The organism is Altericroceibacterium endophyticum, assembly GCF_009827595.1.
Lineage (GTDB): Bacteria > Pseudomonadota > Alphaproteobacteria > Sphingomonadales > Sphingomonadaceae > Altericroceibacterium > Altericroceibacterium endophyticum.
Window position 1 is genome coordinate 455,636 of record NZ_WTYT01000001.1, and the last position, 112,706, is coordinate 568,341.

The 112,706-nt window shown below is 57.0% G+C and carries 116 protein-coding genes, 5 tRNA genes, 1 pseudogene and 1 riboswitch (2 of these 123 running past the window's edge); of the genes and pseudogenes, 63 read left to right on the forward strand and 59 right to left on the reverse strand.

The window, feature by feature from the left end; all coding sequences use genetic code 11:
* The 3 genes in view from GRI91_RS02210 to GRI91_RS02220 are tightly spaced (at most 42 nt apart) and all read left to right on the forward strand, a layout consistent with a single transcriptional unit that may run on beyond the window.
* Positions 1–42 carry the 3' end of a LysE family translocator gene (locus GRI91_RS02210; protein ID WP_160734987.1) on the forward strand. Its footprint begins 552 nt before the window's first position, so only the last 42 of its 594 coding nucleotides appear in the window; its start codon lies off the left edge, out of view; its stop codon occupies positions 40–42.
* A gap of 11 nt (positions 43–53) precedes the next feature.
* Positions 54–437 (forward strand): nuclear transport factor 2 family protein, encoded by a 384-nt coding sequence (locus GRI91_RS02215; protein ID WP_160734988.1) that lies wholly within the window; start codon positions 54–56, stop codon positions 435–437.
* 42 nt (positions 438–479) lie between these two features.
* Positions 480–716, forward strand: coding sequence for a cupin (locus tag GRI91_RS02220; protein WP_202385398.1), 237 nt, complete (start codon positions 480–482; stop codon positions 714–716).
* Positions 717–800: 84 nt separating this feature from the next.
* Here the strand turns inward: GRI91_RS02220 and GRI91_RS02225 are convergent, their stop codons facing one another.
* The 7 genes and pseudogenes from GRI91_RS02225 to GRI91_RS02250 all read right to left on the reverse strand — a co-directional run bounded on the left by GRI91_RS02225 (position 801) and on the right by GRI91_RS02250 (position 3,588).
* Positions 801–1,418, reverse strand: a complete 618-nt coding sequence (locus GRI91_RS02225; protein ID WP_160734989.1) for a DJ-1/PfpI family protein — start codon at positions 1,416–1,418, stop codon at positions 801–803.
* Between the two features lie 24 nt (positions 1,419–1,442).
* Entirely contained in the window at positions 1,443–1,922 is a 480-nt protein-coding gene (locus GRI91_RS02230) for a LysE family transporter (protein ID WP_202385399.1), read from the reverse strand.
* A 53-nt stretch (positions 1,923–1,975) separates the two neighbouring features.
* Positions 1,976–2,323: an RBBP9/YdeN family alpha/beta hydrolase gene (locus tag GRI91_RS16365; RefSeq protein WP_419866821.1), complete on the reverse strand. Its 348-nt coding sequence runs from the start codon at positions 2,321–2,323 to the stop codon at positions 1,976–1,978.
* A gap of 43 nt (positions 2,324–2,366) precedes the next feature.
* A pseudogene (locus tag GRI91_RS16370) lies at positions 2,367–2,576 on the reverse strand (RBBP9/YdeN family alpha/beta hydrolase); the annotation flags it as partial.
* Positions 2,573–3,013, reverse strand: a complete 441-nt coding sequence (locus tag GRI91_RS02240) for a hotdog fold thioesterase (RefSeq protein ID WP_202385402.1) — start codon at positions 3,011–3,013, stop codon at positions 2,573–2,575. The pseudogene GRI91_RS16370 and the gene GRI91_RS02240, both read right to left, overlap by 4 nt.
* Positions 3,010–3,252 carry a DsbA family protein gene (locus GRI91_RS02245; protein WP_202385403.1) on the reverse strand — a complete coding sequence of 81 codons (243 nt, stop codon included), beginning with the start codon at positions 3,250–3,252 and terminating at the stop codon, positions 3,010–3,012. Before GRI91_RS02245 ends, GRI91_RS02240 begins: the two co-directional genes overlap by 4 nt.
* Positions 3,253–3,411: 159 nt before the next feature.
* Positions 3,412–3,588, reverse strand: coding sequence for a thioredoxin domain-containing protein (locus tag GRI91_RS02250; protein WP_160734990.1), 177 nt, complete (start codon positions 3,586–3,588; stop codon positions 3,412–3,414).
* A gap of 73 nt (positions 3,589–3,661) precedes the next feature.
* On the opposite strand from GRI91_RS02250, the gene GRI91_RS02255 reads away from it, so the two are divergent.
* The 4 genes from GRI91_RS02255 (at position 3,662) to GRI91_RS02270 (ending at position 6,194) form a co-directional block, all read left to right on the forward strand.
* On the forward strand, positions 3,662–4,168 hold the full coding sequence (locus GRI91_RS02255; protein ID WP_160734991.1) for a cupin domain-containing protein: 507 nt from the start codon (positions 3,662–3,664) through the stop codon (positions 4,166–4,168).
* Positions 4,165–4,881, forward strand: a complete 717-nt coding sequence (locus tag GRI91_RS02260; RefSeq protein ID WP_160734992.1) for a 2OG-Fe dioxygenase family protein — start codon at positions 4,165–4,167, stop codon at positions 4,879–4,881. The genes GRI91_RS02255 and GRI91_RS02260 overlap by 4 nt, the downstream gene beginning before the upstream one ends.
* Before the next feature lie 8 nt (positions 4,882–4,889).
* Positions 4,890–5,435: an AAA family ATPase gene (locus GRI91_RS02265; RefSeq protein ID WP_160734993.1), complete on the forward strand. Its 546-nt coding sequence runs from the start codon at positions 4,890–4,892 to the stop codon at positions 5,433–5,435.
* A 168-nt stretch (positions 5,436–5,603) separates the two neighbouring features.
* Complete coding sequence (locus tag GRI91_RS02270; RefSeq protein WP_160734994.1) at positions 5,604–6,194, forward strand: hypothetical protein; 591 nt, start codon at positions 5,604–5,606, stop codon at positions 6,192–6,194.
* A 46-nt stretch (positions 6,195–6,240) separates the two neighbouring features.
* Here GRI91_RS02270 and GRI91_RS02275 read toward each other — a convergent pair whose 3' ends face one another.
* A complete protein-coding gene (locus GRI91_RS02275; RefSeq protein ID WP_202385404.1) occupies positions 6,241–7,302 on the reverse strand; it encodes an aminotransferase-like domain-containing protein in 1,062 nt (353 codons plus the stop codon).
* A 143-nt stretch (positions 7,303–7,445) separates the two neighbouring features.
* Complete coding sequence (locus GRI91_RS15835) at positions 7,446–7,673, reverse strand: GntR family transcriptional regulator (protein WP_202385405.1); 228 nt, start codon at positions 7,671–7,673, stop codon at positions 7,446–7,448.
* 88 nt (positions 7,674–7,761) lie between these two features.
* On the opposite strand from GRI91_RS15835, the gene GRI91_RS02280 reads away from it, so the two are divergent.
* The 3 genes from GRI91_RS02280 to GRI91_RS02290 are packed head-to-tail and all read left to right on the forward strand — an operon-like array spanning position 7,762 to position 10,528.
* On the forward strand, positions 7,762–8,463 hold the full coding sequence (locus tag GRI91_RS02280) for a glutamine amidotransferase (RefSeq protein WP_237437598.1): 702 nt from the start codon (positions 7,762–7,764) through the stop codon (positions 8,461–8,463).
* Complete coding sequence (gene glyA, locus GRI91_RS02285; protein ID WP_160734995.1) at positions 8,460–9,788, forward strand: serine hydroxymethyltransferase; 1,329 nt, start codon at positions 8,460–8,462, stop codon at positions 9,786–9,788. The genes GRI91_RS02280 and glyA (GRI91_RS02285) overlap by 4 nt, the downstream gene beginning before the upstream one ends.
* A gap of 11 nt (positions 9,789–9,799) precedes the next feature.
* Positions 9,800–10,528 (forward strand): YggS family pyridoxal phosphate-dependent enzyme, encoded by a 729-nt coding sequence (locus GRI91_RS02290; protein WP_160734996.1) that lies wholly within the window; start codon positions 9,800–9,802, stop codon positions 10,526–10,528.
* A gap of 95 nt (positions 10,529–10,623) precedes the next feature.
* Here GRI91_RS02290 and GRI91_RS02295 read toward each other — a convergent pair whose 3' ends face one another.
* The 3 genes from GRI91_RS02295 to GRI91_RS02305 form a co-directional block, all read right to left on the reverse strand.
* Positions 10,624–12,720: a type II secretion system protein GspD gene (locus GRI91_RS02295; RefSeq protein WP_160734997.1), complete on the reverse strand. Its 2,097-nt coding sequence runs from the start codon at positions 12,718–12,720 to the stop codon at positions 10,624–10,626.
* Positions 12,717–15,239, reverse strand: coding sequence for a carbohydrate-binding protein (locus GRI91_RS02300; RefSeq protein ID WP_160734998.1), 2,523 nt, complete (start codon positions 15,237–15,239; stop codon positions 12,717–12,719). The genes GRI91_RS02295 and GRI91_RS02300 overlap by 4 nt, the downstream gene beginning before the upstream one ends.
* Before the next feature lie 145 nt (positions 15,240–15,384).
* Positions 15,385–17,766 carry a glycosyl hydrolase family 18 protein gene (locus tag GRI91_RS02305; RefSeq protein WP_160734999.1) on the reverse strand — a complete coding sequence of 794 codons (2,382 nt, stop codon included), beginning with the start codon at positions 17,764–17,766 and terminating at the stop codon, positions 15,385–15,387.
* Positions 17,767–18,773: 1,007 nt separating this feature from the next.
* Between GRI91_RS02305 and GRI91_RS02310 the strand changes: the two genes are divergently transcribed.
* Positions 18,774–20,444: a BCCT family transporter gene (locus GRI91_RS02310; protein ID WP_160735000.1), complete on the forward strand. Its 1,671-nt coding sequence runs from the start codon at positions 18,774–18,776 to the stop codon at positions 20,442–20,444.
* A 98-nt stretch (positions 20,445–20,542) separates the two neighbouring features.
* Positions 20,543–21,763 carry an MFS transporter gene (locus GRI91_RS02315; RefSeq protein ID WP_160735001.1) on the forward strand — a complete coding sequence of 407 codons (1,221 nt, stop codon included), beginning with the start codon at positions 20,543–20,545 and terminating at the stop codon, positions 21,761–21,763.
* Positions 21,764–21,853: 90 nt separating this feature from the next.
* On the opposite strand, the gene GRI91_RS02320 is transcribed toward GRI91_RS02315, so the two are convergent.
* The 3 genes from GRI91_RS02320 to GRI91_RS02330 are packed head-to-tail and all read right to left on the reverse strand — an operon-like array spanning position 21,854 to position 24,558.
* Positions 21,854–23,488, reverse strand: coding sequence for a ShlB/FhaC/HecB family hemolysin secretion/activation protein (locus GRI91_RS02320; protein ID WP_160735002.1), 1,635 nt, complete (start codon positions 23,486–23,488; stop codon positions 21,854–21,856).
* An 18-nt stretch (positions 23,489–23,506) separates the two neighbouring features.
* Entirely contained in the window at positions 23,507–24,370 is an 864-nt protein-coding gene (locus tag GRI91_RS02325) for a hypothetical protein (protein WP_160735003.1), read from the reverse strand.
* Entirely contained in the window at positions 24,367–24,558 is a 192-nt protein-coding gene (locus GRI91_RS02330) for a hypothetical protein (protein ID WP_160735004.1), read from the reverse strand. The genes GRI91_RS02325 and GRI91_RS02330 overlap by 4 nt, the downstream gene beginning before the upstream one ends.
* Positions 24,559–24,916: 358 nt before the next feature.
* Between GRI91_RS02330 and GRI91_RS02335 the strand changes: the two genes are divergently transcribed.
* The 3 genes from GRI91_RS02335 (at position 24,917) to GRI91_RS02345 (ending at position 27,053) form a co-directional block, all read left to right on the forward strand.
* The gene (locus GRI91_RS02335) at positions 24,917–25,372 is read left to right on the forward strand and encodes a hypothetical protein (protein WP_160735005.1); all 456 of its coding nucleotides are present in this window, start codon (positions 24,917–24,919) and stop codon (positions 25,370–25,372) included.
* A gap of 32 nt (positions 25,373–25,404) precedes the next feature.
* Positions 25,405–26,220 carry a ferredoxin--NADP reductase gene (locus GRI91_RS02340; protein ID WP_160735006.1) on the forward strand — a complete coding sequence of 272 codons (816 nt, stop codon included), beginning with the start codon at positions 25,405–25,407 and terminating at the stop codon, positions 26,218–26,220.
* 104 nt (positions 26,221–26,324) lie between these two features.
* Positions 26,325–27,053 (forward strand): SDR family NAD(P)-dependent oxidoreductase, encoded by a 729-nt coding sequence (locus GRI91_RS02345; RefSeq protein WP_160735007.1) that lies wholly within the window; start codon positions 26,325–26,327, stop codon positions 27,051–27,053.
* A gap of 93 nt (positions 27,054–27,146) precedes the next feature.
* Here the strand turns inward: GRI91_RS02345 and GRI91_RS02350 are convergent, their stop codons facing one another.
* A complete protein-coding gene (locus GRI91_RS02350) occupies positions 27,147–27,719 on the reverse strand; it encodes a flavin reductase family protein (RefSeq protein WP_237437599.1) in 573 nt (190 codons plus the stop codon).
* Between the two features lie 85 nt (positions 27,720–27,804).
* Between GRI91_RS02350 and ribH the strand changes: the two genes are divergently transcribed.
* Positions 27,805–28,224 carry a 6,7-dimethyl-8-ribityllumazine synthase gene (gene ribH, locus GRI91_RS02355; protein ID WP_160735342.1) on the forward strand — a complete coding sequence of 140 codons (420 nt, stop codon included), beginning with the start codon at positions 27,805–27,807 and terminating at the stop codon, positions 28,222–28,224.
* Entirely contained in the window at positions 28,224–29,150 is a 927-nt protein-coding gene (locus tag GRI91_RS02360; protein ID WP_160735009.1) for an aldo/keto reductase, read from the forward strand. Before ribH ends, GRI91_RS02360 begins: the two co-directional genes overlap by 1 nt.
* Positions 29,151–29,244: 94 nt before the next feature.
* On the opposite strand, the gene eno is transcribed toward GRI91_RS02360, so the two are convergent.
* Entirely contained in the window at positions 29,245–30,531 is a 1,287-nt protein-coding gene (gene eno, locus GRI91_RS02365; RefSeq protein ID WP_160735010.1) for a phosphopyruvate hydratase, read from the reverse strand.
* A gap of 142 nt (positions 30,532–30,673) precedes the next feature.
* Here eno and GRI91_RS02370 point away from each other — a divergent pair, with 142 nt between their 5' ends.
* From GRI91_RS02370 to GRI91_RS02390, 5 genes are all read left to right on the forward strand, one after another.
* Positions 30,674–31,171, forward strand: coding sequence for a hypothetical protein (locus GRI91_RS02370; RefSeq protein ID WP_160735011.1), 498 nt, complete (start codon positions 30,674–30,676; stop codon positions 31,169–31,171).
* A 6-nt stretch (positions 31,172–31,177) separates the two neighbouring features.
* On the forward strand, positions 31,178–31,642 hold the full coding sequence (locus GRI91_RS02375) for a phage holin family protein (RefSeq protein ID WP_160735012.1): 465 nt from the start codon (positions 31,178–31,180) through the stop codon (positions 31,640–31,642).
* On the forward strand, positions 31,632–31,997 hold the full coding sequence (locus GRI91_RS02380) for a hypothetical protein (RefSeq protein ID WP_160735013.1): 366 nt from the start codon (positions 31,632–31,634) through the stop codon (positions 31,995–31,997). Before GRI91_RS02375 ends, GRI91_RS02380 begins: the two co-directional genes overlap by 11 nt.
* Positions 31,984–32,511 (forward strand): hypothetical protein, encoded by a 528-nt coding sequence (locus GRI91_RS02385; protein WP_160735014.1) that lies wholly within the window; start codon positions 31,984–31,986, stop codon positions 32,509–32,511. Before GRI91_RS02380 ends, GRI91_RS02385 begins: the two co-directional genes overlap by 14 nt.
* Before the next feature lie 72 nt (positions 32,512–32,583).
* Positions 32,584–32,811, forward strand: coding sequence for a DUF4170 domain-containing protein (locus GRI91_RS02390; protein WP_160735015.1), 228 nt, complete (start codon positions 32,584–32,586; stop codon positions 32,809–32,811).
* A gap of 245 nt (positions 32,812–33,056) precedes the next feature.
* On the opposite strand, the gene greA is transcribed toward GRI91_RS02390, so the two are convergent.
* The 3 genes from greA to carA form a co-directional block, all read right to left on the reverse strand.
* On the reverse strand, positions 33,057–33,524 hold the full coding sequence (greA, locus tag GRI91_RS02395; protein ID WP_160735016.1) for a transcription elongation factor GreA: 468 nt from the start codon (positions 33,522–33,524) through the stop codon (positions 33,057–33,059).
* A 96-nt stretch (positions 33,525–33,620) separates the two neighbouring features.
* Positions 33,621–36,944: a carbamoyl-phosphate synthase large subunit gene (carB, locus tag GRI91_RS02400; protein ID WP_160735017.1), complete on the reverse strand. Its 3,324-nt coding sequence runs from the start codon at positions 36,942–36,944 to the stop codon at positions 33,621–33,623.
* Positions 36,945–38,108, reverse strand: a complete 1,164-nt coding sequence (gene carA / locus GRI91_RS02405) for a glutamine-hydrolyzing carbamoyl-phosphate synthase small subunit (RefSeq protein WP_160735018.1) — start codon at positions 38,106–38,108, stop codon at positions 36,945–36,947.
* 161 nt (positions 38,109–38,269) lie between these two features.
* Between carA and GRI91_RS02410 the strand changes: the two genes are divergently transcribed.
* From GRI91_RS02410 to rpoD, 3 genes are read left to right on the forward strand one after another with little or no spacing between them, the layout of a single operon-like run.
* Positions 38,270–38,722 (forward strand): GatB/YqeY domain-containing protein, encoded by a 453-nt coding sequence (locus GRI91_RS02410; protein ID WP_160735019.1) that lies wholly within the window; start codon positions 38,270–38,272, stop codon positions 38,720–38,722.
* Positions 38,723–38,734: 12 nt separating this feature from the next.
* The gene (gene dnaG / locus GRI91_RS02415) at positions 38,735–40,654 is read left to right on the forward strand and encodes a DNA primase (RefSeq protein WP_160735020.1); all 1,920 of its coding nucleotides are present in this window, start codon (positions 38,735–38,737) and stop codon (positions 40,652–40,654) included.
* 10 nt (positions 40,655–40,664) lie between these two features.
* Complete coding sequence (gene rpoD / locus GRI91_RS02420; RefSeq protein WP_160735021.1) at positions 40,665–42,680, forward strand: RNA polymerase sigma factor RpoD; 2,016 nt, start codon at positions 40,665–40,667, stop codon at positions 42,678–42,680.
* 47 nt (positions 42,681–42,727) lie between these two features.
* Here rpoD and GRI91_RS02425 read toward each other — a convergent pair whose 3' ends face one another.
* A complete protein-coding gene (locus GRI91_RS02425; protein ID WP_237437600.1) occupies positions 42,728–43,045 on the reverse strand; it encodes a nuclear transport factor 2 family protein in 318 nt (105 codons plus the stop codon).
* Between the two features lie 217 nt (positions 43,046–43,262).
* Between GRI91_RS02425 and rpiB the strand changes: the two genes are divergently transcribed.
* From rpiB to GRI91_RS02455, 6 genes are all read left to right on the forward strand, one after another.
* The gene (gene rpiB, locus GRI91_RS02430; RefSeq protein ID WP_160735022.1) at positions 43,263–43,712 is read left to right on the forward strand and encodes a ribose 5-phosphate isomerase B; all 450 of its coding nucleotides are present in this window, start codon (positions 43,263–43,265) and stop codon (positions 43,710–43,712) included.
* Positions 43,713–43,717: 5 nt separating this feature from the next.
* Positions 43,718–45,043, forward strand: a complete 1,326-nt coding sequence (gene glyA, locus GRI91_RS02435; protein WP_160735343.1) for a serine hydroxymethyltransferase — start codon at positions 43,718–43,720, stop codon at positions 45,041–45,043.
* Positions 45,044–45,046: 3 nt separating this feature from the next.
* Positions 45,047–45,508, forward strand: coding sequence for a transcriptional regulator NrdR (gene nrdR / locus GRI91_RS02440; RefSeq protein WP_160735023.1), 462 nt, complete (start codon positions 45,047–45,049; stop codon positions 45,506–45,508).
* Positions 45,501–46,238: an RNA methyltransferase gene (locus tag GRI91_RS02445; RefSeq protein WP_202385406.1), complete on the forward strand. Its 738-nt coding sequence runs from the start codon at positions 45,501–45,503 to the stop codon at positions 46,236–46,238. The genes nrdR and GRI91_RS02445 overlap by 8 nt, the downstream gene beginning before the upstream one ends.
* Positions 46,239–46,424: 186 nt before the next feature.
* Positions 46,425–47,039 carry a 30S ribosomal protein S4 gene (gene rpsD / locus GRI91_RS02450; protein WP_160735024.1) on the forward strand — a complete coding sequence of 205 codons (615 nt, stop codon included), beginning with the start codon at positions 46,425–46,427 and terminating at the stop codon, positions 47,037–47,039.
* A 119-nt stretch (positions 47,040–47,158) separates the two neighbouring features.
* Positions 47,159–47,359 (forward strand): hypothetical protein, encoded by a 201-nt coding sequence (locus tag GRI91_RS02455; protein ID WP_160735025.1) that lies wholly within the window; start codon positions 47,159–47,161, stop codon positions 47,357–47,359.
* On the opposite strand, the gene tgt is transcribed toward GRI91_RS02455, so the two are convergent.
* Positions 47,334–48,458, reverse strand: coding sequence for a tRNA guanosine(34) transglycosylase Tgt (gene tgt, locus GRI91_RS02460; protein ID WP_160735026.1), 1,125 nt, complete (start codon positions 48,456–48,458; stop codon positions 47,334–47,336). The genes GRI91_RS02455 and tgt overlap by 26 nt on opposite strands.
* A gap of 46 nt (positions 48,459–48,504) precedes the next feature.
* On the opposite strand from tgt, the gene GRI91_RS02465 reads away from it, so the two are divergent.
* Complete coding sequence (locus tag GRI91_RS02465) at positions 48,505–49,269, forward strand: TSUP family transporter (RefSeq protein ID WP_160735027.1); 765 nt, start codon at positions 48,505–48,507, stop codon at positions 49,267–49,269.
* A gap of 15 nt (positions 49,270–49,284) precedes the next feature.
* Here the strand turns inward: GRI91_RS02465 and queA are convergent, their stop codons facing one another.
* The 5 genes from queA to GRI91_RS02490 form a co-directional block, all read right to left on the reverse strand.
* A complete protein-coding gene (gene queA, locus GRI91_RS02470) occupies positions 49,285–50,316 on the reverse strand; it encodes a tRNA preQ1(34) S-adenosylmethionine ribosyltransferase-isomerase QueA (RefSeq protein WP_160735028.1) in 1,032 nt (343 codons plus the stop codon).
* A 38-nt stretch (positions 50,317–50,354) separates the two neighbouring features.
* Positions 50,355–51,029: a peptidylprolyl isomerase gene (locus GRI91_RS02475; RefSeq protein WP_202385407.1), complete on the reverse strand. Its 675-nt coding sequence runs from the start codon at positions 51,027–51,029 to the stop codon at positions 50,355–50,357.
* 88 nt (positions 51,030–51,117) lie between these two features.
* A complete protein-coding gene (gene coaD, locus GRI91_RS02480; protein WP_160735029.1) occupies positions 51,118–51,639 on the reverse strand; it encodes a pantetheine-phosphate adenylyltransferase in 522 nt (173 codons plus the stop codon).
* A 4-nt stretch (positions 51,640–51,643) separates the two neighbouring features.
* Positions 51,644–52,549, reverse strand: coding sequence for a polyprenyl synthetase family protein (locus GRI91_RS02485; protein ID WP_160735346.1), 906 nt, complete (start codon positions 52,547–52,549; stop codon positions 51,644–51,646).
* 5 nt (positions 52,550–52,554) lie between these two features.
* Entirely contained in the window at positions 52,555–52,803 is a 249-nt protein-coding gene (locus tag GRI91_RS02490) for an exodeoxyribonuclease VII small subunit (protein WP_160735030.1), read from the reverse strand.
* Between the two features lie 123 nt (positions 52,804–52,926).
* On the opposite strand from GRI91_RS02490, the gene purL reads away from it, so the two are divergent.
* A complete protein-coding gene (gene purL, locus GRI91_RS02495; RefSeq protein ID WP_160735031.1) occupies positions 52,927–55,140 on the forward strand; it encodes a phosphoribosylformylglycinamidine synthase subunit PurL in 2,214 nt (737 codons plus the stop codon).
* A gap of 64 nt (positions 55,141–55,204) precedes the next feature.
* Here purL and serB read toward each other — a convergent pair whose 3' ends face one another.
* On the reverse strand, positions 55,205–56,089 hold the full coding sequence (gene serB, locus GRI91_RS02500; protein WP_160735032.1) for a phosphoserine phosphatase SerB: 885 nt from the start codon (positions 56,087–56,089) through the stop codon (positions 55,205–55,207).
* Between serB and miaA the strand changes: the two genes are divergently transcribed.
* The 7 genes from miaA (at position 56,082) to leuA (ending at position 63,734) form a co-directional block, all read left to right on the forward strand.
* A complete protein-coding gene (miaA, locus tag GRI91_RS02505; protein ID WP_160735033.1) occupies positions 56,082–57,056 on the forward strand; it encodes a tRNA (adenosine(37)-N6)-dimethylallyltransferase MiaA in 975 nt (324 codons plus the stop codon). The two genes, serB and miaA, sit on opposite strands and share 8 nt — an antisense overlap.
* Positions 57,057–57,195: 139 nt before the next feature.
* The gene (gene ilvB / locus GRI91_RS02510; RefSeq protein ID WP_160735034.1) at positions 57,196–58,938 is read left to right on the forward strand and encodes a biosynthetic-type acetolactate synthase large subunit; all 1,743 of its coding nucleotides are present in this window, start codon (positions 57,196–57,198) and stop codon (positions 58,936–58,938) included.
* Positions 58,939–58,970: 32 nt separating this feature from the next.
* Entirely contained in the window at positions 58,971–59,486 is a 516-nt protein-coding gene (ilvN, locus tag GRI91_RS02515; RefSeq protein WP_160735035.1) for an acetolactate synthase small subunit, read from the forward strand.
* 91 nt (positions 59,487–59,577) lie between these two features.
* On the forward strand, positions 59,578–60,618 hold the full coding sequence (gene ilvC / locus GRI91_RS02520; RefSeq protein WP_337190310.1) for a ketol-acid reductoisomerase: 1,041 nt from the start codon (positions 59,578–59,580) through the stop codon (positions 60,616–60,618).
* 123 nt (positions 60,619–60,741) lie between these two features.
* Positions 60,742–61,389 (forward strand): YceI family protein, encoded by a 648-nt coding sequence (locus GRI91_RS02525; protein WP_160735037.1) that lies wholly within the window; start codon positions 60,742–60,744, stop codon positions 61,387–61,389.
* 109 nt (positions 61,390–61,498) lie between these two features.
* Positions 61,499–61,849: an I78 family peptidase inhibitor gene (locus GRI91_RS02530; protein WP_160735038.1), complete on the forward strand. Its 351-nt coding sequence runs from the start codon at positions 61,499–61,501 to the stop codon at positions 61,847–61,849.
* A 202-nt stretch (positions 61,850–62,051) separates the two neighbouring features.
* On the forward strand, positions 62,052–63,734 hold the full coding sequence (gene leuA, locus GRI91_RS02535) for a 2-isopropylmalate synthase (RefSeq protein WP_160735039.1): 1,683 nt from the start codon (positions 62,052–62,054) through the stop codon (positions 63,732–63,734).
* On the opposite strand, the gene GRI91_RS02540 is transcribed toward leuA, so the two are convergent.
* Together GRI91_RS02540 and GRI91_RS02545 are read right to left on the reverse strand one after the other, a co-directional pair.
* Positions 63,718–64,314, reverse strand: a complete 597-nt coding sequence (locus GRI91_RS02540) for an AHH domain-containing protein (RefSeq protein WP_160735040.1) — start codon at positions 64,312–64,314, stop codon at positions 63,718–63,720. The two genes, leuA and GRI91_RS02540, sit on opposite strands and share 17 nt — an antisense overlap.
* Positions 64,304–65,119 carry a hypothetical protein gene (locus tag GRI91_RS02545; RefSeq protein ID WP_160735041.1) on the reverse strand — a complete coding sequence of 272 codons (816 nt, stop codon included), beginning with the start codon at positions 65,117–65,119 and terminating at the stop codon, positions 64,304–64,306. Before GRI91_RS02545 ends, GRI91_RS02540 begins: the two co-directional genes overlap by 11 nt.
* Positions 65,120–65,383: 264 nt before the next feature.
* Here GRI91_RS02545 and recJ point away from each other — a divergent pair, with 264 nt between their 5' ends.
* From recJ to phoB, 10 genes are all read left to right on the forward strand, one after another.
* Positions 65,384–67,162 carry a single-stranded-DNA-specific exonuclease RecJ gene (gene recJ / locus GRI91_RS02550; RefSeq protein ID WP_160735042.1) on the forward strand — a complete coding sequence of 593 codons (1,779 nt, stop codon included), beginning with the start codon at positions 65,384–65,386 and terminating at the stop codon, positions 67,160–67,162.
* A 68-nt stretch (positions 67,163–67,230) separates the two neighbouring features.
* Positions 67,231–67,306 (forward strand) — tRNA-Glu (locus GRI91_RS02555).
* Between the two features lie 38 nt (positions 67,307–67,344).
* A tRNA-Glu gene (locus GRI91_RS02560) sits at positions 67,345–67,419 on the forward strand.
* A 347-nt stretch (positions 67,420–67,766) separates the two neighbouring features.
* A complete protein-coding gene (locus GRI91_RS02565; protein ID WP_160735043.1) occupies positions 67,767–68,948 on the forward strand; it encodes an ATP-binding protein in 1,182 nt (393 codons plus the stop codon).
* A 91-nt stretch (positions 68,949–69,039) separates the two neighbouring features.
* On the forward strand, positions 69,040–70,086 hold the full coding sequence (locus GRI91_RS02570) for a substrate-binding domain-containing protein (protein WP_202385408.1): 1,047 nt from the start codon (positions 69,040–69,042) through the stop codon (positions 70,084–70,086).
* Positions 70,087–70,101: 15 nt separating this feature from the next.
* Complete coding sequence (pstC, locus tag GRI91_RS02575; RefSeq protein WP_160735045.1) at positions 70,102–71,487, forward strand: phosphate ABC transporter permease subunit PstC; 1,386 nt, start codon at positions 70,102–70,104, stop codon at positions 71,485–71,487.
* Positions 71,480–72,733: a phosphate ABC transporter permease PstA gene (gene pstA / locus GRI91_RS02580; RefSeq protein WP_160735348.1), complete on the forward strand. Its 1,254-nt coding sequence runs from the start codon at positions 71,480–71,482 to the stop codon at positions 72,731–72,733. The genes pstC and pstA overlap by 8 nt, the downstream gene beginning before the upstream one ends.
* Positions 72,734–72,762: 29 nt before the next feature.
* Complete coding sequence (gene pstB, locus GRI91_RS02585; RefSeq protein WP_160735347.1) at positions 72,763–73,509, forward strand: phosphate ABC transporter ATP-binding protein PstB; 747 nt, start codon at positions 72,763–72,765, stop codon at positions 73,507–73,509.
* Positions 73,509–74,171 (forward strand): phosphate signaling complex protein PhoU, encoded by a 663-nt coding sequence (phoU, locus tag GRI91_RS02590; RefSeq protein WP_202385409.1) that lies wholly within the window; start codon positions 73,509–73,511, stop codon positions 74,169–74,171. Before pstB ends, phoU begins: the two co-directional genes overlap by 1 nt.
* Before the next feature lie 72 nt (positions 74,172–74,243).
* On the forward strand, positions 74,244–74,933 hold the full coding sequence (phoB, locus tag GRI91_RS02595; RefSeq protein WP_160735047.1) for a phosphate regulon transcriptional regulator PhoB: 690 nt from the start codon (positions 74,244–74,246) through the stop codon (positions 74,931–74,933).
* A gap of 9 nt (positions 74,934–74,942) precedes the next feature.
* Here the strand turns inward: phoB and GRI91_RS02600 are convergent, their stop codons facing one another.
* The 4 genes from GRI91_RS02600 to GRI91_RS02615 are packed head-to-tail and all read right to left on the reverse strand — an operon-like array spanning position 74,943 to position 79,223.
* Positions 74,943–75,662 carry an extensin-like domain-containing protein gene (locus GRI91_RS02600; RefSeq protein ID WP_160735048.1) on the reverse strand — a complete coding sequence of 240 codons (720 nt, stop codon included), beginning with the start codon at positions 75,660–75,662 and terminating at the stop codon, positions 74,943–74,945.
* A 33-nt stretch (positions 75,663–75,695) separates the two neighbouring features.
* Positions 75,696–77,132, reverse strand: coding sequence for a UdgX family uracil-DNA binding protein (locus GRI91_RS02605; protein ID WP_160735049.1), 1,437 nt, complete (start codon positions 77,130–77,132; stop codon positions 75,696–75,698).
* A complete protein-coding gene (locus GRI91_RS02610) occupies positions 77,129–78,373 on the reverse strand; it encodes a putative DNA modification/repair radical SAM protein (RefSeq protein WP_160735050.1) in 1,245 nt (414 codons plus the stop codon). The genes GRI91_RS02605 and GRI91_RS02610 overlap by 4 nt, the downstream gene beginning before the upstream one ends.
* Before the next feature lie 52 nt (positions 78,374–78,425).
* Positions 78,426–79,223, reverse strand: coding sequence for a TorF family putative porin (locus GRI91_RS02615; protein ID WP_160735051.1), 798 nt, complete (start codon positions 79,221–79,223; stop codon positions 78,426–78,428).
* Between the two features lie 165 nt (positions 79,224–79,388).
* Between GRI91_RS02615 and GRI91_RS02620 the strand changes: the two genes are divergently transcribed.
* Entirely contained in the window at positions 79,389–79,877 is a 489-nt protein-coding gene (locus tag GRI91_RS02620; protein WP_337190301.1) for a pyridoxamine 5'-phosphate oxidase family protein, read from the forward strand.
* A 68-nt stretch (positions 79,878–79,945) separates the two neighbouring features.
* On the opposite strand, the gene GRI91_RS02625 is transcribed toward GRI91_RS02620, so the two are convergent.
* Positions 79,946–81,361: a sodium-dependent transporter gene (locus tag GRI91_RS02625; protein WP_160735052.1), complete on the reverse strand. Its 1,416-nt coding sequence runs from the start codon at positions 81,359–81,361 to the stop codon at positions 79,946–79,948.
* A gap of 86 nt (positions 81,362–81,447) precedes the next feature.
* Here GRI91_RS02625 and panB point away from each other — a divergent pair, with 86 nt between their 5' ends.
* Positions 81,448–82,323, forward strand: a complete 876-nt coding sequence (panB, locus tag GRI91_RS02630) for a 3-methyl-2-oxobutanoate hydroxymethyltransferase (RefSeq protein WP_160735053.1) — start codon at positions 81,448–81,450, stop codon at positions 82,321–82,323.
* Positions 82,324–82,404: 81 nt separating this feature from the next.
* The gene (locus GRI91_RS02635; RefSeq protein ID WP_160735350.1) at positions 82,405–83,475 is read left to right on the forward strand and encodes a DUF475 domain-containing protein; all 1,071 of its coding nucleotides are present in this window, start codon (positions 82,405–82,407) and stop codon (positions 83,473–83,475) included.
* An 18-nt stretch (positions 83,476–83,493) separates the two neighbouring features.
* Here GRI91_RS02635 and prsR read toward each other — a convergent pair whose 3' ends face one another.
* The 9 genes from prsR to efp all read right to left on the reverse strand — a co-directional run bounded on the left by prsR (position 83,494) and on the right by efp (position 92,707).
* The gene (gene prsR / locus GRI91_RS02640) at positions 83,494–84,858 is read right to left on the reverse strand and encodes a PEP-CTERM-box response regulator transcription factor (protein WP_160735054.1); all 1,365 of its coding nucleotides are present in this window, start codon (positions 84,856–84,858) and stop codon (positions 83,494–83,496) included.
* Positions 84,858–86,963, reverse strand: a complete 2,106-nt coding sequence (prsK, locus tag GRI91_RS02645) for an XrtA/PEP-CTERM system histidine kinase PrsK (RefSeq protein WP_160735055.1) — start codon at positions 86,961–86,963, stop codon at positions 84,858–84,860. Before prsK ends, prsR begins: the two co-directional genes overlap by 1 nt.
* Positions 86,963–88,348 carry a TIGR03013 family XrtA/PEP-CTERM system glycosyltransferase gene (locus GRI91_RS02650; protein WP_160735056.1) on the reverse strand — a complete coding sequence of 462 codons (1,386 nt, stop codon included), beginning with the start codon at positions 88,346–88,348 and terminating at the stop codon, positions 86,963–86,965. Before GRI91_RS02650 ends, prsK begins: the two co-directional genes overlap by 1 nt.
* A gap of 142 nt (positions 88,349–88,490) precedes the next feature.
* Positions 88,491–88,778 (reverse strand): hypothetical protein, encoded by a 288-nt coding sequence (locus GRI91_RS02655; RefSeq protein ID WP_160735057.1) that lies wholly within the window; start codon positions 88,776–88,778, stop codon positions 88,491–88,493.
* Positions 88,779–88,856: 78 nt separating this feature from the next.
* Positions 88,857–90,662, reverse strand: a complete 1,806-nt coding sequence (locus tag GRI91_RS02660) for an SLC13 family permease (protein ID WP_337190302.1) — start codon at positions 90,660–90,662, stop codon at positions 88,857–88,859.
* 40 nt (positions 90,663–90,702) lie between these two features.
* Positions 90,703–90,787 (reverse strand) — tRNA-Leu (locus tag GRI91_RS02665).
* A gap of 152 nt (positions 90,788–90,939) precedes the next feature.
* On the reverse strand, positions 90,940–91,731 hold the full coding sequence (locus GRI91_RS02670; RefSeq protein ID WP_160735352.1) for an inositol monophosphatase family protein: 792 nt from the start codon (positions 91,729–91,731) through the stop codon (positions 90,940–90,942).
* A 71-nt stretch (positions 91,732–91,802) separates the two neighbouring features.
* Complete coding sequence (locus GRI91_RS02675; RefSeq protein ID WP_160735058.1) at positions 91,803–92,141, reverse strand: hypothetical protein; 339 nt, start codon at positions 92,139–92,141, stop codon at positions 91,803–91,805.
* A gap of 2 nt (positions 92,142–92,143) precedes the next feature.
* Positions 92,144–92,707, reverse strand: a complete 564-nt coding sequence (gene efp / locus GRI91_RS02680) for an elongation factor P (RefSeq protein WP_160735059.1) — start codon at positions 92,705–92,707, stop codon at positions 92,144–92,146.
* A gap of 124 nt (positions 92,708–92,831) precedes the next feature.
* On the opposite strand from efp, the gene GRI91_RS02685 reads away from it, so the two are divergent.
* Entirely contained in the window at positions 92,832–93,191 is a 360-nt protein-coding gene (locus GRI91_RS02685) for an elongation factor P (protein WP_160735060.1), read from the forward strand.
* Positions 93,192–93,200: 9 nt separating this feature from the next.
* On the opposite strand, the gene GRI91_RS02690 is transcribed toward GRI91_RS02685, so the two are convergent.
* Positions 93,201–93,830: a M23 family metallopeptidase gene (locus GRI91_RS02690; RefSeq protein ID WP_160735061.1), complete on the reverse strand. Its 630-nt coding sequence runs from the start codon at positions 93,828–93,830 to the stop codon at positions 93,201–93,203.
* An 86-nt stretch (positions 93,831–93,916) separates the two neighbouring features.
* Complete coding sequence (thiE, locus tag GRI91_RS02695) at positions 93,917–94,528, reverse strand: thiamine phosphate synthase (RefSeq protein ID WP_160735353.1); 612 nt, start codon at positions 94,526–94,528, stop codon at positions 93,917–93,919.
* A 175-nt stretch (positions 94,529–94,703) separates the two neighbouring features.
* On the opposite strand from thiE, the gene GRI91_RS15840 reads away from it, so the two are divergent.
* Positions 94,704–95,012, forward strand: a complete 309-nt coding sequence (locus tag GRI91_RS15840; RefSeq protein ID WP_202385413.1) for a hypothetical protein — start codon at positions 94,704–94,706, stop codon at positions 95,010–95,012.
* Here the strand turns inward: GRI91_RS15840 and GRI91_RS02700 are convergent.
* From GRI91_RS02700 to tkt, 6 genes are all read right to left on the reverse strand, one after another.
* On the reverse strand, positions 95,009–95,563 hold the full coding sequence (locus tag GRI91_RS02700; protein WP_160735062.1) for a hypothetical protein: 555 nt from the start codon (positions 95,561–95,563) through the stop codon (positions 95,009–95,011). The genes GRI91_RS15840 and GRI91_RS02700 overlap by 4 nt on opposite strands.
* 25 nt (positions 95,564–95,588) lie before the next feature.
* Positions 95,589–96,485: a fructose bisphosphate aldolase gene (locus GRI91_RS02705; RefSeq protein ID WP_160735063.1), complete on the reverse strand. Its 897-nt coding sequence runs from the start codon at positions 96,483–96,485 to the stop codon at positions 95,589–95,591.
* A 64-nt stretch (positions 96,486–96,549) separates the two neighbouring features.
* On the reverse strand, positions 96,550–97,755 hold the full coding sequence (locus GRI91_RS02710) for a phosphoglycerate kinase (protein WP_160735064.1): 1,206 nt from the start codon (positions 97,753–97,755) through the stop codon (positions 96,550–96,552).
* On the reverse strand, positions 97,752–98,219 hold the full coding sequence (locus tag GRI91_RS02715) for an MOSC domain-containing protein (RefSeq protein ID WP_160735065.1): 468 nt from the start codon (positions 98,217–98,219) through the stop codon (positions 97,752–97,754). Before GRI91_RS02715 ends, GRI91_RS02710 begins: the two co-directional genes overlap by 4 nt.
* An 11-nt stretch (positions 98,220–98,230) precedes the next feature.
* Positions 98,231–99,238, reverse strand: coding sequence for a type I glyceraldehyde-3-phosphate dehydrogenase (gap, locus tag GRI91_RS02720; protein ID WP_160735066.1), 1,008 nt, complete (start codon positions 99,236–99,238; stop codon positions 98,231–98,233).
* A gap of 15 nt (positions 99,239–99,253) precedes the next feature.
* Positions 99,254–101,242, reverse strand: coding sequence for a transketolase (gene tkt, locus GRI91_RS02725; RefSeq protein ID WP_160735067.1), 1,989 nt, complete (start codon positions 101,240–101,242; stop codon positions 99,254–99,256).
* 220 nt (positions 101,243–101,462) lie between these two features.
* On the opposite strand from tkt, the gene GRI91_RS02730 reads away from it, so the two are divergent.
* The 4 genes from GRI91_RS02730 (at position 101,463) to GRI91_RS02745 (ending at position 103,015) form a co-directional block, all read left to right on the forward strand.
* Positions 101,463–101,645 (forward strand): hypothetical protein, encoded by a 183-nt coding sequence (locus tag GRI91_RS02730; RefSeq protein ID WP_160735068.1) that lies wholly within the window; start codon positions 101,463–101,465, stop codon positions 101,643–101,645.
* Positions 101,642–101,995 carry a cell division protein ZapA gene (gene zapA, locus GRI91_RS02735; protein WP_160735069.1) on the forward strand — a complete coding sequence of 118 codons (354 nt, stop codon included), beginning with the start codon at positions 101,642–101,644 and terminating at the stop codon, positions 101,993–101,995. The genes GRI91_RS02730 and zapA overlap by 4 nt, the downstream gene beginning before the upstream one ends.
* A gap of 223 nt (positions 101,996–102,218) precedes the next feature.
* A complete protein-coding gene (locus GRI91_RS02740) occupies positions 102,219–102,803 on the forward strand; it encodes a 5-formyltetrahydrofolate cyclo-ligase (RefSeq protein WP_160735070.1) in 585 nt (194 codons plus the stop codon).
* On the forward strand, positions 102,803–103,015 hold the full coding sequence (locus GRI91_RS02745) for a DUF2842 domain-containing protein (RefSeq protein WP_160735071.1): 213 nt from the start codon (positions 102,803–102,805) through the stop codon (positions 103,013–103,015). Before GRI91_RS02740 ends, GRI91_RS02745 begins: the two co-directional genes overlap by 1 nt.
* Before the next feature lie 173 nt (positions 103,016–103,188).
* Here the strand turns inward: GRI91_RS02745 and GRI91_RS02750 are convergent.
* From GRI91_RS02750 to GRI91_RS02770, 5 genes are all read right to left on the reverse strand, one after another.
* Positions 103,189–103,265, reverse strand: a tRNA-Asp gene (locus GRI91_RS02750).
* Between the two features lie 221 nt (positions 103,266–103,486).
* Positions 103,487–104,845, reverse strand: coding sequence for a dihydrolipoamide acetyltransferase family protein (locus tag GRI91_RS02755; RefSeq protein ID WP_160735072.1), 1,359 nt, complete (start codon positions 104,843–104,845; stop codon positions 103,487–103,489).
* Between the two features lie 5 nt (positions 104,846–104,850).
* Positions 104,851–105,849 (reverse strand): alpha-ketoacid dehydrogenase subunit beta, encoded by a 999-nt coding sequence (locus GRI91_RS02760; protein WP_237437647.1) that lies wholly within the window; start codon positions 105,847–105,849, stop codon positions 104,851–104,853.
* 62 nt (positions 105,850–105,911) lie between these two features.
* The gene (locus tag GRI91_RS02765; RefSeq protein WP_160735074.1) at positions 105,912–107,189 is read right to left on the reverse strand and encodes a 3-methyl-2-oxobutanoate dehydrogenase (2-methylpropanoyl-transferring) subunit alpha; all 1,278 of its coding nucleotides are present in this window, start codon (positions 107,187–107,189) and stop codon (positions 105,912–105,914) included.
* Positions 107,190–107,271: 82 nt separating this feature from the next.
* Positions 107,272–108,228 (reverse strand): thymidylate synthase, encoded by a 957-nt coding sequence (locus GRI91_RS02770; protein ID WP_160735075.1) that lies wholly within the window; start codon positions 108,226–108,228, stop codon positions 107,272–107,274.
* Positions 108,229–108,338: 110 nt separating this feature from the next.
* Here GRI91_RS02770 and GRI91_RS02775 point away from each other — a divergent pair.
* Positions 108,339–108,415: transfer RNA gene (locus GRI91_RS02775), tRNA-Pro, on the forward strand.
* Between the two features lie 410 nt (positions 108,416–108,825).
* On the opposite strand, the gene GRI91_RS02780 is transcribed toward GRI91_RS02775, so the two are convergent.
* Both GRI91_RS02780 and GRI91_RS02785 read right to left on the reverse strand, forming a co-directional pair.
* Positions 108,826–109,170: a hypothetical protein gene (locus GRI91_RS02780; RefSeq protein ID WP_160735076.1), complete on the reverse strand. Its 345-nt coding sequence runs from the start codon at positions 109,168–109,170 to the stop codon at positions 108,826–108,828.
* A gap of 359 nt (positions 109,171–109,529) precedes the next feature.
* Entirely contained in the window at positions 109,530–109,757 is a 228-nt protein-coding gene (locus tag GRI91_RS02785) for a hypothetical protein (protein ID WP_160735077.1), read from the reverse strand.
* Between the two features lie 153 nt (positions 109,758–109,910).
* Positions 109,911–110,095, forward strand: a riboswitch (yybP-ykoY riboswitch).
* Between GRI91_RS02785 and GRI91_RS02790 the strand changes: the two genes are divergently transcribed.
* From GRI91_RS02790 to GRI91_RS02800, 3 genes are all read left to right on the forward strand, one after another.
* On the forward strand, positions 110,096–110,659 hold the full coding sequence (locus GRI91_RS02790) for a TMEM165/GDT1 family protein (protein ID WP_160735078.1): 564 nt from the start codon (positions 110,096–110,098) through the stop codon (positions 110,657–110,659).
* Positions 110,660–110,938: 279 nt separating this feature from the next.
* The gene (gene purF / locus GRI91_RS02795) at positions 110,939–112,405 is read left to right on the forward strand and encodes an amidophosphoribosyltransferase (RefSeq protein WP_160735079.1); all 1,467 of its coding nucleotides are present in this window, start codon (positions 110,939–110,941) and stop codon (positions 112,403–112,405) included.
* Positions 112,406–112,414: 9 nt separating this feature from the next.
* On the forward strand, positions 112,415–112,706 hold the beginning of the coding sequence (locus tag GRI91_RS02800) for an SDR family NAD(P)-dependent oxidoreductase (RefSeq protein ID WP_160735080.1). 416 nt of this gene lie beyond the right edge of the window; 292 of the gene's 708 nt are visible here — the first part of the coding sequence; the start codon lies at positions 112,415–112,417; the stop codon falls past the right edge of the window.

The following is a 112,706-nucleotide window of genomic DNA, read 5'->3' on the forward strand; positions in this document are numbered from 1 at the left end:
GCGGTTCTGACCGGGCTTACAGCCCTGCTATTTCTGATCTGAAGGACAACGCAATGAACCGGGAAGAAATGGAGATGTTCGCGGCGAACTGGATCGCCAACTGGAACGCGCGCAATCTCGACGCCATTCTGGCGCATTTTGCTGAGGATGCACGCTTCATCACCCCATTGGCCGCGGAACTGACGGGTTCATCGATCATCGGGGGCAAGGCCAGTTTGCGCGCCTATTGGTCAAGGGCGCTGGAGGCTTCGTCTGAACTGCATTTTACCCTGATCGCTGCCGTCTGCGATATCGAACGCCAGGTGCTCGGCGTCCACTATGTGGCCCGGCGTAACGGTAAGGCCAGGCGGGCGCTCGAAACGATGCGCTTCGTGGACGACCGACAGGTCGAAGGCGAGAGCTTCTACAGCGCGCAGGAAACGTCGCCTGGTAACTGATCCCAAATCTCCGTCACAACAGCGGTGAGCAAGAGGATAGAAATGCAGGTTATCCGCGCCCGCGACTTCACCGGCAGATCAGCATGGGACGCACTGTCGATTGAGCGGATCGACGACGCGACGGTGCGGCTGCACTGGACCGACCAGCCCAACCGCTGGCACATCAACGATGGCCCGGAAGTCTTCGCTGTCCTCGACGGGCGTGTCGACATGCATGTCCGGACCGCTGGCGACGAACAGGTTCTGCATCTTGAAACAGGCGACATCTTCCACGCCTAGCCAGGCGACGAACATGTCGCCCGCCCCCTTGGCGAAGCGCGCATTCTGGTGATCGAGCAGGCCAGAAGCGATTGAGACGACGGATCAGGCGGACGCAGCCGCCTCGACCAAAAAAGGCGCAATGACAGCCATCGCCCGTTCGACGTCCATGTCCTTTCCGCCGACCGGCGCGACATAGTGGATCGCTTCGCGCGCCTGTTCCACCGAACCACCGCGCGCGATCATCCAGGCCGCGAGATAATGCGAGGCTAGGCAGCCGCCCGCTGTCGCGACATTGCCATGCGCCACGAACGGCGCGTCGATCACGTTCACGCCTGCCTCGATGACCCATGGCTTTGTCGTCAGGTCGGTGCAGGCAGGCAGATCGCCAATCAGCCCGAGCTTCGCCAGCAGCAGCGTGCCTGAGCACTGTGCACCGATCAGCTGGCGGTCGGGGTGGAGCCTAAGCTGCGCCAGCAGCGCGTCATCGCGAGCCACGTCGCGCGTGCGGATACCGCTGCCGATCAGAACGGCGTCTGCTTCTGCGGCGAATTCAAGCGGACGCTGACAGCGGATCGTGACGCCATTCAGCGATGCCACTTCGTCCGCAGGCGACGTGATCCAGGCATTCCAGCCCAGCAGCCTGAGGCGATTGAGGATCGTCGACGCGATGAACGAATCCAGTTCGTTGCCCCCGTCGAAAGTCAGAACGGCTATCTGCATATCTCTCTCGATATGAAAATGGCGCTATCGCTGCGCCGGATGGAAGGCGATGCGTAGACCCAGCGCGATGAGCACGCCGCCGGTCAGGCCATCGAGCCAGCGCGCTACAGCCCCTCGCGCAAACCAGTGCCGCAGCGGACGGCTGCCAAGAATCAGAAGCGCGAACCAGACCATGCTGAGCGCGGCATGAAGCGCCGCCAGCAACAGCCTGAAGCCCAGCACCGATGCTCCCGCCGGAATGAACTGCGGCAGGAAGCTCACATAGAAGACACCCATCTTGGGATTGAGCAGATTGGTGAGCAGGCTCTTCATGAACCAGTTGCCCGATCGTGATGAAGCAGATGGCAATGCCGGACTTGCTGCATCGGAGGGAGCACCCGATTTGAGTGCCGCACGAACCATGCCCAGCCCCAGCCATAGCAAATAGGCTGCGCCTGCATATTGCAGGATCGTGTTAAGCGTGCCTGACAGCGCGAGCAGCGCGCCAAGCCCCAGCGCCACCACCAGTCACGCCCGCGACCACGCCTGCCGCCGCTGCGAGAGCCTGACGCGCCCCCTCAACGGCGAGCGTGCGCAGGACCAGTGCCATGTCGAGCCCGGGCGCGATGACGAGAAGCCCGGCGGCCAGCGTGAACCCGGCAAGCGCAGTCCAGATGGTCATGCCCCTTCCCTTCTATTTCAGCGCGGAAGGACTTGAGGATATCCCGGCCCTCTGGCCAACCGCCCAGATTGCTGATCGCGTTGATATGGCCGAGCGGACCCAACGCGATCAGCCGCGAGCCCCACTGCCCGGCGCGCCGTTCGCTGTAATCGACCGTCGCGTAAGGATCGTTCTCGCTGGCGACAATCAGGCTGGGAAACCGCAGGGGGCTGCTCCAGAACTTGCGCGAAAGACCGCGCTTCATCCGGAAACGCCTGTCCGCACGGGTCGGGCACGGCGACCAGCAGGCAGGCAAGGCTATGCGCGACCAGAATGGGCGAGCTGTCCAAGGACTTCACCGCCCGATCCAGCGCCTCGCACCAGTCGGCAAGTTCCGGTCGGTCCCAATCGGACGGTGCGAAGCGGGTCATGTCGGGATCGGTCCGCTCCCAATGGCTTTGCCAATGGTCCGGTCCCGAACCGCCTATGCCGGGAAGCAACAGGACCGGGAGTGTCATGCGCTGACCACTTCCATGCGCATGAGTGTCTGCTGGCCGGAAGCGCACAGCACCTCCTCTCCCTCGCGCATTGCATGGACCTTGAGATCGCAGACCGTCAGGGCGCGGCCGGCGCGCAGCACCTCGCTCGTGGCCCGCAGGCGTTCCCCCGTCGCCGGGCGGATAAGATTGAGCTTGTATTCAACCGTCAGGACATCATCGCCATCGCCGAAGACCGAGTAGGCGGCATAGCCGCCCGCGACGTCGGCAATCGCACCAACCACGCCGCCATGAAGGAAGCCGTTCTGCTGGCAAAGATCAGCCCGGAACGGCAGATCGAGAACCACGCCAGCCATGGCAAGGTGGATCACCTCGGCCCCGATCAGCCCCATGAAGCTCTGACGCGAGAAGCTCTCGCGAACGCGTTCGAGCAGAAGCGGGTCATTGGCCCCGGTCACGATTGTGCCCTCCGGGCGCCACCATAATCGAGAGCGCCGAGGCGTTGCGTCTCAGCCGTCTGGAACAGTTTGGGATCGGCCAGATAATCGCGCACCATGTCCAGCGTATCGAAGCCCCAGAACAGGTCCTCTCCGATCGCGAGAGTGGGAACGCCAAACACGCCGCGCGCTATCGCTGTCTCGGTGTTGGCTCGGGGCCCGTCCTTTACGTCCGCGCTTGCGATCCTGGCCTTTCGCAAAAACCGCCTCGAACACGGTATCTACAGCGTCCGTGCGGGCGTCGAGCGCAATCAGCAGCCGCAGGGCCTCGACCGCACTAAACGGAGCGTATCGGGAAAGCGCAGCGCGATACCGTTCCTGTCAGCAAGCCATTGGCACATGCGATAGGTCTGCGCCCGTTAGGGCGGCACTTCCACCGGACCGATCGGGCCCCATTGATTGAGCAGCGCCCCCAGCAACACCGGGACCGGGCGTATCTCCAGTCCGAAATCGTCTTCACGCAGGCGCTTCCACATCACGAAGGCGAAGGGCGAGACGGGATCGAAATTGAAATCGGCCAGGGTCTTCCTGCTCATCTGGTTGCTCCTTGGGCATCGTCATTGTATCATATTGTGAGTCCATCAAATCAAATATTGTATTGGTTCAATCATGGCCGTCATCACATCCCCCGTTCTTCATCTCGATGCCTTGGAGCTGCAGGCGCAGGCGCACGGCGATATCTATCAAGCGCGTACAGCTTCCTTCGCGTCGTCGCTGGGTGCGCGCATGCTGGGCGGAAAGCTGGTCGTGGTGCCGCCGGGTAAGCGGGCGTGGCCCTTCCACGGCCATCACGCAAATGAGGAACTGTTCGTGATCCTTTCCGGCAGCGGTCGCCTGCGTTACGCCGATGGCGACCATGCTTTGCGGGCGGGCGATGTCGCGCTGTGCCCGGCCAGCGGTGCAGCGAGTGCTCATCAGATAATCAATATCGGCGATACGGACCTGCACTATCTCGCCATCAGCACGATGAACGAACCCGACGTGATCGACTATCCAGACAGCGGCAAGTTCGCGGTCATGGCAGGCGCCGCACCCGGCGGCGACAAGGCGAGCCGCTCGGTGGACCATGTCGGGCGCTATGCCGATGCGGTAGGCTACTGGGACGACGAGACATGACCGGGCGGCTCTCAACCGCCTCCGACGAGTGCATCGCCACGCCGCCCGCCCTGCTCTTGCCACCGGGTAAGCTGGTTGATCCCGGCAGCCCCGAATGGGCAGCGTTTGCGCGGAGTTGGAATGATCTGCCGCGCGACACATGGATGGCCGACGGCGGCACCTATCGCCGCAGACGCTATGCCGCCTTTGAGGTGGCAGGCGGGAAATGCGAGCGTTTGCCGCATCGCCCGCATTACCAAGAGCGCGATCACAATCCATTGAATGGCGGCATCGAACGCTGGTTCGCGCCGATGGCCGAAGCTCGAACCGGATCGCCGCTGTTCCAGGCGCTGGTGCTGGGCACCTCCGCTCTTATTGCGGATCCGCCCCCGCAAGGTCCGAACTCGTGGACGGTGGAAGCGCATCAATTTCGCATCGAAGCACTGTCGGGACAGTCCGGCCTCCCAACGCCGGAGGGCATGCATCATGACGGGCGCGACTGGGTGCTGATCCTGCTCGTCGGCTGCAGCGATTACGCGGGAGGTGAAAGCCGCGTCGAAGAGGATTCCGGCGCGTGTATTCTCGAACATCGGCTAACCTGTCCCGGCGAAGCCTTGCTCCTGAATGACCGGGATGTCCGTCACGGTACGACGCCCATCGAGTCGGCGAAGCTGGGCGCCCCGGCATGGCGGGACACGCTGGTCCTCACCTTCGCGCAAGCGCGGGAAAGTTGAGGGGCGGGATGGATCGCTTCTTTATCGTGACCGGCGGACCCGGATCAGGCAAAAGCACGCTCCTTGCGGCGCTGGCCGAACAAGGCTTGCCGCATTTGCCCGAGGCCAGACGAGCGGTGATCCGCGACGAGGTGGCCGCCGGCGGAACCGCTCTACCATGGGATGACCGCGACGCCTTTGCCGAACGGATGCTTACGCATGACCTAAACTCCTATGAAGAAGCACAGACGAAAGACGGCATCCTGTTATTCGATCGAGGCATTCCTGACATCATCGGCTACCGCACATTATGCGGGCTGGGCATACCCGCCGACCTCACACGCGCGGCGGAGAGCAACCGGTACAATCGGCATGTCTTCATCGCGCCGCCCTGGGCCCAGATCTACGCCCAGGATACCGAGCGCAAGCAGGACTGGGACGAGGCGGTGGCGACCCATTACATCATGGGTCGCGTCTATCAGGAACTGGGATACATTCTTGTTCCCCTTCCCCTCGTTTCGCCCGATGAGCGCGCAACTTTCGTGCAGCACTGGATTGCGAAGCTGAAGACGTGATGACAGCTAATCCCAAGCGCGAACCTTTCGGCCAGAATACCGAGCATGGATCGTCGGTGGAAACGGCCCGGTTTCTCGGGCTGTCTCTATTACAGAAAGGCGATTGGGATGAGAAAACGCAGATGAGAAAATTCCAGGGTTACTCGTAACGGCCAAGGCATTTTCAGGATGAAGTCGGCGCTTGCGTCGTTAGACGAACAGCAAGACCGAAGTGAGCAAATGGCCGAAGACGGCCAACAACCATCAATCGAACTACTTGATTTTTCGAACCCCATTGGGACGAACAGCCTGTCGGTCGAAAGGCATCTGTCCCAAAGCGATCTTCATGTCGTACGAGGCTTTCTGGCCCCAGCAGATAGCGTTCTGCTGGGCGCTACGCAGCCATCCGTCGTCGTTCATAAGGCGGAGCCTTTCGACATGGAATGGTGTCCGCCGGGAAGCGATCGTCTTCAAACCCGGCGCGTGGAATTTGGCGATGTTCATATCAATCCAGGGAACACGCCATTTTTTCAAAGATGGCGCGAACGACCGTTCATTCTTCGAATGGCGCTGGAGCCCTCATTGATCGACAGGATCGGTGAGGAGACATTCGGGAGGAACAGCTCCAGTCTGGAGACGCTAGTCGCAATTCGAGATGAACGCCTCCTCACTGCAGCCCGGGCCTCACGCGATGAAATCCGCGAGACTGCCGATGGAAGCAAGCTTGTGACAGAGCATCTTGGTGTTTTGATCGCTGTCCATCTCTATCGCTCGGATTGAACGAAGGGAATAGGTATCGAGGTGGCCGAACTGCTACCGGTCATTGTCAGGTCCGCAGATGAGCGATCTTGAGGATTTCGGCAGCCCGGTCGATTTCCTGCTCGTCCAAGCCAGCATAACCGAGGCGGAAAGCCGCAGGTGCCAGCCCATCGATGCTATGGTTTGCTGCAGGCGTCAGGGACAACCCGAGTTCGCTTGCGGCTTTTCTCCAACGCTCGGGATCGGTGCTGTCGACAATCCGCGCCCATAACGCCAGGCCGCCGAGCGGAATATCGAAGGTTAGCGCCTCTGGTAAAGTGTCGCGGAGCCGGGCCGCCAAATAATCTCTGCGCGCATGATAGATGCGCCGTGCCCTGCGCGCATGACGGGCGAGTTCGCCATCTTCGATCATCAAGGCCACGGCTTCCTCCAGCGGACCGTCACCCTGCCGGTCGATCGCTTCCCGGATCCCGGCCATGCGCGCCACCAGATCGGGCGGAGCGACGACATAGCCCAGCCGGATTCCAGGAGCGAGCAGCTTGGAAAGCGATCCGATGTAGACGGTTTCGCCCGCGGCCCGAGCCGCGATCGGCAGGATGGGGGCTCCTTCAAACCGGTAATCATGGTCATAATCATCTTCGAGGATAGTCAGCCGTGCCGTGCGGGCGAGGTCTATCAGGCGGAGGCGCCGTGCGGCGCCCATGGTGACGGTGGTGGGATATTGATGGTGCGGCGTGACATAAACAGCCCGGATCGACGGATCACGTGCCAGTGCGATTTCGAGCCCGTCGATGGACATGCCACCCTCGTCCACGTCGATCGGAACGACGCGCACACCAGAGGCCCTGAACGCAGTGACAGCGAGCGGGTAGCCTGGGTTCTCGACGGCAATCGCCATGCCCGGTTCTGCAATGGCTTGTGCGGCAAGAAACAAAGCCATCTGGCTGCCCCGCGTCACCATCAGATCGTGCGACGCGAAAGAGAGGCCACGCTGGGCGGCAAGATGTGTCCTTAAAGCATGGCGAAGCGCGCTCGTCCCGCGCGCATCATCATAGCCGAGCGACGACAGTGCCTTCTTACGGATCAGCCCGCGTCGGAACGCCCGGGCCAGCGCCGCCGTCGGCAGCAAGCGCGGGTCGGCGGCGCCATCGCTGAAGGACAGGAGTGCTTTTTTGCGCTCACTTCGGCCCCGCTCTCACTGAGCTGCGGGTTCGCCTTGGCACCAGCAGACGTGCCCAACCCAATGTCAGGCAGATTGCGCGCAACGAAAGTTCAGCGCGAAGGCTCCGCCACCAGCCACGCTTGCGCCACGGCCTCCTGATACCCGGCATCCACTGTGTTGCGGTTTAGGCCAAGCACCTTCGCCAGCGCTCTTGTTCCTGGCAGGCGCGCGCCTGGCTTCAGTCTCCCGGCTTCAATCGCAGTGATCAGGGCATCGACAACCTTGAGATAAGGTGGCCGCATAGAATGGGGATCAAGTTCGATGGTCAGGTTGCGCATGATCCGGCCTAATTAATATTCCAAAACTGGATCATCTTAATAGGCCGGTTTACGCCTATGGCCAGCCCGACTTTCAGGGAGCGCAGCAATGCTGAAAACCGCAGTAGCCATCCGGCATGTACCGTTCGAGAATCTCGGTACCTTTGAACAACCGCTCGTCGAGGCGGGGTATAAGCTGCACTATTACGATATTGGCGTGGACGAGCTCCGGACGCTGGAGCCGGTGAAGACTGATCTTGTCATCGTGCTTGGCGGGCCGGTCGCGGTGTATGACACGGGCAACTATCCCTTCCTTGTCGACGAGATCGCACTGCTGACGGACAGACTGGCGGAGAACCGGCCCACGCTCGGCATATGTCTTGGCGCGCAGCTCATGGCAGCGGCACTCGGCGCGCGCGTAATGCCCGGCGAGGAGAAAGAAATAGGCTTCGCGCCGCTCACTTTGAGCGAGGCCGGGGCGCAGGGTCCCCTCGCCCAGCTGGCCGATGTTCCAGTGCTCCACTGGCATGGCGACATGTTTGCCATGCCCAAGGGAGCCGACCGACTGGCCGAAACACCGGCCTGTAGCAATCAGGCCTTTGCGCTTGGTTCCAATATCCTCGGCCTGCAATTTCATCCGGAAGCGAATTGCGCGCGGATCGAACGCTGGCTGATCGGCCATGCCTGCGAACTCGCGGCAGCGGGGCTGGACCTCAGCGTCCTTCGTGCAGATGCGGCGCGCTACGGAGCTGCGCTCCGCGATGCGGGCCAGCAGATGTTTTCCCAATGGCTAAAGGAGTTGCGGCCATGACTTTTGAATCCCCTACCCTTCTCCTTACGCCATCGTCCGGCATCGCTTCCCGGTTGGGCGGTGAGGCGGTGCCGGATGACATCGCCAGTGCCGATCCGGACCTGTTTAGCATTATCGAGGACGAACGGCTGCGCCAGCAAGATTGCATCGAGCTGATCGCCAGCGAGAATTTCGCCAGCCGCGCAGTGCGAATGGCGCAAGGCTCGATCTTCACCAACAAATATGCCGAGGGCTATCCGGGGCGACGTTATTATGGCGGCTGCGGCCCATCCGATGCGGTGGAGCAGCTGGCAATAGACCGTCTGCGGCATCTGTTCGGTGCAAACTGGGCCAATGTGCAGCCGCATAGCGGCGCAAGCGCCAACCTCGCCGTGTCCTTCGCGCTGCTCAAGCCGGGCGACACCATTCTTGGCCTCGACCTTGCCTGCGGGGGGCATCTCACCCACGGCGCAAAGGTCACAATTTCAGGCCGCTGGTTCAACGCGGTCAGCTACAAGGTAAGGCGCGAGGATGAGCGGATCGATCTGGATGATCTCGCCCGCGTCGCGCGGGAAACCCGCCCTCGCCTCATCATCGCGGGCGGATCAGCCTATCCGCGACGGATCGACTTTGCTGCGATCCGTGCCATTGCCGATGAAGTGGGTGCCTATCTAATGGCCGATGTTGCGCATTATGCCGGCCTCATCGTTGGAGGCACATACCCGAACCCGGTGCCCCATGCCCATGTCGTCACCTCGACCACGCACAAGACACTGCGCGGCCCGCGCGGTGGCATAATATTAAGTAACGATCTCGAGCTCGGCAGGAAGATCGACAAGGCGGTGTTTCCCGGCACGCAGGGCGGCCCGCTGATGCAGGTGATTGCCGCCAAGGCCGTTGCCTTTGGCGAAGCCGGAACTGCTGCGTTCGAAAACTATGCGCAGCGCGTTTGCGATAACGCCCGCATCCTGGGCGATGTTCTGGCCGATAGCGGATTGCGTCTCGTCACTGGCGGAACGGACAGCCATTTGCAGCTCGTCGATCTGCGCCCGTTCGGCATCGATGGGCAAAGCGCCGCCGACCTGCTCGAAAGCGCCGGGCTGACCATCAACAAGAATACGATCCCGTTCGACACGCAGCCCCCGTCTGCCCCCTCGGGCATCCGGCTGGGCTCGCCAGCAGGCACCACCCGCGGATTTGGAGAAGCGGAATACACGCTGATCGGGCAGATGATTCTCACCCTGCTCGATGCTGCCTGCAAGGATCGGACGCCGGATAGCGCAGTGCTTGACAAGGTGCGGCGACAAGTGCGCGATCTCACCGCTGCCTTCCCGCTGGAACCTTAGGAGGCACGACGATGAGCGTGGAGATCGCCGAAAACCTTGCGCGCGTTCGTTCCCGGATTGAGGCGGCCTGTGTTCGCGCGGGCCGCGATCCGGGCTCCGTGCGTTTGTTGCCAGTTACCAAGACCCTGCCGCCAGAACGCGTGCGCGAAGCCTATGCCGCAGGGCTCGATTGCTTCGGCGAGAATAAGGTGCAGGAAGCTCGCGGCAAGTCCGAAGCGCTGGCCGATCTGCCCGTGCGGTGGAGTGTGATCGGCCATTTGCAGACCAACAAGGTCAAATATCTCACCCGCTTCGCCAAGGAGTTTCAGGCGCTCGACAGCCTGCGTGTTGCCGAAGCGCTGGACCGACGGCTGCAGGCGGCAGGGCAAAGCCTCGATGTGTTCGTTCAGGTCAACACCTCACGTGAGGAAAGCAAGTTCGGCTTGCCCCCAGAAGAGGTTATCGCTTTTGCGAAAGCGCTGCCAGCCTTCACCGCCCTGCGTGTGCGCGGCCTGATGACGCTGGCTATCTTCTCCGAAGATGACATCCGCGTCCGCCAGTGCTTTCGCGATCTGCGGGCTATTCAGCAGCGCCTATTGCAAGACGGTGATGCTGCCCAAGACTGGCACGGCCTTTCGATGGGTATGTCTGGCGATTATGAAATCGCCGTCGAGGAAAGTGCAACGGTCGTGCGGGTAGGACAGGCAATCTTCGGCCCCCGCCCCTTTCCGAATGCGTATTATTGGCCGGGTGCACAATGACAGTCGGCGGATTCCCACGAACTAACCGCGATCTTTCTCCGGGCGGCCCTTGCCGCGAGAGTCGCATTCAGACGGTGATCATTGAGTTCTGAGCTTTACCCCCTCCGCCCAGAGCGTGCGCCCTCCATATTCCGGTCCTCTGGCGTGCCTCCCGCGTTAACACCCGCCGGCCTCATCTGTGAAGAGGGAGCGCTTCGCCCAGTCGGAGCACCCGAGCCAGAAACGGGCACGTAAGGTGCTGCACCACCGCCACCATCGATGCCGATCCAATTGCGCGAAGAGTAGCTTTCGCCTGAGATGATCTCTGGGGTGATAAACATCAGCAGCTCGCTGCGCGATTGGTCGAAACCCGTTGTGCCACCCAGCGCAGAGGTCACGCGCGAACGAGCCAGGCCGGGCAGGCCGTCATTTTCGCTTGCTCCCTTGAACGACGAGATACCGCCGATCAAAGCTGTTTCTCCATCTCTCAGAATGAGTGAGGTCTGCACCTCGCGGTTCGACAATTGAGGGGCGCTTGAGCCGCTCGGACTGCTTATCATCTTGACCAGATTGGATGTCGTGAGCGTCAGGTCGAGATGCAGCTTCTCATCCTGCGCCAAACGTCCCGTCGCCTCGATCATGATACCGGCATTTACGTAAGTGACCTGCTCGGAAATAAATCCGGACGATGTTGCCGTCGCCGTGATCACAGGCAGTCGGCTGCCCACATCGATACGGCCTTTAATTCCCGATCGTAGCCTCAGCGTGGGCCGTTCAAGAATATTCAGCTTGTACTTCTTCTCTCTCGCAGCTGCGGAAAAGGAACCGTCGGTTACCACTGCACGAACAACATCTTCGATAGACTGGTTCAGCAGGTTGGCCATGTTCACAGAGCCGGTCGTGTTATTATTAACGATGATCCCGCTGTTGCCCAAAATATCAGGCGTTTCCCCGTTTACGGGGTTAAATATATATTGGCGATATGTCGGGTCAGCGAGGTTGAAATCGACCCTTTGAGGAACGCGAGCACCAATTTCCTGAATGAGGCTTTCCTCTATTTCGACCACTTCGACATTGAGCTGAACCTCCGAGGGTGGCGTGTCGACGGTCGACATATATTCAATCGCGCGCAAATACTCACCAATGGACCCTCGAAACCAGATGGTAGAGCTGTCTTCGTCAACGCCAGCAAGATTCTGCGCAAAGCCGACCGCACGCAGGCCAGCGATGATGGTCGCTGTAGGCCGATATTCGGACCTTAGCGTGAACACACGTTGCCCATTGTCCAAACTGTAGGGAATGTCAGGGCCGACGAACATGAATAGTCCGAAGGGTCCCATAACGGTGTTTACGGGCGTCGTTTCTGCGATGGATTTCAGAACATCCAGGGCGCTCATATCGTCATTTTCGAGCGTTATGGGTGGATGCTGACGAATGACGCTGAAAGCGGAATCATGAACTGCTACCGGGATACGCAGCTCTTGCCGCAAATGATCAAGAACAGCCGTCACACTAACCGGAGCCATATTACCTGCGGGAATGCCTGACCTCGACCGATCACTTGCCTTGTATAATGCGGCAGAGCCAAGATTTCCCGATGGCTCCGCCATCAGCTCCTTGAGCGGCGTGGAAAGAATCTCGTAGTAATTACGATATGGCGTGAGATTATCGTTCGTAAAATCATCCAAAGCGGAAGAAGAAGGGAAACGAAAGCCTCGCGCATACAGCATGCGACGATCGAACATGCGATTGATCACACGTGCAGACCGGGACGTCGGAGCCAAACCATTGAGCACGTACTGAGTCTGCTGGATGGTATCGAGCTGCTCGGCTACCTTCAGAAGCCCGATATGCTGCGGCGCGATGCGAAGACCCTCTCGCACAAACGGAATAGCTTCCGATTGTCTGCCGTCCGATAGAAGGGAGTTTACCTTCAGGTAAATCAATCGGGCAGAAGCCGATTTGAGGTAGTGATAATCGACGTAGTCATCGAAGTCTCCCGACCTCTCGGCTTTATCCTTGGCCTTCTCAACCAATGTGGCAAGAGCTTGATTATTGCCGTCCATCGAGACTTCCGTCGCTTTTTTCAGCTTCTCGTCACGGTCCGTCAACATGTCGTGCGGCGTCATACAGGCAGACAATGTGCCAAGGCTACAGAATGCCAACAACAGCGTTAAAGGTCGCATATTTCTTTTCCATTCTGAGGAGATCATTGCACCAGCTCCCAGGGGCCATCTGATGCGCCCGGGGTGTCACCCTGGGTCCACCATTTGTTTTGCCACTGCTGGCCATCGTAGATCACGATCGTTCCAGCCTGATCGTAGACTTTCGAAGAGTTCCAGTTCTGAGGGGCGCCTTCGTCCGAGACGATAGCCTGCCAAACATCCGAGTTCCCGGGCTCATCACCCTGGGTCCACCACTTGTTTTCCCACTGCTGGCCATTGTAGATCACGATCGTTCCGGCCTGATCGTAGACTATCGAAGGGTTCCAGTTCTGGGGGCCGCCTCCGTCCGAGACGACGGCCTGCCAAACATCCGAGTTCCCCGGCTCGTCACCCTGGGTCCACCACTTGTTTTCCCACAATGCTCCGTTGTGCCGCACGGTTATCCCCGCACGATCGAAGATGACTGCATTATGCCATGTCAGGGGTTCGGTCGTTTCCGAACTGACGAGCTTCCAGGCTGATGATGCGCCAGGGACATCGGCACGGCTGTCCTGAAGGTTGCTCCAGATACGGCCTTCATGGCGGACCTGCACATCCAACATGACATAGTGGGTCAGCGCGTTCCAGATCAGGGGTTCAGTCGTCGTCGCTGAAATCAGAGCCCACGCTGCCCCGGTACCGGGTTCTTCACCCTGAGTGGCGTTTTCTGCGCGCCAATGACGGCTTTCGAAATCGACTTCGCTCCCCACCGGGTAGCTTCTCGACGCGTCCCATGGTGCATTCTGATCTTCACCAGCCGAAACTAGCTCCCAGGCACCGGTGGCTCCGCCCGGAATGTCCTTACCTTCTGCCCACCATTTGTTCCTCCACAGGACATCATCGTAGATGACGACGGTTCCCGGTGTGTCATACACCATTTGCGGATGCCAATTCAGCGGCTCATCCACCATCGAGCGTACAAGACGCCACGCGGCAGATTCACCAGGTATTTCGCCTCGCGTCCAATACGCATTGGCCCAGATACGGCCTTCATATTCCACTTGTGTTCCGGGGGTTTCATACGCCATTTGCGGATGCCAGTTCAGCGGTTCATCCCCCGGAGAGCTGATCAGACGCCACGCAGCAGATTCACCGGGCACATCGCCCCGTGTCCAATAGGCATTGGCCCAGATATGGCCTTCATATTCCACTTCTGTTCCAGGAGTGTCATAGACATAACCCGGCTGCCAGGTGGGGCGCCAAGCGGACTCTCCGTCTTCGGACTCCACCCACACCCACGCATCTGTGACGCCGGGCTCATCGCCAACTGTCCACCATCTGTTGGCCCAAATCTGTCCGGAATAGCGAACTTTGGTTCCGGCCTGATCGTACACCTTCGTGGCAACCCATTCGTCGTCTGAACCGGGCTGTTCCGAGCCGCCGCCAGTTTCAGAATCCGGCTCATCTGCGGTCACCTGGCTCCATACATCCGCAGTGCCCGGTTCCTCGCCCTGGGTCCAAGCGCTGTTGGACCAGACCTTTCCTTCGTGCGAAACGTATGTACCGACGGTGCTATAGACGGTCTCGCTGTTCCAGGGCTCCACCGCACTTGGATCGCGAGCGCCATATTCCTTCCAGACAGGGGCGTATCCGGGCTCCTCGCCTTGCGTCCAGCCCGTGCTCTGCCACATGCGACCGTCGTGCATCACGATCGTACCGGGCAGGTCGTATATGCGTGTCGGATCCCAGTCAGCAACCGCACCTGCACGATCGGCTTCGGGCTCAACCCAGACAGCGGCATATCCAGGTTCTTCGCCTTGCGTCCAGGCAGTGTTGCGCCAGGTGCGCCCGAGATGGCGAACAACCAAACCGATTTCGCTGTAAGTCTTGAGCTCGTCCCAGTTTTCAACGCCCGTGCTGTCGCGGCCTGTGGCTTTCCAGACAGCCGCGCGACCGGGTTCTTCGCCTTGTGTCCAAGCTGAATTTTCCCAGGTGAGACCATTGTGCTTCACCCGCAGACTAGGCTCTTCATAAATTGTCTGGCTGTTCCAGTCGGGCGTTGCATCGGAAGCATCGATATTCAGCGCCACCCAGGCAGATCCCTCGCCGGGACGCTCTCCTTGAGTCCACGCAATATTGCGCCAGCGCTTTCCCTGATAGGATACCACCTGCCCGATAGTGGAATAGACTTGGGTTGCATTCCAGGCATCGCGAGCCAGCGGCTCATCGCTTTCAGCAGGGGGCGTCGTACCGTCATCACTCATGACTGAAGGCGCCTCGGGGACATCTGATTTTGCAGTGATCCCGCCTTCGGCGCGGTCCGCGGGTATCGTATAGCCTAAGCCAGGAACATAGCCCTCCAGAGGGTAGTCACCGAGATCAAGCCAGTAAGTCGGATTGTCAGCCGGCGCCTTGTCCTTCGAAGGCTTTATCGCCCGATACCGACGTCCTTCGTAGATGACGACGGAACCGTAGCGATAATAGAACTGTTTGCTCCAGCCGGGAATGATCGATTGCGCCTCTGCAGGACTCGACAAGCCAGCTACCAAAGCAAAAGCCAGCATATTGATAGGAAGTTTTCGGCTCATATTGCCCTCCTTGTGTCGCAGTCGGTGACGGAGCGTTGATGAGGCATGAATTGGTTAGTAGCGGCTGAAACTCAGCAGCCTGTCTGGGGCAGCCGAAGGATGCTGGGGGCAGGCAGACTGTCGCCTGCCTGCCCCCAGCATCTTCTTACTGCACTTCTTCCCAAACGGCGGCCACACCGGGCTCTTCACCCTGCGTCCACCACTTGCTCTTCCACTGCTTGCCATTGTGCGTCACAATGGTGCCCGCGCTGGCATAGGCACGGCCGGACTGCCACGCCTGAGGTCCAGTCGCCGCGGCCGAGGATGACGCCATTTCTTCCCAGACGGGCGAGTTGCCGGGCTCTTCACCCTGCGTCCACCACTTGTTCTTCCAGGTCGAACCGTTGTGCGAGACTATGGTGTCGGCTGCGGAATAGGCCGTGGTTGGCGACCATGCCGAGGTCGAAGACGGCGCGGCACTGTCAGTGGGCTGTGTGGCTCCACCCTGGGCAGCACTGTTGGCTGGCGCTGAGGTCGCGCCCCCGGACACCTTCTCCCAAACCTGAGAAGCACCCGGCTCTTCGCCCTGAGTCCACCACTTGTTCGCCCAGATTGCGCCGTTGTACGAGACTTGCGTCCCATTCGTGGCATAGACGGCGCTGCTGCTCCAGCCTGCAACCCCGTCAACCGAGGCGCCAGTGGTTGGCGATGGCTGCGTGACCACTTCGGCAGGCTGCGTCGCCGGGTCTGTCGTTGCAGGGGGCGACGTTTCAACCGGCGTCTCGGTTGCAGGAGCGGTTGGAGCGGGAGTGGGAGTAGGCGTTGTCGGCTGAGACACCACAGCATTGCTCGTGTCGCTACCGCTATTCGCGGCGCTCGCGCTTGCAGCGCCTCCGCTCAGAACTGTATACTCTGAGGCACTCCCCAGCTTTGTCCAGTTCGCCTGCTCCCATGATTCACCCATGCTAGGGCAATTCGAGACCCAGCCTTTAGCCTCGTAAACAGAGCCGTCTTTGGAAAAGACCATGCCAGGCTTTATCGTGAGGCCTGATGCCATGTCGCACGCCGGAGCGTAGACATATGGCTTGTTCTTAGGCTGAACCGAAGTGACATTATGTCCGTAAGCCTGGTGAACAGCTTCGAGCAGCATGCCGTTGTCGTCATCGACCGTCCATGCGAACACCCCGCGCATATTATACTTCTTGGCCAGTTCAACACTGGCTTCGATGCCCTTGGGAGGGGTGAAGCTGATCACCTGTGTCTTGGCAGGATTCCAAAGCAGGCCAGCGCCATATTCAGGATAATAGTGTGCTGACCAGCCGTTGATGCCTTTGCCTTCAGGTCCGATATAGTTCGTATAAAGGTCGAAATAGGAAAAGCTGCCATCTTCGATCGTGCCGCCTGGGCCAGCCCCTTTCGAGGGTGCTCCGACTAGAGAAGCAGCATCGGATGCCACCACGTTGCCATGCGAGCGGCCATAGAACGCAAGTCCCATTGCCACCTTGGAGAAGTCTGTGATGCCATGTTCATCACGAAGAAGTTTCAGCACATATTCGACGCCCAGCGGCGATTTACCGTCATTGATCGCAGCATTGAAACCAACGGCATTGTCCCATGACCCGCTAAAGTCATAGCTCATGAGACCAAGACGGTCGATATACGGCAGCATTTGAGCGATTTTTGCGCTCAACCCAAAATTGTCGAGCTTGTCAGGGCCGACGCCGATCGCCGTGGTGAGTTCGTAGCTGCGCTGGTTCTTTTCACCCAGCGCATCGAGAGCTTCGCGAAGCTCTTTGACCAGCGCGACATAATTGCTGCCGTCAACCGAGGCATCACCCACACCAGCATCCGCACCGAGGCCACCAGGGAATTCCCAGTCGATATCGACCCCGTCAACGAAGCCCATAACCGGATCATCCAACCAGGCGACCACCGAGTCTATGAACTTCTTGCGCTTCTGGGGCGACTTGGTCATTTCGAAGAACGGACGGGAATAGCTCCAGCCGCCAAGCGACCAGACTACCTTCAAGTCAGGATTGCGGTTCTTCCACGCAATCATGCCTTGAATTTCACCCTCATAGGCGTTGCCATTGCTATCGGTGTAACCCCGATCCCAATAGGCCCAATTGTCATCCACGAACGATACTTCACCGTTCGAAAGAGACGCCGAACCACCACGATTGAGCAGTGATTGGGAGAGATAGTAGGCACCGTTGCTGTTGTCTCTGCCGAGATCCTGGCAGCTCGACTTCAGGCCGGCGCCGTTGGAATAGGCGGCCGGGTTTTCCCCGCAGATGCCGCCAAAGGCCACATAGACATGCGTAAGACGCTCAACAGGAACCTGATGCGGCGCATAATCACGACCGCCATAGACGCCCCAACTCGCATAATAAGCGCCAACTTCGCGATTTTCTGGAACGTCATAGTGACGATTCTTGTAGTATGTCGTGCGCGCCTTGTTGGTGGCGACGCCATCGGCGACAGGCGCTTCAGGGGCCATCGTCCCGACACCATCCTCTACCACTGTCTGCGCTGAGGCTACAGACATCAGGGAGGAACTGGCCATCATGAGTGACAGCATGCCAGCTGCGGCCGTGAAGCATTTTCCAGTTTTTTTATTCATAACATTCACCCTGTTCAATTACTCTTTGACCGAAGAGAATTTGGAGAATCTCGAGTTATCCTTGCAGCCAGTGTCACGGCTCCACAAAATTGGAGAACCCTTCTCGCTTTTTTCACTCTAATTGTATAAATTAATTGTGAAATCATTCCTTAGAGTTAAATACTTAGTCGACACTCTCCGGAAATTTTGAAGTAATGCCAATTAAGTGTCTAAATACTAACTCCATGAAAAACGCGCGGATACTAAGACCCTCCACATAGAGCACGCGAACATAAACATTAACCATTCAAGCAACTGAATTCCCTGTATTCATGTCGTCACCAGTGGCCGTCGATTACCGCGTTTTGCAGACATTTTCGGCGATGGAGATGAATGGCTGGGGCGGGAGAATCGGGAGCGGCGACGGCCAGCTCGATCCGGCAAAAAGGCTGGCCCGAGCCCGTCGAAACGGATCGGTTTATTTGAGCGGTTCTTCTTGATGGCCACAGGCCGCTGAAGTCAGTCAGCCGCTCTTCCATCAGGCGGCGCCTTAAGGAGCGCGCATGCTGGTGTGTTCGTCGTCAGCTTTTTATGAGCAGACGCTTCTCCAATGTCAGATCAGCCAGGCATTACTTCAGATCACAACCTGCATCTTCAGCAGAGTGAGGCCTTTGGCATTGCTCACCTCTTGGCAATCCGCAGCACATTCATGACGTTGAAGACGAAAAGAGAACCGATTGAGCATAGACGACATCCTCCACAGAGGTGGATCTCACGCCCTCATAGGAAATTAAGGATTTGAAATTTGGCGGATATTTGGCGCGCGCAAGCTGCGCCATCGAAAGGCCTAATGTCGGCGCCAAGCTTGATATCTGGCTCGTCGCCGCTAGGAAGCTCCCCTATCCATCGCTGCAACCAATCCTCGGCTATTCGCCGAAAAAGAGATTTTCCTGATGTCGTCCGAACCCGATGCGCCGATCGCGCCCCCGCTTGTTGACCTGCCGATATCCACGGCTGACAGCGGGTTTTACGACGGCTTCAGTCGGGAGGTGACAATCCCGGCAAAAATCATCGTCACTCTGCTGATCATCTGGGCGATTTTCTTTCCCGTAAATGCGGCAGACACGCTCGCCGAGGTAAACAGTTCAATCATCCGAGAATTTGCCGGATGGTACATCTATCTCGTGGCCGCCATCATGGTAACATGTCTTGCGCTTGCCATCGTCCCGATGAGCGGCAAGCTGAAAATCGGGCTCGAGGATGAGGAACCCGAATTCTCGCGACTCTCATGGTTTTCCATGCTGTTCGGCGCTGGCATCGGGATCGGCATGCTTACTTATGCCGTGGGCGAGCCGCTGGCGCATTTTTCCAACAATCCGGCGATCATCGATGGCAGTGTCGCGGCGCGTTCGGCCGATGCGGTGCCTTCCGCCTATCTCTACACCTTTTTGCATTGGGGCATTGCCGCTTGGGCAACCTACGCGCTGGTTGGCCTCGCGATCGGCTACGTTGCCTATCGACGCGGCCTGCCACTGACGATCCGTTCTGCATTGGCGCCGATTTTCGGCAAGGCGATGTCCGGTGTTGCCGGTCATTTCGTCGACATCGTCGCCGTTGTCGCCACGCTTCTGGGCATCGCGGTGACGATGGGCCTCGGCGTTGAGCAATTCATTGCGGGGTTGGCGAGGCTCGGGGCTTCGGACTGGCTGCTCGACAGCGACGGAAGCGCATCCGCTTTGGCCATCATTGTCTCGCTCGTTTTGCTCGTCGGCGCCTCCACGCTCAGCGCGCTTTCCGGGGTTGGCAAGGGCATCAAATGGCTGTCGAATATCAATCTGGTCCTCTCTTTCGCATTGCTGGCCCTGTTTCTGTTCGTGGGCTCCGGTCTTTTTGGTCTCGACCTGCTCGTGCGTTCTATCTGGAATTACGTCGTCGAAATCGTGCCGACCTCGATTACCCATTTCACGCCAGACGGCAGCGCGATCGGCGATGCCCTATCGCAATGGCAACTCGACTGGACCATCTTCTACTGGGCCTGGTGGGTCGCATTCGCTCCCTTTGTCGGCATGTTCGTGGCCCGCGTTTCGCGCGGTCGAACGATCCGCGAATATGTGCTGGGCGTAATCATCGCGCCTTCTCTGCTCTGTTTCGTCTGGATGGCGCTTGCCGGAGGCACTGCGATTCAGCTGGAATTGAACGGCGCGGCGCAGGGGCAGATTCTCGCTGCCTCGATTTCCGATCAGCTCTTCGCCACTCTTTCGGTGATGCTCGGGCCGATCGCCATGATAGTGGTAACGGGATTTGTTGTAATCCTGCTGATAACCTACCTCATCACATCGGCGGACAGCGCGATCCTTATCGTCAATACGATCAATGGAGCGGGAGAGAGCGAAGGCCGCAGGCGGCGGCATATCATCTTCTGGGGCGTAGCACTGGCGCTGATCGTGGGCAGCATGCTCATCCTTGGCGGGATTGATGCAATCAGGGTTACGATGATAATCGGTGCGCTTCCATTCTCCTTCGTCACTGCACTCATGCTGGTATCGATCATCAAGGCGGTGGTGTTCGATCTTATTCGCATGCACCACGGCATTGCCGCGACGACGGACGATATAGACGCCTAGCTGGATACGCATGGCCAATCACAAGCGATGACAGCCTATGATACGATAGTATTATTAGGCACTGTCAGACAGAACACGATGCCGCTAAAGGGCGGGTCATGTTCACCTCGCTCGTCTCTGTTCGAACCCTGCTCGTCGCGATTTTCGTCATCATGGCGGGCGGTGGTTTTCTATCGACCCTGATCTCGGTCCGGCTTGAGGCGCAGGGTGCGAATGCGTTCACGATCGGTCTGGTCGCAGCGGCCTATTTTGCCGGAATCACGATCGGGTCCGTACGGGTGCCTCAGCTGATTGCGAGGGTCGGCCATATTCGATCATTCGCCGCCTTCGTCTCGCTGTTCTCGGCGAGCAGCCTTGCCTACTCAATCACTATGAGCGCCCCGGTCTGGGGCATGTTGCGACTTGTCGATGGCTTTATGATGGCCGGCGTCTTCGTCTGTCTGGAAAGCTGGCTCAACCGGCAAGCGAGTGCGACCACCCGCAGCTCGATCCTGGCGGCCTACATGATCGCGCTTTATGGTGGACAGGCGCTGGGTCAGTTCCTGCTCAACCTTGGCACGCAGCAGCCCAGCCTGCCCTTTGTGATAGCCGCTATCCTGCTGTCGCTGTCGGTCGTCCCAGTGGCGCTGACCAAGATCGACCAACCGCAAATGGAGCATATCGCCCCGTTCTCGCTTCGGCGTCTTTATGACGCCTCGCCACTCGGAGTGATCGGAGTGCTGACCACCGGCGCCATTCTCGGCGCATTTTATGCGATGGGCGCGGTTTTCATCCAGCGGCTCGGGATGGGATTGGCCGAAGTGGCCTTCTTCACATCCTGCGTCATTGGCGGCGGTGTCGCACTGCAATGGCCGCTCGGGCTCCTCTCCGATCGGTTCGACCGACGGACGGTGATAATCGGCTGCATGGGCATCGTGCTTGCCATAAGCATCGTGCTTTCCTTCTTTTCCCAGCCAAGCGCCCTCCTCTTCGTACTCGGTACCCTGTTTGGCGGGTTTGCCTTTGCTCTTTATCCATTGTGCGTGGCCCACTCGAACGATCATCTGACGGAGGAGCAACGCGTTGGTGCAAGCAGCGGTCTGGTGCTTACCTATTCTGCTGGCGCGGTCGTCGGCCCGATGATCGCGTCAGCCGGCATGCAAGTGCTGGGCGTTCGCGGCCTGTTTGCAACCATGTCCGCCTTTGCCCTGGTCGGTACGCTTTTCGCGTTATGGCGCGCGATCGTTGGCAAGCCAGTCAGTGCCGAGGACCAGGGGGCGTTCCAGTCACTGCCCAGAACCACGCCCATGGTCGCGGTGCTGGAAGTCGAAGAAGAATAAGCGCGCGATGGAACGGGCTGTTCTCGCACATAAGGGAGCGTACTCGTTGGAAACGAACACGCAAGGCTGCGTTTCAGGATCGTCCTTCGATCAAGGTCTGAGTGACAATTTCCAGTTGACGCTGATACGCCACTTCTTGCTGTAACTGGAATAGGGCTTGTCAATCACACGGGCAGCTTCCAGCCCAATCATTCCCTTGTCCGAATAGCCTATCCGCACCCCTCCGCCTGCAGATGCCATATCGAAGCTTGCACCGGTGAAGCGTCCTCGCGCCAATACGTCTCCTGTAGCGTAATCCACGAAGCCATAGATCTCGCTTGGACCAAAATCGCCGGATAGCGGCCGGAAGGCTAGTTCAAGCGACGATCCCAATCCTCGATCGGAGCTAATCAGTCCGTTTTCGAAAGCGCGGCCCAATGTTTCCCCGCCGACGGTAAAGCGTTCCGTCACCGGCACGGGGTCCTCGGTCCACTGTCCGCTCAGCCGCACGCGGGCGATCACGTCGGTTATGACCTGCTGTGAAAGCGCGACCAATCCATTCGCTTTCCGGAATTTTAGGTCGCTCTGGCTCGCCGCCGCGGTCGCATTGAAGATATTCAATCCCTGACTAACCGTCAGGCGGCCGGATATAAGGCGTTCTGGTGACTTTTTAGAGCCCGTAAGCGCGGCACGTAATGCGCGCACCTTCTCTGTCGCGACGACCGACCCGAAAGCCGAACTGTCAGAATCAACCGCATCCAGACCAAATGCGGCGTTCAAATTTGTACGATAGGAGCGGATCACGGGATGGGTGATCAGCAGCGACGCCGTATCCGCTGTGCCCTTCACCAATGTACCGGAGGGCTGTGTTTCAAGATGCCCAACCGATGCCCTCACCCGCGTTCCTTCGGATGTTATCGGCGTAGAATGACTGAGACTTACATACAGCAAGTCTTTGAAATTGGTCGATGATGCGCCCGTTATTTGGGTCTGATCCCCATCGCGAAACAGGTTGTAAGCTTTGGCGTTGGCCTCCACCTGGCCAGCCTCGATCAACTGGGTGCTGCGGTTATTATAGGAAACACTGACCGTGGGGCGGAGATAATCGAGTTCCAAGATCAGCCGAACTGCCCCCCGGCGTGATCCAACCTGCATTTTCGGCTTTACGTCAATGCCCGGCAGATCACGGATCAAGGAAAGATACCGCTCCAACTTCGGGCGGGTCAGCGGCTGTTCCTGGCGAAGCTTTTCGGCATAGGAGCGGACCAGATCAAGATCGCGCCCCTCCACTTCACCTGTCAGCACAACAGATTCTATGTACCCTTCTGCCACGGCTATTTTGACCGTGCCGTCCGAAAAATCCTGATCGGGAATGACCACGGTGAACAAAGCAATGTCGGATTTGCCATAGGCTTGTGACATTGCTGCGGTCAGCGCGCGCAGATTTTCGATAGATGCTGCCTGCCCTACGAAATCCTCAGCCGCTCGGGCCACAATGAGTGGGACCTCGGTTCCAACAAACTGGATATGTCGGATAGTGGAACCCTGATCGGCAGCGGCGCGAATGCTGACTGGATCGGAGGTTGTCGCGTCTGATTCTAGCGGATCTTTTCGGACATCCTCTTGCGGCAACTGATCGAGCCGTTGGTCATCGAGCGGCGTTGCCGTCTGGGCAAAGCCCGGCGGAGCGAGCCCTGTCGCGATGAACAGGGCCGCCCCGGAGGCAACTTTGTTTATAGCTTGCATGGTGCGTGTGTCTGTCTCTTACTGTCCACCACCCAGCAGGCCGCCAACCAGGCCACCATTGGATGATCCGCCAGTGAGACCCTCAACAGTGTTGCCAACACCGTCGGTCACGCCTTGAACAGTATCGCCCAGCGCGTTGCCAGAACCGCCGCTACCTGCTCCTTCGAGACCGTTGGTAACGCCATCAAGTGTGTTGGATAGGCCATCTCCTGAAGATGCACCTTGCGTCAAACCACTGGCAACATCATTCACCGTATCCGTGACGCCATTGACGGTATTGCTCAAGGCATTGCTCTCGCCCTGTTGCAAAGCCGGGCTTTCCAATGTCAAAAACTCCCCATTCGAGGCAACGCCAGCGGTAAGCAGCTGGCCGTCATTCTGACTTTCGGACAATGCGCTGACCCCTAGCAGGGCAGAATCGCTTTCCGCACCAGATGCCACGCCGACGCTGGCAAGCGAGGCGTCTGGCTGAGAATTGGACAAGGCACTGACACCAATCAGACTGTCGTTGGTCGGCTCACCGATGGTGGCCTCACCCAGTGCAATGCTGACCGTATCTCCTGGAGCGGCTGTCAGGCCATCCACCAGATAGGCTTGCCCATTTCCGGTATCGACCAGAGCCTGTCCGGTACGATCAACCGTGGACACAACACGCCCGACGATTGAGGTTTCTCCGCCCGGCAAAGCGCCATCCACCAGAGTGGCAATCTGAGAGGTCCCGTCGGCGACGGTGGTAACGGTCTCACCCGTCGCCACCAATACGCCAGACACGACAGGATTGGTATTCTCAGGATCACCGGTATTCGCGAGCAGGCCGGTGCCTGCGACACCTTCTTCACCCACAAGACCGCCTGCGGCAAGTGCATCGACACCATCGGTCAAGCCGTCCAGTCCATCAATTCCTGCAGGACCTTGTGGACCAGCGGGGCCGCGTCCACCCTGGGCGACGTTCTGGCCGCCCCCGCCTGAGCCACCGCTTCCACTATCTCCGCCGTTCCCATCGCTTCCAGTACCGTCATCAGGTTCGTCTGGTGCTTGATTACCAACAGCTGCCAAGCGGGTCGTGCCACTGGATTCGCACCCAGAAAGTCCAAGTATCGCGATTGATCCGGCGACAGCGGCTAAGAAATTATACTTATGAAGTTTCATAATATCAGCCTCCAATAACTCCGTCCTCACCCGGATTGAACGATCTGGATATTAAGATTACGTAAAGATACTTTCTTGAAAAAATCTCGTCATTACAGCATCTTATATTCTATTTTCAAAATGGTTCCCACTTGAAAAAAAGAAACATCTATTCATAGATTAGTCGCTGGAATTTAGGGCTACAGATAACACCGATTCAAGCGCCTCAAAAAAACGGCCGCCCATTATTGCACATCATTCGCATTAGCGTATGCTGTGTCTGTGAAATGGAGCAAGCCGATGTATCAATTTGTCGATCAACCCATTACCCGACTCGAACAGGGCAGCCAGTTCCTCCTCGCAGCCATGCGCGCTTGGGAATGGTCAGCGCTCGATCATCGCTGTCCGAAGATCGGCCTGTCCGTCAGTTTTGCCCAAATAGGGCTGCTTCAGGCGCTGGGCGATTTTCATGAGCTGATGATGATGCTGGGCATAACATCCAGTGGACAGCGCAGCTTTGCGGCAAACCGTCACGCACCAGTGAATGAAGGGGAAGCCATATTGCTCGCGGTCTGGTCTGATGTAGCCGCCCGCAACTATGACCGCCCGCAGATGGTGCTTGGCGCGCTTTACAATGCCTCGACGGCGCAGCGGGCTGTTTTGCTCACGCAACAAGTCAGCGCGCAAATGGCCCTAATTGGGTTATTCCCCGATGCTCCGCTGGAAAATTCCCTCACCTCGCGCACTGAGCGCTGATTTCTACCCCTCCAAAATCTGAAAGTTTGAATATGAGCGATCGTCTGGAGCTGCGCGCTGCCCTGGCCCCATCCAAAAGCCTGACCGTCGAAGAAGTGCTGTCAGTCAAACATTGGAACGAACATCTCTTCAGCTTCACCATCTCCCGCCCGGCCTCCTTTCGGTTTCGATCGGGCGAATTTGTGATGATTGGCCTCCCCGGTGATGGCCGCCCACTGCTTCGGGCCTATTCCATTGCCAGCCCATCCTATGCAGAGGAGCTTGAGTTTCTTTCCATTAAAGTTCCCGGTGGGCCGCTGACTTCGCGACTGCAATTGATTGAACCGGGGGATCATATCTTTCTCGGCCGCAAACCCACAGGTACGCTGGTGAGCGATGCCCTGCTGCCGGGCAAAAGGCTGTTCCTGCTGTCGACCGGCACCGGATTGGCGCCGTTTCTCAGTATTATTCGTGATCCCGACATTTATGACATGTATGAACAAATCACGCTGGTTCACTCCGTCCGCAGAGTAAGCGATCTCGCCTATCGCGCGGAACTGGAAGGGAAACTGGCGGACGATCCGTTGGTGGCCGATCAGGCTCTGGTGCAATTCCGCTATGCTCCAACTGTTACACGGGAGAATTTCCACACTCAGGGCCGGATCGACAGGCTGATGGAAAATGGCGAACTGTTTCATCACTTGCTTGGGGGTGAGGCAGCATTCAATCCGGAAACCGACCGTATCATGCTGTGCGGCAGTATGGACATGATCCGTGATTTTCAGGCCCGATTTGAAGATCTGGGCTTTGCAGAAGGCGCCAATTCCGCGCCTGGCCAATTCGTCATCGAGCGGGCCTTTGTCGATTGAGCGTCTCGATGCCGCATGAAATTGACAAAATCTGGTAAACCGGTTGCTCCAGCCTCGCTGCCCGCTTATCGGGAAACCGAAACACCTAAAAAGGGAGAGAGGCAGTGAGTATTCTTGAAGGTCGCGTCGCGGTGGTCACCGGTGCCAGCTCTGGCATTGGCGAGGCTTGCGCGATTTCCTTTGTCGAGAAAGGCGCGAAAGTTGTGCTGGCCGCCCGCCGTGCCGAGCGGTTGGATAAACTGGTCACAAAGCTGGAAGCCATGGGCGGTGAAGCCTTGGCCGTGGCCACCGATGTGACGGACGAAGCAGCCGTTGAAAATCTGTTTGAAAAAGCGGTTGAGCGCTTCGGCACCGTCGACGTGCTGATCAACAATGCCGGCATTGCCGACAGCACAGCGGCGCATGAGCTTGAGCTGGACCTCTGGAACCGGGTCATCAACACGAACCTCACCTCCGCATTTCTTTGCTCGCGTGCAGCGGTGCGCGTCATGAAGGGCAAGGGGCATGGCCGGATTATCAATATCGGTTCGATTTCAGCACGCGTCCCGCGTGAGAACAGCCCTGCCTATGCCGCCAGCAAATGGGGTCTGGATGGTTTGACCCGCGCCATGGCGATCGATGGACGTGAGGACAATATTGCTGTCTCGATTTTTCATCCCGGTATCGTCGCCACCGAAATCGCACCGGGTGCGGTCAAACTGCCATCGGATATGTCAGCAGATCCCAAGGATATAGCCGACGTCATCATTCATATGGCCGACATCCCCGATCATTTGAACTTCTATGAAGGTCTGGTCGTTCAGAACAAGATCCCCTTCCTCAGCCGCGGCTGAAGAACGCCATTCAAAAGCCTGAAATCAAATAAAAAGGCCGGAAAGTTCATTCTTTCCGGCCTTTTTATGGTCTGCGCAATTTCTGTGTGAAGTTCAGCCCGGCTGATCGGGTGCATTGCTAATATCGATATAGCGGCGATCATAATAGGTAAGCGGGGTAGCATTATCCCGGTGACTGGCCGCGATCAGTTCCCCGATAAAGATCGTGTGCGTACCAAACTCATGGCTATGCGCGGTTTTGCAGACGAAGCTGGATTGGGCATTCGCCAGAACGGGCACGCCGTGATGCTCCTCCCAATCGCCGATGGCGAAGCGTTCTTCCCCTGCCTGCTTGAGCATGAACTGGTCTGCCACATCGCGATTACCCAGCCCCAGCACATTTACGCAGAATGTATCAACACTGGCCAGAGGTTCATGCAAGGATGCCGACCGGTTGATGCAGACCAGCAAGGATGGCGGGTCAAAGCTCAGCGAGCTGACGGCGGTGGCGATAATACCATGCCGCGCTCCGCCATGCCCGGTTGTGATGGCATAGACGGTGGATGAGACGTGCCGCATTGCCGCATGAAATGCGTCCAGAATGGCATCGGTGTTTTCGTTCATATCAGTCACGTGGCTGACAATGCGGCCCGGTTGCGAAGGGATCAAGGGGGAATCCTTGCTCATCCACCTCTCGGAAGTTTATGTGCATCAGCTGCAAAGTTTGCGCGCGCTCAATCGGTCGCCCGCCAGCCACATTTCCGGAGTTTTTATGTCGAGATTTCTAATAGTTGAAGCGCGTTTTTATGACCATTTGAACGATATGTTAATTTCCGGCGCGAAAGCGGCCCTGGAGAATGCTGGTCATGAAGTGGAAATCCTGACGGTTCCCGGGGCGCTCGAAATCCCAGGCGCGATTGCGATGGCGGTGGAAGCGGGCGGTTATGATGGCTTCGTTGCCATCGGCGTTGTCATTCGCGGGGAAACCTATCACTTCGAAATCGTTGCCGGAGAGAGCGCAAGAGGAATCATGGCCCTGACCATGGACGGCATAGCGATCGGCAATGGCATTCTCACCACAGAGAACGAGGCACAGGCAATTGTGCGTGCCGATCCGGAGCAGTCCAACAAGGGTGCCGGCGCGGCTGAAGCGGCCATGGCTCTACTGAAACTGCAGGAGAAAATTCGCTGATGACCCATGCTTCGCTTTCCGGAATCCCGATCGTCCTTGGTGGCAATGTTTTTGGCTGGACCGCCGACGAAGACACGAGCTTCGCCGTGCTCGACAAATTTTACGAACATGGCGGACGAATGATCGACACGGCCCAGGGATATTCCAGCTGGGTCGATGGCCATTCGGGCGGGGAAAGCGAAACAGTGCTCGGCAAATGGCTGGCAGCGAGAGGGGATGCCGTGCGCGGTGACATGCGCATCGGCACGAAGGTCAACATGTCTGGTGAAGATGGCGGGCTTGCCCCTGATGCAATTGCCGGTGCGCTTGAGCAGTCCCTGAACCGGTTGCAGACCGATTATGTCGATCTCTATTATGCGCATCGTGACGATCTCGCGACACCGCAGAAGGAAATGGCGCAGGGGTTCGACGCCCTCATGCAGGCAGGCAAGGTCCGTGAAATCGGCGCATCAAATTTCGATGCTCCCCGGCTTGCCTCGGCCATTCAGGCTGCAAGAGAGGCGGATTGTACGCCTTTCAGCGTGTTGCAGAACGAATATAACCTGGTCAAACGCGGCCAATTTGGTGCCGATCTGCAAAATCTCTGCCTTGATCAGGATATTCTGGTCTTCACCTATTTCTCGCTCGCCTCCGGTTTCCTGACCGGGAAATATCGTGAAAAATCAGATCTTGAGGGGCAGGATCGCGCAATGATGGTCGAAAACTATCTGGATCAGGGACAGCGCGTTTTGGCAAAACTCGATAAGATTTCGGAGGAGACCAATGCCTCCCTCGCGGCCATCTCGCTGGCCTGGTTGATTGCTCAACCGGCTGTAACCGCTCCCATCGCGAGCGCCAGAAAGCCCGAACAGCTGGACGCCCTGCTGGAAGCCGCACGGCTAGAACTCAGCCCCGAACAGATCGAAAGCCTCAACCTCGCGATCTGATAAGGGCTTTAGTCGGCACTGAATTGCATTGCCACGAATGCAAGACGGGGAAGAGCGCGGTTTAACCCGCCCTTCCCCGTCTTGATTGGCAGCTTTAGCGTGCGAGACGTCCGAAACAGCCTTTGCCTGCGAAAGAGGCGGACGCGCCCAGCTCTTCTTCGATACGAATAAGCTGATTGTATTTGGCAAGCCGGTCAGAGCGCGCAAGCGACCCGGTTTTGATCTGGCCACAATTGGTGGCGACCGCCAGGTCAGCGATCGTCGCATCTTCTGTTTCGCCCGAGCGATGGGACATAACAGTCGTATAGCCTGCGCGATGCGCCATATCGACCGCTTCGAGCGTTTCCGTCAGAGTGCCGATCTGATTGACCTTCACCAGCATTGAATTGGCCATACCCTGTTCGATACCCATAGCGAGACGGTCAGGATTGGTGACGAACAGATCGTCCCCCACCAACTGAACCCGGTCACCAATCGCAGATGTCAGGGCTTTCCAGCCTTCGAAATCGTCTTCTGCCATCCCGTCTTCGATCGAGATGATCGGATAGGAATCACACAATTTGGCAAGATAATCAGCCATTTCCTCGCCATTCAGGGAAAGATTCTCGCCTGAAATCTCATAACGGCCATCTTTGAAGAATTCGGTTGAGGCGCAATCAAGCGCCAGCATGACATCATCGCCGGGCTTGAATCCGGCCTTTTCGATCGAAGCCACTACGAAATCCAGCGCATCTCGTGTGCTAGCAAGGTTAGGAGCGAAACCGCCCTCATCTCCGACCGAAGTTGAAAGACCGCGTTCTGCCAGTCCCTTTTTCAGAGTGTGGAAGATCTCGGCGCCCCACCGTACCGCTTCGGAGAGCGTATCGGCGCCGACCGGCATGATCATGAATTCCTGAAAATCGATCGGGTTATCAGCATGTTCGCCGCCATTGACGATATTCATCATCGGTACTGGCAACATATGGGCGGATACCCCGCCAATATAGGAGTAAAGCGGAAGCCCGCGCGCCGCCGCGGCGGCCTTGGCTACGGCAAGGCTCGTGCCCAGGATCGAATTGGCGCCCAGATTGGCCTTGTTATCCGTTCCGTCGAGATCGAGCATCGCCAGATCAATATCGCGCTGATCCTCGGCATCGAGACCCAGTAGCGTATCGGCAATCGTGTTGTTCACAGCATCGACGGCTTTGAGCACGCCCTTGCCCAGATAAACGTTCTTATCGCCATCACGCAGTTCAACTGCCTCATGCGCACCGGTCGACGCGCCGGAGGGGACTGCAGCACGGCCAAAACTGCCATCTTCAAGCAGAACATCCACTTCAACGGTCGGGTTGCCCCGGCTGTCAAGAATCTGGCGGCCGTGAATGTCTATAATCGCGGTCATTAGCTATCGCTCCAATTTGCTTTTGGCGATCTCCTATGCGGCGGAACCATGGCGTGCAAGCCGCGTTTGTTTTATGATATGTAACTAATGTGATGTTTCGACGAAGAATTGTTGCCGGAGCATAGCAAGAAAAGGGGAAATTATGGTCGATACACCTAAGAACACGCCGGTTGAGCTCGCCGATGACAACAAGGCCGAAGCCAAAACACGCTTCAACGCTGCGCTTGAAGAAGCAAAAGCTGGGGCCGCTGCACTCGGCGCCGAAGCTAAACAGCGTATGGAAGGGTATCGTGATCAGGCGAAGACCAAGGGTGAAGACATGAAGGGTGATGCACGCGGAAAAGCCAGCAACCTCGCCACAGAGGGCAAGGCAAAAGTCAGCGGCGCAATCGCCAGCCTTGGCAAACTGATCGATGAAAACGCGGTCAAGGTCGATGAAGCCGTGGGCGCGCAATATGGTGACTGCGTTCGTATTGCTTCAAAGAAGCTCGACGAAACCGCCTCTGCCCTTGATGAAAAGAGCGTCGAGGAACTGACCGAGGAAACACGTCAGTTCATTCGCCGTCGCCCTAGCATGTCCGTCGGCATTGCTGCTGCGGTCGGCTATTTGTTCGCCCGGACGTTCCGTAGCTCCAAGTAAAAACACGTGACATCAACACAGAGAGACGGTCTGCCGACCCCACCAGAGGATGGCGAAATTCGTTTGCCTGATCCCCCGGGGGCGGAAGACGATCATTATCACGGTGATGGCTTTGAAGAGCGCTCCATTCTGGATGATCTTCTCGCCCTTTATGAAGATGTAAAGATCTACATTGAGGCCGAGCTGAACTTCCAGAAGAGCCGCCTGAAGTTCACGTTGAAGAGCCTGAAGCTAGCGGCGGCTTTTGGTGGTGTCGCACTCGTCTGCGTGTTTTTGGCGCTGATTGGTCTGACGGTTGGCCTGATCATAGCGCTCACGCCGATCATAACCGCATGGGGTGCGACATTCTTGGTGGTCGGCGGCTTGCTGATCATTGCGTACGCCTCTGTGAAAAAGCTGATCGACAAAGTGAAAGCCGTGTCGAGAGCCTTCGCGAAGGATGACAATTCAGAGGTCGGCAATGACGTTTGAACAACAGATGATCCATGACCGTTCTTTGCGAGATGCGGCGCGGGCGCTGATAGACAGCGATGTCGCTTTCCTGCGGGAAGATATCGAACATCGGGGCCTCGCCTCACGCATCGGCACACGTTTTGTCGAGGGCGGTGCGGACCTTGCGGATGATACGCAGGACTATCTTCTGGAAAATCCGGCGATCGTCGGAGGGGTTCTTTGTGCAGGGTTATTGTGGCTTTTCCGCAGACCCATCATGCAGTGGCTAAACCCGCCAGAAGACGCAGCGGATCAGGAACCAGTGCAGCAGTCTAACCGTTCGCAAAACAAAGCAAATTTAAAGAATAAGGAGTTTCGCGATGGTAGAAGCTAAACCGACGACAAGTCCTGAAGTGACGAAGAGTGAAGAAATCGAAAAGCGCGTAGAAGCGGCCACCAATCGCAATACCGCTCGCCAGCCTTCCAACCTTGAAAAAGCGGGTGAGAAGGCCATCGAAGCGAAAGATAGATTCACCGATTTTGCAAAAGAACATCCGCTGACGGTTGCCGCAGGCGGCTTGGCGCTGGGTATTGTGATCAGTGCGATGTTCCCGCGCTCTCCAACACGCAAAGCCGGAGCCAAGGCCGCGAAGCGTGCAGCAGGCCTGGCCGGCATAGCTGCCGATATGGCGATGGCTTACGCACAGCAAGCAGCAGACGTGACGGAGAAGGTTGGTCGTCGCGGTGCTGAAAAACTGGAAGATCTTGGCGATGATGTGGGTGACCGCACAAGAATATTCCGCCGCGGAGCCCATTACCGCATGGAAGGTGCGAGCGATCATGCGCGTACCCTCGCCCGCGAGACAAACAAGAAAATGCGTCGCACGTTACGTCATCGGATTAGCTAATATCAGGGATTGCAGCCGCCGTGTAAGGTCTTATGGGGACAGGTACATCCGCAACATTCCGAAAGGACCACAATGGCTGAACAGCTTCTGCATCTCGTAATGGGCGGTCGCGTAACCGATCCGACTGGCGTAGAATTTGAAGATGTGGACAATCTCGACATTGTCGGCGTCTTCCCAAATTACAGTTCCGCGCTGGAAGCTTGGCGCGGCGCCGCACAGCGGACGGTAGACGATGCCGAGATGAAATATGTCATCGTTCATCTTCACCGTTTGATGGACCCCCAAGCACCGGGAAAATGACCAGAGATTTTGGAAAGGGAGATGCCTGGCATCTCCCTTTTTTGTGCGGCAAGGGCTTCATTTACCCGGCCTACGCCGGCGATGTTAGTGAATTAGCCACATGGTTGGCTGCGCCCATGTTGCTCCAGCGACTGGACACGGCGAAACGGCCCGCCCCATTCCGGAGCGAGCCGTTTTTAGTGTCATTCGGCCTGTGTTCCTGGTGAACAGTGATGCCTCATCCCATTTGATGAAACATACGGGGCTCAGATGAATTCGACCTTTTCAATGAGGTAGAAGCGTTCGCCAGAAGGGACGGTCACTTCCACTTCTTCCCCGACATTCTTGCCGATAAGTGCGCGGCCCATCGGTGAATCGTAGGAGATACGGCCTCTCTTGGCATCGCTCTCCATCTGGCCGACAATCTGGTATTTCATCGGCTTGTCATCTTCATCAAGCACCGTCACCGTCGCACCAAAGATAACTTTGTCACCCGAAAGGGTGGTCGGGTCGATGATTTGCGCACGACTGGTCTTGTCTTCCAGGTCCGCGATAGTCGCTTCGACCTGACCCTGCCGCTCCTTCGCAGCATGATATTCGGCATTCTCCGAAAGATCACCATGCGCGCGCGCTTCCTCGATTGCCTCGACAATCTTGGGGCGCTCCTGGCGCAAGGCTTTTAGATCAGCGGTGAGCTTTTCGTAGCCTTCCGCCAGCATTGGCACTTTTTCCATTGCACGTCCCTGTTCTAAGCGTTTCCCGACAAAATCCGCTCCGCCCTTTTTTGGGCGGCTGAGCGGCGTTCAATTGTCGGGAAAAACGCGCGTGTTTCAGCTATAATAGTCTTGCAAGGATCGCACTTCAAGCTCGCCACTCTTAACTACTGCAATTGCTTGCGCTGCAGCGAGCGAACTGGCGGCCGTGGTATAGTAGGATACCTTATTCGCCAGCGCCGATGCTCGGATCGACTGGCTGTCCTTGAGGCTCTGCCATCCTTCAGTTGTGTTGAAGATTAGGGCGATGTCGCCATCCATGATCCGGTCAACAATATGCGGTCTGCCTTCGGCCACCTTGTTGACGCGTTCCACCACGATCCCTGCTTCATCAAGATATGCGGCCGTGCCGCCGGTGGCTACAATCGTGAAGCCTTTTTCAACCAGCAAACGGACGGCCTGAAGGATCAGCGGCTTGTCACTATCCTTGACAGAGACGAAGACCTTCCCGGATTCCGGCAAGATCATCCCTGCCCCCAGCTGCGATTTGGCAAAGGCCAGTGGGAAATTGCGATCAATGCCCATCACTTCACCGGTTGAGCGCATTTCGGGCGTCAATGCCGGATCGGAACCTGGGAAGCGGGCAAAGGGGAAGACTGCTTCCTTTACCGCCATGTAATCAATCTCACGCTTGATCTTGGGCAAATCGACCAACTTTTCGCCGGCCATCACGCGCGATGCGATCTTGGCAATCGGATCGCCAATAGCCTTGGCGACAAAGGGAACTGTCCGGCTCGCGCGCGGGTTCACTTCGATCAGATAGACTTCGCCATCCTTGACCGCGAATTGCACATTCATCAGGCCGCGAACCTTCAGACCGAAGGCCAGAGCCTCTGCCTGACGCTCCATTTCCTGAATGATTTCAGGTGGAAGACTGTAAGGCGGAATGGTGCAGGCACTGTCACCGGAATGGACGCCAGCTTCTTCAATATGCTGCATCACGCCGGCAACCACGACCTGATCGCCATCGCAAAGCGCATCGACGTCGCATTCCACAGCATCGCGCAGATATTGGTCGATCAGCACCGGGCTATCGCCCGACACATTCACCGCGGTGGCGATATAATTATCGAGCTGCGCTTCACTGTCGACGATTTCCATCGCACGTCCGCCCAGCACATAGGATGGACGCAGCAGCACTGGATAGCCGATCCTCTTTGCCACGGCTGCCGCTTCTTCGCGGCTCCGGGCGATGCCGTTTTCGGGCTGCTTGAGGTTCAGCTTGCTCACCAGTTTGGCAAAACGTTCACGGTCTTCGGCAAGGTCGATCGCATCGGGATCAGTACCGAGAATGGGGATACCGGCCTTTTCCAGCGCGCCAGCAAGCTTCAGCGGTGTTTGACCGCCAAATTGAACGATGACGCCCACCAGTTCGCCGCGAGAATGTTCGACGCGCAGGATCTCGAGCACATCTTCAGCTGTGAGCGGTTCAAAATAGAGCCGGTCAGACGTGTCGTAATCGGTGGAAACAGTTTCCGGATTACAATTGACCATGATGGTTTCGAACCCGGCTTCCGCCAGAGCGAAACAAGCATGGCAGCAGCAATAATCGAATTCGATACCCTGCCCGATCCGGTTAGGACCACCACCCAGAATAACGATCTTCTTGCGATCGCTTGGGAAGGCTTCGTTTTCGGCCTCACCAAAGCTTGGCGCTTCATAGGTCGAATACATGTAGGGCGTGATCGCATCGAATTCAGCGGCGCAGCTGTCGATCCGTTTGAAGACGGGCAAAACGCCCAGCTTCTGACGCAGCGCGCGAACTTCTTCCTCACTCGTCGCGCCGGCCATGGCGCGCAACGTGTCATGCAGCAAACCCGACCGGGACGCCTGCGTTTCCGCCATGCCACCAGCAACGCCGACTGACCGCACGGCCAGCGTGGCAAGCCGTTTGTCAGAAAAGCCCATCGCTTTGAGGCGCTGGAGCCCCGGCGCATCATTGGGCAGGCCGTTTTGCGAAATCATCTGTTCTTCATAGATGATTTCCTCGATGTGACGCAGAAACCACGGGTCATAATGCGTGATTTCATGCACTTCTTCCATCGAGAAGCCTTCGCGGAATGCCTGTGCAACCTTCAGAATCCGTTCCGGTGTTGCCCGTGCCAAGGATGCCCGGATTTCGCTCTTTTCGGCGCCTTCCAGCTCAACAATGCGGTTGAAACCATCAAGATCGGTTTCAAGACCCCGCAGGGCCTTCTGCATGCTTTCCTTGAAGTTACGACCGATAGCCATGACTTCACCCACCGATTTCATCGCGGTGGACAGCTCGGCCTTGGCACCTTTGAATTTCTCAAACGCAAAGCGAGGAATTTTGGTGACAACATAGTCAATTGTCGGTTCAAAACTCGCCGGGGTTGCGCCGGTGATTTCATTGGTGATTTCATCCAGCGTATAGCCAACCGCCAGCTTGGCCGCGACGCGTGCAATCGGGAAGCCGGTGGCTTTCGATGCCAGTGCGGATGAGCGCGAAACACGCGGGTTCATCTCAATCACGATCAAGCGGCCATCTGCCGGATTGACCGCGAATTGCACATTGGACCCGCCGGTTTCGACGCCAATTTCACGCAGCACGGCAATCGAGGCCGAGCGCATGATCTGATATTCCTTATCCGTCAGCGTCAATGCAGGCGCGACAGTGATGGAATCGCCCGTATGCACACCCATCGGATCGACATTTTCAATCGCGCAGATGATGATGCAATTGTCCGCCTTGTCGCGGACGACTTCCATCTCGAATTCTTTCCACCCGAGCAGCGATTCCTCGATCAGCACCTCGGTGGTCGGTGAGGCTTCCAGACCTTCACGAACGATCCGTTCGAATTCTGCACGGTTATAGGCCACACCGCCGCCCGTACCGCCCAGCGTGAAGCTGGGGCGGATGATCGAAGGCAAGCCAGTGCGTTCCAGCACCGCCAGCGCTTCATCGAGTGTATGGGCCGTCCCCGAGCGGGCACTTTCCAGACCGATGGAGTCCATCGCCTCACGGAAACGGTGCCGGTTTTCTGCTTTATCGATTGCATCGGCATTCGCGCCGATCATCTGGACGCCATGCTTTTCCAGTGTGCCGTCATTATACAAAGCCAGCGCACAGTTCAGCGCCGTCTGTCCGCCCATCGTGGGCAGCAGCGCATCCGGCTTTTCCTTTTCGATGATCTTGGCGACCAGTTCGGGCGTGATCGGCTCCACATATGTGGCGTCGGCCGTTTCCGGATCGGTCATGATCGTCGCCGGATTGGAGTTCACCAGAATAACCCGGTAACCCTCTTCTTTCAGTGCCTTAATGGCCTGAGTTCCGGAATAATCAAACTCGCACGCCTGACCGATGATGATCGGACCTGCACCAATGACGAGAATCGATGAGATGTCTGTGCGTTTAGGCATTTAACCGAGCGATCCCACAAATTTCTGAAAGAGATAAAAGCTGTCTTGCGGCCCAGGCGATGCCTCGGGGTGATATTGCACACCGAATGCTTTGCGGCCCTTGATCGCAATCCCGCAATTCGACCCGTCGAACAAGGAAACATGTGTTTCTTCGACCGTATCGGGAAGCGTCGCGTTATCGACGGCAAAGCCGTGATTCATGCTGGTAATTTCAACCACGCCATCCTGATTGCGCTTCACCGGATGGTTCGCGCCGCGATGGCCCTGATGCATCTTGGTGGTGGTCGCACCGGCTGCGATGGCCAGCATCTGATGCCCCAGACAGATCCCGAAAATCGGAATGTCACGCTCAAGCAGATCCTTGATCACCGGAACGGCGTATGCGCCTGTGGCGGCCGGATCACCCGGACCGTTGGATAGGAAAACGCCATCAGGCTTGAGGGCCAGAATATCGTCTACCGTACTGGCCGCAGGAACGACAGTCACGCGTGCGCCGGCCTGAACCAGATTGCGGAAGATATTGTCCTTTGCGCCATAATCGATGGCAACCACATGGGGCAGCGTTTCGTCAAAAACATCCGCATAGCCCTGCCCCAATGTCCAGGGGCCGCCTTGCCATGCTTGCTGCTTGCTGCGGCTCACATCCTTGGCCAGATCCATACCTTCAAGACCGGGCCAGTTTCGCGCGAGTTCGAGCAGAGCCGGAACATCGAAATCACCGCGCGGATGATGCGCAATCACCGCATTGGGCGCGCCATTCATCCGGATGCGGCGCGTAAGCGCACGCGTGTCGATGCCCGAAAGGCCGATCTTGCCCTTGGCCTCCATCCATTCGCCAAATTCTGACGTGGCGCGGAAGTTTGAATTCAGCGTAATTTCTTCACGCGTGATGCAGCCCACTGCGCCATCGACATTGGATTCGAGATCCTCGTCATTGGCGCCGACATTCCCGATATGCGGGAAGGTGAAGGTTACGATCTGAGCGGCATATGACGGGTCAGTCATCACTTCCTGATAACCCGTCATCGAGGTGTTAAAACAGACTTCGCCGACCGCGGCACCAATGGCGCCGAAGCCCTTTCCCCAAAGTACCGTGCCATCTGAGAGCACAAGGACTCCGCTCGCACCTTTGGGCGGCGCGTGCGAAGATGCGGGGTCAGCCATGGGCAGCTCCGTTTCTTAAAGTGTTATCGGCAATGTTTGCTAAGGCCCAGCGGCTAGACGTGGTGTGCCCCTCCGTCAAGCTGTCACACACGGGAAAAATGCGCTAGGAAAATTCCTCCCCGCCACGACGGTCCACCCTTCCACAGGAAAGTTGCTGATTAATGCTGCGTGATACACTTAAAAAAGCCCAGATCGAAGCCATGAAATCTGGGGACAAGGAGCGTCTGGCTGCAATCCGTCTGATTCTCGCCAAGGTAAAAGATCGCGATATCGAACAGCGCACGTCGAACCAGGATGGTGATGATGATGCGATGGTCATCGATGTGCTTCAGAAAATGGCCAAGCAACGCCGCGAATCGATTGAGATGTATGAACAGGGCGGCCGCGACGAATTGGCTGCGAAGGAAAAGCAGGAACTCGGGGTAATAGAGGACTATCTGCCCCAGCAAATGAGCGCCGAGGAAACCACCGCCGCTGTTGAGCAGGTGAAGACCGACATTGGTGCTGAAGGTATGAAAGATATGGGCAAGGTGATGGCCGAGCTGAAGGCCCGGCACGGCGCGCAGCTGGATATGAGCAAGGCCAGCGGGCTCGTGCAGCAAGCCCTTTCCTGACAGTAACACCTTATGGCGCTTTCCCCTCAGTGGCTTGATGAATTACGCGCTCGGATAACGCTTTCGAGCGTTATCCAGCGTACGACCAAGCTGCAGCGAGCAGGACGTGAATGGAAGGCCTGCTGCCCCTTCCATAATGAGAATACTCCCAGTTTTACCGTTTCGGACGAAAAGGGGTTTTATCATTGTTTCGGCTGCGGAGCGCATGGTGACGCGATCCGCTGGATGACCGATCAGCGCGGCCTGTCCTTTATCGATGCGGTCAAGGAACTGGCCGCAGAGGCCGGGCTCGATGTCCCCCAGCCCGATCCGCGTGAGGCGCGCCGCGCCGAGCAGCGCGCCAGCTTGCACGATGTGATGGAAGCAGCGCAGCAATGGTTCCGCTCCAATCTGGAAAGTACCGGCGGCGAAAGCGCGCGGCGCTATCTTGATTCTCGCGGCTTTGATGCGCTCACCATGGAACGTTTCGGTTTCGGTTTTGCCCCGCCTGACCGCACCGCCCTGCCCCGCGCGCTCAGCGATTTTGAAGAATCGATGCTGATCGAGGCTGGACTGCGAATTGAAGTCGAGAACCGCGATCCCTATGACCGTTTCCGCAATCGGTTGATGCTGCCGATCCATGATGCGCGCGGCCGCATCATCGCCTTTGGCGGGCGCATTCTGGATTCATCCAACAAAGACGCGCCCAAATATCTGAATTCCCCGGACACCCCTTTGTTCGACAAAGGGCGAACACTTTACAATCTGCACCGCGCGGGCCCCGCATCACGCCAGACAAAGCGGATGGTCGTAGTTGAAGGCTATATGGATGTTGTGGCGCTCGCAGCAGCGGGCATTGAAGAAGCCGTGGCCCCCCTTGGAACAGCCCTCACCGAAAGGCAGATTGAGCTGCTGTGGCGGGTCACGGACCGCCCGCTTCTCTGCTTCGATGGCGATGCCGCCGGTCAGCGCGCCGCCATGCGTGCCGTTAGCAGAGCGCTGCCGTTGCTGCAGCCCGACCGGTCACTGGCGATTGTCACATTGCCTGAGGGGCTCGATCCTGATGATTTGCTGAAACAGCATGGGCGCGCAGCGTTGGAGCGCCTGCTGAGCGAGCCAAAATCGGTGCTCGATGTCCTCTGGACACATGAGCGCGATTCGCGTCCTCTGGATACGCCGGAGGACAAGGCCGGCCTCAAGCAGCGCCTGCTGGACCATGTCGATACTATTCAACAATCCGATATCCGTTCGCTCTATCGGCGTGAGCTGATGGATCGTTATTCCGCCTTCGCTTTTCCCAAGCGCGAATTCTCCAGGAGCAATCCCAATTCCGGCAGTTCGCGCATGGGGGGATCTGGCAGGTCCGGATCATTTGGTGGCAGCCAGTCCAGACTTTCTCCGGAAACGGCCGGGCGCCTTAAACGGGCTGCAGCCGGAGGCGGCAGAGACATGCTGGCCCAATGCGTAATCGCCGGACTTGCGCGGTTTCCGAAAGAAATTGAACGGCATGCAGAGCAGCTCGCACGCTTCGAGGCGGGTGATGCTGAAACAGCGCGTATCGTAGGAATGTTGCTAGATGTAACAGAAGCGCTTGAAGAAGAGCATGAAAATACCATATCAGCTATCGAAACCTTGGCTGCGCCGCCGGATAACGCCCATTTTTCCTTCCTGATGGAAGGCCCGGATCCGCAAGTGGCATGTCAGGACTTGGCCGAAGCGGTTGCCTTGTTGGTCGAAAGACCGGCTTTGGACAGGGCAATTGCCGAAACGACTGCACGCTTTGCGTCCGATCCGGATGGATCATGGGCGGAACAGCAACGGCTGAGGAAACGAAAGCTGGAAATCGAGTCGCGACTCGGGCACATGGCAAGGGAACGCGCCGCAGGCCCGTCGCAGAACGAAAAAATGGGCTCCCCTTCCGAACCGGACCCGGGCGAGCAGAAAACGGATTGAAGCGATAGATATGGCGTCTGAAGCCAAGACCAAGCAAAATGAAGATGCTCCCCTGATTGACCTCAATGAGGCCTCGATCAAGAAGCTCATCGCGAAGGCGAAGCGCCGGGGCTACATCACGTATGATGAGCTGAACGAAGCTTTGCCTCAGGATCAAATGTCCTCGGAACAGATCGAGGATGTCATGTCTGCCATCTCCGAAATGGGCGTGAACATCGTCGAGAATGACGAAGAAACGCAGGATGACGATGATGATTCCGATTCTGGTCCCGCTCCTGGCGTTGATGAGATAGCGAGCAGCCCCGAAACGCCGAAGCAGAACGTACCGGAAGCGCCGAAGAAGAAAGAAACCGGCGATCGCACCGATGACCCCGTGCGCATGTATCTGCGCGAGATGGGCGCCGTCGAGCTGCTGAGCCGCGAAGGCGAAATCGCGATTGCCAAGCGGATCGAAGCCGGCCGCGACACGATGATCATTGGCCTCTGCGAAAGCCCGATCACATTCCACGCCATCATCATGTGGTCCGAAGCGCTCAATAATGAGGAAATGCAGCTGCGCGAGATCCTCGATCTCGATGCCATGCTTTCCAAAGAGCCTCCTGTCGACAAGATGGAAGAAGGCGAAGATGACGATAGCGGCGAAATCAGCGAAGAAACCGCCGGTCCGACCTTCAAGGAAGATGACGACGACGATTCCGAAGAGGAAGACGGCGAAGACGGCGAAAAGAGCAACCGTGAAGAGGATGATGAGGAGGATAACACCCTCTCGCTCGCTCAGATGGAAGCGGCGCTCAAACCCGATGCGATCGAACGCTTTGCCCGTATCACCGACCTCTTCAAGAAATTTGAACGCATCCAGGGCGAACGCGTGGATGTGCTCGGCCGCGGTGATGATTTCCCCGCGTCCAAGGAAAAGAAATATGAAGACCTTCGCGAACAACTGACCGCCGAAGTTGAAAGCGTTCAGTTCCACGCGACGAAGATCGAATATCTGGTCGATAATCTTTATGCCTTCAACCGCCGCCTGACGGCGCTTGGTGGCCAGATGCTGCGTCTGGCAGAGCGTCACAAGGTCAAGCGCACCGACTTTCTGAAAGCCTATATCGGCCACGAACTGGACGAAAACTGGCTGCAGGAAACGTCGAAGAAGGACAAGAAGTGGGCGGCCTTCGCCGAAAAGGAAGGCGAGCAGGTCGAACGCATCCGCGCCGAGATTTCGGACATTTCAAGCCAGACCGGCATGAGTCTCGACGAATTCCGCCGCATTGTGAACATGGTGCAGAAGGGCGAGCGTGAAGCACGTATCGCCAAGAAGGAAATGGTCGAAGCCAATCTGCGGCTCGTGATTTCCATCGCCAAGAAATACACCAATCGCGGTTTGCAGTTCCTGGATCTCATTCAGGAAGGCAATATTGGCCTGATGAAAGCGGTCGATAAATTCGAATATCGCCGTGGTTACAAATTTTCGACCTATGCGACCTGGTGGATCAGGCAGGCCATTACCCGCTCGATCGCCGATCAGGCGCGGACCATCCGCATTCCGGTTCACATGATCGAAACGATCAACAAACTGGTGCGGACCAGCAGGCAGTTCCTGCATGAGCAGGGACGCGAGCCAACTCCGGAAGAAATGGCTGAACGCCTTTCCATGCCGTTGGAAAAAGTTCGCAAGGTGATGAAAATCGCCAAGGAGCCGATCTCTCTTGAAACGCCGATTGGCGATGAGGAAGATTCTCATCTGGGCGATTTCATCGAGGACAAGAACGCAATCATTCCGGTGGATTCGGCTATTCAGTCGAACCTAAAGGAAACGGTTACCCGCGTTCTTGCGAGCCTCACCCCGCGTGAAGAGCGTGTGCTGCGTATGCGCTTCGGTATCGGTATGAACACTGATCACACGCTGGAAGAAGTGGGGCAGCAATTCTCTGTGACGCGTGAGCGTATTCGTCAGATTGAAGCAAAAGCTCTGCGAAAGCTCAAACATCCGAGCCGGAGCCGCAAGATGCGCTCCTTCCTCGATCAGTAAGCAAAAGCCCCGCTCCGGCGGGGCTTTTCTTTATCCGGCAACCGTGATCAGCTCTCGGGCACCCAGATTGCGCCTTTGATGAAACGGATCAGCCCATCCTGATTGAGCAGGTAATGGATGTAAAACTCTACATCCACCGTCACGCCTTTGGGCACTACGCTCATTCCCTGATAACCGGCTTCTTCCAATATCTCGGCCGAGAGTTCCTTCAATCCGGTGAAGTGAATGACAACATTGGCGACGAAGCCGTCCTTGCCGGGGAAAAACTCTTTGAATGTGACTTCTTCGCGGCAGTAATCGTGAAAGAAGGCGTAAAATTCGCGGAATGCTTCCTTGCCCTGAACGCGGAAGCCGGCATTTTCCAATGCGAAATCATCAGTAAAAAACTTTCAAGCGTAGGATAATCCCGCGCGTTGAACGCCTCGATATAGCGGTGATAGTCGTCTTCAGTCATGGCTCTCTCCCTTTTGCGTCGGCCTATAGATTAGCTGCACCGCAGGAAAGAGCTTTGGGGTAGCGTCGTCACGGCGATGCGCTTATGGGAGGCGCTCCAGAGTCCCTAAGTCGAGATATAACAGCTCCATGCGCATCGCTATTGCTTCTGATCACGCCGCTTTCGACCTCAAAGCCGAACTCGCCGAATGGCTTCGCAATGAAGGCCATGAGATTGTTGATCTGGGGCCGGAAAACGCAGACCGTGTCGATTACCCTGATTTTGGCTACAAACTCGCAAATGCAGTGTCCTCCGGCGACGCCGAGCGAGGTATTGCTTTGTGCGGATCCGGCATTGGTATTTCGATCGCGGTGAACCGTAATCCTGCTGTGCGTTGCGCCTTGGTTTCAGAGCCACTTTCTGCAGCTCTGGCCCGCGAACATAACGATGCAAATGCGATTGCGATGGGTGCGCGGCTGACCGGAATTGATATGGCCAAGGCCTGTATCACGGCTTTTCTTTCTACCGAATTCGGCGGTGGCCGCCATGGCCCGCGCGTCGAGAAACTTTCCCAGATTCCACAGGACAACGGCAAATGAGCACGATGAGCGCCAACACCTCCAGCTTCTCTGACAACGCTCTAAGCGGCCAGCAGCAACGCTTCTGGCAGGACAGCCTGGCCGATGCCGATCCTGAAGTCGCAACTGCAATTGGCAACGAATTGTCCCGCCAGCAGGACCGTATTGAGCTGATTGCGAGCGAAAACATCGTCAGCAATGCGGTGTTGGAAGCAACCGGATCAATCTTTACCAACAAATATGCCGAAGGTTATCCCGGCCGGCGCTATTATGGCGGCTGCGAATATGCCGATGTGGTTGAAAATCTGGCTATTTCCCGCGCCACGAAACTGTTCGGCTGCAAATTCGCCAATGTTCAGCCCAATTCGGGCAGCCAGATGAACCAGGCCGTTTTTCTGGCGCTGATGAATCCGGGCGACACCTTTATGGGCATGGATCTTGCCGCCGGCGGCCACCTTACCCATGGCTCTCCGGTCAATATGTCAGGCAAATGGTTTAACGCTGTCAGCTATGGCGTGCGCGAAGATGATCAGCGGCTCGATATGGAACAAGTTGAGCGTTTGGCGCATGAGCATAAGCCCAAAGTCATCATTGCCGGCGCAACGGCCTATCCGCGCAGTTGGGATTTCGCGAAGTTTCGGGAAATCGCCGATGCGGTGGGCGCATATCTGCTGGTCGATATGTCGCATTTTGCGGGTCTGGTCGCTGGCGGAGCACATTCCTCACCCTTCCCCCATGCGCATGTCGTGACCACGACGACGCATAAGAGCCTGCGGGGCCCGCGTGGCGGCATGATCCTGTGGGATGATGAAGCGCTCACCAAGAAGTTCAACATGGCTGTGTTCCCCGGTCTGCAGGGCGGACCGCTCATGCATGTGATCGCTGCCAAAGCCGTTGCATTTGGCGAAGCCTTACGTCCGGATTTCAGTGCCTATGCATCCCGTATCGCGGAAAATGCCAAGGCGCTGGCTGCCAGCCTGGAAGAAAACGGCGTAGGTGTCGTGTCGGGTGGCACGGATAACCACCTGATTCTGGCCGATCTGTCTGCTCGCGAAGTGACTGGTAAAGCGGCCGAAATCGGGCTGGATCGTGCCTATCTCACCTGCAACAAGAATGCTGTGCCCTTCGATAAATTGCCCCCCGCTTTGACCTCCGGCGTTCGTCTCGGCACGCCTGCCGGCACGACCCGCGGCTTTGGCCCCGACGAGTTCAAAATTGTCGGACAGCTTATTGCCGAAGTCGTCGAGGGCTTGTCCCGCAATGGTGACGAAGGCGATGGGCAGGTGGAAGAAAGCGTACGCCGCCGCGTTGGCGAATTATGCGCTGCATTCCCGGTCTATCCGGGCCGTTAATCGATGCGCTGTCCCTTTTGCGCGCATGATGACAGTCAGGTAAAGGATTCGCGCCCGACGGAGGACAATTCTGCCATCCGTCGGCGCCGCCAATGCAGCGGCTGCGGAGCGCGGTTCACGACGTTCGAACGGGTTCAGCTACGCGATGTGACTGTGGTCAAGAATGATGGCAAAAGGGAAAGTTTCCTGCGTGTTAAGCTGGAGCAATCGGTGTCTCTCGCCTGCCGCAAACGCGGAATCGGGCAGGAACGGATCGATCAGCTGATATCCGGTATCCAGCGACAGATTGAAACATTGGGCGACAGTGAAATTCCCTCTGGCCGCATCGGCGAAATGGTGATGGAGGGTCTGCGCCAGCTCGACAGTGTCGCCTATATCCGCTTCGCCAGTGTCTATCGCGATTTCAGTGAAGCACGGGATTTTGAGGAATTTGCCAGCACGGTGCGGGATGTTGCCCATGACTGACGGGCAGACCAAAATGCCTGTGGTGGTGCTCGTAAGGCCGCAATTGGGCGAGAATATCGGCAAGGCCGCACGGGCAATGCTGAATTTCGGCCTCACCGAATTGCGCATGGTGTCCCCCCGCGATGGCTGGCCCAACCCAGCAGCAGGCCCGGCGGCATCCGGCGCCGATATCGTGCTGGAAAAAGCACAGGTTTTTGAAACGACGGCCGATGCCGTGGCCGATTGCGCGCATGTCTATGCAACCACGGTGCGCAAACGCGGCGTCACCAAGCCTGTCGTCACTCCCGAGGAAGCCTCCCGCGAGATCATCCAGCAGGAAGGGCGTAGCGCCATTCTGTTCGGGCCTGAACGCTCCGGTCTGGAAACGGATGATGTGGCTCTGGCACGCACCATCCTGACAGTCCCGATCAATCCGGACTTTTCATCACTCAATCTGGCACAAGCCGTCATTCTGTGCGCCTATGAATGGTCCCGCCATCAGCATCTGGTACAGCCGACGCAGGAAGATGCCCTGCCCCCTGCCCCGCAGGATGAGCTGGACGGACTGGTCGCGCATTTGGAAAAGCTGCTGGAGCCGAGAAACTACTTTTTCCCCGCCGCACGTGCAGATGCAACGCGCCGTACATTGCGCGGTATTCTGACGAAACCCGGCTGGAATCACCTTGAGGTCCGCACCTTGCGAGGAATTCTGACCACGCTTGGGAAGGCCCCGCGTACGCCTGATACTTGACTGCGGCGCAAAATCTGCTAACCGCGCGCCTTCACTTGAGCGCAGCGACTGTTCCATACAGATAGCACGTCTCATTGGCCCCGCATCCCGGTGAAGCGGTGGCCGCAGCAGATCATGCGGTCTGTTGGTGCAATACCGGGTTGAAGCGTCATCAAGGGGATGACGATAGCAAATTGGAGAAGACTTATGTCGAAGCGTAAAAGCGCCAAGTACAAAATTGACCGCCGTATGGGCGAAAACATTTGGGGTCGCCCCAATAGCCCGATCAATCGTCGTAGCTATGGCCCCGGTCAGCACGGTCAGCGCCGCAAAGGCAAGATGAGCGATTATGGTCTTCAGCTGCGCGCCAAGCAGAAGCTGAAGGGCTATTACGGCGACGTGACCGAAAAGCAGTTCCGCCGCACATATGGCGAAGCGTCCAAGATGAAGGGCGATACCGGCCAGAACCTCATCGGTCTGCTCGAACGCCGTCTGGACATGGTTGTGTATCGCGCCAAGTTTGCGCCGACGATTTTCGCAGCCCGCCAGATCGTCAGCCACGGCCATATCCGCGTAAACGGTGTGAAGTGTAATGTCGCATCGCGCCGCATCAATATCGGCGACGTGATCAGCCTGGGTGACAAGGCCAAGGAAATGGCTCTGGTCATCGAAGCACAGAGCCTTCCCGAGCGTGAAATTCCTGATTATGTCGCGCCCGATGGCACGGACAAGGTCACTTACACGCGCGTTCCTTCACTGGATGAAGTTCCTTATCCGGTGACCATGGAACCGAACCTGGTGGTCGAATTCTATTCGCGCTGATCCTGATTTCAGTGATCCAGACAAAGGCGGTCCTTCGGGGCCGCCTTTTTTGTATAAAGTGGCGATATTCTGCCGTTTTTCACGGAACTGAAACGATGCTCTGCGATTGAGATATCGCTATGACAAAGTTTCGCTTCGTAACCCCAAATCGCATCGGCAAATGGTACAGCGACCTCAAATTGGCGCAGCGTTTTGCCAACACCATCGGCGCCGGATTTCTGGACGATCGCAGCGGTGAATTCGTCGCCTATCGCGGCACGAAACTGGAAACCTCAAGTTCGCTTGAAGTGCAGACTACTTGCGCAAATAATTGCGCCTGAACTCCGCTGCAAAATCGGCGAAGGTGCCAGCGGCAATCGCGTCGCGCATGGCCTGCATCAATTGCTGGTAGAAGGCGATGTTGTGCTCCGTCATCAGCATTGCGCCAAGGATTTCGCCCGATTTCACCAGATGATGCAAATAGGCCCGGCTATAGGTGCCACATGTCTGACATGAGCAGCGGTCATCCAGCGGATCGGTGTCCTCAGCAAAGCGTGCATTGCGCAAGTTGAGCGGGCCATTCCAGGTGAAGGCCTGACCATTTCGGCCCGATCGGCTTGGCAACACACAATCAAACATGTCTACACCGCGTTCGACCGCGCCAACCAGATCATCCGGTTTGCCAACGCCCATCAGATAACGCGGCCGGTCAGAAGGCAGTTGGTCAGGCGCGAAATCAAGCGTCGCGAACATGGCTTCCTGCCCTTCGCCCACCGCCAGGCCGCCGATGGCATATCCATCAAAGCCGATCTCTGACAGCTTTTCGGCACTTTGCTTGCGCAGATCCTGATCCAGCGCTCCTTGCTGAATACCGAACAGGGCGGCGACGCTGGCATGTTCGGTTCCGGAATCAAAAGCATCGCGGCTACGCTGCGCCCAGCGCATGGACATTTCCATCGACTTGGCGATGACATCGCGCGGCTGATCAGCTCGCGGACATTCATCAAATGCCATGACGATATCCGAACCCAGCAAGCGCTGAATTTCCATCGACCGTTCGGGCGTCAGCATATGTTTGGAACCATCAAGATGGCTGCGGAACTCGACACCTTTTTCCGTTAATTTGCGCAAGTCAGACAGGCTCATAACCTGATAACCTCCGCTATCGGTCAGGATCGGACGGTCCCAATTCATGAACTTGTGCAAACCACCCAAGCGCGCGATGCGCTCTGCGCCCGGGCGAAGCATCAGGTGGTATGTGTTGCCAAGGATGATATCGGCGCCGGTCGCTCGCACGCTTTCAGGCTTCATCGCCTTTACAGTGGCGGCCGTGCCGACAGGCATGAAAGCCGGTGTACGGATATCCCCGCGTTTCATGCTAATGCGCCCGGTGCGGGCCTTGCCATCGCGGGCATCGATCGAGAAAGAGAAGCGTGTCATTTGCACAGTCGCATAGGCTCTACATCGCTTTCGCGCAAATGGGGGAATGAAGCTGGAAATCGAATTATGGCTTTTCGTCAGCCTGACAGCTCTGTCGGTGCTGACTGGATTTGTGGATGCCGTGGCCGGAGGCGGCGGACTGATTATGATGCCATCCTTGCTCGCCGCGGGAATTCCCCCGGCGAACGCTTTGGCGACCAATAAATTGCAGTCCTTATTCGGCATCGGCATGTCATGCCGGAATTTTCTTCGTGCCGGACTGATCGACTGGAAAGCGCATTGGCTCGCCGTTGTGACGGTCTTTTTGGGCGCGGTCATCGGCGTGCTGAGTATTCAGCAACTATCCGCCGAAACCCTCAGCCTCATCATCCCGATCCTGCTGATTGGCGTGGCTGCCTATATCGTTTTTTCACCGCGCATGGACGATTCGGACAGTCATGAAAGGATGTCAGCGAAGGCTTTTGCCGGGCCTACCGGGGCGATTGGATTGTATGACGGCTTTTTCGGTCCGGGAGCCGGTTCGTTTCTGATCGCGGCCGGGGTTGCTCTGCGCGGATTGGGCCTCACCCGAGCGACAGCACTTTCCAAACTGCTCAATTTTTCGAGCAATGTCGCCGCCGTGCTGGTCTGGGGTCTTTCGGGCAAGACCTATTGGGCGCTCGGTCTGGCCATGGCTGCAGGTGCGATGACGGGCAATTACATCGGTTCTCATACGGCGATCCGTTTCGGTGCGAAACTGATCCGCCCAGCCCTGATCGTCGTCAGTCTGGCGCTGACGGCCAAGCTCCTCTGGGACTATTTCGCCGCTTGAACGAAACGGGAATTCTCAGTCGGGCAGGAGCAGTGATGCATCGCCGTAGCTGTAAAATCTATATTCGTTCTCAATTGCATAGGCATAGGCTGCCTGCATTCGTTCAAGCCCCATCAGCGCACTGACGAGCATGAACAGAGTCGATTTGGGCAAGTGGAAATTGGTCATCAGACCGTCAATCGCGCGGAATGTGTATCCGGGGGTTATGAATATGGCGGTGTCATCAGCGAAAGGCTGTATCTTGCCATCCTGATCCGCAGCACTTTCAAGCAGCCGTAAAACCGTTGTTCCCACGGCAATGATGCGGCCGCCAGCCTCGCGCACGGCGTTAAGCCGGGCGGCTGTTTCCGAATCAATACGGCCGAATTCAGAATGCATCGCGTGATCCTGAGTGTTGTCAGCCTTCACTGGTAGAAATGTCCCGGCGCCAACATGCAGCGTGAGTGTTTCATGCCCGATGCCCGCTTCTTCAAGTGCAGCTAGAAGATCCGGTGTAAAATGCAGCGCCGCTGTCGGCGCCGCAACGGCGCCTTCTTCACGCGCAAACATCGTCTGATAATCCTCGCGATCCTGCGCATCGGTGCCGCGCTTGGCCGCAATATAGGGCGGCAAAGGCATGCGGCCGGCCCGTTCAAGCAGGATTTCGACCGGCTCATCACCGTTGAAATGCAATGTCCAGCTGCCATCATCATGACGCTGCTGCGCAATGGCGCTGACATCACCGCCGAAGGTGATGACATCATCGGCGCTCAGCCGCTTGCCGTTCTTGATAAAAGCTTGCCAGCTGCGCGGGCCGAGCCGCTTATGCAGCGTCGCACCGATCCGGGCCTGCCCGCGATACCCTTCCAATTGCGCCGGAATGACTTTGGTGTTGTTAAACACCAGAACATCGCCCGCCTTCAGCAATTGCGGCAAATCGCGCGCATGGTGATCAGCAAAAGCGGAATTCCCCCGGACCACCAGCATTCTGGCAGCATCGCGCGGGCGCGCAGGGCGAAGAGCAATCCGCTCTTGCGGGAGATGAAAATCAAACAGATCGACACGCATGGGCGTAGCCTTAGACGTGCCGATCTGATTTAGGAAGATTACTTGCTGGTTGAATTGCTCAGCATGTCAGCCGTGATGTCAGAAGCTGGCGCGCGCGGCGCAGGCATTTTCTGCGGTACATTATCCGAAGCAATGGAGGCCTGCAGAATGCGGGTCGGATTTTCAGGCGGTTCGCCGCGGGCAATTGCATCAACGCCGTCCATGCCAGCGATGACGCGGCCGAAATTCGTATATTTGCGATCGAGTGAAAGCCGCGGATAGAACACGATGAAAAACTGGCTGTTGGCGCTGTCTTCACCGGAAGCGCGGGCCATCGAAACGGTGCCGCGAACATGAGGCATCGGGTTAAATTCAGCCTTCAGATCAGGCAGCTCGGAACCACCCTGCCCGGTGCCGGTCGGATCACCCGTCTGCGCCATGAAACCATCGATCACGCGGTGAAAAATCACCCCGTCATAAAAACCCTGACGGGCAAGCGTCTTGATCCGTTCAACATGATTGGGCGCCCAATCCGGCATCAGACGGATCGCCACGCGCGACCCATTGGACAGATCGAGCAAGAGAATATTGTCGCGATCCTTCGTGATATCGAAATCGACAGCAACGCGGTAATTGGGCTTTTCCTGCGGCGCATCCTCGCTCTGGGCGAAGGAAACCATCGGCACAGCAGCCATAATAGCGGCTATGAAAAAGGCGATCAGGCGTTTCAACATGATAATTCGAAGAACCTTTTGGTTATAGTCGGGCTACGACTTAGCCCGCGGCCTCTGACGGTGCAATGAACGGGAACGGGATGCGAAATCAATAATCGCCCTGCTGTCCGATCTGCTTTACCCGGGCCTGAATCTCATCGCGTATCTCGGCGCTGACGAAAGGCGCTACGTCCCCTCCGAACAGCGCGATTTCCTTGACGAGCCGCGATGCAATGGGTTGCAGGCTGACATCCGCCATCAGAAAAACGGTCTCTATGCCGTCATTGATCTGCTGGTTCATGCCAGCCATCTGATATTCATATTCAAAATCGGCTACGGCCCGAAGCCCGCGAACAATAACGTTGGCGCGTTCCCGTTCGGCAAATTTCATCAGCAGGGCATTGAAGCCCTTCACCTCGACATTGGCGATGCCGAGCCGGTCAACCTCAGCCCGCACCATGTCCATGCGTTCTTCCGGGGTGAACATCGGGTTTTTCGAAGGATTGGTTGTCACACCGATTATCAGGCGATCAACCAGCTTGGCGCCGCGGCGAATGATATCCGCATGTCCCAGCGTTACCGGGTCGAACGTACCGGGATAAATGCCGATCCGTGGAGTGCCCTCGTCCATCGCCTCAGCAATCCCGCTCAACGACGAATCGAGCAACCGCGCGCAGCATTTCCGCTTCTGAACCGTAGGCCGACAAGTGACCGATGGCCTGATCACTCAGTGCCTGAGCCTGCTCTCTGGCTCGCTCAGGACCGAGTAACGAGACAAAAGTCTGCTTACCCTGATCGGCATCCTTACGCAGCGCCTTGCCCGCTTTCTCGGCATCGCCTTCATGATCGAGCAAATCGTCAACGATCTGGAAGGCAAGCCCGATATCTCTGGCGTAATTTTTCAGCTGAGCGCGGGCCTCGGCCGGAGCATGTCCCAAAATCGCGCCCATTTCGACCGCGGCGCCGAGCAGAGCGCCCGTTTTGAGCTGCTGGAGCCGGGTAATGGTGTGGAGATCGAAGGTTTCATTTTCCGACTCCATATCCATCATCTGCCCGCCAGCCATACCATTGTGGCCGCTGGCCGATGACAGGCACATCACGAGTTCAGAGCGTACGAATGGGTCACCGCTGGTGGATTCGGATGCCAGCAATTCAAAAGCCATCGCATGCAAGGCGTCTCCGGCCAGAACGGCGGTCGCTTCGTCATACAGCTTATGAACAGTGGGCTTGCCGTGCCGCAGATCATCATCATCCATGCAGGGCAGATCGTCGTGAATCAAAGAATAGCTGTGGATCGCCTCTATCGCGCAGCCCGCACGCACAGCGGAGCTGCGTCCGACGCCGTAAAGCTCCGCCACGGTAATCAGCAGCAGCGGACGAATCCGCTTTCCGCCGCCAATGGTCGCATGCCGGATGGCCTGGATCAGTTTTTTACGCCCATCCTCGGGCACGGGCAGCAACACATCGAAAGCATTGTCTATTTCACGCTGTATCGCCTGCAATCCACGCGAAAGCATCGTATCGGCAAGCACCAACGCCATTGCTGTCATTCACTCCCGAACGTTTCAGTGGATTTGGCTTCGCCATCAGGCCCTGCCACGATCTTTTCGATCCGCGACTGGGCCGCATCCAGCCTGGCCTGACAGTGCTGGCGAAGTTTTTCACCGCGTTCATACAGATTGATTGATTCATCCAGTGGCACTTCGCCACCTTCGAGTCGGCGCACCACGTCTTCAAGCGCGCGCAAGGCGTCTTCGAAGCTCAATTGCGAAATATCGACCGTAGTATCTCCCATGCCGAAAACCATTGGCGGCACTACGCGCAGCGGTCAAGCACAGCTGAAAAATGTTCTCGGGACATGTATAAGGGCTGCGTTGGTGACTAGCGCTCGTGCGGTCACGACGCTAAGGGCGCTGTCATGTCAGAGATCACACCCGAAATCACACCCGAGATCATAGCCACACACGGCCTCAGCACGGCCGAATATGATCGTGTCCTCAATGCTCTGGGGCGCGAGCCCAATCTGGTGGAGCTGGGCATCTTCTCCGTCATGTGGTCAGAGCATTGTTCCTACAAGAGCTCTCGCCTCCATCTCAAGAAGCTGCCAACCGAAGCCCCCTGGGTCATTTGCGGCCCGGGTGAGAATGCCGGCGTGATCGATATTGGAGATGGTCAGGCAGCCATCTTCAAGATGGAAAGCCACAACCACCCATCGTACATTGAACCCTATCAGGGGGCAGCGACTGGTGTGGGCGGAATCTTGCGCGACGTGTTCACCATGGGCGCGCGTCCGGTAGCCAATCTGAATGCGCTGCGCTTTGGCCGCCCTGATCACCCCAAGATGAAGCATCTGGTTCAGGGCGTCGTCTCCGGGATCGGAGGCTACGGGAATTGTGTCGGCGTGCCGACAGTTGGCGGCGAAACCAATTTCGACAAAGCCTATGACGGCAATATCCTCGTCAATGCGATGACAGTTGGCGTGGCCGATCAGGACAAGATTTTCTACAGTGCCGCAACCGGCACGGGTAATCCGATTGTCTATGTGGGCTCCAAGACCGGGCGCGATGGCATCCATGGTGCGACGATGGCCAGTGCCGATTTTGACGATAAATCGGATGAGAAGCGCCCGACCGTTCAGGTTGGCGATCCCTTTACGGAGAAGTTGCTGATCGAAGCCTGTCTGGAACTGATGGCCACCGATGCCATCGTTGCGATTCAGGATATGGGGGCTGCGGGCTTGACCTCTTCCAGTGTCGAAATGGCCTCCAAGGGTGAAGTCGGCATCCGGCTCGACATGAATCAGGTGCCCTGCCGCGAAGAAGGCATGACGCCCTATGAAATGATGCTGTCCGAAAGCCAGGAGCGGATGCTCATGGTGCTCAAACCGGGTAAGGAAGAGATGGCAGCGGAAATATTCCGCAAATGGGAGCTGGACTTCGCGATTATTGGTGAAGTCACCGATACTGGCCGGATGGAGCTGACATTTGATGGCGCCACCGTGTGTGACATCCCGCTGGCGCCGCTTGCCGATGATGCGCCGGAATATGACCGCCCGCACCGGCCGACGCCGCCCGCAGCTCCGCTGACCTACGTTCCGGAGAGCAGCGATGTCGCAGGCGATCTGACCCGGTTGATGGCCAGCGCGAGCCTGGCCTCACGCAGGTGGATCTGGGAGCAATATGATAGCCAGGTCGGCGCCGATACATTGCAGAAATCAGGCGGTGACGCGGCGGTCGTGCGCGTGCACGGTACAAAGAAAGCACTGGCAATGAGCACGGATTGCACGCCGCGCTATTGCTATGCAGACCCTGTCGAAGGCGGCAAACAAGCCATTGCCGAGGCTTATCGCAACATCAGTGCAGTGGGCGCATTGCCCTTGGCTGTGACCAACTGCCTCAATTTCGCCAATCCGGAACGGCCAGAAATCATGGGCCAGTTCGTCGGATGCCTTGAAGGTATGGGCGATGCGTGCCGCGCACTCGATTTCCCGATCGTGTCGGGCAATGTGTCGCTCTACAACGAATCCAAGGCAACAGGTGGCGGTAGCGCCATTTTGCCGACCCCCGCCATCGGCGGCGTCGGGTTGATGGAAGACCACACATTGATGGCAACGATTGCCTTCAAGCAGGACGGCGAATCGATCATTCTGATCGGCGGCGAAAGCGGCCACCTTGGCCAGTCGCTCTATCTCCGCGAATTGCATGGTCTTGAGGATGGTCCCCCTCCCCCGGTCGGGCTGGATCTTGAGCGTAAAGCCGGCGAATTTGTTCGCGCCATGATCAAGCAGGGCAAATTCACTGCAGTGCATGATTGCGCGGATGGTGGCCTGGCCGTGACGCTGGGTGAGATGGCGCTGGCTGGCAATATCGGTGCCGAGATCGCGATGCCGGAAGGGCGCGAATCAGAAGCAGCTTTCTTCTTCGGCGAAGATCAGGCGCGCTATGTGGTGACGACGAACGATCCGGCCGACATCATCGCACAGGCGGAAAGTGCAGGTCTGGCAGCAGTGGCTCTGGGACAGACTGGCGGCGACACGCTGACGTTCCGCAGCAAGGACACAGAAAGCCGCACCAGTATCGACGCGCTGCGTTCTGCACATGAACGGTTTTTTGCGGACTGGATGGCTGGCTAAGGCTTGAGCCAAGCCAGTAGAAAACGTTACAAATAAGGCCGGGTTCTCACCCGGCCTTTTATTATCAGGCAGTTACCCATTCCTTCTCGGGAATTTCCAGCAATTTAAGAATGTCGGTCAGATCACCGCGATCGATCCAGCCATTGGCCGCTTCGCGCGCCTTGGGCTTGGCTTTATAGGCGATGCCATAGGTTGCTGCGCGCAGCATGGGGATGTCATTTGCGCCGTCACCCGTCGCCAGGCTGACTGCGCCATCACCCAGTAAACTCAATTCCTCGCGCAGGACCTTTTCCTTCACCGAACTGTCGGTGATCGGACCGTCCAGCTGCCCTGTCAGCTTGCCATCATGCACCGCCAGACGATTGCCAACAACGCGTTCGAAACCGAGCTGATCCGCCACGCGATCGGCAAAATGGTGGAATCCGCCGGTCACCAGTACAGTCCGGCAGCCTTTTGCCTTCAATGTCGCCACCAGAGTAGCCGCGCCGGACATCGGCTCGATCCGCTCCGCCAGACATTGATCGATGGCGCTTTCTGCCAGACCTTCGAGCAAGCTGACTCGTTCGCGCAGCGCGCTTTCAAAATCGAGCTCACCCTGCATGGCCCGCTCGGTAATATCCGCAATCCGCTCTTTCAAACCCGCAAAATCGGCCAGTTCATCGATGCATTCCTGGCCGATCATCGTCGAATCCATGTCGGACACGAACAAGTCCGGGACGCGAAAATCACGCGTGGCCAGAACCATATTTGACGGGGAGAAATGACTATCCAGCAGCGCTTTGACCTGCGCCTCTTCGCCATGCGGGAGCATGATTTGCAGCACATCGCCGCAGAAATCGAGCATTTGTGCAGAGGCGACCGCTATCCCCTCTTTATCGAGCGCGACAGTCGCGGCGTCGAGATTTGCTGCCAATGTGTTTGAATCTGCTATCAGCCGCGCAATGAGCAAAGCTTTATCTCCTCAATCGGGAAAGGGCGTGACAAATGAGGTCGCGCTCATCGCAGGGCCAACGGCCAGCGGCAAGAGCCATTATGCAGTCGCGCTGGCGCAGCAACTGGCCGCACGCGGACAGGAAGCCGTCATCATCAATGCCGACAGCGCCCAAGTGTATCAGGATCTGCTGATCTTGAGCGCGCGGCCAGATGAAACGGAAATGGCCAGCATACCGCATAAATTGTTCGGGGAATGGGACGGCGCCGTGGCCTGCTCCGCCGCAGATTGGGCGAAAGCGGCCCGCGCCGAAATTTCCGCAGCCCATAGCGCCGGTATCCTGCCCATTCTGGTGGGGGGCACCGGGCTTTATATACGCACTCTTCTGGACGGAATCGCTCCGATCCCTCCCATAGACGACACCATCCGCGATGACATACGCGCCATGCGGGTGGAGGACGCCTATCAGGCCCTTGAACGCGAGGATCCAGAACGTGCCGAGTTCCTCAATCCGGCGGATGCCACACGCGTCAAACGGGCATTGGAAGTGGTTCGCTCCACCGGGCATCCGCTCCTTTATTGGCAGCAACATCGGACAGGCGGGATTGGCGATCATGTTGCGCTGTTTCCACTCATACTCCTGCCGGAGCGTGAGTGGCTCTATTCCCGCTGCAACATGCGTTTAACAGCGATGATGGAAAATGGTGCGATAGCCGAAGTGGAAAGGTTGCTGGACCGCAATCTGTCCCCTGCCCTGCCTGTTATGCGGGCCATTGGCGTACAGGAAATTGCTCGATTTCTTCGTCAGGAGCTTGATTTTGAAGAGTCGCTCTCAGCCGCACAACAAGCGACCAGAAACTACGCCAAACGCCAATATACGTGGTTTCGGCGGCAACCTCCGGCCGATTGGAAAAGGACGGAGGATAATAATTACCCCAATGGACTTGAATTTGAAACATTGTTATTGAGATTGGGGTTGACATGATATATATGTTCTTCTAGCACTCTGATCCAAGTTTTGGGCTTGCCCTGACACGAGTTGGAGAGGAGTGACCCGGCACGAGTAATCGTGTCGGGTCCGTTTTTTAGAAGACCGAGATTGATTCAAAGGAAAGGAATCTAACGTGAGCGAGGAACGCAGCGGTGCTGCGATATTGATCGAAAGCCTGGCAAGGCAGGGTGTCGAACATGTTTTCGGTTATCCCGGCGGAGCCGTACTTCCGATCTATGACGAGCTATTCAATGACCCACGCGTTCGTCATATCCTCGTACGGCATGAAGCCGGCGCGGCGCACGCCGCTGAAGGTTATGCCCGCTCCACCGGCAAGCCCGGCGTCGTACTGGTTACATCCGGCCCCGGCGCCACCAATGCGATTACCGGCATTGCCGACGCGTTTCTGGATTCCATTCCGATGGTTGTCATCACCGGCCAGGTCGCAACCAATCTGATCGGCAGTGACGCCTTTCAGGAAGCCGACACGGTTGGCCTGACGCGGCACTGCACCAAGCATAATTATCTGGTCAAAGACCCGGAAAATCTCGCCGCAGTGATCGAGGAAGCGTTTGAGATCGCCACCACGGGTCGCCCCGGCCCGGTCGTGATCGACATTCCGAAAAATGTTCAGGTCGCCACCGCGATCATGCCCGATGTTTCTCCGCCGCGGACCAAGCGCTACGATCCGCGCATCGTGGCACCGCCGGAAGAAATCGCCGAAGCAGCCGAGATGATCGCGGCGGCCAAAGCACCCGTGTTCTATACCGGCGGCGGGATCATCAATTCCGGCCCGCAGGCGACGACATTCCTGCGCCAGTTGCAGGAAATTACCGGCGCTCCGGTAACCTCCACGCTCATGGGTCTTGGCGCCTTTCCGGCGAGCCATCCTGACTGGCTGGGCATGCTGGGCATGCATGGCACGTTCGAAGCCAATATGGCGATGAATCAGGCGGATCTGATCATCAATGTCGGCGCGCGTTTTGATGATCGCGTCACCGGCCGGCTTGATGCTTTCGCCCCCAATTCCAAGAAGATCCACATCGATATTGATCGCAGTTCGATCAATAAGATCGTCCCGGTTGATCTGGGCGTTGTCGGCGATTGCGCCAGTGTGCTGGAGCAACTTGTTGCTGCGCTTGGTGACACGCAATGCGGTGATCTGACCGAATGGAAAGCGCGCATTTCAGGCTGGAAAGCGCGCGACAGTCTGGCATATCCGCAGACCACCGACGTGATCATGCCGCAATATGCCATTCAGCGGCTGCATCATTTCACCGCTCACCGCGATCCGATCATTACCACCGAAGTCGGCCAGCATCAGATGTGGGCTGCACAATATTACGGTTTTGATGATCCCAATCGCTGGCTGACCTCGGGCGGCCTTGGCACGATGGGCTATGGACTGCCTGCCGCTATCGGTGCTCAGCTGGGTAATCCAGACAGCCTGGTAATCGATATTGCGGGCGAAGCATCGATCCAGATGAATATTCAGGAATTGGGCACCGCGTCGCAATTCCGCCTTCCGGTGAAGGTTTTCATCCTCAACAATGAATATATGGGGATGGTCCGCCAATGGCAGGAACTGACCTATGAAAGCCGCTATTCAAATTCCTATTCCGACAGCCTGCCTGATTTCGTGAAGCTGGCCGAAGCCTATGGCTGGAAAGGCATCCGCATTCATGATCATTCCGAACTGGATGCGGGGATCGAGGCGATGCTGGCGCATGATGGCCCGGTGATCGTCGACTGCCTGGTGTCCAAGGATGCGAATTGCTTCCCCATGATTCCAAGCGGCGCGGCGCATACCGAAATGCTGCTGTATGGCGATAGCCATGCCGGGACCATGGAAGACGAAGCCAAGGCACTCGTGTGAACACCGGTCTGCGCTCTAATTGGGGAAATAGGATGAAGATCCACCATCGCGAATCAGAACGTCACGCATTGGCGCTCATGGTCGACAATGAAGCAGGTATTCTTGCCAAGATTGCCGGCCTGTTCACTGCGCGCGGCTATAATATCGACAGCCTGACCGTGGCCGACATCAGCGAAGACCATGCGATGAGCCGTATCACCATCGTCACCCACGGCCCGCCGCCGGTGATTGACCAGATCATGGCCCAGCTGGAACGGCTGGTGCCGGTTCACCGCGTCGTGGATCTGACCGATGAAGGTCCGCATGTTGAACGGGAACTGGCGCTGGTGAAAGTCGCCGGCAAAGGAGAAAATCGGGTCGAGGCTTTGCGCCTGGCCGATGTTTTCCGCGCCAATGTGGTGGACAGCACCACCGGCAGTTTCGTGTTTGAAATTACCGGATCGCCGGAAAAGGTCGACAGCTTCATTGCGCTGATGCGTGATCTGGGGCTGGCCGAGGTCGGTCGCACCGGCATCGTCGGAATGCTGCGCGGAGCAGATTCCATCTAATCATCATTCGTCGCGCGACGCTCCGGCCTGCACCGTTTCTGGGTCACGGGCGGCGCCGCGCAAATATAGCGTTCCCGGCACGATCCGGGACATTCGGAAAGAAGCGAGGAACATGAAAGTCTATTACGACGCCGATTGCGATCTCAACCTGATCACGGACAAGAATGTTGCCGTCATTGGTTATGGCAGCCAGGGCCACGCCCATGCGCAGAACCTGCGCGACAGCGGCGTGAAGAACGTAGCGATCGCGCTGCGTCCGGGCTCGGCATCGGCCAAGAAGGCTGAAGAAGCCGGCTTCAAGGTGATGAGCAATTCAGACGCGGCCGCATGGGCTGACATTCTGATGATTCTGGCACCTGATGAATATCAGGCCGCCATCTGGGCAAATGACATCAAGGGCAAGATGAAGCCCGGCGCAGCGCTTGCCTTTGCGCATGGCCTGAATGTTCATTTTGGCCTGATCGAGCCGAGCGACGATATCGATGTCATCATGATCGCGCCCAAGGGCCCGGGTCACACGGTTCGCGGCGAATATGTGAAGGGCGGCGGCGTGCCCTGCCTGATCGCCGTTCATCAGGACAAGAGCGGCAACGCGCATGACGTGGCTCTGGCCTATGCCAGCGGCGTTGGCGGCGGTCGCAGTGGCATCATCGAAACCAATTTCAAGGAAGAATGCGAAACCGACCTGTTCGGTGAGCAGGCCGTACTTTGCGGCGGCATTACCCACTTGATCATGGCCGGTTTCGAAACGCTGGTGGAAGCCGGTTATGCTCCCGAAATGGCTTATTTCGAATGTCTGCATGAAACCAAGCTGATCGTTGATCTGCTGTATGAAGGCGGTATCGCCAACATGCGTTATTCGATCTCGAACACTGCCGAATATGGCGATTATCACACCGGTCCGCGTGTCATCACCGATGAAACCAAAGCCGAAATGAAGCGCGTTCTGGAAGATATTCAGGCTGGCCGTTTCGTTCAGCGCTTCATGCTCGACAATGCCATCGGCAATCCGGAAATGAAGGCATCACGCAAACGTCAGGAAGAGCATCCGATCGAAAAGACCGGTGCCCAGCTGCGCGCTATGATGCCCTGGATCACCGCCAACAAGCTGGTGGACAAGGACAAGAACTGATCCACGGTGATCAGAAAAATTTTGAAGGGCGGCGGATCATCCGCCGCCCTTTTTCGTTGTGTCCAGTGAATAGCGCTCATTTTCGGGCGTGTTTCGCATATATGCAAAACAGGAGGCTCTTCGATGCGTAAACTCTCTCTTGCCCTAGTGGCAACTGCAAGTGCTGCAACTTTATCGCTCACCGCTCTGCAGGCGCAGGAAGCCCCGCCTGTTCCCGGCCAGATGGATGTCAGCGAAGTTGCTGCCGGCACCTATAAGGCCGATCCTGCGCATACGATCATTGGCTTTCGCCTCAACCATTTCGGCTTTAATGACTATTTCGGTGTCTTCGGGGCCAGCGAAGGCACTTTGATGCTCGATCCGACCAATCCTTCCTCCGCCAAAGTGGATGTAACCATCCCGATCACGTCCGTTGCCGTTGCGGCAGACGAGCTTAAGGATCACTTGCTGCGCGCAGGCAAGGATGGTGCAGAACCAGACTTTTTCGGTCCCAATCCCACTGCCGCTCGCTTCACATCGACCAATGTCGAAGTCACCGGCCCGACAACGGCCATGATCACCGGCAATCTTACCATGAATGGTATGACCCATCCGGTCCTGATCGCAGCGGAATTCACCGGTGTGGGGACGAATCCGATGAACAAGGCAGAAACCATCGGTTTTGAAGGACGCGCGCAGATCAATCGTTCCGATTACGGCCTTGATTTCGCCCTGCCCTTTGTTTCGGATCAGGTTATTCTCGACATCTCGGCCGCTTTCGAAAAGCAATGAGGAACTGCCTGACAAGTCCAACGGTTTGTCAGATATGGAAGTATCAAATAAAAGTTTGAACATTACGGGCATGCGCCGGCATCTGGCTGGCGCATGCCTTTTTTCTGCCATGGCATTGGCGGCATGCGGCGAGACCCAGCCTGTTGGCGGTCAGGACGATGCCGCCCATGTTGATTCAGAGATCGCGCAAAGCGCGCCCTACCCGGATTATGGCCCAGTCGAGTTGGAAGGTGATCAGGAACTGGCTGGGCCGAATGCCTGCAATCTGGCCCGCGCCGAACGGTTTGTCGGTCAGCTGGCCAATAGCGACACCCGCGCCAGACTGATGAAAGCGGTGGCGCCGCTGCTCAATATCCGCTGGGTTGGCCCCGGAATGGCGACAACGGATGATCTTCGGCCGGACCGGCTTAATGTGCATCTGAATGCAGGGAACACTATAACCCGCGTGACTTGCGGGTAGACAAGACCGGGGCAATTGCCATATGCAGCCCGTCATGACGCACCGCGAACTCCTATCGCTGCTTCGACTTACGCGCCCTTAGGCGTGTTTTTTTGCCTGCGCATGTGACGTAGGCACGCTGCCTAAGGGCTCCTTCAAAATCAGTCGAAATTGTTTCACGGCCCCTTGCCGTGCCGCTCTCATGCGATAAGGCCATCTCATCATGTCGATGCTCAAAAATCCCTCCCGTAAATACCGCCCCTTCCCGCAAATCGATCTGCCGGATCGTCAATGGCCGTCAAAGGTCATCACTCAGCCTCCCCGTTGGCTGTCGACCGATTTGCGCGATGGCAATCAATCGATCATCGACCCGATGGATGCGGTAAAGAAGAAGCGGTTTTTCGATCTGCTGCTGCAAGTAGGCGTAAAGGAAATCGAGGTAGGTTTTCCGAGTGCCGGCAAAACCGAATTCGATTTCATTCGCGGTCTGGTCGATCAGAACGAGATCCCTGAAGATGTGACGGTTCAGGTGCTGACCCAGTCACGCGAGGATCTGATCACACGCAGTTTCGAAAGCCTGACCGGCATTCACGCGGCGATCGTTCATCTCTACAATGCCGTTTCCCCGGCATGGCGCGAAATCGTCTTCAAGATGAGCCGGGAAGAAGTGAAGCAGATCGCCAGCAAGGGCGCAAAAATCCTGCGCGATCAGGCGGCGGCCAATCCCGGTACGCACTGGCAGTTTGAATATTCACCGGAAACCTTCTCAACCGCGGAAATCGATTTCTCGATCGAGGTTTGCGAAGAAGTGATGGATGTTCTTCAGCCCACGCCAGAAAATCCGGTGATCCTGAACCTGCCCGCCACGGTCGAAGCAGCAACGCCGAATATCTATGCGGATCAGATCGAATATTTCTGCCGCAATCTGCCCAACCGGGAAAGTGCGGTAATTTCCCTGCATACCCATAATGACCGCGGAACCGGCGTCGCGGCGGCTGAGCTGGGCCTGATGGCCGGTGCTGACCGCGTCGAAGGCTGCCTGTTCGGCAATGGGGAACGGACTGGCAATTGCTGCCTCGTGACTGTGGCGCTCAATATGTACACGCAAGGGATCGATCCCGGCCTCGACTTTTCCGATATCGACAAGATTATCGAAACGGTCGAATATTGTAACCAGATCCCCGTTCATCAGCGGCACCCCTATGGCGGCGAACTGGTTTTCACGGCCTTTTCGGGCAGCCATCAGGATGCGATCAAGAAAGGCTTCGCCGCTCAGGAAGAGCGCAATGACGAATTGTGGCGCGTGCCCTATCTGCCAATCGACCCCGCCGATCTGGGGCGCAATTACGAAGCGGTGATCCGCGTTAATTCGCAAAGCGGCAAAGGCGGCTTCGCCTGGGTACTGGAGCAGAATCAGGGCCTGAAATTGCCCAAGAAGCTGCAGGCAGATTTTTCGCGCTATGTTCAGAACAAGGCCGATCAACTGAGCCGTGAATTGAATGCCGATGATATCTGGGATGTGTTCCGCGACAGCTATGCAATCGAAGGCGACAACCGGCGTTTTTGCCTGATTGATTACGAAGAAGGCCGCGCCTCCGATGGCACCCGGATCTTCACGGGTATCGTGAAAGTCGACGGTGTCGAACAGCGCATCAGCGGCCGGGGCAAGGGTCTTGTGTCCTCCGTCTTGTCCACGCTGCACGACAATTTCGGCGTTTCGCTTGAAGTGACGGATTATACCGAACACGCCATTGGCGGCGGCGCCGATGCCCGTGCGGTCACATATCTCGAATGCGTGACGCCCGATGGTCGCACAATCTGGGGCGTCGGCATCGATGAAGACGTCGCCACCTCCAGTGTGAGAGCCATTCTGAGCGCTGCCAACGGGCTCATCCGGTTGGCCTGAATAGATTGGGAATGGCGGGCTTGCCGGATAGTTGCGCGGCAAGTTCGCCTTCCATTTCTGCCCACATATGGTCGGCAAACATATCCAGTTCGATAATTGGCGGACTGGAGACTGGTGCAGATGTGTAATTCGGATCCTTGCGATTGAGGCTATTGCGCATGCGGCGGCTGAGCAGCAAACGCCGCAAAGCCCGCTGAATGAGGTCGATCCGATACAGCGCATGGATGCGCGCAGCAGCAAGATTGCTCCGGCGCTCTTTCGCCCAACTTGCTTCAACCATGCTCAGGCGTTCACACACCAGAGTATTGTAATTGGGGTGAGGACCGCGATGCAGGGGTAGTCCCAATTGCCAAGCGCCCTGCTCCAGGCAGGGCAGCAATATGCCGTTTTTTCTGAAATCCGAAAAAGCGCGGCGATTAAATCCAATGCTCTCCAGAAATGGGCCGAAAACGCCATCGACCATCACAGCGCAGGGCAGAATATGATGTTTCTGAAGTGCGGGATTATAATCGGGATTACCGGGAATATTTACATGTCGAAAATGCAGGACGCTTCGGCATACGTCATCCCTATCCTGCATGGCCCCCGCCGGGGTAACCTTCCGCGGCCACGCGGACGAAGAAACCATTGTTTGAAGGTATCAGGAATAAGCGCGGCATATCAGCGAGGCTGGCAAAGGATTTCGCCGTAATCGGCCCATTCTCGATAACCCAATGGATGAGACGCAAAGCGATTTTCTGGCTTGCATCAGGGTAGTTTTGCACCAGCTCTGGCTCTAAGCGAAGCTCCTGCCCGATCAATAGAGCCAGGCCCTGCGTTTGAAAGCCACCATCAGGCATGGTCGCAAAAGCGGTCAGGCCGGCCGCCGGGAACGGTCCTCCCGATAGCCAGACGGTAACAGCCTTGCGATAAAACTGTGCTTCAATCAAACTGCGTGCGCCGTGCCAGGCGACCGCCCGGACATCTTTGAGCCAGGTTAATTTGGCCGCGAGCCCCGCCAGTCCGCGCACGACAGGCGGCATAGCAATCGAACTTTGCAGATGCGGGCTCGGCATCAAAGTGATCGACTTATAGCCCGCAGGATATATCTCCTCGTCAAAGCCGAAACGGTATTGATACTCTGGCGCCTTGTCTGATTCCCCCGGTGCTATTCCGATGATATCGAAGGTCAGCCCATTCATCAGCAGTTCTGCCGATTCGGATGTTGGCCATTCATGCGCGCTGGAATAGCTGATTTCTCCACCAGCATTCTCTGCTCGCTCGGTCACGGCAAAACCGCCGGCATTTTGGGAAAGTCGCTGCAGATCGGAAAAATGCGGACGATTATCGCGATCGAACAACAGGGATACAGCCAGACTTCCTGAATGTCCGCGGGCGAGTGTCATTACAGTTCTGGCTCCAAGTCTCAGCTTCTTTTAGAGCCATCACCCCCCGTTTTGCAAACAGTAGTGATAATAAAACACGAAGATGAGACGTTAGCGCGCAATCTTTTTGGGATCACGAATTCGAGGTTAATTCGGCTCATCGCAGGGTTATCGAGGCGGCGATTCATAGCGTGATCTGGCGCTTTATCCTGCCAAATTCCACAGACTCTCTGAAAAACCGCTCGTTGCCTTTCGCTCCGCGAGAAGCTGGTCTAAGCGCAGACTATGCAGTCTTCTTCTTCGATATTGGGTGTAGAAAAATCTCTGTCCGGCCGGCGCTGGCAATGGCGCGGCGGCAATATGGAGTTTTCCGGCACAATCGGGCTGGAGGAGGATATCGTCACGCAGCTGCTCCTGTCGCGCGGTGTCGATGAGTCTGACCTCGCACGGCATCGAAGCCCCAGCCTGCGCAGCTTCCTGCCTGACCCATCATGTTTCCGCGACATGGATAATGCTGCGAAACGCATCGGCGACAGCATTCTGAAGCGTGAGCACGTCACAATCTATGGTGATTATGATGTGGATGGCGCCACCAGCGCCGCCCTGCTCATCAGGCTGTATCGCATGCTCGGCCACGAGGCGGATTATTACATCCCCGACCGCCTGCTGGAAGGATACGGACCCAGCGGCGAAGCGCTGGTGAGACTGGGCCAGCAAGGGTCCAGTCTGGTGGTGACTGTAGATTGCGGCGCCATGGCCTATGACGCACTGGCCCAGGCGCATCAGGCGGGCGTGGAGGTGATTGTGGTGGACCACCACAAATGCTCAGCCGAACTTCCGCAAGCATTGGCACTCGTTAACCCCAACCGGCTCGATGAAAGTGATCAGGGCGCGGAACATGGACACATGGCAGCCGTGGGCGTCGCCTTCGTGCTCGCAGTCGCGGTGGTACGTTATTTACGGTCTGAGGGGTTCTTTGCTGACAAGAAAGAGCCCGACCTGCTCTCACTCCTTGATCTGGTGGCGCTGGGCACAGTCGCAGATGTCGCTGCAATCAAGGGCCTGAACCGTGCCTTTGTTGCACAAGGCCTAAAAGTCATGAGCAAGCGCGCCAATATCGGCCTGTCCGCGCTGATCGATGCCAGCAGACTGACACGCGCACCAACCTGTTCTGATTGCGGCTTTGCCCTCGGCCCACGCATAAATGCCGGCGGCCGTGTCGGCGAATCCACTCTGGGCGTGCGCCTGCTGACCACCAACGACCCGGAGGAAGCGCGGCAAATCGCAGCCCAGCTCTCTGAGCTGAATGAAGACCGGCGCGCCATTGAGGCGGCCGTGCAGGAGGAAGCCGAAAGCCAGCTTTCGGGTCAACACAACCGCGCGGTTCAGGTTGTCGCCGGCCATGGCTGGCATCCGGGCGTTATCGGAATCGTCGCCGGGCGAATCAAGGAAAAGACAGGAAAGCCTACACTTGTCATCGCGCTCGACACGGAAACGGGACAAGGCAAGGGATCAGGCCGATCGATCAGCGGTGTCGATCTGGGTGCCGCCATCATTGGCGCGAAGGACAGCGGACTGCTGGTGGCTGGGGGCGGACATGCCATGGCGGCCGGACTGACAGTCGAAGAATCGCAGCTCTCGGCCTTGACCGACTGGCTCGAGGAAAGACTCGCCTCGGCAGTTGCAAAAGCTTCCGAAAATATGGCTTTCACGCTTGATCTCTCGCTGGCGCCGGGCGGGCTGAACGCGGATTTGGTCGAAACACTGGATAGCGCCGGGCCCTTTGGCGTGGGCTGGCCGGGACCGAGAATCGCAGTCGGCCCGGTCTATGTGGTGAAAGCGGATATTGTCGGCAAAGATCATCTGCGGGTGATCGCGCGCGGTCATGATGGAGGCTCTTTCAAGGCAATCGCCTTTCGCGCTGCGGAAACGGATATGGGGCAGGCGATTCTGCATGGCAGTGCCGGGCGGCAATTGTGGCTGGCCGGGCGGGCAAAAATTGATGATTGGGGCAAACAGCGTCAGGCGGAATTGCATCTGGAGGATGCAGCCTGGGCAAATTGAACCTTGTGTTACAATTTGGGGTTGACCGCGCGGGATGCCCCCCCTAATTGCACGCCTCGCACCGCGACGGCCCCTTCGTCTAGCGGTCTAGGACGCGGCCCTTTCACGGCTGAAACACGGGTTCGATTCCCGTAGGGGTCACCACGGTGCGTAGAGATTTCAGAATTAACATTCGAAATCTTGGCCCCTTCGTCTAGCGGTTAGGACGCGGCCCTTTCACGGCTGAAACACGGGTTCGATTCCCGTAGGGGTCACCACTCCTCATATTTCAAAAAATGCGAAGTGGTGCTTTCACGCACCGAACCGCAGCTTATGGCAGAGCTTCGTTTACCGAATCTGGCCTGTGATATCTTTTTGAATCATCACATCATGGGCGGCGATATAACGCGCTAACAGCCCCTCTCACTATCCCTTGCAATACCTCACCCCCGCACGGGTTTCATGGTAATTCCTACGCTAAAAATCGCGCCCTCTGCACGCAGCGCGACGGTGCGATCCATTCTGCTGTTTCCAGTGCGGAATGATCGTGCAGAATGAAACAAATTCGGTCTGGCTCCTCTTTAAGCTGGCGCTAATCGCGTAGGGTGCTAAAGGCGCCCCCGCTATGAGCGAAAGCCGACACATACCTTGGGCCGGTATCTTTTTGGCCCTGGCCGCCGGTTTGGGCATGCTGGTTGCTGGCGCGGGCTTCTGGCTTTCCGTGGGCGTAGTGGCCGTATGGATCGGCTCTTTCTGGATTTCCGCCGCACCACCTCAGACGATCCCCGCCCCCATCGACAGTATGAAGCTGACCCGCACGGGAATGCGCAGCCTGATTGAACATTCGGGCCTGCCCTTGCTGCTGCTGGACGGAAGCCGGATCATCATTGCCAATTCGGCGGCACGCGAAGTGCTGGGCCGCCATGTCATCGGACAGGATGCCCGCGTTGCCTTTCGCCATCCTTCGGCAGTCGAGCTGCTTGGCCGTGACAAGGGGGGCAGCGTGACGATCAAGGGGCTCGCTGGGCCACGCAGTATCTGGCAAATGACGCGTCAGCCCGTCGATGGTCGCTATTGGCTGATTGAATTGGTCAATCGGACGGCAGAGGCTGACATCAGCCGCGCCCATACAGATTTCGTCGCCAACGCCAGTCATGAATTGCGAACGCCGCTCGCTTCCATCATCGGCTATATCGAGACGCTCGCCGATGAAGGGGAAGATGTCGACCCTAAGATGGCGGCCAAATTCTATAACACGGTCCTGCGTGAGGCACGGCGGCTGCAGAACCTTGTCGATGATCTCATGTCACTGTCCCGGGTGGAGGCAGAAAAACACGATCAACCCAGTGAAAAATTACTGCTCGGGCCGCTGGTCAAACAGGCCGCCACCGACGGCGCTGGTCCGCGGCGCGCCGAAAGACTGAAATACCTGCCCTCCACCGACAATTTGCCGATCAGGGGCGAGCGTCAGCAATTGGAACAGCTCGTTCGCAATCTGGTCGATAACGGCCTGAAATATGGCTCTGCGGATGGTGTGGTCACCGTTTCGCTATCGCGTGATGAACGTGATATGGCCGTCCTCACTGTCGCCGATCAGGGAGAAGGCATCGCACCGGAACATATTCCGCATCTTACCCGCCGGTTCTATCGCACCGATCCGGGGCGCAGCCGCGCCGCCGGCGGCACTGGTCTTGGCCTCGCGATTGTCAAACATATCGTGGAAAGGCACCGCGGAAAGCTCGACATTACGAGCAAGCAAGGTCAGGGGACCACCATCATTGTCAAGATCCCTACGATTACCGAGTAGAACGCCGCGTTGTCATGACTGTGTCACATATTTTTCACATTGGCGTTTCGACGATCGCCCAGATGCGATAGAAATGACAGGAGACCTCACCATGAAGATAAAAGCCCTTCTCTCGCTCTCGGTAATGACCGGCGCCCTCGCCCTTTCGGCCTGCGGCAGCAATGGCGGTGAGGCTACGCGCAATTCGATCCGCGCCGTTGGTTCTTCCACCGTTTATCCTTTTGCAAAAGCTGTGGCTGAGAATTTCGCCCGCTCGCATCCCGATTTCACCTCTCCCATCATCGAATCGACCGGTACTGGCGGCGGCATGCAGCTGTTTTGTGGCGGTGTTGGTGTAGACACGCCTGATATGGTGAATGCTTCGCGCCGCATGAAGCCGGGTGAACTGGAAAAATGCATCGCCAATGGCGTCGACAATGTGACCGAAATTCAGATTGGTCTCGATGGCATCGCATTCGCTGCGGCAAAGGACGGCATCGATATGAATTTGACGCCGGAACTGGTCTATCGCGCACTCGCTGCCAAGCCTTATGGCGAAGAACAGACGGCGAAGAACTGGTCGGACGTCGATTCCTCCCTGCCCGATCTTCCGATTCTGGTTTATGGCCCGCCTTCTACGTCCGGCACGCGCGATGCGCTCAAGGAACTCATTCTGGAAAAGGGCTGTGAAGCCAATCCGGACATGGAAGCGGTAAAGAGCCGCGATGAAGACGAATATGACCAGATTTGCACCGAAGTCCGGTCCGATGGTTCCTATGTTGATCAGGGCGAGCAGGACAATCTGATCGTTCAGAAGATTGAAGGCAATCCGAATGCGGTTGGCGTATTCGGCTATTCCTATCTGGAAGAAAATGCCGATAAGGTTCGCGGCCTGCGCATGAACGGTGTGGAACCGACCTATGCCAATATCTCAAGCTTTGAATATCCCGGCGCGCGCCCGCTCTTCATTTACGTGAAGGACGCCCATCTTGATGCTATTCCCGGCCTTCGCGAATTCGTTGCTGAGTGGGCCAATTCGTGGAGCAAGGGTGGACCGCTGGCCAAGATTGGTCTGGTGGCAAACCCCGATGACGTCGCCGCAAAGAACGCCGCCGCCGCGAGTGAGTTTCCCTCACTCACTGTCGAAGAACTGAAATAAGGCGCTAATCACTTCATGTCGCCAGCCATTCTGCTTCTGCTTGCGCTCGGGTTAGGTCTAGCCGGTTGGCTGGCCGCCCGTTCGCGTGCCTGGGGTTTCAAGCGTGCCGCACCGCAAGAAAGGCTGGCGGCATTACCGAGCTATTACGGTTGGTATGTCGCGCTTTGGATCGTGGTCCCGGTGCTGGTTTTCGTCGTAATCTGGACGATCATTTCACCGGGACTGATTACGCAATCGGTCCTTGCCACCCCTGCAGCCGATAAGTTGCCCGCCTTCGGAATGCAGCGTCAGACGATGCTGGCCGAAGCAAGGGCGGTGGCGTCGGGCGCGGCTCAAGCGGTGTTCAATCCTGAAGCACGCGCTTTGATTGAACCATATCGCGATGCGCTCAACCGCTATAACGCGATCGGGATTGCGGCCACTCTGATTATCGGATTTCTGGGCGGTGCCTGGGCCTTCATGCGGGTTAAGCCCGATTTCAGGGCTCGGACCCGCGTTGAACGCGTGGTCATGGCCGCATTGCTGCTCGCCTCGCTGGTGGCCATTCTGACCACGCTGGGCATATTTGTCAGTCTGGTGTTTGAAACCATTCGTTTCTTCGGGATGGTCAATCCGCTCGACTTCCTGTTCGGCACCCATTGGGGACCGGACCCGATGAGCAGCGCACAAAACCCCGACCCCACGCGGTATGGCGCGCTGCCTCTGTTCTGGGGCACGATCTTCATCGGCGCGATTATCGCCATGATCGTGGCGATCCCGTTGGGTATGATGAGCGCGATCTATCTGACGCAATATGCCAACCCGCGCTGGCGCAAATGGCTGAAGCCATTGCTCGAAATTCTCGCTGGCGTGCCAACCGTGGTCTATGGCTATTTCGCCGCGCTGACCGTGGCGCCCTTCATCCGCGATCTGGCGATCTCCGTCGGCATATCCAACGCGTCGAGCGAAAGCGCTCTGGCTGCCGGTTTGGTGATGGGTGTGATGATCATTCCCTTCGTCTCCTCGATGGCCGATGATTCGATTGCCGCCGTTCCGCAAAGCATGCGTGATGGCTCTCTCGCCATGGGCGCGACCCATTCAGAAACAATCCGCCGCGTGCTTATCCCGGCCGCCCTGCCCGGCATCGTTGCCGGTGTCATGCTGGCGATCAGCCGGGCAATCGGTGAAACCATGATTGTGGTCATGGCCGCCGGTGCTGCCGCCAATCTGACGGCCAACCCGCTGGAAGCGATGACTACAGTCACCTTCCAGATCGTTGCCATGCTCACAGGCGAAGGCAGCTTCGATCATCCCGCGACGCTCAGCGCTTTTGCGCTTGGCTTTGTTCTTTTCCTCGTCACGCTGGCGCTCAACTTCTTTGCCCTGCGTGTCGTCAAGCGGTTCCGTGAAGCTTATGACTGACGGCCATCTCCCTCCCACCCGCACAGCGGCTTTTGAAGCGCGGCTGAAGAAGCGCTACGCCGCCGAGCGACGTTTCAAACTTGCCGGTCTCGGGGCCATCTTGTTTTCCATTACGGTGCTGGCGGTTCTGCTTGTCACCATGACTGTGAACGGCGTTGGCGGATTCCAGCGCGCAGAATTGGCCGTGCCTGTCGATTTCAGCGATACCCCGCTTGCTCTGGACCCTTCACTCTCGCGCCGTGGCGATAAAATCCAATCACTGGAGCGTCAGGGATTGCCGGATATTATCGAAGCCAATGCCGAGAAGGCGCTGGGGAAAGATGGCGCGGCTGAGATAAGCAGTGATGCCTGGCGCGTCGCCGCCGACGATATCATTGTCAATCCCGGCCTGCTGGAACGCAGCGTAACGCTGAACCTTCCGACCAGCAAATCGCTGGCCTCGGCCTATTCCAGTGATGGACAGGTCGAGTTGCAGCCACTTGCGCAGCGTCTTGCAGCTGAAGGCAAACTCGCCAATCACCTCGACCTCGGATTTTTGAGCCGCGCTGATGCCACCAACCCGCAAATGGTTGGCATATGGGGTGCCCTAAAGGGTTCGATCCTGACAATGATCGTAACCCTCGCCCTGGCCTTTCCGATTGGTGTGCTAGCCGCGCTCTATCTTGAAGAATATGCGCCCAAAAATCGCTGGACCGATCTGATCGAGGTTTCGATCAACAATCTGGCCGCCGTCCCGTCGATCATTTTCGGCCTATTGGGTCTCGCCGTGTTCCTCGGTCTGTTCCCGCATTATCGCTCTGCCCCGCTGATCGGCGGTTTGACGCTCGCCTTGATGACCATGCCGGTGATCGTGATTTCAGGCCGTAATGCAATCAAGGCCGTTCCCCCGTCAATCCGCGATGGTGCTCTGGCCGTTGGTGCCAGCCCGGTTCAGGTCGTGTTTCATCATGTCCTGCCCCTCGCTCTGCCCGGTATCCTGACCGGTACCATCATCGGTATGGCCCGTGCGCTTGGGGAAACCGCGCCTTTGCTGATGATCGGCATGCGTGCTTTCGTGGCGACGCCGCCGGATGGCTTCACATCACCTTCCACGGTCCTCCCGGTGCAGATCTTCCTGTGGTCGGATGAAATTGATCGCGGCTTTGTCGAACGTACTTCTGCCGCTATTATCGTACTTCTAGTATTCCTGCTGGTTATGAATGGCCTCGCCATCTACCTGCGCAACCGTTTCGAGAAAAAGTGGTGACAGAACAGACCGCACAGACAGACGCCAAGATGCGTGCCCGCGACGTTTCCGTTTTCTATGGTGATAAGAAAGCGATCGATGCGGTTTCAATCGATATTCACACCGAATATGTCACCGCTTTCATCGGCCCCTCGGGCTGCGGAAAATCGACTTTCCTGCGCACGCTTAACCGCATGAACGATACGATCTCCAGCGCCCGCGTCGAAGGTCTGATCGAGCTGGAAGACGAAGACATCTATCGCTCCGGCATGGATGTGGTCCAGCTGCGCGCACGGGTGGGCATGGTCTTTCAAAAGCCCAACCCCTTCCCCAAATCGATCTATGAAAACATCGCTTACGGTCCGCGCATTCATGGCTTGGCTGAAGGCAAGGCGGAACTCGATGCTATCGTCGAGAAAAGTCTGCGCCGCGCGGGCTTGTGGGAAGAAGTGAAAGATCGGCTGTCGGATTCAGGGACAGCTTTGTCCGGTGGTCAGCAGCAACGTCTTTGCATCGCACGGGCTATTGCCGTTGATCCGGAAGTTATCCTGATGGACGAACCCTGCTCCGCGCTTGATCCGATCGCGACGGCCAAGATCGAGGAGCTGATTGATGAATTGCGCGGACGATATGCAATCGTCATCGTGACCCATTCAATGCAGCAGGCTGCCCGCGTCTCCCAACGCACCGCCTTTTTCCATCTGGGAAAAATGGTGGAATATGGAGATACATCGGACATTTTCACCAATCCCCGTGAGGAACGGACCAAGGATTATATTACAGGCAGGTACGGTTGATGGCTGAACATACGGTCAAAGCATTCGATGAAGACATCACGCGCCTGCGCGGTCTGATTGCGGAAATGGGTGGTCTTGCTGAAGTTGCGATCAGCGAATCCCTGCAGGCTCTGGTCAATGGTGACGAAGACCTGGCCAAGGAAGTCATCGCCCGCGACAAGAAGCTCGACGCGCTGGAAAGCGAAGTCGATACGCTGGCCGTGCGCGTAATCGCCTTGCGTGCGCCCATGGCTGATGACCTTCGGGAAATCATTGCGGCGCTGAAAATCGCCGGTGTGGTTGAGCGGATTGGCGACTATTCCAAGAATATTGCCCGCCGCACTGGGCAGGTTGGCGGGCGCACCAATTTTGAACCGCTTACCCTGCTGCCTGCGATGGGCGAATTGGCGAGCGAAATGGTTCATGACGTCCTCACCGCTTACGCAGCCCGTGATCCGGTTCTGGCGCGTGAAGTGATTGAACGCGATGAACGCGTCGATGCGTTTTACAACAGCATTTTCCGCAATCTGGTGAGCTACATGGTCGAAAATCCGGCCACAATCAGCACAGCGGCACAGCTGCTCTTTGTCGCCCGCAATATTGAGCGGATCGGCGACCATGCAACGAATGTGGCGGAAATGGTCCATTTCGCAGCAACAGGCTCTTATCCGCCCGATCGGTGATCGCCATGCTACGACTTGTCGTATTCCGGTAACAATTTTGTGGTTAGGCAGTCACACGAAAGGAATTCAACGGTGTCTGCGCCCAAATTACTGCTGGTTGAAGATGATCAGGCCTTGGCCGAACTGCTGGAATATCGGTTCGAGAGCGAAGGCTATAATGTTCGTACAACGTCGGATGGCGATGAAGCTCTGGTGCTGGCATCGGAAGATACGCCGGACCTCGTCATCCTTGACTGGATGATCGAGGGGACGAGCGGCCTGGAAGTCTGCCGCCGCCTGCGGCGTGACAAGGCGACAGCGGCTGTTCCGATCATCATGCTAACCGCCCGCGAGGCGGAGGATGATCGGGTTCGCGGACTGGATACCGGCGCTGACGATTATATCACCAAACCCTTTTCTCCCCGCGAATTACTCGCGCGTGTCTCAGCAGTGCTGCGCCGGGTTCGCCCGGCTCTGGCGGGGGAAAGTCTGGAAGTCGGTGATTTGAAGCTCGATCCTGTCGCCCACCGCGTGGAGCGCCGCGGACAGCAGCTGCAAATCGGACCGACAGAATACCGTCTGCTGAAATTCTTCATGGAACATCCCCGCCGGGTCTTCTCCCGCGGGCAATTGCTCGACGCTGTCTGGGGTACGGGCAGTGAGATCGAAGAGCGCACCGTGGATGTGCATATCCGCCGGCTGCGCAAGGCGATCACTATCGTGAACACGACCGATCCCATCCGCACCGTTCGTTCAGCCGGTTATGCGATGGAACCCGTCTAACCCAATATCCTAGCGACAAAAACTGAACGCCCGGCCTTCCTGATCCAGATGGAAATGGTCGGCATGGGCGTCATTGTAATCCGGTGACAAGACCGTTCCGAACGCGCCGCAGGCAGCATCGCGAATGTGCCTGAGAAACGCGGCTTTTTTGGGCTCATCCGGATTATCCCAATCGCGCAGTACGCTTATCCGCGTGCCGTCTTCCAGCACGAAACCGGCAATATCGATAGCATTGCCGGTGGCATGTTCGCTCCAGCTACCACTCTTCCGCCCATAAATTCGTCGGCAATTATAGGTCCCGAGATGCTCCACACTGGCAACTGGCGACCCCATGATGTCGCGGGCTGCGGGATTAAGGCTGCGCCGCTTCCACAATTCGAAACCGGCAGCGACAGCGCAGCTCATTTGCGGGCGAGCAGGCTGCAAGTTTTGGTCTGACACGACGATCCGGTCAGAACGACGGCACGCTCCCTCTCCCACCGGCTCCAGCGCTTCAAAAGCGATGTTGCTGCGCGTTAGTATCGCGCGACACTCCTGAGGATCATCGCGTAAATCGGCAATCTTGCGCGCTGTTGCCCAGCCTGGCGGATCGTCAAGGCTGAGCGGACTCCACGGATTAAACTGCGGATTATCGATCAGCCACACGCGCCCCGCCATGAAAAGCGCCCCCGTGATCAGGGCGATCAACGCCAGCCTGTCGAAACGAAAATTCTGAAACCAGTGCCCCATGCACCATTCAGCGAAGCAGGTGCCAAAACGATCCTACACGGCATGACAAAGTGCGGCTATTCGTCCGGCAATCACGGACAGATCATGCGCGAATGCTCTTCTCTGCTCAGCTTTTGCTGCGCCATCAAGCCGCAACAGATAGGACGGGTGCGTGGTAATCCACAATTCACTGCCATCATCCAGCGTCAAAGCCTGTGACCTTTCCCGAGCCACATTTACCGTTCTGCCAAGGAAACTACGGGCCGCGCTTGCCCCCAGAGCCACGGAGATTTTCGGACGGATCAGAGCTCTTTCACTTTCAAGCCACCAGCGGCAGGCATCCACTTCCTTTGCTGTTGGCGTTTGATGGATCCGGCGCTTGCCGCGTTGCGCAAATTTGAAATGCTTCACCGCATTGGTGCAATACGCCTTTTCGCGTACGATACCCGCTTCACGCAGATACTCGTTCAGCAATTGACCGGCTGGACCAATGAACGGTCTGCCCGCCATTTCCTCCTGATCCCCCGGCTGTTCCCCCACGATCATGAGCACTGCATTCTGATTGCCTTCGCCCATGACCGCGCATGTGCCGAGCCCGCCAATGGGGCAATCACGGCACGCTGCAATTCCTTCAGCGATCCCGGTGAGAGTGTCCGGGCGCTTTCCAACCCGCCCAGCCCCCTCCGTCACCATGCGTGCTTCACGCGCCTGCGCCCCAGCGATCAGATCGGGAATAAGGGCCGCTTCGGGCATATTTTTCCAATATTTGCGCGGCATTTCCCGAAGCATCGCACCGATTTTCAATCGTGAGGGATTGAAGATCGAGGCATAATAGCTGCGCCACAGGTCTTCTGCTGCATCTCCTTGCGGCGCATCCTCGCGCCGGGCTGGAGGACCTTCCTGCAACATTTGACCGTCCCAGAGCAGCGAGCCGCCTGGTGTGAGAATGGACCAATTCATCGCGGCGAAGCGCTCAACAAAAAATCGCGCGTTGGCCCGCACAATATGATGACTGGGTTCAAACCACGCCACAAAGCGGTTTTCTCCCTGCGCCTCATCAACGACGCGAAAGCGCAGAAATGCGCGCATCTTATGAATGTCACGCCGCACATGCCGCGCCCATTCATCCATCATGCGAATATCACCGTCGGTCCGGTCTTCCATTAATCGCGGTTCCGATTGCAGCCGCCACAAGACCTTATACAAAGTGCCGAAACGCCGCGGGTCGCTATGCAGGAAAGCCCGGCGAGCCAGATCCATATATCTCTTATTCGCCCGTACTGGACGGTTCGACGTTGGTGAAGGAAGTCTGGTCGCTACCGAGCCGAACAAATCGCCCGTCGCACCGTTTTCCTCCCATGAAATCCTCTCTGGCGAGATATCGGACTGAATTGCTTGTCTGGCCAGGTCTCGCCAATGATCGAAGTCCTGCAAATCATGGATCACAACCCTGTGATATTCTATTTTATCCGTGACTTGAGAGCCACTCATGCAAAAAGCTCGAGCTGCTTTTCTGGCCGGCTGAGCAATTTTCGCAGGTCGGCCCGGTCTGTCAAAAGGCTCGGGCGCCAATCGACTGTGCAGATAAAGGGCCGGATTTTGGTGACCGACACCGTCAGCTTGGCCACATCGTCGAGCCGAAGACCGCGCTGACGCCTTGCGGCAATAATCTGATTGACCCCGCGCACTCCCAATCCGGGCACCCGCAGCAAATCCTCTCGTGCAGAACGGTTTACATCTACCGGAAATCGCTCCCGAAATTTTAGCGCCCACGCCAGTTTTGGATCAATATCCAGTGGCAAATTGCCATCGTCATCAGCGGCCTGCGCGATTTCACCAGCATTATAACCATAGAAACGCATCAACCAGTCCGATTGATACAGCCGATGCTCACGTATCAAAGGCGGTCGTTTAAGTGGCAGAACAGCGCTCGCATCGGGTATCGGACTGAATGACGAATAATAAACCCTCCGCAAATTATGTGTTCCGTAAAGGCCGCTCGCTCGCTTGATGATATCGCTGTCATTGGCTCCATCAGCTCCGACAATCATCTGGGTCGATTGTCCTGCTGGCGCAAAACGCGGCGCGTGGCGAAACCGCTTTCGGGCATCTTTCGCCTCGACAATGGCCCGCCCCAGATCCCCCATCGCGCCTTCAATCTGGACGCGGTTTTTATCAGGAGCCAGACGCTTGAGCCCGGCATCGGTTGGCAATTCCACATTGATCGACACACGATCGGCGTAAAGCCCAGCCCTTGCGACCAGTTCGCTTTCCGCCTCTGGAATAGTCTTGAGGTGTATGTAGCCACGAAAATCATTATCTTCACGCAGGATACGCGCCGTTTCTATCAACAATTCCATAGTGTGGCTGGCATCTTTGATAATGCCTGAGGACAGGAAAAGCCCTTCGATATAATTCCGCCGATAGAAGGTCAGCGTCAGATCGGCGACTTCCTGAGGCGTGAAACGTGCACGCTTCACATTCGAACTCTTGCGGTTGATGCAATAATGGCAGTCAAACACGCAATGATTTGTCAGCAGCAATTTGAGCAGCGAGATACAGCGGCCATCGGGCGCATAGGCATGACAAATGCCCATCCCTCGATCGGTTGACCCAAGCCCTTTGCCGCCGACGCTGTTGCGCTTTACCGATCCCGATGAGGCGCAGGATGCATCATATTTGGCGGCGTCAGCCAAAATTTCGAGACGTTCAAGAAGCGGTATTTGCACCATACCGTTCTTCTTATGTTCTTTTTATACGCGCCGCAAGTTGGACATCATTGGTTTAAAACGAAATATGCGCACCCGCCACGATTTTGGAGCCAAAATCTCCCGAGGCCCCCGTGAAATCAGCGGCTTTGCGCGAAATATCCGTATCGGAATAGGTTAGCGTCAGCGACGCCGGCCCCAAGTAATATTCCGCGCCAAGGGACCAATCGACATAATTTCCATCAGGACGCAGGCGGCGGGCCCGCTGCACATCTTCCGTATGTCCGCTGGAATGTCCAACATAGCCGCGCAGGCTGATTGGTTTGCCCCAGAAACCGTAAGAGACCTCTACGCGCTTGTAGAAATTGCTGCCACCAATCGCCACCTGATCCGGCGCATAGGACACCATGGCATCGATAGAAACAGGACCAAGCGTGCCGCCTCCCCCTCCCTGCACTTCAGCATAATCACATTTGAAATTGCAGCCTGCAAACAGATGGCCGACACCGGAAACATGCCAGCTGAGCAGGCTGGCTTCATCAGAATAAGTCACTGCCAGATCGCTGCCAGCATCGGCGCCGCCATGCCTCTCTGCCCCCCGTAACGCGGTCAGCTGCGTCGATGCGCTCACCTTCGTAGTCAGCGGCACATTGGCGTAAATGTCGCCCGTAAATTTCCCATCGCTCCAGCTAAGCCCGCGGACACGGTGATCGCTTTCCAGATCAATCCAGATTTCAGGCTTCACTTCGGCCTGTGCATGGGCATGCTCCGAGTAGGCGCAGAGTAGCAATGGCCCCGCGCAGCCGCACATGATCAATACGGTTTTACTGAAAGTGCGCTGTGAAAGCAGTGTGGTGGAATTCCGATTTGTCATTATGGGCGCTTACTCATTCAGTTTAGCCAGACAAGCGGTTTTTGACGTGTGTTGGGCGCTGCATCTGCAGTGCGGGCGCTTTCCACGTTCAATTGCCAATGGCGCTACTGCGCGGAACAAAACCCATCGCTCTGCCGTTCGCCAAGAAACGCAATTCAGGAGAACATGATGCATTACGAAGAAGGCAAAGCACCCGAATTAAAGAAAAAATTCTGGAAGTCGCTTGCCGACAGTCCGTTTCTCTTTCTCCAGCTTGATCGTGATCCTGACAGCGCGGTTCCGATGACTGCGCAGCTGGATAAGGACGCCGACAGCGCCATCTGGTTCTTTACCGGCCGCGATCATTATTTGGCGACCGGCGGACCGGCCACAGCGACCTTCTCCTCAAAGGGGCAGGATCTGTTCGCCCGTTTTCGCGGCAGGCTGACCGAAGAAACCAGTCAGGAGCGGCTCGATAAGGAATGGAGCCATTTCATCGAAGCATGGTTCCCCGGCGGCAAGCAGGATCCCAACCTCTTGATGCTACGCATGGATCTTGAGGATGCAGAAATCTGGGATAGCGATCTGGGGCTGATGAGTACCGCTAAGCTGCTGCTGGGCAAGGATGTCCGCGATGACGCCAAGGATAGCCATGTTGAAGGCGTGAAGCTTTAAGAGCGCATCGCTCAATACGCTGAATGAGAACCAAAGGGCCGCCATGAGAGCGGCCCTTTTTCATGGCGTTACAGGATTGACGGAAATATCCCGACTATCAGAATGGCCAGCAAGGCCAGCGGACAAACCCACCGAATAAGGAAAAGCCACAAGCGCTGCATTGCCGGGGACAGGCCGGTTTCCGAATTAACCAGTCGGCGCTCTGCCACCCAGCCAAGAAAAACGGATGTCAGGATTGCGCCCATCGGCATCAGCAATTTGCTGGTGAAGGTATCGAGAACATCGAACATGCCCTGCCCTTCAAACAGCGGGAAAAAGCCAAGCGGATGCCAGGCTGACAACAGATTGAAGGACAAGGCTGACAACGTCCCCAAAACCAGCGCGCCCGTCGCCACGACACCCACCGCGACGCCGCGCCTCAGCTTCAGCGCACGGCTAAGCCAGGCGGTGGGAACTTCCAGCAATGCGACCGAACTGGTGAGCGCGGCGAAACCAACCATGAAGAAGAACAGAATACCCACCAGCGACCCGGCCGGCATGGATTGGAAAGCATGCGGCAATGTCTGGAACATCAGCCCCGGGCCGGCATCGGGGGAAAGGCCCGCTGCGAAGATGATGGGAAAGAAACAAATCCCCGCCAGCAAAGCAACGGTCGTGTCAGCAAGGGCTACAATGCCGGAAGTCGCGGCGATATTGACGTCACGTCCGACATAGGAGCCATAGGTGATCATACCTGCCACGCCCAATGACAGGGAGAAGAACGCCTGTCCCACTGCCGCCAGCATGACTTCTCCGGTCAATTTTTCCGGTTCGAAGGTGAAGAGGTAATTCATCGTTTGCTGAAAAGCACCGCCGAATACGCTGTAGAGCGTGATGGCCACCAGCAGCACGAAAAAGGCTGGCATGAGCCATGTGGCCGCGACTTCAATCCCGCCTGAAATACCGCGCGCAACGAAGATCAAGGTAATCAGCAGAAAGACGACATTGAGCCCAACCATAAGGCCGCCATTGCCGAACAGACCCGGAAGCAGAGCCTCAATCTCCGCCGGATCGCGCCCCTGAAATGCGCCTCCGGACAATCCGGTCTGGACCAGATCATTACAAAAGACGCCAATGTAATAGAGCACCCAACCGCCCACGACGCAGTAGAAACTGACGACGAGGAAGGCGGCAAAGACGCCTAACCCGGCCAGAATACTCCACTGGGTGGCAGCGCCGGATTCACGTGCGATCCGGCGGACGCTTTCAGGCGCATCCGCTTGTCCATGCCGGCCGATCAATGTTTCGGACAGCAAGACGGGCAGTCCGATCAGGACAACACAGAAGATGTAAAACAGGACAAAGGCGCCGCCGCCATTGGCTCCGGCTTCTGATGGGAAGCGCCAGAGATTGCCCAATCCCACGGCAGACCCGATCGCCGCCAGTATAAATGCTGTTCGCGAAGACCAATGGTCTTTACCGCTCGACGCCCCAGTCGCTGCCATTCAATTCCTCCGTCAGACCCGTTATTGAGTTTCTCCTGCAACAAAATGGCACTCGCGTCGAGTGCTGCGTTTGCTAGAAGGATCCTATGTCTACCACTTATCAGCTTGATACAGCGACAAGCCGCGCCAATCCCACGCCGCAGCCCATGCGGCGGTTAACGGTGCCCTCCATCGCCCAGCGCAAGAAGAATGGGGAAACAGAGAATCCCATTGTAATGCTTACGGCCTATACCGCACGGCAGGCGCAATTGCTGGATCAGCACTGCGATATGTTGCTGGTGGGAGATTCTCTGGGACAAGTGATTTACGGTCTTTCCTCGACCATACCGGTCACGCTGGAAATGATGGCCAATCATGGCGCGGCAGTCGTTCGCGGCAGCTATCACGCGGTGGTCGTCGTGGACATGCCATTCGGCAGTTATGAAGGTTCTCCCGAAAAGGCGTTTGAAAGCGCGTCCTGGCTGATGAAGCAAAGCGGCGCGGCGGCCGTGAAGCTGGAAGGCGGTGTTGCGATGGCAGAGACTGTTCGCTTTCTCTCCGCCCGCGGCATTCCGGTAATGGGACACGTCGGTCTAACCCCGCAGGCCGTCAACGCGCTGGGCGGTTATGGCGCGCGCGGTCGCAGCGAAGCGGAAGCGCGCAAGATTATCGAGGATGCCAGCGCCCTGGAAGACGCCGGCGCCTTTGCGATCGTGCTGGAAGGTGTGGTCGAACCTATCGCCATTGAAGTCACCCGGGAGATCGGCTGTCCCATCATCGGAATCGGTGCGTCCCCTTGCTGTGACGGACAAGTGTTGGTGACAGAGGATATGCTCGGGATGTTTGACCGCGTACCACGCTTCGTCAAACGCTATGGCGATATGGGCGCGATGATCACTGAAGCTGCGCAAACGTATGCCGAAGAGGTAAGAGAACGCAGCTTTCCTGGGGCAGATCAACTTTATCAACCCAAACCGGATTGACCATAAACACTGTTTCCCACAGGAGCTAAGTCCACAGTTCCGGCAACCCAATCAGCTCACATCTCCGTCAAGGGTCAACTCCTGATGCGCTATTATCGCGGCTCCATCATTTTTTCACTCATCTGCCTGGCGCTCGCCGTTTGGTATGCCTGGAGCTCTACCGGAACACTTGCCGGAACTGCTGAAGTTCTCTGGATCGTCATCGTCCTGTCCATCCTCGAAATATCGCTGAGTTTCGACAATGCCGTGGTGAATGCCAGCGTTCTGAAGAACATGGATGAAGTATGGCAGAAGCGCTTTCTGGTCTGGGGTATAGCAATCGCGGTATTCGGAACCCGGGTGATGTTCCCGCTCGCCATCGTGGCGATTGCCGCAGGTCTGGGCCCGATTGAAACCATTCAGCTATCTCTGAACCAGCCTCAGGAATATGAGCGCATCGTATCCTCTGCCCATGTCGGAATTGCCGGCTTCGGCGGTGCATTCCTCGCCATGGTGGGTCTCAAGTTCTTCTTTGACGGGGAGAAGGACGTGCACTGGATTTCCTGGGTGGAAGAAAAGCTGGCCAAAGTATCGGCAGTGCCCGCAGCGGAAATCGCACTGCTCATTCTGGTCCTGTGGGGCATCTCAAACATGCTGCCCGCTGATGAAGCGTTGACGTTCCTGACCGCAGGAATGCTGGGTCTTGTCACTTATATCGCAGTCGATGCCATCGGCACAATTCTGGAGATGCGTGAAGAGGCCAAGCGGGCGCAAGGTCTGATCGTGCGCTCAGGGCTTGGCGGATTTCTTTACCTGGAGGTGCTTGATGCCTCCTTCAGCTTTGATGGCGTGATCGGCGCATTCGCGCTGTCCAACAACATGATCATCATCGCGCTGGGTCTGTCGATCGGTGCGATATTCGTCCGCTCGATGACTATCCATCTGGTCAAGAAAGGCACCTTGTCTGAGTATCGCTATCTCGAACATGGCGCCTTCTGGGCTATTATCGTCCTTGGCGGCATCATGCTGTTCTCTGCGCGGTTCCATATTCCAGAAACCATCACCGGGCTGATTGGCGCCACACTGATCGCGATCTCGCTCTATTGGTCCGTGCGCCACAATCGCCGGATGCAGAAAATCGGACAAGAGCAAGAAACACAGATTGGCAATTAAGCCCGAAATCTGCAGTGTTTAGCCCTGAAGATCGTATTGTTTTAGCAGATCATAAAGTGTCGGCCGGCTGATCCCCAGCAGCTTAGCCGTGCTGGAAATATTACCTTCTGTTCGGGCCAAAGCCTGCCGAATGATCCGGCGATCGGATTCCTCTCTCGCGGCTTTGATGTTGAGAGGCATTTCTTCGGCTTCCTGAGCGGTCCCGAGATCCAGATCCTCCGCATGGACCAGCTTTCCTTCCGCCATGATGACCGCGCGTTTCAGGCGGTTCTCCAGTTCGCGAACATTGCCGGGCCATGGCCATTGATCAATCACCGCCAGCGCATCACTCGCCAATCCAGTGACTTGCGGATTATACTCCTGGGCGAACCGCTTGAGGAAGGTCTTGGCCAGCAAGACTGCATCTCCGGTTCTCTCCGCAAGAGACGGAATATTAACAACTATTTCTGCCAAGCGATAATAGAGATCCTCACGAAAACCGCTATTCATGATCATCTTTTCGAGATCCTGGTGGGTCGCGCAAACGATCCGCGTATCCACTGCGATCGTCTTGCGACCACCGATCCGCTCAATATTCCGTTCCTGCAGGAAACGAAGCAATTTCACCTGTAATGGCAAGGGGATATCGCCCACTTCGTCCAGAAACAACGTGCCCCCATTAGCCTGCTCGATTTTGCCTTCGGTCGTTTTTACTGCACCGGTGAAAGCACCTTTTTCGTGCCCGAACAGCTCACTTTCCAACAGGTTTTCCGGTATGGCGGCGCAATTGATCGCGACAAACGCGCCATCGCGCCGCTCACTCACTTCATGCAATCCGCGCGCCAGCAACTCTTTGCCCGTACCACTCGCGCCGAGCAGCATGACCGACGCATTGGTGTTCGCCACACGTTCAATGGTCTTCCCGACGCGGATCATTTCCGGTGCGGCAGTGATAAGATGGCCCAATACTGTTTTGTTTTCGCTGGCTTTATCTGCGAGCGTACGGTTCTCAGACTCAATGTGATGAAGATTGAATGCCCGGCGCACGATCAGCCCCAGCTCGTCAATATCAACCGGTTTGCTGTAGAAATCATAAGCCCCCTGCTCAATGGCCTGCAACGCACTTTCGCGCGCGCCATGACCGCTGGCGACAATAACTTTCGTATCGGGCTTGAGAGCCATTATCTCTTTGAGGACGGCAAATCCTTCACTGACGCCATCCGGATCAGGCGGCAACCCGAGATCGAGCGTAACGACATCGGGGGCTTCGGAGCGCAATTGATTGATCGCACTCGCCCGGTCGCCTGCAATGATGACATCGAAATCATCATAAGCCCATTTCAGCTGCGCCTGGAGACCTTCATCATCTTCAACGACCAGCAATTTTTGCCTGGTTTCCGCCATCAAGCGACCTCATTAGGATTATTGTTCAGCTCAGAGCCGAGCTCAGATTGTGCCAGCGGCAGATGGATCATGAAACGCGAACCCAATCCTTCCCGCGATTCCACACTTATATGCCCGCCCATCGCCTGAATCATCTCACGCGCCTCAAAGGCACCGATACCAAAACCGCCCGGCTTGGACGAACGAAACGGTTTGAACAGCTGCGTCCGGATAAACTCCGTGGACATACCGCAGCCTGAATCGATGATTTCAAGCAGGATTTTGTCGCCATCGCACCGCGCATCAAGAAATACCGGAGCGGCAGCAGCACTGGCATCAACCGCGTTTTGGACAAGATGGACCAGCGATTGCTCCAATGCCGCCGGATCAGCCAAAACCCTGTAGTTCTCGCGCTCTATCAAGATGATCTCATGTTGATTCTTGAAACGCCGAACAATCGTGTTGAGCAAATCAGTCAGGGAGACGTCCACAATTTCTTCGCGCACGTGACTGCCATAACGATTGAGCCGTGCCAGCAGCATGTTCAGCTTATCCGTGCTGTTACGAAGCGTAACCAGCATGTCGGCGCGAAACTCCGGCTTGTCAGCATGCTTTTCCGCATTGCGGGCGAGGAGAGACAGCTGGCTGGCCAGATTTTTGACATCATGCATGACAAAGGCAATTCGGCGATTGAAATCATCAAAGCGCTGCGCTTCACCAAGGGCATCCTGGCTCATCTCTTCTGCCAGATAGCTTGCCAGCTGATAGGAAACGATGCGCAGCAGGTCGAAATCTTCCCAATCGAGTACACGGCGGATTGGTGGGCGGCCCAGCGCAACCACACCGATCAGACGGTTGAAATGGTGCAGCGGGATCAGAGCCCACACATCGCGCGTTGCCATCAGCCATTCCGGCACGACATCATCCGGTATGGCGCGTCCCTTCCCTTCGCGAACTTCGTCCAGAGCGATGATGACATGCTGCTCCTCGAAAAACCGGACGCATTCCATGGGCAGTGCTTCAGCCGGAACATCGAGATTATTCCACTGCCAGCGCGCCTCCAGCACAAGCCCATCGTCATCCGAGCAGCGCGCAAACAGAACTCCGCTGGCACTATCGGTAATATCCGCAAGCGTCTGGATCGCGCGTTCGCGCAGGCTGGCATTGTTTATGCCGCTGCGCCCGATTGTCTCGGTAAAACGTAGCCACTCCGTGCGATAATCATAGCGATGCTGAAACAGGTTCCGGGCCAGTGTAATGCGCAGCCAGCCCCGCAATCTGCGCGAGGGCAGCATGAGCAACGCGGCAGCGCTGGCCCCGGCAACAAAAACTGCCTGAACCAAGCGTGCGAAATCGCCGCCCACAAAAGAAAGCGCCCGGGCGATAAACAGCATGGCCAGGAAATAGCCACCGATCAAAGCAAGCGATAAGGATTGAAAAGCGAAGGAACGCGAGGGGCGTAAGCGATATTCCGTCCCGCGGTGGAATTGACCAAATGCCAGAAGCAACACCATCAGGAGCAGCATGACAGAGCGCAAAGCGGCCAATGTCAGCGGCACGCTCTCAGCGAGATAGGCGACAGTGTACAGATTGAGATCGTACAGCCACATCAAAGCGAGAGCCGCTGCAGGCCAGCGCAAGACAGAATATTCCGTGGCAGTGGTACCCGCATATAGATTATGCAGCAAAACCAGAGCGCCCACACAAACAAGCAAGCGCATCGCGGTGATCGAGACAAAAGCCAGAACCGGCAATTCACTCACCGGAATGTCGCGAAAGACAAATACGAGCGGCAGTTGCAGCATTTCCACAAATGCCAGCGCAGCAAGTACCGGGCGTAGCGGGCCTATCCCCTTTACCCGTTCACCCCGGGTGAACAGGCGATAGAGCGTCCACAGCCAAGCGAGGTAGCTGAAGCTCAGCAGCCCCTGCGGCGCGGGCGCCAAGCCCCCCACCGCCACTACGGAAATCGCCCAGGCGGCACTGACAATCAGGCTGAAGATAATAGCGGGGACAGCGCCTTCTTGACGTCGCTCCTTCGGCAACAACCAGATAGCGAGAGCCAGTGCACCAGCAGCGCTGACCAGATATCCCACTATTGTCAGGAGGTGCCAGAATTCCGCCATCAGCGGACACCCTCCGGCCAAAGGACGACGCGCAACGTCTGCAGCAGGATCAAAAGGTCAAGAAACGGCGTGTAATTCTTGGCATAATACAGATCAAATTCCAGCTTCTGCCGGGCATCCTCGGTCGAAGCGCCATAGGGATAATTGATCTGCGCCCATCCGGTAATGCCGGGCTTCACCATGTGCCGCTCGCTATAATAAGGAAGTTCGGCTTCAAGCTCCGCCACGAATTGCGGGCGTTCCGGTCGCGGGCCGACAAAACTCATCGCGCCGCACAAAACAGTCCAGCATTGCGGCAATTCATCAATACGTGTCTTGCGCATGAACCGACCTATTCTCGTCACCCGCGGATCATTTTGCTCCGCCCACTGCGCGCCATTTTTCTCAGCGTCGCTGCGCATGCTGCGCAGCTTTATCAAGTCGAAGGATTCGCCATAGCGGCCGACGCGCGTCTGGCGAAAAAAGGCCGGCCCCGGGCTATCAAGTTTAACGAGTAGGGCGAAAACGCCGATGATCGGCGCCATGATAACCAGCAAGATGGCGCTGGCCAAAATATCGAAAATCCTTTTCGCGACGCTCGACACCATCCGGCCTGATGAAAAACCGTCGGAAAATATCAACCAGCTCGGATTAAGTGTATCCAGATCAACCCGGCCCGCTTCACGCTCGATAAAGCTTGAAAAATCATTCACGAAAACGCCGGCAGTCTTCACTCGCACCAAGTCCTTGAGCGGGAGCGAATTGCGCCGCTCTTCAATAGCCAGCACCACTTCGCTCACGCCCAGCTCTTCGACATATTTGGCAAGGTCTTGAATCTCATCGCGAGGAACGGCGTTTTCCACCACAGGCTGAGGTGTTTTCATCACGATGAAACCCGCGATGACAAAGCCTGATTCCACGCGCTGACTGAGGGTTTCCAGACGCTTTGCGCGAGGCCCCGCCCCCAGCACCAGGACCCGGCGTTTAAAAGCTGTGGCCCCGAGAATCTTACCCGTTATCAGTCGGTTAAACACCAGCGCTACAAGGCTTAAAAGCATCGTGTAGAACAGGGTGGACCGCCAGAAGGTCTCACTAGCCAGAACAAATTCGATGAAGGACAAGGCGATGATCGCCAGACTGATCGCAACCATCAATCGGGCGACAGCAAAGCGCATGGAACGCAATGATTGCGCGCCGTACACGCCAACTGAGAGCATCGCGATCCAGACCACGAACGCATAGGCTGAAAGCATCCCGGCCCGGTCGGCAAAATGCCCGGGATGCGTCCCGATCTGCAATGCACGGAAGACCCAGGCAAAATTGCCCGCCAGGACGAGAAGTATGAGATCGACAAATCCCAGCACGATTACTGCGTGCGGGACATAATGTTTAAAGAGTCTGATCATCTTACCAATCGGTTCCTGATGCCTGTTTAGCAGATCATAGATCGATTAGCCGAAAGGTATGAACTGTCGGTAAACTTTACAGACTATGGTAAATGGTGCCTAACAACTGATCATTTGCATGGTCAAATCTGCGCAACCGCTCTTAGTCTTGTGTGACCGAATTTGCCACATCCTCGGCCGCATTACCTATCTGACCTGCTGCTGCGCCGACATCATCAGCTGCACCAGCTATCGCATTATCCTTGGCCACCTCTGCCGTGCCCATTTTGTTAAAAGCCCACAAGGCCACAATAACGGCCACAACAACCACAAACATGACGAACCACACGGACATGCGCGAGCGAGGCTGATCCCGCTCGGTAATGATGGTCGTTTCAGTATGGGTCTCGCCGTCCGGCGTTTCGACCTTGGTGATGCGTTCTTCTGTCATGATCATCCACTCCTCTATGGCATGACAACATAACGGCTAAGAGGAGGTTCCGGGATAATGTTTAGGCTGCTCAGCGCCTTACATTCCGTAAGTCAGTACCAGCAAGCCTGACAGTGTCGCCACCATCAGGACGACGAGTGGCACACCCGTCCGCAAATAGTCGCCGAAGGAATAGTCCCCTTCCGCCATTATAAGCATATTGGTTTGATAGGCGATCGGCGTCGCGTAACACAAATTGCACCCGAACAGGACAGCAAGGATAAGCGGTTCCTGCGGCAACCCCAGCTGATTGGCGATAGAAAAGGCAATGGGCGTTCCCACAGTCGCCGCAGTGGCATTGGACGCAAAGTTGGTGAGCGTGGTGACGAACAGCATAATCGCTGCAAGAATTGCAGCGGGGGGCAAATATTGCAGACCCGCAGCCATGGATTGGCCCAGCCAGTCAGCGGCACCGCTTTCCAGAATAGCACGGCCAATCGCAATACTCGCGGCGACAAGCACGATGACCTTGGCGGACAGCGCTCTGCCCACCTTATCAAACTTCACGCAACCGGTGATGAACATCAAAATCGCACCGCCAAGCGCCGCGATTGCGATAGGCAGAAATCCGATGGAGGCAGAGCCAACGGACAGGAACATGATCACAGTTGAAAGCAGCGCTTTTGACCGCCGCGGCATGACCTGAGCGCCCTGCAGCATCAGTAAACTGTCAGTCCGCGCAAAATCTTCCAGTGCATCGGGGAGGCCCATGACCAGAAGGACATCGCCCTCTGCGAGCCGGATATCACCGCGTGGATCAGCAGGTTGCGTGTTAAGCAGTCGGTCGGGCTTATGGATGCCCAGAATTGCCACACCATACAGATCCGCAATGCCCGATGTCGCCAATGTCCGACGAATCAGACGCGAATCCGCCGTAATCACCATTTCTGCGACGCGAACATCTTCGCCTTGGGCGGATGAATCGCGGCGAATTCGGTCGACCACCCAGCCCGGAGCCACTTGCCCCTTCAACACGCGCAGCGCTTCCTGCAATCCGTCATGCGTTCCGGAAACGCGAAGCCGCTGCCCTGCCTCGAATGGGCCGGAAGGACGCTCTTCAAAACGGAAATCGTCGGGGAGCCGTTCGAGAACCTCGTTCAGATGCTTCCCTACAAGATCGCTGCCCGCAGGAACGCGCAAACGGGTGATGAAGCGGCGCTTGCTCTGAATGACTTCCTGACTGTTATCGGGCAGCAGCTTCGGCATCACCAGCCAAAGATAGGGAATCGCCACCAGCGCCGCCGCAAAGACGATCGGAGTGAAGTGAAACACATTCATTGGTGGCATGCCCAGATCGCGCGCGATCGACACCACCAGCAGATTAGTTGATGTGCCGATGGTTGTCGCCATGCCGCCAATCAAGACGGCAGCGTTCAGGGGAATAAGCGTTTTGGAAGCCGGCATTGCCCCGCGCGCCGCCAGACTGACAAAGATCGGCAGCAGCAAAACGAGCACCGGCGTGTCATTAACAATCATCGAAAGGCCGAATGCCAGCAGCAGAGACACCAGCAGGCCAAGCTGATGATTGACCTTCCATACCCGTTCGAGAACGCGAGCCGCAGGCTCCAACGCTCCAGTAACCACCAGCCCTCGCCCCATAATCATGAGCGCACAAATCGTGATCAGCGCGTAATGGCCGAAGCCCGAAAAGGCCAGCACAAGCCCATCGGTCGGGCCTGTACCGGGTAGAGGAAAGAAATACAGCCCCACCGCAATGACTGCGATGACCAGCAAGGACACGATCTCAGTCGATAACCGACTGCGCGCAAAGCCGATAAACATTGCCACTGTCACCAGCATCGCTGCCATCGCATGGAAAGAAGGAATGCCGGGCATCAGCATCATAGTCTATCCATCTATACGAGATCGGAAAATGACAGGAAAATGGTGCCCCTGGCCCGACTCGAACGGGCACTTCGTAAGAAACTCGATTTTGAGTCGAGCGCGTCTACCAATTCCACCACAGGGGCACATTGCATTGTGCGCGGATTAGCGAAGCTGTGACGCTTCATCAAGTGCCTATCCGCGCATTTTGAAATTTGCTGTTCACGGACAAGCAATTGCCAATGCAAATGGTTGCGCGGGTGGCACAGACCGCAACCACCCGCTTAACCAGTATGGATCAGGCTCTTATCGCTCCGGCGAGGAGCTTGTGTAGCCGTGAATGAAGCGGGTCATTGCCGGCAAGAATCTGTTTGTCGCAGATATGCTGGGACCTTCCCCGAAAATCACTCACAAAACCGCCGGCTTCGCGCACGAGAAGGCCGCCAGCGGCGGTGTCCCAAGGCTGGAGATCACTCTCCCAAAACCCTTCAAAACGCCCCGCGGCAACCCAGGCAAGATCAAGCGAAGCCGCACCGAAGCGCCGGATGCCAGCCACTTGCGGACCGATTGCACCGAAAATTCGCGTCCATTCGCCAAAATCACCATGCCCCTGGAAGGGAATGCCGGTTGCGACGAGCGCTTCTGATAACTGGCGCCGGCCGGACACGCGCAAGCGTGCGTCATGGAGCCAGGCACCGCGTGATTTCTCTGCCCAGAAGCTTTCATCATTGATCGGCTGGTATACCAGAGCAGCTGTTATCTCGCCCCAGCCACTGCCATCAAGCTTCGGCTCCTGCACCGCGATCGAAATCGCAAAATGCGGGATACCATGCAAAAAATTGCTGGTGCCATCGAGCGGATCGATGATCCAGCGGGGCTTGCCCGGATCGCCATCGATCTTGCCGCCTTCTTCCATCAGGAAGCCCCAGTCGGGGCGCGCGTTTAGCAATTCATCATACAATGTGCGCTCTGCAGCGCGGTCCGCCTTGGTTACAAAGTCAGACGGTCCCTTACGGCTGACCTGGAGGTGTTCCACCTCGCCAAAGTCGCGCCGCAAGCGCCCGCCGGCCTTGCGTGCCGCGCGTTCCATCACCCGAATTAGGCCTGAAAGTGCCACGTATCCTCACTTTTCTCTCAACAACCAGCAGAAATGCCGGAATGTTAATCTTCGTTCTGTTCCTGCTTGCGGAACGTAACACCACAGGCTCGCGCCGCTGCCACATAAACATGTGTAGGGTTGTCTGCCTGCAAATTGGGATTGTTTTCCAGAATCTTGCCAGCTGCCTGACTGATCTTGGAAATGGGATTGTTATACATGCAGCCATAAATCTGGCCACGGACAGTCTGCGCCAATTCGTCAGAATTCATCGCCATGACGAAACTGCGCACGATGACCGCACCGCGCTTCGCAGTGGCCGGGTCGGGCGTGTTATCCTGCGCCTGCACCGCCACAGGTGCCAAAGCGATAGCGCAAGCTGCAAGGATGCCAAATTTCTTCATTCTCAGTCAGCCTTCTTCACATATTCGCGAGCATAGACATCGACCACGATGCGGGTGCCGCTTTCAATATGCGGCGGAACCATAACGCGCACGCCATTTTCCAACACGGCTGGCTTGTAGCTGGAGGAAGCGGTCTGCCCCTTCACCACGGCGTCAGCTTCAACGATTGTCGCTTCGACCTGTTCAGGCAGCTGCACGCTGATCGGCTTTTCATCATACAGTTCGAGCGTGACATCCATACCGTCTGTCAGGAAGGCAACAGCATCGCCAAGCATGTCGGCATCGAGCATGATTTGCTCGAACGTGTCTTTATCCATGAACACCAGCTGATCATCTTCAGCATAGAGATACTGGAAATCCTGCGTGTCGAGGCGCACGCGTTCAACCGTATCGGCGCTGCGAAAGCGCACGTTGGTTTTGCGGCCATCGACGAGATTCTTCATCTCAACCTGCATGTAAGCACCGCCCTTACCCGGCTGTGTGTGCTGAATCTTGGCGACTTTCCAGATGCCACGTTCATATTCAATGATATTGCCGGGACGAATGTCGACGCCGCTGATCTTCATGGAGAATCCGCTCTTTTCGAAATTGTTGCAAATATCGGCGGGCCCTAGCCGTTCCGCACACTCGGGGCAAGCAGGCTGGCTAAATGAGCGCGGACATGGTAGCGGCACACGCATTAGGCAGCCCATGAAAACACTCCCTTCCCTTTTCCTCACCTGCGGCCTTTGCATCGCCGCTGCTGCGCCGGTTGCGGCCTCTCCCATCAGCGCGCTGGAGCGTGGACGCTATGTCTGCGAAACCCCCGGCGATGCCGCCGGCCCGGCCGGACGTCATGAGCCCGACAAGGATTTCCGCATTCTCGGCGCATCGCGTTATGTCAGTGATGAGGGATCTGGCACCTATCTTCGCACAGGAAAGAAAGTGATCTTCACCAGCGGCCCGCGCCGGGGCGAAACCTATGAAACACAGCGCAGCAATCGCTTTCTGCGACAGCTGGACAATGAGGGGCGAGCGACCCGTTTACGCTGCATCTATCACGGCCGCTAGGTTCGGCACCTAGCGGGTCAGCAACGGATAGGGGTTTACCGGGCTTGAGGGCTCCCACCATTCGGCATCGGCCGTGGTACGCAAAATTGCAAAATGCAGATGGGGCGTTTCGGGATCAGCATTGCCACTGGAACCCACCGAACCGAGGCGCTGCCCGCGGCGGATCTTTTGCCCTTCACGCAGTCCGGGCGCATATTTACCCATCTGGGCATAATAGTGGATCGTCTCGCCATCATCGGAGCGAACATAAATCGTGTTCCCGCCTGGAATGGAGCGATAAATGCGTTCTATCGTGCCGGGCGCAGCGGCGACCACTGATGTACCCGAAGGCGCCATAATATCGATGGCAGCGTGCAGATTATCGCTCGCCTCGCTTATGTCAGAGAAATTATCGACCAGATCCTTCGCGCTCACATCCAGCACCGGGATCATCAACGTCGCGGTCTGCCTGTCATCTGGGGAGGAAATGGGGGTCGTTTCACGTGGAGGCGGTGCCGTGCTGGCCGAAACTGCAGGCTCGGGCGCAGGCTGCTTCAATTCTTCGCTATCGTCGACGACGAAGCTCCCCACCACGATCCACAAGGCCGAAGTCAGTGTCGCCGTAACAGCGATCGCTTGTATCTTTTCTGCACTTGCCATCGCCTGTTCCCCAAAAACCGTACCAAAGCCGGTTGCGGTATCATCGCCCAGCGCCGGTTAAAAAGAAACCATGAGGTGAACAAAAGTTACAGAACCTTGTGAAACTCTCGGATAGCCTCCGCTTCATCTGCGGCAGCCCAAACGGCGGCACTGACAGCCAAAAAGTCAGCACCAGCCTCAATCAGCGGGCTCGCATTTTGCGGGGTAATTCCTCCGATCGCCACGCAGGGTATTTCGAAAATGCTTTGCCACCACGTCAAAGTTTCCAGATCCGGGCGATGTTCACTCGCCTTGGTCTGACTGGGGTAGAATGAACCGAAAGCTACGTAATCGGCGCCGTTTTCGCCTGCTTCCATCGCCATATGCCGACTGGCATGACAGGTTACGCCAATCTGAGCATCATGCCCCAGTTCATCGCGCGCTTCCTCGACCGAACCATCACCCTGCCCCAGATGCACGCCATCAGCCTTCAAGCGCTTGGCCAGCGAAATGCTGTCATTCACGATGAAGGCAATGTCGGCCTGTGCACAGATTTCCTGCAACGGCCCCGCCAAATGGGCGGCATCATGTTGATCCATGTCCTTCACACGGAACTGAAAGGCGGCCACCGGACCAGCTGCGACGGCTTTTTCAAGCCTGTCGGGGAAGGTTCCTGAAACATCGAGCGGAGAGATGAGGTAAAGCTGGCAATCGGACATAGTGGCGCTTCTATCCGCAGCGCAGCGCCGCGCCAAGTCGGAACCGACATCAATCCGCAGGCGTATAGCAGCCATGTACAAATTTGGATCTTTCAGCGCACTCATCATCGGCCCTGCTTTGATAGGCGGATGTACGCCAACCACACCCCTGTCTTCTTCAGAAACAGAACCCGCCATGGCGGAACTGGAGCAGAGAATTTATGTGGATGGCCCGTGGGTGACACCGGTCGACGTGCTGGAAGATAGCCGATGCCCCGCAGACGTGCAGTGCATTCAGGCTGGCCAGGTGCGGCTACAGGTCAAAATCGAGCTGGGCGCGCGTACTGAAAATGCTGTTCTGACTTGGCGCCCCGGCGACGAAAATGAAGGGGTCCACGTCGCAGATGGTCAATTGCGCCTGACAGATGTTCAACCCGCCCCGACTACAGCGCAAATTGCAGACGCATCCTATCGGTTCAAATTCCGGTTTGACGGCGGATTCTAACTTTTAGCGGGGCTGACAAACAACCCGTTGCGCACTGCATGCGCGAGCGTAACGATCACGACAAGGCGCATCAGCGCATTGCCCAGCAGATCACCGGCTCCGGCGTTGAAAGTTTCTTGCTGCATGAAAAGCGCCGTATTCATGACGAGCGCAACCGCCACATATAATGCGAGCAACGCAACGCTGACCTGCGACATCCTTGCAAGACACCAGGCCGTGAGCACTACACAAAGCGCGGCTTCAAACAGGATCAGGCTGCGCAATTCAGGCGCCTCAAATCCGCCATAGGCAATCCAGACGGTGTGCCCCCAAACCAGCGCAAGCGCGAGCCTGAGCTCCTGCCCAATCGAGGGACAGAAGCGACCAATCACCCAGAACATCACTGCCGCAAATAATACTGCGCCCGCCAATACAATATTAAGCAAGCTACTTATTGCGGCAACAACAAGCAGTATAAAGACGACTGCAACTGGCTTGCGATAGCCCCCGATCCGCAAAACGCCCCCCGTCATTTCCGAAGGGGGGCGTTTAAGAAGAAATACTGATTTCATCAATATTTAAATTTAACTATTTCAGTTACTCGCATTTTCCCGTTGACGCCTCATAAATCTCTTCGATGGCGGTTTTCAAAGCAGCATCAAACTCATCATCGGTCATTTGCGCACGCAGTTCTTCCAGCAATGCTCTGGAGAAGCTGGCGATCATGCCGTCATTCTCAGCCAGCTTCTTGCAGGCATCGGTGCGGCTGTAACCACCGGACAGCGCCACAACACGCAGAACGCCGGGGTGATCAACCAAGGGCTTGTAAGTGTTTGCTTCCACGGGAATGGAAAGTTTCAGCATCACCTGCTGACCATCATCCAGAGAGTTGAGGTGCTTCAGGATTTCGTCGCGCAGAATAACTTCGCCCTCCGCGCGATCCTCCGACTTGATCGAATATTCCGGCTCAAGAATGGGCATAAGACCGGCATTCAGGATTTGCGCCCCCACTTCGAATTGCTGGGCAACAATCGCACCGATCCCGGTGGGTGAAGCGGAATTGATCACCGAGCGCATCTTCGTGCCATACACACCCAATGCCTTAGCCCGAGCCAGCAGATCATCGAGGCCCGCTATGGGCTTCATCATCTGCACGCCGTCCTGTTCATCCTCGAGGCCTTTGTCGACCTTGAGAAACGGAACTACACCGCGGTCGCGCAACACGGTTGGCACCGGCTTACCATCAGCCAAGCCGTCCATCGTGCGTTCAAACAGAATAGCGCCGATGACGCGGTCACCATTAAAGCTGGGAGAGGTGACGATGCGTGAGCGCATCTTGTGGATCTGGGCGAACATTTCCTCGTCGCCATTCCATTCATCATCTTCAACACCATAAGCGCGAAGTGCCTTGGGAGTGGAGCCGCCGCTTTGGTCAAGCGCGGCTATAAACCCGTCTCCATCCGCAATAATCGTGTTCATTTCTTGATCAATCATAGTATCCACCCCTAATTGCGTTCCTACGCATAGAAATTCCGAAGCCCACACTTCGGAAAAGAATTCATGATCGGGTCAGCGCCTTGACGCCAGGCAATTCCTTGCCCTCCATCCATTCGAGGAATGCGCCCCCTGCCGTTGAAACATAGCTGAAATCATCAGCAACCCCGGCATGATAGAGCGCCGCCACAGTATCGCCGCCGCCCGCAACCGAAACCAGCGCCCCATCAACGGTAAAGGCAGCGGCGGTTTTTGCCAATTTCACGGTCGCTTCATCAAATGGCTCTGTTTCAAAAGCACCCAGCGGTCCGTTCCATACCAATGTGCGGCACGTCTTAAGCGCATCGGCCAAAGCCTCTACCGCCTGAGGACCGATATCGAGGATCATCTCATCAGCAGCGACCTCGTGAACATTGCAAGTCCGCAAGCTTGCCGGATTGGCTGCGAATTCCTTCGCCACCACGACATCATAGGGCAAATGGACAGTGCAATTCGCTTTGTCTGCCGCATCCATAATCTGGGTGACGGTGTCTTTCAGCTCATGTTCGCACAAGGATTTGCCGACATCCACGCCGCGTTCGGCCAGAAACGTGTTGGCCATACCGCCGCCAATAATCAGGTGATCAACCTTGCTGACCAGATGTTCCAGCACGGCAAGTTTGGTCGATACTTTGGCGCCGCCAACCACCGCCGCAACGGGCCGCTCCGGTTCGCCAAGTGCTTTTTCAAGCGCCTCAAGCTCTTTCTGCATCGCGCGGCCGGCAAAGGCAGGCAATATATGCGCCAGCCCTTCAGTGGTGGCATGCGCCCGATGCGCGGCTGAAAAAGCGTCATTCACATAAAGATCGGCATTTTCCGCAATGGCCTGCGCAAAGGCTGGATCATTCGCCTCTTCACCGGCCCAGAAACGCGAATTTTCGAGCATAGCGATACCGCCCGGCTGCAATATACCGACAGATTGTTTGACCACGTCGCCATAGATTTCAGGGACGAACATCACTTCACGTCCCAGCACTTCCTCAACCGCGCCCTGCACGAGGCTGAGCGACATGGTTGAATTGCGTTCACCCTTCGGCCGCCCGAAATGCGCCAGCAGAAACACCTTCGCGCCGGCGTCGGAAAGCTCCAGAATGGTCGGTGCCACGGCCCGGGCGCGCGTCAGATCGGTTACCGCCCCGTCGCGCATCGGCAGGTTCAGATCCACGCGAACCAGTGCAACCTTGCCTCTAAGATCGCCAGCATCGTCAAGCGTTTTGAATTGGGTGGTCATTGTTCGATCCTTATTTTGTCGCCGGGCGCAATAATGCCGCCGGCGATCACGCGGGCAAGCAATCCGCCCCGCCAATCGGGTTTGAGTGCATCGAGCAGGCCCGGCGCTATCTCATCCATTCGCGGGCATGGATTGCATTCCATGGTCACTTGCAGACGGCAATTGTCGCCTATGGCAATGATGGTGCCTTCTTCACGTGGGAAACGCAGCCCCTGCACCAGCAAGTTCGCGCGGCGTATCCACCAAGGCAGGTCCACGCCGATATGCTGGATCGCGGCATCCCAGCTTTCCGCTTCGATCAGCGAGATCTGGCGTTTGTTTGCGCCGGGTTTAAGCGAGCCGCGATAATCGCCTTCAATACCGGCCGCAGGCGTAACCGAAGTGGCCGTTGCGACCACTTCGATTTCACCACGCGGCTGATCATGCCGCGCTATCCCAGAGAGTATTCCGGTTTGTTGCGGCATGATTGCAGACCTTAAAGCAGGCCAGCCATCACTCCAGCAGTGTCGATCATGCGGTTGGAGAAGCCCCATTCATTGTCATACCACGATACGACACGGCCGAGCCTACCCTCCATCACGGCAGTTTCGAGGCTATCGACGGTAGAGCTTGCGGGATAATGGTTGAAATCGCTGCTCACCAGCGGCTCATCCGTATAATCCAGCACGCCCTTCATCGGGCCTTCAGCCGCGGCTTTCAGTGCGTTGTTCAGCTCTTCAACCGACGTATCGCGCGATGGCACGAAAGTCAGGTCGACCAGGCTGACATTTGGCGTCGGCACGCGAACGGAACTGCCATCCAGCTTGCCATTGAGTTCCGGCAGAACCAGACCAACTGCGCGTGCAGCACCCGTGGTGGTCGGGATCATATTGTCAGCACCAGCGCGTGCGCGGCGCATATCGCTATGCATCTGATCAAGAATACGCTGATCATTGGTATAGCTGTGGATCGTGGTCATCATGCCGCGTTCGATGCCGACCGTTTCGTGCAGCACCTTGGCCACCGGCGCCAGGCAGTTGGTCGTGCAGCTGGCATTGGAAACCACGATATCCGCATTGGTCAGATCACCGTGATTGACGCCGAATACAATGGTCTTGTCCACACCTTTGGCGGGTGCGGAAATCAGGACGCGCTTGGCGCCTGCGTCCAGATGTGGCTGGCTGGCTTCTTTCGACTGGAAGAAGCCCGTGCATTCCAGCACGATATCAATGCCCATCTCCTTATGCGGCAAATCGCCCGGATTACGCTCCGACGTGACGGCAATTTTCTTGCCATTCACCGTGATAGAGCTGCCATCCGAAGTAACTTCACCGGGGAAGCGGCCATGGGAGGAGTCATATTTGAACAACAAGGCATTGGCCTTGGCATCGGCCAGATCGTTGATCGCCACGAGCTCAAGATCGTGATCGTTCCGCTCGAGTATAGCACGTGCCACGAGCCGACCAATCCGCCCGAAACCGTTGATCGATACCTTCGTCGCCATTTCCAGAACTCCTGTTTACTTATTTAGTTTTGTAAGAATCTGCGGAACAATTGCCTCGACTGTAAAGCCGAATTTTTCGAACAAGTCACCAGCAGGCGCCGAAGCACCGAAACTATTGATGCCGATATTGAGTCCGTTCATCATCGTATAGCGTTCCCACCCGAAAGTGGTGCCCGCTTCGATGGAAACGCGCAGAATTTCGTCGGGCTGTGCATTGGGAAGGATATCGCTGCGGTAATCCTCGTCCTGCTCGTCAAACAATTCTGCGCAGGGCATGGACACCACATCCGCGCCAATGTTCTGATCTTCCAGCGTCTTTGCAACGTCGAGCGCGAGCGATACTTCGGAACCGGTTGCGATCAGAATGACCTTGCGCGCTGCAGCAGCCGACTTCACCCGGTAAGCACCGCGGGCAACCAGATTTTCCTCTGCATCATCGCGGATTGCCGGCAGTCCCTGACGCGACAGCGCCATCAGCGATGGGCGATCCTCCTGCTCCAGCGCCACCTGCCAGGCTTCCGCCGTTTCCAGCGCATCAGCCGGACGGAACACCAGCAAATTGGGGATCATGCGCAATGACTGCACATGTTCCACCGGCTGGTGCGTCGGGCCATCTTCGCCAAGACCGATGGAATCATGCGTCATGACATAGACGACGCGCACTTCCTGCAAGGCGGAAAGACGGATGGCCGGGCGGCAATAATCCGAAAAGACCAGGAATGTACCGCCATAGGGAATAACACCCCCGTGCAGAGCCATGCCGTTCATCGCGGCGGACATGCCGAATTCGCGGATACCGTAATAAAGATAACGACCGGAATAATCGTCTGCGGTCAGCGGCCCGGTCGATGGTGTCTTGGTATTGTTCGAGCCGGTAAGGTCGGCCGAGCCACCAATCATAGCGGGCACTTCCTGCGTCAGCACGCCCAGCGCCATCTCGCTTGCCTTGCGGCTGGCAACCTTCGGCTTGTCTGCCGCAAGATCAGCCTTGTATTGGGCGAAGTCAGGAAGATCCGGAAGATCGCCATTCATGCGATCCATGAAATCTTCGCCCTTGTCGCTTTCCACCAGACGGTCACGCCAATCAGCATGCGCCTGCTTGCCGGAATCTCCGGTCGCGCGCCAATCGGCAAGAATGTCCTCGGGTATTTCAAAAGCCTGGGCATCCCAGCCAAGGCCCTTGCGAACGGCGGCAATTTCTTCGTCACCCAGCGGCGCACCATGCGTGGCAGATGTGCCCTGCTTCGTCGGTGCGCCCTTGCCGATAATTGTCCGGCAGGCGACGAGCGAGGGACGATCATCCGCCACCGCTTCATCCATGGCGCGTTCAATATCGGCGAAGTCATGGCCATCACAGCTTACGACATGCCAACCGGTGGCTTCGTAGCGGGCTTTAATGTCTTCGCTGGTCGAAAGATCTGTCTTGCCGTCGATCGTGATCTGATTGTCATCCCACAACACGACCATCCGGCCGAGCTTAAGATGGCCAGCCAAACCGATGGCTTCGTGGTTGATGCCTTCCATCAGGCAGCCGTCGCCGGCAATCACCCAGGTGCGATGATCGACCAGATCGCTTTCGAATTCAGTGTTCAAATGGCGTTCGGCAATTGCCATGCCCACCGCCATCGCCAGACCCTGCCCCAGAGGGCCAGTGGTGCTTTCCACGCCATCGATCAGGAAGTTTTCCGGATGGCCAGCGCATGGGCTGCCCAGCTGGCGGAAATTGCGGATGTCTTCCATCGTCGGCTGTTCATAGCCGGACAGATGAAGCAACGAATAAATCAGCATCGACCCGTGACCTGCAGACAGCACGAAGCGGTCGCGGTCGGCCCAGTTGGGGGCATCCGGATCGAATTTGAGATATTTTGACCAAAGGACAGTGGCGACATCAGCCATACCCATAGGCATGCCGGGATGGCCGGAGTTGGCGGCCTGGACCGCGTCCATCGCCAGCGCTCGGATGGCATTGGCCATGGGCGCGAGACGGCTGGATTCGAGGCTCATGAAACGGGCTCCTAAATGCGCCGTGATGGTGATGGATTTCTGGTGCGAATCGGCGCCCGGCTTCTGTTGCGGACACATGCCCCGCCGTCAAGCGCAGGGACAGCCAATTACGCTGCCGATCCGGGCCAAAACTCCCCTTGCCCCACCATCAGCCTGCAAAACAATGCGTATTGCCGCGCAACACTTTGCCGCGCGTGAAACTTTCGGCTAACCGCCCGGCATGGATCAAACGCGTATCACCACGGCCCTGGCCCGGATAGAGGCCGCCACATCCCGTATAGACCGGGCAACACAGGATATTCCTGAGTTACGCCTGATAGAACGGAAATATGGCAAGTTGCAGACAGAAATGCAGGGCATCCTCGCCGAAGTGGATCAACTGATCGGAAAAGCCGAAGCATGAGCAATGTCCAGCTGACCATCGCGGGCCGCTCCTATTCTCTGGCCTGCGCCGCAGGTGAGGAAAATCACATCCGTAAATTGGGCGCAGTGATTGATGCCCGTCTGTCGAGCCAGCCCAATCGCGGCGCCCAATCAGAAGTGCGCAGTCTGCTCTTCGCGGCGCTATTGCTCGCAGATGAGCTGGAAAACAAGGAAGAGCCAGCGGTTCCTTCTGCGCCTCCCGCTCCCGCCCCGACAGCGGAACAATCCGCCGCTCCGGATGTCGCTGAAATCGCCGAGCCGCTGGAAAAAATTGCTGACTTGTTAGAAAGCCTCGCAAGCCGTCTTGAGGAAATGAAACCAAATCCCTAACTAGGGCCTGACGGGTACTGCCCGGTACGAGCTTTAGAGAACATCCCTGAGGCTATAAGCAATCCAAAGGGGGCTGTCCCTGCCCGGGCTGGTGGGTTTGTCCTGCGGCCCGACGTAAATGGCCCCCACCTGACGTCGAGGCGTCAGAGGATTTCCCGGCAAACGACCCATGGTGGTCCCGTCACCTTTGCCGCTTATCGCCGGCATGCTCGGAGGGAGAGGCATGAGCGCATCACCAAAAGACCGTAAACAGGCCCTGCGCAAAGAACTGCGCGAGGCGCGCAAGGCGCATGATGCCGCCCTGCCCACATCCATTCGCGCGCTCATCCTCAATCGTCCCCCTGCCCCACTGCTGGATCTGGTGCCTGAAGGTGCTACGATCGGCCTGTATGTTGCTGTGGCCGGAGAAGCGCCAACGGCGGGTTATGCGCGCTATTTCTATGATCAGGGACACCCGCTTGCCCTGCCCGCTTTCACCGACCGCTCTGCGCCGATGGAGTTCCGTTCATGGGACAATCCCTATGTGGAAGAGGCGCTGGAAGAAGGGCCCTTTGGCCCTCAGCCAAGCGGTGATCAACCGATTGTTGTACCGGACATCCTGATTACCCCGCTGGTCGGCTTTACCGAAAGAGGGGAGCGGATGGGACAGGGCGCTGGCCATTATGATACCTGGCTGCAATCTCACCCGCAGGTAACCACAATCGGCCTCGCCTGGGACATCCAGAAAGTGGACATGTTACCGCTGGAGCCACATGACGTGCCGTTAACGGCGATCGTTACGCCCAGCCGCTTTTACGGACCTTTCTAATGCGCGAAAAACCCACCTGGCGAATTCCATTCGGCATCCTGATGCTGGTGGCAGGACTCGCGCTCTATGGCCTTGCCATCGCAGCTGCGTCCGACTGGATCGGAATGCTGCCTGTGTTGGTGCAGACCATTATCTATCTGGTGCTAGGCATCATCTGGCTGCTGCCCCTGCGCCGTTTCCTGATCTGGATGGAAACAGGCCACTGGGGTTGATTCCGCCCCTCTACCCACAACCACACCTTTTCCGTTTATTGACGCTCTGACAGCGGCGCAGAGCGCCCTGTTTTGTGGCGCCCGAATGATGGGCCACGCGCGCGTTTGAAGCGCATACGAAAACGGCGCCCGAAGGCGCCGTTAACGGTCATGTTCGTCATGAATTACCCAAGTGGCGCGAGTGACGGGACTCGAACCCGCGACCTCCGGCGTGACAGGCCGGCGCTCTAACCAACTGAGCTACACCCGCTTTCTCAAGGGTGGTGCACCGCTTGGGTGAGGGGGCCACTAGGCCAGCTTCCGATTCCTGTCAACGCTCTGTCATCCAGTTTTCTGAATTAAGATTAAAAAACTATCCACAGGCCCGCTAACCCACGCAAATCCGCCGTTTTTTTAGACCGTAACTTATACGTAAAAAAGGCCCCGCATCCGAGTGGATGCGAGGCCCTGTCCCAAATAATCGAAAATAAATCAGGCCGTCAGAATCAAAGCCGGTGTTTCAATCAGCTTTTTTATCGCCTGAACGAAGCTTGCCGCATCATATCCATCCACGACGCGGTGATCGCAGCTGATCGAAATGTTCATCAATTTGCGTTTCTCGATCCGTTCACCGCCCATTCCATCGGCCACGAACATCGGGCGTTCGACAATCCGGTTAGGTCCGATGATGGCAACTTCCGGCCGATTGATCACCGGCGTAGTCGCAACGCCGCCCAGCGGGCCAAGCGACGTTATGGTGAGGGTCGAACCGGACAATTCATCCTTTTTCGCCGTGCCATCGCGCGCTGCCTCGGCAAGGCGGCGGATTTCACGTGCCAGCTGCCACAGATTTTGCGCCTGCGCATTGCGGATCACAGGCACCATCAAACCGGTATCCGTCTGCGTCGCCATGCCCAGATGAACCGCACCATGCCGCGTCACGACATTGGCATCATCATCATAGCGGGCATTGATCATCGGATAGTCCGGCAATGTCCGGCACAGTGAAGATATAAGGAACGGCAACAGGGTCAGCTTGGGCTTATCCCCCCTTGCACCATTCAAATCCGCACGCATCCGTTCCAGATCGGTCACATCGCATTCCTCCACATAAGAGAAATGCGGAATGTTGCGTTTGGATGCAGCCATATTCTCCGCAATGCGCCGGCGCAGACCGATGACTTTGATGTCTTCATCTGCACGGGCCGGCCCGGCGGAGGAATAGCCGCCAGCATCGCCATAGCTGATAAAGGCATCGAGATCCGAATGCCGTATCCGTCCATCCTTGGCGGGACGCACATCGGACAGATCGACGCCAAGATCATGCGCCCGCTTACGCACCACGGGACTGGCGAGCACTTTACGTTGCTGCTGATTAGGCTCTTGCTTGGCCGGCGATGGTGCTGTGGGAGCAGTTTCTGGCTCTGGTCGGTCACTATCCTGCCCATCTGCTTCAACCGCGTCTTCTACGTCGGAGGCGTCTGGCGTTTCCGTCTCGATCCGCTCTGCAACCTCTTGTTCGGAAACGGCTGGAGGGCTGGTCTGATCGCCAGCATCTTCATGCGCGGCAACCGCCTCATTTTCCTTTTTCACATCCTCGGGGACTTCCCCCTCGGTTTCGATAACCACAAGCATAGAACCGATGGCGATGATCTCACCGGCTTCACCGGCCACTTCAAGAACCTTGCCTGCGACGGGACTTTCCATTTCCACCGTGGCTTTATCGGTCATCATATCCGCAAGGCGCGCGTCTTCTTCCACCGTATCGCCGGGCTTCACATGCCACTGGACGATTTCGGCCTCGGCGATACCTTCGCCAATATCAGGGAGATTGAATGTAAAGCGGGCCATGTGCGTCACTCGCTCATAATTGTGTCAATGGCGTCACCTATGCGGATCGGCCCGGGGAAAAACGCCCATTCCAGACTGTGGGGATAGGGAGTGTCGAAACCAGTCACGCGCTGAACCGGCGCTTCCAGGTGGTAGAAGCAGCGCTCCTGCACCAGAGCGGCGAGTTCCGCGCCGAAACCGGCTGTTTTGGTCGCTTCATGTACGACCATGCATTTGCCCGTCTTCTTCACGGATTTTTCGATCGCTTCGATATCAAGCGGCACCAATGTGCGCAGATCCAGAATATCGGCATCCACGCCCTTCTCACGGCAAACGGATTCCACCACATGGACCATGGTGCCATAGGCCAGCACCGTCAGCGCCTCACCTTCGCGCACCAGCCGCGCTTCGCCCAGCGGGATACGGTAATACCCTTCCGGCACGACGCTTTGTGCATGGCTCTTCCAGGGTTTGGCAGGACGATCATAATAGCCGTCAAAGGGGCCGTTATAAATTCGCTTCGGCTCGAAGAAGATAACCGGGTCATTGTCCTCGATAGCTGCAATCAGCAGACCCTTGGCGTCATAGGGCGTGCTGGGCACAACCGTTTTCATGCCCGACACATGGGCGAAGATCGCCTCCGGGCTCTGACTATGTGTCTGTCCGCCGAAAATACCGCCACCAAAGGGCGCACGTACTGTCATGGGCGCAATATATTCCGCAGCTGAACGATATCGCAGCCGGGCCGCTTCACTCACCAATTGGTCAAGGCCGGGATAAATATAGTCCGCAAACTGGATTTCGGGCACGGGGCGCAGGCCATAGGCCCCCATCCCCACCGCAACGCCGATAATGCCGCATTCGCTGATTGGCGTATCGAACACACGCGTCCGGCCATATTTCTCTTGCAGCCCGGCAGTGGCGCGGAACACGCCACCAAAATAGCCGACATCCTCCCCCATCACCATCACATCAGGATCACGGTCGAGCATAATGTCGAGCGCTTCATTGATCGCCTGGATCATATTGATCCGCCGCTCGCCCGGCGCTGTCGCAGTCTCGTCTTCCACGGCGGCTTCGGCTTTGTTCACTTCGGCCATTTCAGTTCTCTCTCCCTTATGGCCTGCTCGCTCTGTTCTTTCAGATGCCAGGGCAATTCCTCGAACACATCTTCAAACATGGTCTTGAACGGATGATGCAGACCATGGCCAAGAATGCCGTTCTTTTCGGCTTCCTTGGTGGCGGCACGGACTTTTTCATCCAGTTCCTTGTCCATGGCGTCATGCTGTTCATCCGACCACTCACCAATCGCGATCAGATGGTTTTTGAGCCGCGTGATCGGATCACCCAGCGGCCACTCATTCTGCTCCTGCGCAGAGCGATAGGCAGAAGGATCGTCCGATGTGGAATGTCCCTCGGCCCGATAGGTGAAGAATTCGATCAGCGTCGGGCCATCGTTGGAACGGGCGCGGTCCGCGGCCCATAATTGCGCGGCATAGACAGCCAGCGCATCATTGCCATCCACCCGCAGGCCGGCAATTCCATAACCAATCGCGCGCGCGGCAAAGGTCGTTCGCTCAGCCCCTGCAAAACCGGAGAAGCTCGAAATGGCCCATTGATTGTTGACCACGTTGAAGATCGTCGGTGCGTTATAGACTGCAGCAAAGGTCAGAGCGGAGTGGAAATCACCCTCCGCTGTGGAGCCTTCACCCATCCAGGTTGCCGCAATCCGGCTGTCGCCCTGCATCGCGCTGGCCATGGCCCAGCCGACAGCCTGTGGATATTGCGTCGCCAGATTGCCCGAGATGCTGAAGAAACTGTGTTCCCGGCTGGAATACATGATCGGCAGTTGCCGACCCTTCAACTTGTCGGCCTTGTTTGAATAGATCTGATTGATCATTTCGATCAGCGGATAGTCGCGCACCATCAGCACGCCCTGCTGCCGGTAAGACGGGAAGACCATATCGTCGAACGCCAGCGCATGGGCAGCGGCAACCGATGTTGCCTCCTCCCCGATACATTTCATGTAGAAGCTGGTCTTGCCCTGCCTCTGTCCGCGATACATCCGTTCGTCGAAAATGCGGACCAGCGCCATATCTCGCAGGATCGCGCGCATCTTGTCAGCACTGAGCCGAGGGTCCCACGGGCCATGGGCCTGATCATCATCCCCCAGCACGCGGATAAGGTCGGTACAAAGCGGATTGGTGTCTGCGGCGGCACATGCCTCATCCGGCCGTTTCTGTTTTCCGGCGGGCGGAATATCCAGATGGGAAAAGTCCGCAACATCGCCGGGGCGATATTTGGGCTCAGGCACATGCAACGCCAAGCGGGGGCGGTTTTTGCCAGATCCATCGCCTTCGGCCATCTCACTCTCCAGAAATTATACCATATTTTGTCGTTATATTATTACTCTGAAATGAAACGTCAATGCGCTATAACAGAAAGGCTCAGACCGCGACCGGCGCCTTTAATGCGGGCTGCGGCTCATAATTCGAAACCGCGAAATCATCGATACGATAGCCAAAGATGCTGTCTGGCTTTCTTATTACATCAAGCGTTGGATTACCGGCCGGTTCCCGCTGCAATTGCGCCTCCACCAGATCGGCATGGTTCAGATATAAATGCACATCGCCGCCCATCCATACGAACTCGCCGGGCTCCAGCCCAGCTTGCTGGGCAATCATGCGCTGCAGCAGTGCCCCCGACCAGAGATTGAATGGCAGCCCCAAGGCGATATCGCAGCTACGCTGATAGAGTGCGCAATTGAGGCGCCCCTCCCCCACATGGAATTGATAGGTTTTGTGGCATGGCGGCAAAGCCATTCCATCCAGTTCAGCGACATTCCAGCCTTCGATAATATGGCGCCGACTGGACGGATTGTTGCGCAAACCATCCACCACCGCAGAAACCTGATTAACGCCCGGTCCCTTTCGAAACAGTCCATCTTCAGCAGGCTCGTAGCTCGGCCAGTCGACCCACTGCTTGCCATATACCGGACCAAGCTCCCCCCAATCGGCGGCAAAATCGGTATCTGCGACGATTCGTGCGGAAAAATCCTCCATCGAGATTTCCTCACCCGTCTCCCTGACGAAACGGGCATGCGGCCAGTCGGTCCAGATCTCGCAGCCTTGAGCGCATAACTCGCGAATATTCGTGTCACCCGTCAAAAACCACAGCATCTCACGCGTGGCTGTTTTCCAGTAAACGCGTTTGGTGGTGATCAGCGGCATGGCCCCGTCAGCAAGGTCGAATCGCATCATGGCGCCAAATAGGGATCGCGTGCCGACCCCAGTACGATCCATCCTTTCATGGCCCTGTTCCCACACGCGCCGCATGAGATCGAGATACTGCCATTCATAATGGCCGGGATGGGCGGAATCGGTGTGCGAGATAGACATTTCCATAGAAAGCACCCTAGCTACAGAAAAGCCCCCTTGCCAGTCCGGTCAGACCCTCCTATAGGGCCGGCCTGCCTCGCAGCGCAGAGAGCTTAATTGCTCGCGTTTGCACCGGTCGGGGAGTAGCTCAGCCTGGTAGAGCACTGTCTTCGGGAGGCAGGGGCCGGAGGTTCGAATCCTCTCTCCCCGACCACATTTTCCGCCATTTTTGGTTGGTTCACCTTCACTAGGTTTACGCTACTGCTTCAGTTACCCCGCACTCTTGCGGGGTACTCACGTATTGCGCGCCAGAGAAAAGCTTATCGTGAAGGGCCTTTTAGGTAAGGCTGCACGGAAGGCTAGGAATCTGGCACCCTATCCCGCCAAGCTACGGGCGCACATTAGGAAATGTGGGCTTTGCGTGAGCTTCAGCCGACACAGCCGTCCATCACAGGCGGACCACAAGGACAAGCTGAGGCATTTTGCGGCACACTGATGTCACAATGGACGGCACAGTTGAATGATCTGTAAGAACCCGATTTGAAGTGTTGCTTTCACTCTTCGAGCCATAAACGGTGCTATCAAGCATAGCCCATCGTTCAGCTATTGTGGAGTATCCAGACCTTAACGATTGGCGTCCGGGTCACCCTCTTTCTTAATGTTCTGATCTTTATTTGCTGAGTTTCCATCAAGATCACCACCTTCATGGGCCCCCTTAAGAACTACTACTCGCCGGCGTGTTGTATAGCTGCCCCGCCCGTCTTTTTCGCTTTCGACATTAGCATCTTTTTTGCTAATTCGAATATTTGCCCCATCCCCCAAGTCATTAGCGCCTTCACGCTCAGTTTTATTTTTATTGACTTTTTCTGTATTATTGTTGGCATTCTTTTCCACCGCAAACGCCTGGACTGGTGAAAGCAAGGCTGCGACCAGGATTACCGCGCTCATTTTTACAAATTTTAAAGTCATCAAAACTCTCTTCCATTCGTTTTGAGCGCGAAGCTCCTTCAGTGATTGCGTCCAATTATCTATAATACAGATTGCCAAGTGATGAATTAAATCTTCCTACCATAAAATGGCGCCCTCAGGGATATAAGATATTTCATCTATTCTTGAGCATCAGGATCATGAGGATTTTGTTCGCGAGAAAATTTATGTAGACGGCCTCATTCTCGCGTCAGGTTCCGCCGACGACTGACGCTTGAGTTTCAAAAAAACTGCGCCAATCGTTACGCCTCTTTTCTTCGGGAGGCACGGGTCGGAGGTTCGTATCCCCCTCCGACCACATTTTCCGTTGCCGCCTGAACCTTTTAGCACGGTGAGGATTTTCAGCTTCTATCTTCGCTGACTGATTGCCGGATCGTCCAGATTTCACCGGTTTCAAATCGCTGTTCGCTCAGCACACACAGCCGTTCACCATCTTGCCACAGTTCCAGTGGCCCCGAATGCGGCTGCTGCTTTGCAATGCTTAAAGCCTTGCTTGCGTTTTTGGCCTGAAATTCGATCGGTCTGCCCGCATCGTCCGCAGCTTGATGCCTCAGAACATAATTATGCATTACCTGCCCCTGCTGGTTTCATCTTGGCGGCCATTCGGCCTTGCCCCTAAAGATGAAAAGGAAACGGGTTTTATTTCAATATGTTCCTGTAATCGCCCAGACAAAACTCTTTTCAATCACCCCCTTTCAAATGCTCAGTCGATCCGTTATCGACGCGTGGTCATCTGGGGAGTAGCCACCGCCTGCGGGCGGATTCCAGCGTCAACATACTTGGCCGAGAGGTCATGGTGCTGGTGGAATGTGCAAGCATTCAGGCGAGACCAATGACATCACACCTCCTCCCGGCCGGGCAGGATGTGCGGTGTCGTTGTGTGTCTTGCGCCCGGCTCGGAGTAATCATGGAAGCCTTTCTTACCTCCACGCTCGTCGTGGCGCTGGCCGAGATTGGGGACAAGACCCAATTGCTGGCAATCGTTCTCGCTGCGCGCTTTCGGCGCCCCATACCGATCATTGCCGGCATTCTCATCGCAACTCTGGCCAATCACTGCCTCGCGGCGCTGGTTGGGGAACGCGCGTCCTTTCTGCTCGATGGTGATTGGTTCCGCTATATTGTCGCCGGCACCTTCATCCTGATGGCTGGCTGGACGCTTATTCCCGACACTCTGGAAGAGAAGGACCAGAAAATCGGATCTATGGGTGCGTTCGCATCCACGCTGATCAGCTTTTTCCTGGTCGAGATGGGTGACAAGACGCAGCTGGCGACCATCACTCTTGGCGCACAATTCAAATCCGTGCTGTGGGTGACTGCCGGAACCACGCTCGGCATGATGATTGCCAATGTACCTGCGGTACTGCTGGGCCAAAAGATCATTGATAAAGTGCCGCTGGCCCTGGTTCGCGCGATTGCCGCAGCGATGTTTGCCATCATTGGCGTCTGGCTATTTATCAAAACCATGACGTAACTGGCGGTGAAGCGCCGCAGAAGCCTGATAAGGGGCCGGACATCCATCACGTCTGGCCATTTCTGCTTTGTTAAGCCCACAGCCTATATCCTCTGCATCATACTCGAACTGGCTTGCGCTGCTTACAATTCGCCACGTGAAGGCAATCTGGCGCTCTGGCCTGTCTATGCGGGCAGTTATCTTTTCGCGTGGCATTGGTGCACAGCTTCAGGCTGCCCCTTGTAATCGGACTGCAATATCGTCATTGGGGGGCCGCGCTCGGTGACCCTTAGGGATCCTATGAATCTTACTCATCCTTTTTTCGACGACAATGGCGACAAGCTGCGTGAAGAATGCGGCGTTTTTGGAGTAATCGGTGCGGCTGATGCCGCGGCGGTATGCGCTCTGGGAATGCATGCGTTACAACATCGCGGGCAGGAAGCCTGCGGCATGACCAGCTTTGACGGCACGGAATTCTTCACAAGGCGCGGCCTTGGGCAGGTTGCCGACAATTTCTCGACCGGCGAGTCCATCGGCGAATTGCCGGGTAACACTGCCATGGGGCATGTCCGCTATTCCACTACGGGTGGCTCTGGCTTCCGCAATGTGCAGCCGCTCTATGCAGAACTTGCCGGCGGCGGATTCGCCATTTCGCATAATGGCAACATCTCCAATTCGTTGCATTTGCGTTCGGACCTTGTTCGAAAAGGCGCAATCTTCCAGTCCACATCGGATACGGAAGTCATCATCCATCTGGTGGCGACAAGCCGTTATCCCACCATGCTCGACCGGTTTGTCGATGCCTTGCGTCTGGTGGAGGGTGCCTATTCGCTGATTTGCATGACTCCCACTGGCATGATCGCTTGCCGTGACCCGATGGGCATCCGCCCGCTGGTGATGGGCAAGCTTGGCGATGCGATTGTCTTTGCCAGCGAAAGCGTGGCGCTGGACGTGGTTGGCGCGGAATTCATTCGCCAGGTGGAACCGGGTGAACTGATCCAGACTGATTTCGATGGCAATGTGGTTTCGCACCGTCCTTTTGGGACCAATCCATCGCGCCCCTGTATCTTTGAGCACGTCTATTTCAGCCGGCCTGATTCCGTGTTCAACGAACGCTCCGTCTATGAATCGCGCAAGCAGATCGGCGTGCAACTGGCATTGGAAAGCCCGGCAGAAACCGATCTGGTCGTTCCCGTTCCGGATAGCGGCGTCCCGGCAGCAATCGGATATTCCCAGCAATCGGGTATTCCTTTCGAACTGGGCATCATCCGTTCGCATTATGTGGGGCGAACCTTTATCCAGCCTTCGGACAGTGCCCGGCATTCCAGCGTGAAGCGGAAGCACAATGCCAATCGCGCCCTGGTGGAAGGCAAGCGGATCGTGTTGATCGACGATTCCATCGTCCGCGGCACCACCAGTTTGAAAATCGTGCAGATGATGCGCGAGGCAGGCGCCAAGGAAGTCCATTTCCGCGTCGCCAGCCCGCCAACCGGTCACGGCTGCTATTACGGTGTCGATACACCCGAACGCTCCAAGCTGCTGGCCGGCCGGATGGATGTCGCCGCAATGTGTGAATTCATTCAGGCTGACAGCCTGGCCTTCGTGTCGATCGATGGCCTGTATCGCGCGGTGGGTCTCGATGGGCGCAATGACAGCTGCCCGCAATATTGCGATGCCTGTTTTACCGGCGATTATCCGACGAAACTGACCGACCTTTATGATCGGGAAAGCCCCTCTTCCCCGCAATTATCACTGTCTGCCAAATAAAGGGTCACCATGTCTGACAAACCGCTTTCCGGCCAGATCGCCCTCGTCACCGGAGCCAGTCGCGGAATTGGTGCGGCGACCGCCAGAACTTTGGCTGATGCTGGCGCGCATGTCATTCTGACCGCGCGGACAGCTCGTGATCTTGAGCGGGTTGAAGAGGAAATTCACGGCGCCGGTGGCACAGCCACTATCGCCCCGATGGACCTTACCGAAACGGATTCGATTGCCCGGCTGGCTTCTGCGGTGGCGGAACGGTGGGACAGGCTGGATATATTGGTCATCAACGCGGCATTTCTGCCCG

Coding starts and splice junctions, on each gene's coding strand:
- GRI91_RS02215 (WP_160734988.1), top strand. CDS start 54: ATGAACCGGGAAGAAATGGAGATGTTCGCGGCGAACTGGATCGCCAAC.
- GRI91_RS02220 (WP_202385398.1), top strand. CDS start 480: ATGCAGGTTATCCGCGCCCGCGACTTCACCGGCAGATCAGCATGGGAC.
- GRI91_RS02225 (WP_160734989.1), bottom strand. CDS start 1,418: ATGCAGATAGCCGTTCTGACTTTCGACGGGGGCAACGAACTGGATTCG.
- GRI91_RS16365 (WP_419866821.1), bottom strand. CDS start 2,323: ATGAAGCGCGGTCTTTCGCGCAAGTTCTGGAGCAGCCCCCTGCGGTTT.
- GRI91_RS02250 (WP_160734990.1), bottom strand. CDS start 3,588: ATGAGCAGGAAGACCCTGGCCGATTTCAATTTCGATCCCGTCTCGCCC.
- GRI91_RS02255 (WP_160734991.1), top strand. CDS start 3,662: ATGGCCGTCATCACATCCCCCGTTCTTCATCTCGATGCCTTGGAGCTG.
- GRI91_RS02260 (WP_160734992.1), top strand. CDS start 4,165: ATGACCGGGCGGCTCTCAACCGCCTCCGACGAGTGCATCGCCACGCCG.
- GRI91_RS02265 (WP_160734993.1), top strand. CDS start 4,890: ATGGATCGCTTCTTTATCGTGACCGGCGGACCCGGATCAGGCAAAAGC.
- GRI91_RS02270 (WP_160734994.1), top strand. CDS start 5,604: ATGAAGTCGGCGCTTGCGTCGTTAGACGAACAGCAAGACCGAAGTGAG.
- GRI91_RS15835 (WP_202385405.1), bottom strand. CDS start 7,673: ATGCGCAACCTGACCATCGAACTTGATCCCCATTCTATGCGGCCACCT.
- GRI91_RS02280 (WP_237437598.1), top strand. CDS start 7,762: ATGCTGAAAACCGCAGTAGCCATCCGGCATGTACCGTTCGAGAATCTC.
- glyA (WP_160734995.1), top strand. CDS start 8,460: ATGACTTTTGAATCCCCTACCCTTCTCCTTACGCCATCGTCCGGCATC.
- GRI91_RS02290 (WP_160734996.1), top strand. CDS start 9,800: ATGAGCGTGGAGATCGCCGAAAACCTTGCGCGCGTTCGTTCCCGGATT.
- GRI91_RS02295 (WP_160734997.1), bottom strand. CDS start 12,720: ATGATCTCCTCAGAATGGAAAAGAAATATGCGACCTTTAACGCTGTTG.
- GRI91_RS02300 (WP_160734998.1), bottom strand. CDS start 15,239: ATGAGCCGAAAACTTCCTATCAATATGCTGGCTTTTGCTTTGGTAGCT.
- GRI91_RS02305 (WP_160734999.1), bottom strand. CDS start 17,766: ATGTCTGTAGCCTCAGCGCAGACAGTGGTAGAGGATGGTGTCGGGACG.
- GRI91_RS02310 (WP_160735000.1), top strand. CDS start 18,774: ATGTCGTCCGAACCCGATGCGCCGATCGCGCCCCCGCTTGTTGACCTG.
- GRI91_RS02315 (WP_160735001.1), top strand. CDS start 20,543: ATGTTCACCTCGCTCGTCTCTGTTCGAACCCTGCTCGTCGCGATTTTC.
- GRI91_RS02320 (WP_160735002.1), bottom strand. CDS start 23,488: ATGCAAGCTATAAACAAAGTTGCCTCCGGGGCGGCCCTGTTCATCGCG.
- GRI91_RS02335 (WP_160735005.1), top strand. CDS start 24,917: ATGTATCAATTTGTCGATCAACCCATTACCCGACTCGAACAGGGCAGC.
- GRI91_RS02340 (WP_160735006.1), top strand. CDS start 25,405: ATGAGCGATCGTCTGGAGCTGCGCGCTGCCCTGGCCCCATCCAAAAGC.
- GRI91_RS02350 (WP_237437599.1), bottom strand. CDS start 27,719: ATGAGCAAGGATTCCCCCTTGATCCCTTCGCAACCGGGCCGCATTGTC.
- ribH (WP_160735342.1), top strand. CDS start 27,805: ATGTCGAGATTTCTAATAGTTGAAGCGCGTTTTTATGACCATTTGAAC.
- GRI91_RS02360 (WP_160735009.1), top strand. CDS start 28,224: ATGACCCATGCTTCGCTTTCCGGAATCCCGATCGTCCTTGGTGGCAAT.
- eno (WP_160735010.1), bottom strand. CDS start 30,531: ATGACCGCGATTATAGACATTCACGGCCGCCAGATTCTTGACAGCCGG.
- GRI91_RS02370 (WP_160735011.1), top strand. CDS start 30,674: ATGGTCGATACACCTAAGAACACGCCGGTTGAGCTCGCCGATGACAAC.
- GRI91_RS02380 (WP_160735013.1), top strand. CDS start 31,632: ATGACGTTTGAACAACAGATGATCCATGACCGTTCTTTGCGAGATGCG.
- GRI91_RS02385 (WP_160735014.1), top strand. CDS start 31,984: ATGGTAGAAGCTAAACCGACGACAAGTCCTGAAGTGACGAAGAGTGAA.
- GRI91_RS02390 (WP_160735015.1), top strand. CDS start 32,584: ATGGCTGAACAGCTTCTGCATCTCGTAATGGGCGGTCGCGTAACCGAT.
- greA (WP_160735016.1), bottom strand. CDS start 33,524: ATGGAAAAAGTGCCAATGCTGGCGGAAGGCTACGAAAAGCTCACCGCT.
- carB (WP_160735017.1), bottom strand. CDS start 36,944: ATGCCTAAACGCACAGACATCTCATCGATTCTCGTCATTGGTGCAGGT.
- carA (WP_160735018.1), bottom strand. CDS start 38,108: ATGGCTGACCCCGCATCTTCGCACGCGCCGCCCAAAGGTGCGAGCGGA.
- GRI91_RS02410 (WP_160735019.1), top strand. CDS start 38,270: ATGCTGCGTGATACACTTAAAAAAGCCCAGATCGAAGCCATGAAATCT.
- dnaG (WP_160735020.1), top strand. CDS start 38,735: ATGGCGCTTTCCCCTCAGTGGCTTGATGAATTACGCGCTCGGATAACG.
- rpoD (WP_160735021.1), top strand. CDS start 40,665: ATGGCGTCTGAAGCCAAGACCAAGCAAAATGAAGATGCTCCCCTGATT.
- rpiB (WP_160735022.1), top strand. CDS start 43,263: ATGCGCATCGCTATTGCTTCTGATCACGCCGCTTTCGACCTCAAAGCC.
- glyA (WP_160735343.1), top strand. CDS start 43,718: ATGAGCGCCAACACCTCCAGCTTCTCTGACAACGCTCTAAGCGGCCAG.
- nrdR (WP_160735023.1), top strand. CDS start 45,047: ATGCGCTGTCCCTTTTGCGCGCATGATGACAGTCAGGTAAAGGATTCG.
- GRI91_RS02445 (WP_202385406.1), top strand. CDS start 45,501: ATGACTGACGGGCAGACCAAAATGCCTGTGGTGGTGCTCGTAAGGCCG.
- rpsD (WP_160735024.1), top strand. CDS start 46,425: ATGTCGAAGCGTAAAAGCGCCAAGTACAAAATTGACCGCCGTATGGGC.
- GRI91_RS02455 (WP_160735025.1), top strand. CDS start 47,159: ATGACAAAGTTTCGCTTCGTAACCCCAAATCGCATCGGCAAATGGTAC.
- tgt (WP_160735026.1), bottom strand. CDS start 48,458: ATGACACGCTTCTCTTTCTCGATCGATGCCCGCGATGGCAAGGCCCGC.
- GRI91_RS02465 (WP_160735027.1), top strand. CDS start 48,505: ATGAAGCTGGAAATCGAATTATGGCTTTTCGTCAGCCTGACAGCTCTG.
- queA (WP_160735028.1), bottom strand. CDS start 50,316: ATGCGTGTCGATCTGTTTGATTTTCATCTCCCGCAAGAGCGGATTGCT.
- GRI91_RS02475 (WP_202385407.1), bottom strand. CDS start 51,029: ATGTTGAAACGCCTGATCGCCTTTTTCATAGCCGCTATTATGGCTGCT.
- coaD (WP_160735029.1), bottom strand. CDS start 51,639: ATGGACGAGGGCACTCCACGGATCGGCATTTATCCCGGTACGTTCGAC.
- GRI91_RS02485 (WP_160735346.1), bottom strand. CDS start 52,549: ATGGCGTTGGTGCTTGCCGATACGATGCTTTCGCGTGGATTGCAGGCG.
- GRI91_RS02490 (WP_160735030.1), bottom strand. CDS start 52,803: ATGGGAGATACTACGGTCGATATTTCGCAATTGAGCTTCGAAGACGCC.
- purL (WP_160735031.1), top strand. CDS start 52,927: ATGTCAGAGATCACACCCGAAATCACACCCGAGATCATAGCCACACAC.
- miaA (WP_160735033.1), top strand. CDS start 56,082: ATGAGCAAAGCTTTATCTCCTCAATCGGGAAAGGGCGTGACAAATGAG.
- ilvN (WP_160735035.1), top strand. CDS start 58,971: ATGAAGATCCACCATCGCGAATCAGAACGTCACGCATTGGCGCTCATG.
- GRI91_RS02525 (WP_160735037.1), top strand. CDS start 60,742: ATGCGTAAACTCTCTCTTGCCCTAGTGGCAACTGCAAGTGCTGCAACT.
- GRI91_RS02530 (WP_160735038.1), top strand. CDS start 61,499: ATGGCATTGGCGGCATGCGGCGAGACCCAGCCTGTTGGCGGTCAGGAC.
- leuA (WP_160735039.1), top strand. CDS start 62,052: ATGTCGATGCTCAAAAATCCCTCCCGTAAATACCGCCCCTTCCCGCAA.
- GRI91_RS02540 (WP_160735040.1), bottom strand. CDS start 64,314: ATGCAGGATAGGGATGACGTATGCCGAAGCGTCCTGCATTTTCGACAT.
- GRI91_RS02545 (WP_160735041.1), bottom strand. CDS start 65,119: ATGACACTCGCCCGCGGACATTCAGGAAGTCTGGCTGTATCCCTGTTG.
- recJ (WP_160735042.1), top strand. CDS start 65,384: ATGCAGTCTTCTTCTTCGATATTGGGTGTAGAAAAATCTCTGTCCGGC.
- GRI91_RS02565 (WP_160735043.1), top strand. CDS start 67,767: ATGAGCGAAAGCCGACACATACCTTGGGCCGGTATCTTTTTGGCCCTG.
- GRI91_RS02570 (WP_202385408.1), top strand. CDS start 69,040: ATGAAGATAAAAGCCCTTCTCTCGCTCTCGGTAATGACCGGCGCCCTC.
- pstC (WP_160735045.1), top strand. CDS start 70,102: ATGTCGCCAGCCATTCTGCTTCTGCTTGCGCTCGGGTTAGGTCTAGCC.
- pstA (WP_160735348.1), top strand. CDS start 71,480: ATGACTGACGGCCATCTCCCTCCCACCCGCACAGCGGCTTTTGAAGCG.
- pstB (WP_160735347.1), top strand. CDS start 72,763: ATGCGTGCCCGCGACGTTTCCGTTTTCTATGGTGATAAGAAAGCGATC.
- phoU (WP_202385409.1), top strand. CDS start 73,509: ATGGCTGAACATACGGTCAAAGCATTCGATGAAGACATCACGCGCCTG.
- GRI91_RS02600 (WP_160735048.1), bottom strand. CDS start 75,662: ATGGGGCACTGGTTTCAGAATTTTCGTTTCGACAGGCTGGCGTTGATC.
- GRI91_RS02605 (WP_160735049.1), bottom strand. CDS start 77,132: ATGAGTGGCTCTCAAGTCACGGATAAAATAGAATATCACAGGGTTGTG.
- GRI91_RS02610 (WP_160735050.1), bottom strand. CDS start 78,373: ATGGTGCAAATACCGCTTCTTGAACGTCTCGAAATTTTGGCTGACGCC.
- GRI91_RS02615 (WP_160735051.1), bottom strand. CDS start 79,223: ATGACAAATCGGAATTCCACCACACTGCTTTCACAGCGCACTTTCAGT.
- GRI91_RS02620 (WP_337190301.1), top strand. CDS start 79,389: ATGATGCATTACGAAGAAGGCAAAGCACCCGAATTAAAGAAAAAATTC.
- GRI91_RS02625 (WP_160735052.1), bottom strand. CDS start 81,361: ATGGCAGCGACTGGGGCGTCGAGCGGTAAAGACCATTGGTCTTCGCGA.
- panB (WP_160735053.1), top strand. CDS start 81,448: ATGTCTACCACTTATCAGCTTGATACAGCGACAAGCCGCGCCAATCCC.
- prsR (WP_160735054.1), bottom strand. CDS start 84,858: ATGGCGGAAACCAGGCAAAAATTGCTGGTCGTTGAAGATGATGAAGGT.
- prsK (WP_160735055.1), bottom strand. CDS start 86,963: ATGGCGGAATTCTGGCACCTCCTGACAATAGTGGGATATCTGGTCAGC.
- GRI91_RS02650 (WP_160735056.1), bottom strand. CDS start 88,348: ATGATCAGACTCTTTAAACATTATGTCCCGCACGCAGTAATCGTGCTG.
- GRI91_RS02655 (WP_160735057.1), bottom strand. CDS start 88,778: ATGACAGAAGAACGCATCACCAAGGTCGAAACGCCGGACGGCGAGACC.
- GRI91_RS02660 (WP_337190302.1), bottom strand. CDS start 90,662: ATGATGCTGATGCCCGGCATTCCTTCTTTCCATGCGATGGCAGCGATG.
- GRI91_RS02670 (WP_160735352.1), bottom strand. CDS start 91,731: ATGGAACGCGCGGCACGCAAGGCCGGCGGGCGCTTGCGGCGCGACTTT.
- GRI91_RS02675 (WP_160735058.1), bottom strand. CDS start 92,141: ATGAAGAAATTTGGCATCCTTGCAGCTTGCGCTATCGCTTTGGCACCT.
- efp (WP_160735059.1), bottom strand. CDS start 92,707: ATGAAGATCAGCGGCGTCGACATTCGTCCCGGCAATATCATTGAATAT.
- GRI91_RS02685 (WP_160735060.1), top strand. CDS start 92,832: ATGAAAACACTCCCTTCCCTTTTCCTCACCTGCGGCCTTTGCATCGCC.
- GRI91_RS02690 (WP_160735061.1), bottom strand. CDS start 93,830: ATGGCAAGTGCAGAAAAGATACAAGCGATCGCTGTTACGGCGACACTG.
- thiE (WP_160735353.1), bottom strand. CDS start 94,528: ATGTCCGATTGCCAGCTTTACCTCATCTCTCCGCTCGATGTTTCAGGA.
- GRI91_RS15840 (WP_202385413.1), top strand. CDS start 94,704: ATGGCGGAACTGGAGCAGAGAATTTATGTGGATGGCCCGTGGGTGACA.
- GRI91_RS02700 (WP_160735062.1), bottom strand. CDS start 95,563: ATGAAATCAGTATTTCTTCTTAAACGCCCCCCTTCGGAAATGACGGGG.
- GRI91_RS02705 (WP_160735063.1), bottom strand. CDS start 96,485: ATGATTGATCAAGAAATGAACACGATTATTGCGGATGGAGACGGGTTT.
- GRI91_RS02710 (WP_160735064.1), bottom strand. CDS start 97,755: ATGACCACCCAATTCAAAACGCTTGACGATGCTGGCGATCTTAGAGGC.
- GRI91_RS02715 (WP_160735065.1), bottom strand. CDS start 98,219: ATGCCGCAACAAACCGGAATACTCTCTGGGATAGCGCGGCATGATCAG.
- gap (WP_160735066.1), bottom strand. CDS start 99,238: ATGGCGACGAAGGTATCGATCAACGGTTTCGGGCGGATTGGTCGGCTC.
- tkt (WP_160735067.1), bottom strand. CDS start 101,242: ATGAGCCTCGAATCCAGCCGTCTCGCGCCCATGGCCAATGCCATCCGA.
- GRI91_RS02730 (WP_160735068.1), top strand. CDS start 101,463: ATGGATCAAACGCGTATCACCACGGCCCTGGCCCGGATAGAGGCCGCC.
- zapA (WP_160735069.1), top strand. CDS start 101,642: ATGAGCAATGTCCAGCTGACCATCGCGGGCCGCTCCTATTCTCTGGCC.
- GRI91_RS02740 (WP_160735070.1), top strand. CDS start 102,219: ATGAGCGCATCACCAAAAGACCGTAAACAGGCCCTGCGCAAAGAACTG.
- GRI91_RS02745 (WP_160735071.1), top strand. CDS start 102,803: ATGCGCGAAAAACCCACCTGGCGAATTCCATTCGGCATCCTGATGCTG.
- GRI91_RS02755 (WP_160735072.1), bottom strand. CDS start 104,845: ATGGCCCGCTTTACATTCAATCTCCCTGATATTGGCGAAGGTATCGCC.
- GRI91_RS02760 (WP_237437647.1), bottom strand. CDS start 105,849: ATGATCCAGGCGATCAATGAAGCGCTCGACATTATGCTCGACCGTGAT.
- GRI91_RS02765 (WP_160735074.1), bottom strand. CDS start 107,189: ATGGCCGAAGGCGATGGATCTGGCAAAAACCGCCCCCGCTTGGCGTTG.
- GRI91_RS02770 (WP_160735075.1), bottom strand. CDS start 108,228: ATGGAAATGTCTATCTCGCACACCGATTCCGCCCATCCCGGCCATTAT.
- GRI91_RS02780 (WP_160735076.1), bottom strand. CDS start 109,170: ATGACTTTAAAATTTGTAAAAATGAGCGCGGTAATCCTGGTCGCAGCC.
- GRI91_RS02785 (WP_160735077.1), bottom strand. CDS start 109,757: ATGCATAATTATGTTCTGAGGCATCAAGCTGCGGACGATGCGGGCAGA.
- GRI91_RS02790 (WP_160735078.1), top strand. CDS start 110,096: ATGGAAGCCTTTCTTACCTCCACGCTCGTCGTGGCGCTGGCCGAGATT.
- purF (WP_160735079.1), top strand. CDS start 110,939: ATGAATCTTACTCATCCTTTTTTCGACGACAATGGCGACAAGCTGCGT.